The sequence below is a fragment of the Micromonospora sp. RTP1Z1 genome, from assembly GCF_033804685.1.
Lineage (GTDB): Bacteria > Actinomycetota > Actinomycetes > Mycobacteriales > Micromonosporaceae > Micromonospora.
The window spans coordinates 1-88,153 of the sequence record NZ_JAPFQV010000019.1 but is presented as its reverse complement, the minus strand read 5'-3'; the positions used below and the strand labels follow the sequence as shown (position 1 = coordinate 88,153).

Below are 88,153 nucleotides of genomic sequence, written 5' to 3'. Positions count from 1 at the left end.
CAGCAACACCCAGCACGCTCTTACGCAGAATCGAGTTCATCACGAAGCTCCATTCGGGGGTTGGCGTCACCGCCGACGGGGGTCAGCAGGACACAAGCACCGTCAGGCGCCCAAAGTTTCAAGGGGGGAAAGTCTCTGCCCGATGTCAACCGCGGGGCGGGGGCCTCTTCACGGCGCCGGGACCATGTGTAACGACCGCCGGCCCGCCATCATTCCGGGGCCCGTCCACCAGCCCGTCGAGCGGGCCAGGTACTCGGTCGTACGTGATATGTAACGACCCCCGGCCCCCCACCATTCCGCCGCCAGCATGCCACCGGTCACACCCCGAACCCGACATCCGGCACCACACCACCCGACCCCGTCACCCCGAAACCGGACAACCGACACCAGAGACCCGACCCGGCGGCAACCACACCCACCAGACACCCCGGCGGACCCCGCCCACGACCGGGGTGCCGTGACCGGCGCAGGGATCAAGCCTGACCGCCCGGAGCCGGGCACGGCGGGCCACACCCCCACCGCAACCACCCACGAACCGAAAGGCACAGAACGGAACGACCGGCCAGCCCCCAGGTAGGGGGACCGGCCGGTCGAGGAAAGCTCAGCTCACCAGAGCTGCTGCACGATGTCCGCCGCCTGCTCCTCCCACTGCGCGTACGCGTACGGGAAGGCGGACACCTGCACGGTCTGCGCCGCCGCGGTCAGCGGCAGTTGCTGCCACTCTCCGACGTTCTTCAGCGCGCCGAAGAAGGCCTTGGCGGAGTAGTCCGGGTCGGTGACCTGCTCGGGCGTACCCCAACCGGACGAGGGACGCTGCTGGAACAGGCCCTGCGAGTCGTGGTCGTTGTACGCGCCGAGGTGGCCGAGGTTGTACAGCTTCGACTCCTGCAGCGAGGTGGCCACGCCGATGACGGCGCCCCGCTCCCCCACACCGGTGTCCTTGGCGGCCTTGACGATTTCCTTGGCGTTGGCGATCTGCGCGTCGTCGAGCGGGACGCGCGACTGGGCGCCCTCGACGCCGTGCGGGATGAGCTTGTCCCGGCTCGGCTTCTCAGAGGCCGGCTGGTTGACCTTGTCGGCGCCGGTGGTCTGCGCGGGCTCGACGGTTTCGGTCTTCTTGCCGGTGGCCAGGTCGATGGCAGCCACTGCGCCCGCATGGGGTCCGCCGGTCACCGGCGGCGCGGCGATGGCGGTGGGGCCGAACGCCAGGGCGCCGATGGCGGCCACGCCCGCGATGCTCAGCGCGGCCTTGCCCTGCGGGACCTTCCTGATCTTGCTCTGGGTTGTCTCCGCGATGGCGGGGAGCCACCGAGTGAAGTGCTGCTTCGTCTGTGCGATGGCGGGGAGCCATCGAGTGAAGTCCTGCTTCACGGAGGTTGCCCCTTTCGATCGTTACGACGCGCTCCCGGGTGAGCGCCCCTCGGGGGAACTACCGGCCGGTACGGGTTTGTGGTCCGGCGCTACGGGGGACACAACCAGCTACGCGTGTCGGTCATTCCGGAAATAGCGGGGTGCGGGAGAGGCCACGAACCAGGTCACGACGGGTTTCGGACAAGCTGACGGGCATCGGTACCCACGGGCACGAAACACCTGGGCGCACCGCGACGGACAGGCCGGGCACTGCGCCCTGCGGCCGAGCGGGAAAGCCGGATACTCCGGTCCGTCGTGCGACCCGGTCAGCGACTGGCCGGGGTACCGAACCGGACGAGGACGTGCCAGAGCTGCTTGAGGTGCTGGAGCGTGACCTCGGTCGGGCCGCGGTCGGCCCACCGCCCGGGCTCCGCGACGACCGACGCGGCGGCCCGGCCGATCAGGGCGGCGTGCACCGGCTCCGCCGGCCGGGCGAACTCCGCGTGCACGCGGGCGGCCAGCGGTGGGATGGCCGGCCCCCGGAACTCCGGGTCGATCCCGTCCACCGGCAACTCGAAACCGGTGTGCCAGACCAGCGGGAATCCGTGGCGGCGGGCGATACCCGCCAGCGTCCGTCCCGCGTCGGTGTCCCGGAACGACGGGTCAACCACCAGCGCCTCCACGTCCCTCGCGAGGCTCAGCTCGCCGTGGACCTGCGCCTCGACGTAGTCGTCGAGCGCCCGCCCCGGGGCCCCCGGGCGGGCCGACTCCCGCTCCCGGCGCCGCACCAAGGTACGCAGCAGCGTGCCGGTGTCCATGCCCGCCACCCCGAGGCTGACGCCGGTCCCGGCGGTGGTCTCCAGAAGCGCCGCGAGCACCGGCTCGAAGACGTCGACGGTGCCCAGCTCCTTCGGGCCGAGATGGCTGTCCCCGAGGCAGAGGGTGGCCCGGCCGAGGACCTCGGGACGCAACCGCAGGTGGCACGAACCGAACCGGGGGCAGGCGCCGTCCGGGTGGTCCAGCAGGTTGAGGCCGCCGTACCTCGGGCGATCCGCGGGGCGTACGTCGTCGCTCTGGTACGCCCCGCCGAACAGGGTCTCCTCCCAGCGGTCCCGGTCCCCACCGGGAAAGGCGGTCAGGCCACCGTTGGAGATGCCCGTCTCGAACTGGCTGCGGTAGACGCCCTCCTCATCGAGGGCGGTCGCGACCGTACGGCCGTCCCGCAGCAGGCGGTCCGGGTGGAAGTTCAGCGTCAGCCGGCCGTGCGCGGCGACCGCGGCGATCATGTCCTCCGGCCGGTACGCGGCGCCGGAACCGGCCAGGTGCCGGGCGATGACGGCCAGCGCGGGCGGCCGGTCATGCAGGGCGATCTGCCGGACGTGCCGCAGGGCGGCGGCCTGCGCCGGCGTAAGCGGACGTTGATCAGCCTGCGCGGGGACGGACATCGCCCGAGTATCGACAGGGTCCCCGCCGGGCGCACCTCAATTCCGGCCGCTCGGGCGCACCGAACGCGGTCAGGCGTCGCGGTCGGTGCCGAAGCCGTCGAGGTCAGTGCCCCCGGGCCAGCCATTCGCCCAGGTGAGGCGCCTCGGCACCGATCGTGGTGCTGTCGCCGTGACCGGTGTGCACGACGGTCTCCGGTGGCAGGGTGAGCAGCCTGGTCCGGATTGACTCGACGATGGTGCCGAAGTCGCTGTGGGAGCGGCCGGTGGCACCCGGCCCGCCGGCGAAGAGGGTGTCGCCGGTGAACACCACGCCGAGGGCCGGGGCGTGGAAGCTGCACGCGCCGGGGCTGTGACCGGGGGTGTGCAGCACCTGCAGGGCGGTGCCGGCCACCTCCACGGTGTCGCCCTCGACCAGCTCGCCCCCGGGCGGCATGTCGGGGTGCACCATGTCCCAGAGCACCCGGTCGGCCGGGTGCAGCAGCACCGGCGCGCCGGTGGCCCGGGCGAGCTCCGGCGCCACGCGTACGTGGTCGTCGTGGGCGTGGGTGGCCAGGACGGCGACCACCCGGCGGTCGCCGACGACCCGCAGGATGGCCGCCACGTCGTGCGGCGCGTCGACGACGACGCACTCGGCGTCGTCGCCGACCACCCAGACGTTGTTGTCCACGTCGAAGGTCTGCCCGTCGAGGGAGAACGTGCCGGAGGTGACCGTGTGGTCGACCTGGGCGGTCACGGGAAGACCACCACCGAGCGCAGCACGTCGCCGTGGTGCATCCGGGTGAACGCCTCCTCGACCTGGTCCAGGGCGATCTCCTCGGTGACGAAGGCGTCCAGGTCGAGGCGCCCCTGCAGGTAGAGCTCGGTGAGCGCGGGGAAGTCCCGGCTGGGCAGGCAGTCGCCGTACCAACTGGACTTCAGGGCGCCGCCGCGGCCGAAGATGTCCAGCAGCGGCAGCTCGACCTTCATCTCCGGGGTCGGCACGCCGACCAGCACCACCGTCCCGGCCAGGTCGCGGGCGTAGAAGGCCTGCTTCCAGGTCTCCGGGCGACCGACCGCGTCGATCACCACGTCGGCGCCGAACCCGCCGGTGGCCGCGCGGATCGCCTTGACCGGGTCGTCCTCGGAGGCGTTGACGGTGTGCGTGGCGCCGAACTTCCGCGCCCATTCGAGCTTGCGGGAGTCGGTGTCCACCGCGATGATCTTCGTCGCGCCGGCCAGCGCCGCACCGGCGACCGCGGCGTCCCCGACGCCGCCGCAGCCGATCACCGCGACCGAGTCGCCCCGGGTGACGTGGCCGGTGTTCATCGCCGCGCCGAGACCCGCCATCACCCCGCAGCCGAGCAGGCCCACCGCGGCCGGCCGGGCCGCCGGGTCGACCTTGGTGCACTGCCCGGCGTGGACGAGGGTCTTCTCGGCGAAGGCGCCGATGCCCAGCGCGGGCGACAGCTCGGTGCCGTCGGTGAGCGTCATCTTCCGGGCCGCGTTGTGGGTGTTGAAGCAGTACCAGGGGCGGCCGCGGCGGCAGGCCCGGCACACCCCGCAGACCGCGCGCCAGTTGAGCACCACGAAGTCGCCGGGGGCCACCCCGGTGACCCCCTCCCCCACCTGCTCGACGATGCCGGCCGCCTCGTGGCCGAGCAGGAACGGGTACTCGTCGTTGATGCCGCCCTCGCGGTAGTGCAGGTCGGTGTGGCAGACCCCGCAGGACTGGACACGGACGACCGCCTCACCAGGCCCCGGGTCCGGCACCACGATCGTGGTGACCTCCACCGGCGCGCCCTTGCTCCGCGACACGACTCCCCGGACTTCCTGGCTCACGGTCTCCTCCAGCCTGCGCTCGCGATCATGCTTCCCCGCGAACCTACCGCCGCCCACGGCCGCCGGCCCAGCGGAACGCGGCGGGTTATCCGGACCGACGCCGGGTACGCGGGGGCACGGTTCTCCGGCACCGACGGGAGTGATCATGAAGCTGACGCATGCGCCGCTGCGGCTCAGCACGGGGGCGTTCATCCTGAATTCCGGTCTCGGCAAGCGGACGCTGGAGGGCGAGGCCGCCACGGCGGTGCACGGCATGGCCGTCGGCGCGATCCCGCAGCTCAGGCAGCTGCCGGCGGACCGGTTCGCCAAGCTGCTGTCCCGGGGCGAGATCGCCCTGGGCGCCGCCCTGCTCGCCCCGTTCGTGCCCTCGCTGCTGGCCGGGCTGGGGCTGGCCGCGTTCGGCGCCGGGCTGGTCCAGCTCTACCTGAAGACGCCGGGGATGCGGGAGCCGCACAGCCTGAAGCCGACCCAGGCGGGCATCGGCCTGGCCAAGGACGTCTGGCTGGTCGGCGCCGGGCTCACCCTGGTCCTGGACTCACTGACCCACCGGCGTCGCCCCTGACCGGGCGCCGCCCTTGCCGTCCACCGGGCGCTGGCCGGTTGCCTCGCCGGCGGCAGCGGAGGCGGCCGTCGACGCAGCCGGGCGGGACCGGACCGCCCGGCCGGGTACGCCGGTCAGGCGACCACCGGCACCGGCACCGACACCCCGGCCCGTTCGGCGGCGTACCGGCGCCGGGCGGCGTTGCGGTAGCGCAGTACCTGCACCGCGCCGAGGCCCCAGAGCAGGTACTGCACGGCGAACGCCCAGCGGAACGCGTCCAGCGGCGGGGTGGACCGCCCGGCGGGGGTGGCCAGGTCGAGGACCACGCCGACGGCCAGCACCAGGGCGATCGAGGCGACGAAGCCGCCCACGTTGACGATCCCGGTGGCGCTGCCGATGCGGTGCACCGGATTGAACGTGCGCGCGTAGTCGAAGCCGATGACCGAGCCGGGTCCGTTGACCGCGAGGACGACCACCAGGGTGACCAGCAGCAAGTGCGGCGCGCGTCCCGGCCACGCGAGCACCACGGCCCAGACTGCGGCGGTGACCGCGGTGATGGCGAAGACCACGACCGAGCGGCGGAACGGGTGCCGGGCGCACAGGTGCGCGATGACCGGACCGCAGACCAGGGTCGCGACGGTCATCAGGGTGAGCAGGGAGGCGGCGGCGGTGGGTGAGAGGCCCTGACCCTGCACCAGGAACGGGTAGCCCCAGAGCAGCGCGAAGACCGAGCCGGAGAACTGGGTGACGAAGTGGGTCCACAGGCCGAGCCGGGTGCCCGGGTGGGCCCAGGCGGCGGCGAGCTGCCGGCGTACGGTCGCCAGGTCCGGGGCGACGGCGGCGGCGGCGTGCTCGGCGTGCGGGGTGTCCCGTACCGCCACGAGCACCAGCAGCAGCACGGTCGCGCCGAACGCGGCCGCGGTGATGAAGGCGGGGGTCCAGCCGGCGTGGTGCAGCAGCGCCACCAGGGGCACGGCGCCGAGGACCGCCCCGAGCTGCCCGACGGTGCCGGTGAGCTGCACCAGCAGCGGGTTGCGCCGGCCGGGGAACCAGAACGCCACGATCCGCAGCACGCTGATGAAGGTCATCGCGTCGCCGAGGCCGACCAGGACCCGGGCGGCGACGGCGAGCCGGACGTCGGTGGCGACGGCGAAGCAGAGCTGCCCGGCCACCATCAGCGCGCCACCGGCCAGCAGCAGCCGGCGGGAGCCGAACCGGTCGAGCAGCACCCCGACCGGCACCTGCATGGCCGCGTACACGCCGAGCTGGGCGACGGTGAAGGTGGCCAGCGCGGAGGCGTTGATGTGGAAGCGGTCCGCCGCATCCACCCCGGTCACGCCGAGCGAGCTGCGGTGGAACACCGCGGCCACGTACGCGGTGAGCGCGACCGCGTAGACCAGGACGGCGGGGCGGCGCGCGGCGGCGGCTCTCACCGCAGCGTCCGCAGCACGGTCGCGGCGTTGTCGATGTGCGCGCCCACGGCGTCGAGCCAGGCCTTCGGGTCCTCGCCGTCGAGGGCGGCGAGCTGGCCGGCGTGCTCGGCGAGGACCACCTCGGCCCAGCCGGGCGAGAGCCGGAAGCTGGCCTCGCCCATGCGCAGCTGCCGGTCGCGCAGCCGGTGGTACAGCTCGGCGAGGATCTCGTTGCCGGCGGCCTCGACGACGGTGGCGTGGAAGGCCCGGTCGGCGGCCATCAACGCGGTCACGTCGCCGGCCGCGTGCGCCTGACGCATCTCGGTGAGCCAGCGGGACAGGTCGGCCTTCAGCTCGGCGCGGCGCGGCCACACCCGCTCCGCGGCGTGTAGCTCGACCAGCCGGCGGGCCTCGATGACGTCGGCGATCTCGCGGGCGGACACCGGCCGGATCAGCGCGCCGCGCTTGGGGTAGAGGGCGACCAGCCCCTCGGTCTCCAGGCGGAGCAGCGCCTCCCGGACCGGGGTGCGGGAGACCCCGGCGGCCTCGGCGATCTCGCCCTCGCTGATCAGCGATCCACCCGGGTAGACCTGCTCCAGGATGGCGCGCTTCAGGTGCCGATAGGCCCGCTCGGCGGCGGACGGCACGGTCGACGAGGCCGTGGGATGCGTCATGTATCTATGATGCGTCCCAGTCGGGCGTGACCGTGACGCCGGGCGCCCGAAGGTGGCCCACGCCACGCGCCGCCGCGTCAGCCGGGTCGCAGCGTGACGAGGCCGTCGTCGCCGAGGACGAACCGGGTCCGGTACGGCGCGCCCAGCCCGTCCAGCAGCTCGGCCAGCCAGCGGGCCTCCTCCGGCCCCGCCGGCTCCAGTCGCATGCGGCGCATCCGCACCGGGGCGAGCCGCAACCGGCGCAGCTCACCGGTGCCGGCGTCCAGGGTGGCCAGGTGCAGCAGCCGCAACTCCGGCCGGTACGCCTCCTCCCCGCCGATCCCCTCGTAGTCGTCGATCAGGTCGCCGCAGCCGTACAGCACGAGCCGGCCCCGGTACCGCTCGACCGGGCGGGGGTGGTGCGACGAGTGCCCGTGGATCAGGTGCACGCCCGACTCCACGAGCCGGTGCGCGAACTGCACGTGCTCGTCCGGCACCTGGTAGCCCCAGTTCGACCCCCAATGCACGGAGACCACCACCAGGTCCGTCGGCCCCGCCTCCCGGCCGATCCGGTCGGCGAGCGCCCCGGCCGTCGCCTCGGACACCTCGGGCAGGTACGCCACGCCGGGTCGCCCGCCGGTCGCCCCCCACTGCGGCGGGATGCCGCTGGACGGGGCGCCCACCGACCAGACCAGCAGCCGCCGGCCGCCGTCGAGGGGCACCCGCGCGGGCCGCCACGCCTCGTCCTCGTCCCGGCCCGCGCCGGCCGGCGTGATCCCGGCCCGCCGCAGGCCGTCCAGGGTGTCGGTGAGCCCCTCCGCGCCGAAGTCGAGGACGTGGTTGTTGGCCAGCGCGCAGACGTCGAGCCGGGCCGCGGTGAGGCAGGCGAGGTTGTCCGGGTGCATCCGGTAGTGGATGCCCTTGCCCGGGGCGTACTCGCCGCGCCTGGTCACCGCCGTCTCCAGGTTGACGATCCGCACGTCCGGGCACAGCTCGTCGAGGAGGCGCAGCGCCGCGCCCCACGGCCACTCCGGCGGGACCGGCCGCGGGACCGGGCCGGCGACGGACTCGGCCAGCTCGACGTAGCGACGGGCGTCGGTGACCGCCTCCTCCCGCAGCCCGGGCGGGCCCGGCCGGGGCAGGATCTGGTCGACGCCGCGACCGGTCATCACGTCGCCGGCGAGCAGCAGGGTCACCTCGGCCACGGGTTCGTCTTCCCCGCCCGGCCAGGTCCCGCACCTGCTCGGACCCGGGAATTGCGCGAGCCCGGTCGAGTGCCGGTCGGTGCCGGCGGCCGACGTCACCGCGCCAGCCGCCCCGCCGCCCCGCCGCCGGGCTTGCCGGTTCCGCGATCGGGGCCGTCGGCCCGGATATCGTGTGGGCGCACCTGGCGGGCCCGCGGTGAGGAGCACTCTCGTGACCACCAGCACCACACACGTCCGCTCCTGGTACCGGCCGATGCGGGCCCGCCGGCCCGACGAGGAGCACCGGGTCACCACGCCGTTGGAGCTCTTCTTCGACCTCTGCTTCGTGGTGGCGGTGGCCCAGGCGTCCGGCAGCCTGCATCACGACCTGGCGGAGAACCACCTCGGGCACGCGGTCAGCAGCTACCTGATGGTGTTCTTCGCGATCTGGTGGGCCTGGATGAACTTCACCTGGTTGGCCTCCGCCTACGACACCGACGACGACGTCTACCGACTCACCATCCTGGTGCAGATCGCCGGGGCGCTGATCCTCGCCGCCGGCGTGCCACGGGCGTTCACCGACGCGGACTTCACCACCATCACCTACGGCTACGTGGTGATGCGGCTCGCCGCGATCGTCAACTGGCTGCGCGCGGCGGCCGGCAACCCGGAGCGGCGGTCGACCGCAACGACCTACGCGGCGGGTGTCTTCGTCGTGCAGCTGGGCTGGCTGCTGCGGCTCGCCCTGCCCGCCGGGTTGGCCCTGCCGGCCTACTTCGTGCTGGCCCTCGCCGACGTGCTCGTGCCGGTGGTGGCCGAGCGGCTCGGGAAGACCAGCTGGCATCCGCACCACATCGCCGAGCGGTACCAGCTGTTCACCCTGATCGTGCTCGGTGAGGCGATCCTGTCCATCTCGGTGGCGATCCAGAGCGGGGTGGACGCCGGGAACCCGAAGCTGTGGTTGCTCGCCGCGGCCGGAGCGATGATCGTCTTCGCGCTCTGGTGGCTCTACTTCGACCGGCCGGGCCAGCTGCCGCCCGGCTCCCTGCGCGGCGCGTTGTTCTGGGGCTACGGCCACTACCTGATCTTCGCCGCGATCGCCGCGGTGGGCGCCGGCCTCGCCACCGCGGTCGACCACGACCTGCACGTCGCCCACGTCTCCGGCCGGACCGCCGGGTATGCCGTGGCGGTACCCGTCGCGGTGTACCTGCTCGTCCTCTGGACCCTGCACCTGCGCTGGAAGCGGCGTTTCGGTCTGGTGCTGTTCCCGGTCGCGGCCGTGCTGGCCCTGGTCACGCCGTGGCTGCCGGCGCCGGTGCCGGTGCTCGCCGGCCTGCTGTTCGCCCTGGTGGCGGTGACGCTCGTGCTGCGGCACCACGGGGCGGCCGACGGCACCGCCTGACCGAGCGGGCAGACTCGCGCGGCGGTGCCCCGCCCGTGAGCGGGTCAGGGTCGGTCGACGTCCGCCCAGAACTCGCGGAGCAGCGCGTGGAACTCCTCGGCCCGCTCGATCTGCGGCATGTGCCCGGTGTCGGCGAACAGGTGCGTCCGCGCCCGGGGCAGCCGGGACCGGGCGGCGGTCAGGTGGGTGGCGGGGAGGATCAGGTCCCGGTCGCCCCAGACCACCAGCGTGGGGACGTCGAGCGCGGCGACCGCGTCGAGCAGCTCGCCCCGCCACTGTGGACGTACGCCCCGCCAGGTGCCGAGGCTGCTGACCAGTTCCAGCATCACCCGGGCGGCGTGCGGCTGCCGGGCCACCGCGAGCGCGGTCGCGATCCGCTCATCGGTGGCGTACGCCGGGTCGCGGAAGATCGCCAGCTCGGTGCGGCGGGCGATGGCCGGGTGGGGGCGCAGCAGCAGCCGGCCGAGCGGGCGCAGGGCGAGCAGTCGCAGCGCGACGGTCACCTCCTGGCCGAACCCGGCGCTGTTGACCAGCGCCAGGCTGGCCGCCCGGGACGGCTCGTCGGCGGCCAGCCGCATCGCCACCGCCCCGCCGAGGGAGTTGCCGACCAGGTGCGCCGGCCGGTCGACCCCGGCCGCGTCGAGGAAGCCCGCGACGGCCGCGGCGAGCGCCGGCAGGGTGTGCGGGGCGTCCAGCGGCGCGGAGCCGCCGTGGCCGGGCAGGTCGACGCTGACCACCCGGTGGTCGGCGGCCAGCAGCTCATGCTGGGCGGTGAAGTCGTCGAGGGTGCGCCCGATGCCATGCAGCAGCACCACGGCCGGCCCGGCGCCGGAGATCCGGCAGCGCATCCGCCGCCCGGCGACCGTCAGTTCGTCGGCGGGCGGCAGGGAGACGGTCATGCCGGCTGCCCTGGGGTGGCCTCGGGGGTCAGCGGGTCGACCGCCGGCCGGGGCGCGGACGATGGGTCCGCCGCCGGGGCGGGCGCGGGCGCCGGGGCGGGCTCCAGCCGGGACGTCGGCCGGGCCGCGGGGCCGCCCGCGCTCCGGTTGAGGCCGGCGGCCAGGACCCGGTGGTAGGAGGCGGGGGCGAGCCGGGCCAGCAGGTCGGGCAGCTTCGCCGACCAGCCGATCAGTACCCGCCCGCGGCGGCGTTCCACCCCGCGCAGGATCACCTCGGCGGCCTTCGCCGGGTCGATGGAGAGCAGCTTCTCGAACTGTCTGCGGCCGGCCTCGTACTCCTCCCGGGAGACGCCGCTGCCCACCCGGGCGCTCTGCGCGATCCGGGTCCGGATGCCGCCCGGGTGCACCGAGGTGACCCCGACGCCGTCGTCGGCCAGCTCGTGCCGCAGCGCCTCGGTGAAGCCGCGGACGGCGAACTTGCTGGCCGAGTAGGCGGCCTGCCCGGCGGGGGCGATCAGCCCGAAGAGGCTGGAGACGTTGACCAGGTGGGCGCCCGGCTCGGCCTTGAGCGCGGGCAGCAGCGTGTGGGTCAGCCGGACCACGGCCCGGAAGTTGATGTCGACGACCCAGAGGAACTCGTCCAGGGTGACCTGGTCGAACCGGCCGCCCAGCGCGACGCCGGCGTTGTTGACCAGCAGCCGGATCCGCGGGTGCGCCCGGCGGATCTCCGCGGCCGCCCGGTCGGTCGCGTCGGCGTCGGCGAGGTCGACCAGGTGGGTGTCGATCCGCCGGTCGGGGTGGGCGGCGCGGATCGCGGCGACCACCGCGTCGAGCCGTTCGGCGTCCCGGTCGAGCAGGACCAGGTCGGCGCCGCGCCGCGCGAGGGCGTGCGCCAGTGCCTCGCCGATGCCGCTTGCCGCGCCGGTGACGACGGCGGTGCCGCCGGGGAAGACGAAGTCACGCATCCGGTGCTCCTCTCGGTCAGGCGACGGGGGTGTCGGCGGGCATGTCCACGGCAGGGTCGGCGGCCGGCCCGGCCGGGGAGTCCCCCGTCGGCGTGCCGGCGCGGGTGAAGCGGACGCCCTCGTCGGTGAGCCGGCCGTGCCGCATCAGCAGCACGTCGCAGGGGTAGTTCTGGTGCAGCCGCCAGGGCGCCACCGGCCCCTGCTTGGGCAACTGGTCGACGGCGCGCAGCACGTACCCGGACTTCAGGTCGATGATCGGCTCCAGCTCGCCGGAGGCCGGGGCGATCGGGGTGACGATCTGCTGGCCGGTGGCGTCGAGGTGGCGCAGCAGTCGGCAGACGTACGTGGCGACAAGGTCGGCCTTGAGCGTCCAGGAGGCGTTGGTGTAGCCGATCGTCATGGCGAAGTTCGGCACGCCGGAGAGCATCATGCCCTTGTACGCGACGGTCTCCGCGAGGTCGATCTCCTGCCCGTCCACGGCCATGGTCATGCCGCCGAGGGCCAGCAGGTTGAGGCCGGTGGCGGTGACCACGATGTCGGCGGGCAGTTCCTCGCCGGAGGCGAGCCGGATGCCGTGTTCCGTGAAGGTGTCGATGGTGTCGGTCGCCAACGCCGCCCGGCCGGCCTTGACGGAGTCGAACAGGTCGCCGTCCGGGACGACGCAGAGCCGCTGGTCCCAGGGGTTGTACCGGGGTGAGAAGTGCCGATCGATGTCGTAGCCGACCGGCAGGCGGCCCTTGGCGGCGCGGCGCAGGAGCTTCTTGATCAGTCGAGGGGCGCGCCGGCTGAGCTGGAAGTTTGCCACCCCGAGCAGCACGTTCTTCCAGCGCACCACCGGATACGCGGCCTTCGGGGGGAGCCAGCGCCGCAGCGCGTCGGCCAGCACGTCGTGGGAGGGCAGCGAGATGACGTACGTCGGTGAGCGTTGCAGCATGGTGACGTGGGCGGCCCGCTCGGCCATCGCCGGCACCAGGGTGACCGCGGTGGCGCCGCTGCCGATCACCACCACCCGCTTGCCGGTGTAGTCCAGGTCCTCGGGCCAGTGCTGCGGGTGCACGAGCCGGCCGGCGTACCGCTCGACGCCGGGGAAGTCCGGGGTGTAGCCCTCGTCGTAGCGGTAGTAGCCGGAGCAGGTGAAGAGGAAGGCGCAGGTGAGCACGACCTCCTCGCCGGTGTCGTCGCGGCGGGCCTGCACGGTCCAACGGGCGCGGGAGCTGTCCCACTCGGCGTGGACCACCCGGTGGTGGAAGCGGATGTGCTGCTCGACGCCGTACTCGCGGGCGGTGTCCCGGACGTACGCGCGGATCGAGTCGCCGTCGGCGATCGCCTTCGGGTTCGTCCACGGCTTGAAGGAATAGCCGAGGGTGTACATGTCGGAGTCCGAGCGGATGCCCGGGTAGCGGAACAGGTCCCAGGTGCCGCCGATCGCCCCGCGGGCCTCGAGCACGGCGTAGGTCTTCTCCGGATAGTTGCGTCGCAGGTGCACGGCTGCGCCGATGCCGGAGAGCCCGGCACCGACGATGAGAACGTCGACGTGGTCGGAGTGCATGGCATCTCCCGTTCGCGGGGCAGTGGACCGGACACTATCCACCGCCGCCGACGCCAGTCAACACCCTGTCGAGTGGAATCGACAGGGTGTTGAGCGGGTGTAGCATCAACCGTCATGACCACCGCCCGTACGCCCACCGGAGCCGCGCCGACGCGCGGGCGGCGACCGGGCCGCTCGACGGGCGACGACCGGGAGCTGGCCATCCTCGCCACCGCCGAGCGGCTGCTGGCGGAGCGTGCCTTCGGCGACATCTCCATCGACGACCTGGCTCGGGGCGCCGGCATCTCCCGGCCGACGTTCTACTTCTACTTCCGGTCCAAGGACGCGGTGCTGCTCACCCTGCTCGACCGGGTCATCGAGGAGGCGGACGCCGCCGCGGGCGACGTGCTGGACCGCCTCGCCGAGGACCCCCGGGCCCGCTGGCGGGAGCTGATCGGCCGGTTCCACGCCACCTTCGGCGGCCACCGCGCGCTCGTGCTGGCCTGCGCGCAGGTGCGCGGCACCAACGCCGAGGTGCGCCAGCTCTGGGCCGTCGTGCTGGAGCGCTGGGTGCACGCGGTCGAGACCGCCATCGAGGGGGAACGCCGGCGCGGCGCGGCCCCGGACGGACTGCCCGCCCGGGACCTCGCCATCGCGCTGAACTCCATGAACGAACGGGTCTGGTACGCCACCTTCGCGGGCGACGGCCCGGCCGTGGCCGAGCGGGACGTGGTCGACGTCCTGCTCGACGTCTGGCTGACCGCGATCTACCGCACGGTGACCCCGCCGCAGGCCTGAGCGGCCGCGTGCGCCCGGCCCAGCCGGTTCAGCATCAGGTTGAAGTCGGTGGCGGACAGCACCGGCCCGGCCCGCTTCTCCAGGCTGCGCACCGGCGCGTGCAGCCGCACCGGCGTCTCCACGGCTCCGTCACGGGTCAGCACCCAGGCTCCCCGCTGGCGGGTAGGCCCGCCGAACAGCCACGTCGGCCGCACGTCGAAACCCGTCACCTCCGACCACGGCAGGAGCCGGGAGCGGAAGATGTACCGCAGCAGCAGCCCCCGCTCGTCGCGGTAGACGCCGGCCAGATACAGCCGGACCACGAAGGTGAGCCACACCGCCACAAAGGCGACCGGGAGGAGTAGGCCCCCCGCAGTCAACAGATGGCCGTCGCCCAGCTCGCGCAGCAGGGCCACGACCAAGGTCAGTGCCACCACGGCGCCCACGAGCACCATTAGCCCGAGGACCGCCTGCCGCAGCCCCCAAGGATCGACCCGTCTCCATCGCCGCACGGGCGTCACTCTAGACCGTGCGGGCAAAGTCCATGATCCAGTTTGTCTCCCACGTCCGCTCGCCGTCCGTGGAAAACGCCTGTTCCCAACGGCAGGAAGTGGGCGTGATCCGGGACCAGATGAACCGGCAGCGGACCGGCCGCCCCTCGTCGGTATCGTCGGCGAAGAAGGTGCCCACCCCGTCGGCGAACCGGCCGACCACCGGCGGCAGCTCCAGGATCCCCCGCCGGCTGTGCATCCAGTAGATCGACCAGAGCCCGGTCGCCGGGTCGAGGATCCGCACGGTCGAGCCGGAGAAGCCCCGGGTGGGGCAGCGCATCTCGTCGAAGCTGCCTGCGCCGTCGAAGAACCGGTGCGCCACCGAGGTGGCCGGGAATTCGTCCCACTCGTCGCTACCGACGTGCCGCTTCATCAGGCGATGGTTGGTCACGTCCCAGGTCCCGGCCAGGAAGTCGAAGTCGCCCATCAGAATCCCACCGGCCCCGCGGTGCGGGTGTCGCCCAGGTAGCCGGCCAGATCCGGCCGGTCGGGGGCGAGGACGTGGCGGACCCAGGCGGCCCGCTCGTGCTCCAGCACGCCCAACTCCCAGACGCAGCCCACGCCCGGGCGTGGCATCGGCACGAAGTGCGCCGGGTCGTCGTCCGGGCAGTCCAGGGCGGCCTGGCCGGCGACCGCGATCCGGCACTCCACCACGTTGTCCCAGAACCAGCTGTACGCCAGCAGGTACGCGCCGCTGTCCGCACCCCGGTGCAGCACCACCCAGCTCGCCGGTGGCGTGCCGCCGTCGGGCTCGGGCAGCAGCCGGGGCAGGAAGGCGTACGCGGCCTCCACCACCTCCGGTTCGAGGCGGCGGTCGGGCTGGTCGATGTGGTAACGCTTGACGTGCCGGCCGGAGAACTCGGCGGTTCCCGGCACGGTCAACTCCTTGTCGCGAAAAGCCATGCCGGGACGGTAGAACAGTTCCCCTGACAGCTACTGTCAGCAGATGCGCGCCAGTCGGCTGCTCTCCGTCCTGCTGCTGCTCCAGACCCACGGCCGGCTCACCGCCGCCGAGCTGGCGCAGCGGCTGGAGGTGTCCGTCCGGACCATCTACCGGGACGTCGAGTCGCTGCACGCCGCCGGGATCCCGCTGTACGGCGAGGCCGGGCACGCCGGCGGCTACCGGCTGGTCGACGGCTGGCGGACCCGGCTGACCGGGCTCACCGCCGAGGAGGCGGAACGGCTGCTCTTCGCCGGGCTGCCCGGGCCGGCCGCCGAGCTCGGCTACGAGTCGGTCGTCGCCACCCTGCAGCTCAAACTGCGGGCCGCGCTGCCGCCGCCGCTGGCCGACCGGGCCGCCCGGCTCCAGGAGCGCTTCCACCTGGACACCCCCGGCTGGTACTCCGACGGCGACCCCTCGCCCCACCTGGCCCTCACCGCCGACGCGGTCTGGCGGCAGCACCGGATCCGGGTCCGCTACCGGAGCTGGAACGGCGAGGTGACCCGCACCCTGGAGCCGTACGGCCTGGTGCTCAAGGGCGGCCGCTGGTACGTGGTGGCCGCCCGGCCGGAGCGGGCCGACCCGGCCACCTACCGGGTGAACCAGATCCTGGCGCTGACTTCGCTCGACGAACCCTTTGACCGGCCCACCGACTTCGACCTGCCCGGGTGGTGGCGGGCGCATGTGGTCGACTTCCGGGCCCGGCTGCACCGCGACGAGGCGGCCATCCGGCTCTCCCCCCGCGGGCGGGAGCGGCTGCGGGAGATCTGCAGCGACGCGGTGGTCGCCGCAGTCGACGGCAGCGCCGGGCCGCCGGACGACGCTGGCTGGGTGCGGGCGATGGTGCCGATCGAGTCGCTCACCCACGCGCACGGCGACCTTCTCCGGCTCGGCGCCGAGGTGGAGGTGCTCTCCCCCACCGAGCTGCGCGCCCGCCTCGCCGAGACGGCCGCCGCGCTGGCCGCGCTGTACGCTCCGACGCACCCGGTGGCCGGTATGCCGGTCCCCGCCGCGGCCGCTGATCCGCGGGTCGCGCCCCGCGGATCGGTCATGGACTGACCAGCCGGTCAGCGCGGCGCGCGCAGGGCGGCGCCGACGGTGGCCCCCATCGGCACTGACCAGCATCACCGACTTCACCGATCGACCCGGCGGCGAAACCGGGACCGGGCGACCTTCAGCGCCACCGTCCGCAGCCAGGCCTCCGGGTTGTCCACCCGACGCAGCTGACCGGGCCTGGCCAGGGCCCGGACGAACGGCTCCCGCACGACATCCTCCGCATCGGCGTAGTCGCCGTGCACTCGGTACGACCGGCCAGCGGGCCGCGAGGTGACATTCTCATCGGAACACCGATGAGTCCCCGACCGACCCGACGTTGTACGTCATGACAGCTGTCACCGAGGCCAGGGAGGCCGATCATGGACTGGAAGCTCGAACTCGTCGTGGTGCCCGTCTCGGACGTGGACCGGGCCAAGGCGTTCTACCTGGACCAGACCGGGTTCCGGCTGGACGTGGACCAATCCGCCGGCGAGGACTTCCGCGTCGTGCAGCTCACCCCGCCCGGCTCTGCCTGCTCGATCGCGCTGATGCGCAATCCGGGTGCGGCGGGCTCGCTGAGCGGGTTGCACCTGGTCGTCCCGGACATCGACGCGGCGCGGACGGAGCTGGTGGACCGGGGCGCGAAGCCCGGCGAGGTCTTCCACTTCGCGGCCGGCGGCGTGCAGGCCCCCGGGCCGGACCCGGAGCGGCGGGACTACGGCTCCTTCCTGTCGCTGCGCGACCCGGACGGCAACGAGTGGCTGGTCCAGGAGGTCGGCCGGGCCAGGGCGGCAGCAGCGTGACGGCGGATCTGCACACCGCACCGGCCGACCCCGACTTCGCCGCGCTGACCGAACGCCACTGGCGCGAGCTGCACGTGCACTGCTACCGGATGCTCGCCTCCTTCGACGACGCCGAGGACGCCGTCCAGGAGACGTACCTGCGGGCGTGGCGGGGGCGGGACGGCTTCGACGGCGGGCAGGTGCGGGCCTGGCTCTACCGGATCGCCACCAACGTCTGCCTGGATCTGCTGCGCCGCACCGGCCGGCAGCCGCGCGCCGTGCGGTCGTACGCGGAGGTGCCGTGGTTGCAGCCGTACCCGGACCGGTTGCTGGACCGGGTCGCGCCGGGCGACGAGCAGCCGGACGCGGTGGCGGTGACCCGGGAGACCATCGAGCTGGCGTTCCTCGCTGCCATGCAGGTGCTGCCGGCCCGGCAGCGGGCCGCCTTCCTGGTCCGCGACGTGCTCGGCTGGTCGGCGGCGGAGACGGCGAAGCTGCTGGAGACCAGCGTGGCGGCGGCGAACAGCGCCCTGCAGCGGGCCCGGGCCACCCTGCAGGCGCATCTGCCGGCCCGCCGGGCGGACTGGGCGGCCAACCCGGCCGACGAGCGGGAACGGGAGCTGCTGGCCCGGTTCATCGACGCCCACGAACGCTGCGACGCTGCCGCCGCGCTCGCGGTGGCAGCGCCGGACCTGCGGATCACCATGCCACCGGCGCCGATGTGCTTCGACGGGGTCGCGGCCTTCGCGCCACTGCTGGAACGGGCCTTCGGCCCGGAGCGGGACGGCGACTGGCGGCTGCTGCCGACGTCCGCCAACCGGCTGCCGGCCGCCGCGAGCTACCTGCGGCGACCCGGCGACCCGGTGTTCCGGGCGTTCAAGCTGGACGTACTGCGGGTCCGGGATGGGCGGATCGCCGAGATCACCACGTTCGGCCACGCGCTGTTCCCCGCGTTCGGCCTGCCGGCGGAGCTCTGAGGTGGCTTTCTGGTCGCCGGGCGGCGCGTGCCGTCCGGCGACCGGCCGCGGCCGGCCCGGTCAGGGCGGATGATCGGGGGCATGGACCGACGACCGCCGCGGGGGCACCACATGGTGCCGCACACCGCCGACGTCCGGATCGAGGCGTGGGCGCCGGATCGGGAGGGGTGCGTGGCGGAGGCGGTCACCGCGCTGGTGGGCACCTTCGTGGATGCCTCCGGCGCGACCCCCGAGGCCGACGTCGAATTCCACGTGCCGCCCGGTGCGGACGAGGACCTGCTGGTCGGCGTACTCGATGAAGTGATCTTCCGGATGGAGACGGAGGGCGAGTTGCCGCTCGCGACCGAGGTGCGGGCGGCCGACGACGGCGGCCTGACGATGCGTTGGCGCGCCACCGGCACGGACGCGGTGGAGCTGGTCGGCGCGGTGCCCAAGGCGGTCTCCCTGCACGAGCTGCGCTTCGGCCCCGACGGGAACGGCTGGTCCTGCGCGGTGACGCTGGACGTGTGACCGCTCAGCCCTTGACCACGCCGAGCGGGACGAGCCGGGCCACCCGCCGGCACAACCCGGCGCCCTCGGCGGCTGCCACCACGGCGGTGATGTCCTTGTACGCGGCCGGCATTTCCTCGGCCAGTCCCCGCCGGGATGCCCCGCGCACCGCGATGTCCTGCGCCTCCAGCTCGCGCCGCGGGTCGTGCCCGCGTTCCGCCTTGGTGGCCTGCTTGCGGCTCTGCACCCGGCCCGCGCCGTGGCAGGTGGAGGCCCACGCCGGCGCGCCGGGGACGCCGGTGAGCACGTACGAGCCGGTCCCCATCGAGCCGGGGATGAGGACCGGCTGGCCGACCCCGTGCAGGTCGTCCGGCAGGTCGGCGTGGCCGGGCGGCAGCGCCCGGGTGGCGCCCTTGCGGTGCACGCAGAGCCGGCGCGCCGCGCCGTCCACCTGGTGCGTCTCGATCTTGGCGAGGTTGTGCGAGATGTCGTACACCAGGTCCAGGTCGCTGCCGGTGATCCGTTGGAAGACCTGTCGGGCCGCGTGGTGGAGCAGCTGCCGGTTGGCCCGGGCGTAGTTGGCCGCGGCGGCCATCGCGCCGAGGTAGGCCCGCCCCTCGTGGGACGAGACGGGGGCGCAGGCGAGCTGCCGGTCGGGCACGTGGATGCCGTACCCGCGCATCGCCTTCTCCATCTCGTGGACATAGTCGGTGCAGATCTGGTGGCCCAGCCCGCGCGACCCACAGTGGATCATCACGCAGACCTGGCCGGTCCGCAGCCCGAAGGCGCTCGCCACCGCCTCGTCGTACACCTCCTCGACGGCCTGCACCTCCAGGAAGTGGTTGCCGGAGCCGAGGCTGCCGACCTGGTGCGCGCCCCGCTCCACCGCCCGGTCGCTGACCTGGGCCGGGTTCGCGTCGTCGACCGCGCCGTAGTCCTCGCAACGGTCCAGGTCTCGTTGGACGCCGTACCCGCGCTCGACGGCGTACCGGGAGCCGCCGCGCAGCATTCCGTCGAGTTCGGCGCGGTCGGCCAGGTGCCACACCGCGCCCTTGCCCATGCCGCGCGGGGTCGCCGCGCCGAGGCCGTCCATCAACGCGTGCAGCCGGGGCCCCAGGTGGGCCCGGTCCAGGTCGGCGGTGAGCAGCCGCACCCCGCAGGAGATGTCGAAGCCGACCCCGCCGGGCGAGACCACCCCGCCGTCCTCGATGTCGGTGGCCGCGACCCCGCCGATCGGGAAGCCGTAACCCCAGTGCACGTCCGGCATGGCGTAGGAGGCGCCGACGATGCCGGGCAGGGTGGCGACGTTCGCCACCTGATCCAGCGACTTGTCGGCCCCGGCGTCCGGCAGCAGCGACCGGGAGGCGAAGACCACGCCTGGAACCCGCATCGGATCGTGCCGGTCGATCCGGAACCGGTACGGCGACTCCTCGACCAGCTCCATGCCGCCCCGGCTACCCCGGTCCGGGGCGGTTACACCCGACCTGGTTGAGCTCGTCCGGTCCGGGTAGTGCGGCAGCGTGCCCCAGCGATACGAGGACTACTCCCCGGTCGCCGTCGTCACCGGCGCGGACTCGGGCATCGGCAAGGCCAGCGCGGTCGCGCTCGCCGAGGCCGGCTTCGACATCGGCATCACCTGGTACGGCGACCCGGAGGGCGCCGAACGCACCGCCGGGGAGGTACGCGCCACCGGCCGCCGCTGCGAGGTCGCCGTCGGATGCGGGCGGCCGGGGCGGGTGGTCGGATCGTCAACATCACCAGCGTGCACGAGCACGCGCCCCGGGTCGGCTCGTCGGCGTACTGCGCGGCGAAGGGCGGGCTCGGGCTGCTCACCAAGGTGATGGCCCAGGAGCTGGCGGCGGACGGGATCACCGTCAACGCGGTCGCGCCCGGGGAGATCACCACCCCGATGACCGGGCAGGAGGACGTCGACCCGTTCACGCAGGAGCGCCCGGGGGTGCCGGTCGGGCGGCCGGGGGACGTTCGGGAGATCGCCGCGGTGGTGGCGTTCCTCGCCTCGCCCGCGGCCGGGTACGTGACCGGGGCGTCGTGGGTGGTGGACGGGGGGATGTTGCTGATGGGTCCGCAGGCCTCGGCGCTCCCTTCTCACGACTGGCGGTCCGTCTGAGGATTGCGGCGGCGGGGCGGGGCCGGCTCACCCCACCGTTTCCGCAGCGTCTGAGTGGGCGGAGAATGGGTCCGGTCGCGGCCGCCTCGCCGCGGACACCCTCAGCAACTCCGAGCGTCGGGAGGCCGGTTCAGCGTGTCGGACACCACGGAACAGCAGTCGTCGGCGACCGTCGGCGGGCGGGAGCTGCGCGCCGACTGCACGCGCTGCTTCGGGATCTGCTGCGTCGCGCCGGCCTTCGCCGCCTCCGCCGACTTCGCCCTCGACAAGCCCGCCGGGCAGCCCTGCCCGAACCTGCGCCCGGACTCCGGCTGCGGCATCCACCGCGACCTGCGCCAGCGCGGCTTCCCCGGCTGTACGGTGTTCGACTGCTTCGGGGCCGGCCAGCAGGTCGCCCAGGTCACCTTCGGCGGGCGGGACTGGCGGACCGACCCGGCGACTGCGCGCCGGATGTTCGACACCTTCGCCGTGATGCGGCCGCTGCACGAACTGCTCTGGTACCTGACCGAGGCGCTGGCCGTGACCCCGCCCGGTGCGCTGCGCGCCGACCTCGCCCGGGCGCTGGAGGAGACCGGGCGGCTCACCGACGGCACCCCGGAGGAGCTGCTCGCCCTCGACGTCGACGCCCACCGGGCGCGGGTCAACGCGCTGCTCTCCGAGGCCGGCGAGCGGGCCCGAGCCGGCCGTGGGGGCACGGACCGGCGCGGGGCGGTGCTGATCGGGGTGGACCTGCGCCGGGCGGACCTGGCCGGGGCGAACCTGCGCGGCGCGGGCCTGATCGGCGCCGACCTGCGCGGCGTGGACTTCGGCGCGGCCGACCTGACCGGCGCGGACCTGCGCGGGGCAGACCTGCGCGGGGCCGACCTGAGCCGCTGCCTGTTCCTGCACCAGTCGCAGCTCGACGCCGCCCGCGGCGACCACCGCACCGTGCTGCCAGCGGCGCTTCGCCGCCCCGCGCACTGGTCGCTCACCCTTACGCCGACCCGCCCCCGGACCGGAGGCCGGCGGCGGTGACCCGGTACCGCCGCCGCGGGCGGTGACGTTTCGCCGCGGTGCCGTCGGGTAGCCGGGACTGCCGCCACCACTGTGTCGGCGGCCGGCGGCACCAGGGAGGCGACGTGGGATATCGGCAACGGCAGGGCGAGCAACCGGCCGATCCGGCGCACGCGGAGGACGAGGCCGGGCAGGCTCGGTTGGTCCAGGTGGGGGCGGACACCGACGTCCCGGCCCCGGACGACGGCGCACCGAAGCCGGACCTGGTCACCGAGGACGACGGCTCCGGGGTGGCCGGCGGAGCGTCCGGCAGCAGCTCCGGTGGGTCCGGGATGCCGGGGCACCCGGACGCGGCCCGCTGAATCAGGACGGGCCGGCCGCAACGGACCCACGTTTGCCCCCGCCGGACGCGGGCAGGAGTGCGACATGACGAGTGAAGATTCCTTCGGCCGCGCGGCGACCGACGAGCCGGGCGGCGCGACCGCGTACCAGGCGTCGCTGCGACCGCCGGGCGACTCCCTGCGCACCACCGACGACACCGGCGACGACTTCGCCGACCTGCCGGCCGAGGAGGCGCAACCCGCCCGAGAGACCAGCCGGGCCGGCTACGACGTCGATGCCGTCTCGGGCACCGGCGAGCCCCGTCCCGAGGAGTGACCCGACGGCGGCCGTCGCCATCAGTCGAGGCCGCTTCACCGGACGGCGGCCACCTCGGCGCGGGCCTCGGTCATGCCCCGGTTGGCCAGCGCGTCGGCCCGCTCGTTCTCCGGGTGGCCGTTGTGACCCTTCACCCAGAGCCAGGTCACGTCGTGCCGGGCGCAGGCGGCCTCCAGCCGCTGCCACAGGTCGGCGTTCTTCACCGGCTGCTTCGCGGCGGTCAGCCAGCCGTTGCGCTTCCACGAGGCGAGCCAGCTGGTGATGCCGTTGCGCACGTACGTGCTGTCGGTGTGCAGCCGGACGGTGACCGGCCGGGTCAGGCTCTCCAGCGCCCGGATCGCCGCGGTCAGCTCCATCCGGTTGTTGGTGGTCGGGGTGGCCTCGCCGCCACACAGCTCCCTTTCGTGGTCGCCCCAGCGCAGCAGCACCCCCCAGCCCCCGGGGCCGGGATTGCCGCTGCACGCCCCATCGGTCCAGATCTCCACGACCCTGCCGGCCGCCGCCTCCACCATGCCGGCAACCTACCGGGTACGCCGGCCGGCGGGCCCACCCGACTCGCCCGGCACGGCTGGGGCTCGGCCATGATCGGGCACGTGGCCTCGGTCGCCCGGGAAGCCGGTCGGTGACACCCACCGGGGTGCCGGTCGCCGCCTACCGGCCGGCCCGACCCCCCGTCGGTGATCCGGCGGCCGGCACGGGGGCGGGGGCCGGGTCGCGGCGGATCCGGGCGAGGAGCCGGCCGGCGGCGTCGCCGAGGACCGCGCCGGTCATCGGCAGCAGCGGGCTGGACCGCATCACCGCCAGGTCCTCCGCCGGGGAGGTGGTCCCGTCGAGGAAGCGCAGCACCCGCTCGGCGGGATTGCGGTCGAAGAGCCGGTCGAAGAACTCGACCCCGCCGACGTGGCCCCGGTCCAGGGCGCGCAGCGCCACCGCGTCCATCCACAGGTGACGCCGGGGGTACGCGGCCCGCGGCACCGGCGGCCGGCCGGCCGCGAGAGCGGCGGCGACCTGCTCGGCCTGGCGGTGCATGGCGGAGAAGGTGAACCCGGTGGAGGGCCGGGTGGCGCCCCCGGCGGTGCCGAGCCGGACCACCCGGGGCGAGGGGCGGGCGACGAACGGGCCGTCGGTCATCGGGATCACCCCGTTCTCCACCTCCCGGACCCGCAGCGCCGCCGGGTCGAGGCCGAGCAGGTCCAGGTAGTCCCGCAGCGCGGCGTCGTACGCGGCGTCGGTGAGCAGGTCGGGTGAGAACTCGGTGTACTCGACCAGGGCGTACCGGTCGCTGACCGGCAGCACGTAGCCGAACGAGACGCCCCGGGCGGGCTGCCGGGTGCGGAAGTCCATCAGCACCGCCCGGTCCGGGTCGAACGTCGGCGTGTCGGCCGCCAGCCACCAACCCCGGAAGTGCTGCAACCAGCTGGTCCGCCCGGGCCGTCGCGGCGGGCGGGGCCGGGAGTCGAGCACCCAACCGGCGCGCAGCAACGCCCGGCCGTCGGTGTCGCGGACCGTCACCCGGTGCCCGTCGTCGTCGAGGGCGCCGGCCGCCGCGCCGATCCGGATCGCGCCGAGGCGGCGTTCGGCCTCGGCAGCCCGGTCGTAGACCGGGGCCGAGCGGAGCATGGCGTACCGCAGCGGGGCGAGCGACAGGACACGGCGGCCGGCGGGCGTGACCACGTCGACCTGCGACCAGCTGGCGCTGAGCACCGGGTCGAGGTCGTTGCCGGGGGTGTCCCAGAACGCCCAGGTGCGGTCCGGGCCCCGCTTGTGCACCGGATCGACGACGGCGACCTGCAGCCCGGACAGCCCGCGCCGGTCCAGGGCGGCCAGGACCAGGGAGGCGGCGCCGCCGCCGCCCACCAGCGCGAGGTCGACATCGACCGGGGTTGCGTCCACCCCGCCACGCTGCCACATGCCCGGCCGCCACCTGCCTGGGGACCCGCCGCCTGGCGCCCGGAGTGGCGCGTAGATTCGGGGGATCATCGAGGAACGGGGGACGGCATGGCGCAGGCGCCGCTGCGGGTGGGGTTGCTGGGCTACGGGATCGCCGGGCGGGTGTTCCACGCCCCGCTGATCGCCGCGACCCCCGGGCTGCGGCTGGACGCCATCGTCACCACCAACCCGGAGCGCCGGGAGCAGGCCCGCCAGGAGCATCCCGAGGCCCGGCTCATCGACGACGCCGACCAGTTGTGGCACGGCGCGGACTCGCTCGACCTGCTGGTGGTGGCGACGCCGAACCGGCAGCACGCCCCGATGGCCCGCGCGGCGCTGGCGGCCGGGCTGCCGGTCGTGGTGGACAAGCCGCTCGCGCCGAGCGCCGAGGAGAGCAGCGCGCTGGTCGACGAGGCGGCCCGCCGGGGGGTGCCGCTGACCGTGTTCCACAACCGCCGCTGGGACGGGGACTTCCTGACCGTCCGTCGCCTCGTCGAAGCGGGCGAGCTGGGGCGGGTGAGCCGCTTCGAGTCGCGGTTCGAACGCTGGCGGCCGGCGATCAAGCCGGGCTGGCGGGAGAGCGCCGCGCCCGGCGAGGCCGGCGGCGCGCTGTTCGACCTCGGCGCCCACCTGGTCGACCAGGCCGTGCAGCTCTTCGGCCCGGTGGAGCGTGTCTACGCGGAGGTGGACCGGCGGCGGCCCGGCGCCGAGGTCGACGACGACGCGTTCGTGGCGCTGGCCCACACCGGCGGCGTCCGCTCCCACCTGTGGATGAGCGCGGTCACCCCGCAGCTCGGACCGCGGATGCGGGTCCTCGGCGACCGTGCCGGCTACACCACGAACGGGCTGGACGTGCAGGAGGCGGCGCTGCGCGACGGGGCCCGACCGGACGCGCCGGGCTGGGGCGAGGTCCCGCCCGAGCAGTACGGCCTGCTCGGCGTCGACGGCGACCTGCGCCCGGTCCCCACCGAGCCGGGCCGCTACCAGGACTTCTACGCCCAGGTCGCGGCGGCGCTGCGCGACGGCACGCCGATGCCCGTCGACCCGCGCGACGCGGTCGGCACCGTCGCGCTGATCGAGCTGGCGCACCGCTCCGCCGCGGAGGGTCTGGTGCTGCCCGTCCCGCCGCTCGCCTGACCGGGGTCAGTGCGGGAGTCGGTCGGCACCACCCTAGGCGACCGTCGCCGGGCGGTCGTCCGGCGCGGGCGCGGGTTCCGCGTACGCGGCGGCGACCGTCGCCCGGTCGAAGACCCGCCAGGTCACCGCGGTCACCGCGACGGCGACCACGAATCCCACCCAGTACGGTGCGGTCAGCCCGAACCGGGCGGCGACCACCCCGCCGAGCAGCGCGCCCAGACAGTTGCCGCCGGCGGCGATGAAGAGCGTGGTGCTGCCCACCCGGCCCTGCAACGCGGCCGGGGTCAACCGCTGGCGCAGCGAGTTCGACACCATGTTCCACAGCGCGCCGTGCACCCCGAACGCGAACAGCGCGACCGCGATGACCACCGCGCTGCGCGACGCCGCCAGGGCCAGGTGCAGGCCCGCCTCGATCAGCAGGCCGATCCGGATGGTCCAGGTGGCGGTGATCCGGGCGACCAGCCGGTCACCGACCACCGAGCCGAGCAGCCCGCCGACCGCCATGCAGGTGAAGAGGACGCCGTAGCCGACCGAGCCGAGGCCCAGCCGCTGCGTGGCGAGCAGCACCAGCACCGCGATGGCGGCGGTGAGGGTGAGGTTGAGCAGCCCGATCAGGAAGGTCATGGTGCGCAGCAGCCGCTGCGACAGCAGCCAGCGGAAGCCCTCCACCACCTCCGCCCGGACCGAGCGGCGTCCGCCGCCCGTCCCGGGCGCGCCACGGTACGCACCGCCGATCAGGCCGACGAGCACCGCGCTGAGCGCGTACGTGCCGGCGTTGACGCCGAACGGAATGCTTGCCGCCAGCACGAAGAGGAACCCGCCGAGCGGGCCGGCGATCATCCCCTGCGTCAGGGTGGTGCCGCCGCCCAGCCAGCCGTTGGCCCGCTCCAGCCTCGACCGGGGCACCACCGCCGGCAGCATCGCCTGGCCGGCGGCCCGGAACACCACCTCGCCGGCGTTCACCACGAACAGCACCGCGTAGAGCAGGGCCACCCCCGCCCGGCCGATCACGATCGCGGCGGTGAGCACCGCCAGGGCGGCGACGCGTACCCAGTCGATGACGACCATCAGCCGCCGCCGGTCCACCCGGTCGACAAGGACGCCGCCGGGCAGGGCGAAGAGCAGCCACGGCAGCCACGCCACCGCGGAGGCCGCCGACACGGTCAGCGGGTCGTCGGTGCGCGCGGCGACGAACAGCGGCGCCGCCACGGTCGCCATCCCGCTGCCCAGCGCCGACATGGTGCTGGCCGCCCAGAGCCGGGCGAAGCGCCCGTCGAGCCGTTCCCCCGTCGTCCCCGTCACGGCGAGCGAACCTACCAGGCGAATCTCCGTTGAACCGGCCGCCGGGTCCGTGCGAGGGTCCGTCGGTGACCGACTACGTGACGATCAACCGGGCCAACTGGGACGAGCGGGCCGCCGCCCACGCCGCGTCGCCGGACTACGCGGTGGACCGCTTCCTGACCGATCCCGGATACCTCAGCGAGGTGGTCCGCTTCGACCTGGACCGGCTGGGGGACGTGACCGGCCTGGACGTGGCGCACCTGCAGTGCCACATCGGCACCGACACGGTCTCGCTGCACCGGCTCGGCGCCCGGACGACCGGCCTGGACTTCTCCGGCGCCTCCCTGGCCCAGGCCCGCGCCCTGGCCGAGCGGACCGGCGCGGCGGTCGACTTCGTCGAGGCCGACGTCCACGACGCGCCGACGGTGCTGGGCCGCAACCGATTCGACCTGGTCTACACCGGCATCGGCGCGCTGTGCTGGCTGCCGAACGTCCGCCGCTGGGCCGGTGTCGTCGCCGACCTGCTGCGCCCCGGCGGGCGGCTCTTCCTCCGCGAGGGGCACCCGATGCTCTCCACCCTCGACGACCCCCGCCCTGACGGCACGCTCGCCGTCGAGTACCCGTACTTCGAGCGGCCGGAGCCGCTGGTGTGGGACGGTCCCGGCACCTACGTGCAGACGGAGGCGACGTTCCAGCACACCGTCACGCACTCGTGGAACCACGGCCTCGGCGAGGTCGTCACCGCGCTGCTCGACGCGGGGCTGGACCTCACCATGCTGGTCGAGCACGACAGCGCGCCCTGGGATGCGCTGCCCGGCGCCATGGTCCGCGACGCGCACGGCGAGTGGCGGCTGGCGGACCGGCCCTGGCGGCTGGCGCAGACGTACACCCTCCAGGCCCGCCGCCGGGACTGACCCGGACTCATTCCGGCCACTTGAGCACGGCCGGGTCGAGTGGATCGTCCATGTCGAGCACGATGTCCGCCCGCTCCAGCGGTCGCGCCTCGCCCCGGTACAGCTCCTGCCCAGGCAGGTACCGGTGCCGGTACCGCTGCTCCACCGTGGCCGCGGAGCCGAACACCTCGAGGTCACGGGTCAGGGCGCGCCGCACCGTCACCTCGGGCGCGGCGTGCAGGTAGAGCGTCACGTCCCAGTGGTCCCGCAGTTCGGGGCGCAGGAGGAACACCCCGTCGAACAGCACGACGGCGTCGGGCGTGGCCCGCTGGTGCGCCGGCGGCACAGGCTCGTCGAGGCGGTGGTCGTACGCGGCCGGCAGGTACCGTCCGTCGCCGCCGGGCCCGAGCGGGCGCAGCACCTCCGCGAGGACGGCGTCGTGGTCGAACGAGTCCAGGTAGTAGCCCTCGGCCGAGAGGAACCGCGACGGCGACGGACCGCGGACGGTCGGTGGAAGCCGTCCACGCTGATCCGGATCACGTCCCGCTCGGGGCTCAACAGGTTCGCCAGGTCGTCGGCCAGACGGGTCTTCCCGGCCGCGTCGGGACCGTCGACGGCGACCCGCAAGGGGTGCGGCACCGGCCGGTCCCGCAGATGTCCGGCCAGTCGGGCCAGCACCCGCGAACGCCCGACCGGGGTCACGCGCTGCTCGGTCGGGCCGGGTCGAACAGCTCGCTCACCGCCACCCGGTCGAAGGCCCGCAGCAGCGCGTCGGTGCCCTCGGTCAGCTTCAGCCGCACCTCGGCGGGGTGCAGCGGCACCAGGGTGAGCAGGGCGATCTCCTTCCCGCCGCCGGTCGTGACGACCCGCGCGTCCGGCGTGCAGCGGAGCACCGGGGTGACGACGACGCCGACGAACGGGGCGTCCGGCGCGTACGGCTCCGCCGGGTCGCCGTTCGGGACGGAGTGCCACGCGCCGATCCAGGTGTCGTACTCGTGCGGCAACCGGGCGACCGTCTTCAGCAGCCGGACCGGCCAGTACGCGCGCTCGTCCCGAAGGGCCTCGGCGGTCAGCGGCCAGTCGGCCGGCAGGCACAGCATCAGCTCGGCGTACGGACTGACGCCGGCCTCGGGCGGAACGGCCATCGGCCGGTCGCTCATGCCCGAGGTCACCAGCGTGTGGAAGGGGCGGGCCGGGGTCGGCGCGACCACGTGCACGTCGACATGGACGAGGTCGGAGACCATCTCGTGCCAGACGAACGCGATCGGTCCGAAGTGGTGCTCGATGTGCCGCTCGATCGCCTCGGCGGCCTCCGGGTCACCGACGTCGGCCGGTTCCCAGCCTCGCTCGCGCGCGGCGTGCCGCAGCACACCCGACCCCCGCTGTCCTACCGCGTCCGAAGATCCCATGCAGGTCAGCTTAGGACAGCCCGGGGTCACGGCCGGTCGTCGATGATCCAACCCGGGGCGAGCTGGGACGCCAGCCGGTCCCAGGCGGTCCGGCCGCCGGGCAGCAGCCAGGCCCGGGTGGTCCCTTCGCTCCGGGCGATGTGGCCGAGCGAGGCGGCGAACCGCCGGGACAAGGCCGGGACGAAGACGTCGCCCCGGGTGCGGTGCAGGTGCCCCATCCGGTGCGCGTACTCATCGATCTCCCGCCGCCGCTGGGCGTCGGCGAACCGGGGGTCGACGGCCGGCGAGAGCACCAGCACCTCCGGCACGGTCCCCTCGGCCAGGGCCGCGGTGATCCGGTCGTGCCCGTCGAGCACCAGCAGGGTGTTCAGCCCGCTCACCCACCACAGGAGCGCCGGCGGCAGCACCCCGTCGCGGGCCTGCTTGCGGAACGCGCGCACCCGTCCGTCGTCGGCGGGCGACAACGGACGCAGCGGCAGCACGTCCCGCTGGTCCTCGACCGGGTCCCCGTAACCGAACCAGGTGATGTGGCCCCGGTCCGGGTCGACGTCCCGCAGCCGCCACCAGTGGCCGACGACGCCCCAGCTCGGCATGCCGTGGGCGAGGACCCACGACCCACGGTGCAGCGGCCCCTCCCCGGCGCCCTGGAGCCACCCGGTGAACGAGTGGGACCACCGCGCCGCCCAGCCGTCGTCGTCCGCACTAACCTCACGCACCCGGCGGTCGTAGGCGGCGGTGATCGGCGGCAGCGGCGACCGGTACCGGCCGGTGCGGACGTAGTGCACGCCGAAGTGGGAGGCCCGGGGCCGGGCCAGCAGGACAACCCGGTCGCCCTGGCGGATCAGCATCCTCCGCCCACCGGCGACCTCGACGCGCAGCCCGGGGCGCTCCGGCGCCGCGACGTCCAGGGCGAGGCCGTCCCACCGGCCGCCGAGCGCGGACGGCAGCGGCGACCGTGCCGCCTCCCGGCCGCCCGGCACCTTGAGGTCGATGTCCATCCCGCCAGGATTCCCGCCGGCCGCCCCGGCCGCAGCCGATTATCGCCGCCGCGACAACGCCGGATGGAGATGAGAAGATCACCCATGCCCGTCACGAACCCCTGGCTCGCCGGCCCCTCCCCCACCGCCCGCCTCGACCGGGATCGCCTGGAAGGGCGCATACTCAACCTGCTGTCCTCGCAGAACATGTGCGTGCTCGCCACGACCGGCCCGGACGGGCCGCTGGCCACCCCGGTGCGCTACTTCCACCTCGACTTCACGCTGATGTTCACCGCGGTCGCCACGTCGCCGAAGATGCGTAACATCGCCGCCGACCCCCGGGTCTCCATCGGCGTGTTCGCGCCGCTGGTCGGGCAGGCCAGCAGCCGGGGCGCGCAGGTCTTCGACCGGGCCCGGGTGCCCGCCCCCGGCGATCCGGACTTCGACCACCACTGGCCGGCGTACCGGTGGCAGTCCGATCACGTGGAACGGTCCCGGTCACTGGACGAGCCGCCGACCGGCCCGCTGGTCGTGGTCGCCGCGGAGCGGATCGTCTACACCGAACACTGGCTGCGCCGTGACGGGTACGCGCCCCGCCAGTTCTGGCGGGCGTGACTCACTCCTCCATCCAGTCGCCGGGCAGCAGCTCCCGCAGCACCTCCCATGCCTCCGGGGTCCGAGCCCACGCCGACAGCCAGCCGCCGTCGTCGCGCACCAGCAGGTCGTGGCCGTACCACCAGCGACTACCCTGCTCCGGTTCGGTTGGCAGCCACGCCTCCCACCGCTCGGCGGAGGTGTCGGCCAGGTCGAGAGCCAAGACCGTCGGCGGGTCGGCCCAGCCCAGCTCCGCCAGCGGCCCAGAACGCGCACGCCTGGTTCTCCACCCGGAACACCAACGCCTCGCCGTCGACGTACAGCTCGTCGGGTGGCAGCAGGGTGTCCTGGTTGCTGGTCAGGTCAGGGCGGCCACCGAGCAGGCGGATGAACCGCCAGGCGGCGGCACGGTCGGCCGTCGCGGCGGCCAACTCCGGTACGAGATCACAACGGTCGGACACGGCCGTTGACTAGTGCCTCGTCTTTGAACGTTGATCGTTTAATCCATCGGTTTTGAGGACGTGCCCGGCAAGTTGTCTCCCAACCTCCCAACCCCAGGAGGTGGTCCGAATTCAGCCCGGAACCACGTAGTCAGTTTTCAGGCGGAGTTGACATGTTTCTGCCGTCAATCTAGGGGGAAGGCGACCGCCGTGGCGCTGATAGCGAGACTGGGGGCAAGTCCGTGACAGCGGCGGGCCAACCCCCGCGGCTCCCCGATGCGATCCGCATGGAGCTACGCCGGGCGCTCCACAAGCCGTTCGAGGTACCGATCATCGTCGCCACCAACGGCACCACCATGACGCTCGCATGGTTCTTCCTGCCCCCGAGCCTGATCAACTTGCTGTTCACCTTCCATGGACCGCTGGCGTTCCCGATGGTCCTCGCCGGGTGGATGTACTCCGACGTGCCGGCGACCAACCTGCTCGGCTCCGACGCCCGTCGCAGCAGCCGAATGTTGGGAGACCGGACGGCGCTGCGTCATTCGCAGCGGGCCAAGAATCTGGTGCTATGGCTGCTCGTCTCGCCTCTCGCGGCGGTCATCGCGATCGCGGTAGGGATGCACGACAAGCGACCGCTGGTCACGGTCTTCACCGTCTTGTGGATCGCTGTGGTGCCGCTCGGCGCGCTGGGCGTCGCGGCCTGGCTTGGCGTGTTCTTCCCGTACCATGCGGTTCCCCTGAAGCAGCGGTGGACGCACCGCAGGCCGTTCCGCCGCAAGATCGTCCGCTGGCTGATCCTCGCGATGACCCCGTGGATGCTGATACCTGGACTCGTGTTGCTGATCAGCCTGCCCACCGTCGGGCTGTGGGCGGCCACCTACCACAGCTGGCGCGGCCAGCGGATCCCAGAAATCTACTTTGTCACCGGCGTGGCGATGGGCTGCGCCGTGGCAGCACTGTTCTGGATCTTCGGCGCACGGCTGGGCGCCCGGTTCGCGCAGCGGCGTCGGGACAAGCTGGCCAGCTTCCTCGCCGATCCCGATCGGGGTTGACCGGGCCGTGGGAGGGAGCACGGCGCCGCGGGACTCCGCCAGGGGCGTCACTGCACCTGACCGCTACGGCTTGGTCCTCGCGCTGCTAATGATCAGCTTCCTGCTGACCGCGTTCCTGCCCGGCGAGCGCGCACGTCCCTTGCCGCTGCTGCTCTACCTGACCGCGTTGACATTGGCGCTGCGCAGCGCATATCCAGAGCGACCAGGCTCCCCCCGGCTGTTCTGGGTTCTGGCGGCCACGTCGGCGGTCGCCGCCGTCCTCCTCATCGTGGTGCCAACCCGTGTCGTGCATGGGCTGATCTCGCTGTGGATGGCCGCGATCCTGGCACTAGCGATAGTGTCGGTCGTACGGCGGGTGCTGGCCCATCGGGTAGTCACGCTACAGACGATCTTCGGTGCCTTGAGTGCGTATCTTCTGATCGGCTTCTTCTATGCCGCGCTGTTCTCAGCCGTGGCGCAATTTCAGCCGGCCGCCCTGTTCTCCAACGGTCAGCCGGCCAACAACAACACCATTCAGTATTTCAGCTTCATCACCATGACCACGGTCGGGTACGGCGACTTTACGGCCGCCAACGAACCTGGCCGTACCCTGGCCGTGTTTGACGCGCTGACCGGCCAGATCTTCCTGGTTACCCTGGTCGCCCGGCTCGTCTCTACTTTCGGGATCGCGCGTCGCGGACAGTAGCCGGATCACGGCGCCGACCCGGGAGGCGATGGCCACCTTCCACCTCAACGCGGATTTTCGCGAGCTGAGCGGTCAGCATCACGATGCCCGACGCAGCTTCACCCGGGTCCTCCGCCGTCCGGCTGATCCGCCGCAACCGCTGACCCTCGGCCATCGACACCTGCCGGACGAACACCTCCGGGCGTCTGCCCACCGGCCACCACCTCCCACAGCCGGGGTCACCGACACCGTCAGCGCGGGTCGGGACGGCGAAGGCGCCACAGCGTCTGCCGGCGCAGCTGACCCTCCTCCTCCGGGTCGTCGAAATTCTCGCCCGGGTCGGTGGTCATGCCGAGGCGACGCATGACCGCCTGGGAGCGGAGGTTCGTCGGGGTCGTGACCGCCAGAATCTCCGGCAGACCGAGGGCGTCGAAGCCGAACTCCAGGACGGCCTGGGCGGCCTCGGTGGCGTAGCCGTTGCCCCAGGCCGAACGGGCCAGCCGCCACCCGATCTCCACCCCGGTGAACGGCACCCCGTCGTCCACGTCGTCCAGGCCGGTGAAGCCGATGAACTCACCGGTGTCGCGCACCTCGACCGCCCAGAAGCCGTAGCCCTTACGGTCGATGTCCTGCTGGAAGTGGCGCATCGACGCGGTGGACTGCTCGAGGTCGAGCACCGGGCCCAGGTGCTCCCGTACCAACGGGTCCGCGTTCATCGCGGCCCACGGGGCCAGGTCGGACTCCCGCCAGTCCCGCAGGACCAGCCGCTTGCTGTTGATCTCCGTCACCGCGCGAGGATATCCATGCACACCAGCCGCCGTCGCCCCTCAGCAGAGCGTCGCGGCCATCCGGTCGCCGGCGGCTCGGACCACCGACCGGCTCGCCGGGGCGGCGACCTCATCCGACCGCGCTCCGGCCGCCCCGGCGAACCCGCTCTCGCCGCGGGAGACCGACGTGCTGGCCTGCGTGGCGCTGGGCTGCACCAACGCCGACGTCGCCGAGCAGCTCGGACTGCGACCGGAGACGGTGAAGAGCTATCTCCGCTCGGCGATGCGCAAGCTCGGCGCGCACACCCGCCTGGAGGTCGTGGTCGCCGCCCGCCGCGCCGGACTCCTCCCCTAAGCGGCCGTGACGAACTGGTCGCGGCGACGGACTGCCGGCGCGGCCGTCCTGTGCGCGGTCCTGCTGATCGGCGCGGTGCCGGTGGCCCGGAACGAGGGCCCCGGCTGGGCTGGTCCGGCGGGGACGAGGCGGTCGAGTGGCCGATCCGGGTCCGGCTCGACCACCCGCTGGCGGGCCGGCAGGTGATCGACGGCCACACCGACGCGCTCATCCCGGAGCGCTGAGTTTTCCCTTGCCGGCTGTCGACGGCTCCCTGTTCGCCCCGTTGAGCGTCACCATCTCTAAAGCGTCCTAGGAGGCTAGCTCCCGCTTGAGCTGGCCGCCCGCGCGGTCAGCGGCGGCCGACGGCGGTGCGGCGCAGCGCCGGGACGACCAGAGCGGCGGAGAGGTGCATCAACGCCAGGGTCAGCTTCGCCGCCGCACCCACTCCCCCGCTCAGCGGGGCCAGCATCGACACCAGCAGCACCGCGGCGGCCACCCAAGTGAAGATCGACCTGGCCCGCCGCGTGAACCGCTCCAGCAGGGCGAGCAACGCCCAGCCGGCCAGCCCCGCCAACAGCGCGGCGACGGCCACGGCCCCCGGACCGACCGGCTGCTCCGTCCCGCCGTTGTCGACGGCCAGCTCCACCCCGGCGAGCGGGACGGCGACCACCCAGACGGCGAGAGCGGCGGCGGTGGCGACGAGGACGGCAAGGGCACGAGCGCCTCGCCGCGCCGGCCGTACGACGCCGACGGTGTGCGGTTGTCCGGTGGTGACGGTGTTCATGACGTACCTCCACAGTGGGTGCTGGAGCCCGGAACGACTCCTGAGGGCACGGTAGGCGCGGTCGGGCGGCCGGCGGATCGCGCCGCGGACCGGTTCCCGGCTCCTCCCGGCGGACCAGGGCCGGCCCGGATCTCCGTCTCGCGACCGATGAGGCCGGAGCGGGTGACCGCCTAGCATCCGGGGTGTGTGTCGCTGGTCGAAATCCACCATCCTCCTGCTGATCGACGGCGGGATCGCCGCCGTGCTCCTCGCCGCCACGGTCGCGTTCGTGGCCGTCCCGGGCCAGGGCCCGGCAACCCCGGAAGGAACTGCCGTCGCCGTCGGGCTGGCCGCCGTCCAGGCGAGCTGCCTGCTCTGGATCCGGCGGAAACCGGCGTACGCCCTGGCGGTGGCCGCGCTGGCCGGGGTCGGGCTGGAGGCGCTCTGCCCGCAACTGGGTTGGCTCGGGCTGGTCGCGGTCCCGCTGGGCTACGTCGCCCGGCTCCGCCCGCCGCGGGTGTCCCTGGTCGCGCTGGCGCTGCTGCTCGCGCCGACGCCGTGGAAGGTGGTCACCGGCGGCTGGCGGGACCTGCTGCTCGCGGTGATCGGGCCGAGCCTCGGCTGGGCGATCGGCGAGCTGCAACGCGGCCACGCCGAGCGGCGGTACGCCCAGCGGCGGCAGACGATCGCCCGGGAGCGGGAGCGGATCTCCCGCGAGCTGCACGACGTGGTGGCCCATCACGTCGCCGTGATCGCGGTGCAGGCCGCCGCCGCCGAGGACGTCTTCGACCAGCGCCCCGACCAGGCCCGGGCCGCGCTCGGGTCGATCCAGGTCGCGGCCCGGTCGGCGCTGACGGAGCTGCGGGCGATGCTGCACGCCCTAGCCACCGACGCCGGGCCCGATCCGGCCGGACCGCAGCCGGGACTGGCGCAGCTCGACGCCCTCGCCGACGCCGTGCGGGCGGTCGGCCTCCAGGTGACCATGCGCCGGGAGGGCGTCGCAGACCCGCTCCCCGGCGGCGTCGAGCTGTCGGCGTACCGGATCGTCCAGGAGTCGCTGACCAACGCCCTGAAGCACGGCCATGCCACCCGGGCCGAGGTCAGCCTCCGGTACGACGACGGTGTGCTGCGGCTGGAGGTCGTCAACGACGGCGTCCCGCCGGCCCGGCGGCCAGGCGCCGGCGAGGGCCACGGCATCCTCGGCATGCGCGAGCGGGCCCGGCTGCTGGGCGGCACGCTCGACGCCGGCCCGCTGCCCACCGGCGGGTTCCGGGTCCAGGCCCGACTCCCGGTGCAGGTGTCCCGATGACGATCCGGGTGGTGGTCGCGGACGACCAGGACCTGATCCGCGCCGGACTGCGGATGATCATCGACGCCCGGCCGGACCTGACCGTCGTCGGCGAGGCAGCCGACGGGGTGGAGGCGGTCGCGGTGACCAACCGGACCCACCCGGACGTGGTGCTGATGGACGTCCGGATGCCCCGGCAGGACGGGATCGCCGCGACCCGGGAGCTGGTGGCCGCCGGCAGCCCCGCCCGCGTCATCATGCTCACCACCTTCGACCTCGACGAGCTGGTCTACGCCGCGTTGCGCTCCGGGGCCAGCGCCTTCCTGCTCAAGGACACCCGCCCGGGCGACCTCGCGGAGGCGATCCGGGTGGTGGCCCGCGGCGACGCGCTCCTCGCGCCGACCGTGACCCGCCGCCTGCTGGACCGGTTCGCCGACCGGCTCCCCGGCGCGGCGTCCCCGTCACGGGAGCTGTCCGCCCTCACCGCCCGGGAGGTGGAGGTGCTCACGCTGACCGCGCGGGCGCTGTCCAACGCGGAGATCGCGGACCGGCTGTACCTGAGCACCGCCACGGTGAAGACCCACATCTCCGCCATCCTCTCCAAACTCGGGCTGCGCGACCGGGTGCAGGCGGTGGTCTTCGCGTACGAGGTGGGGCTGGTCCGCGCCGAACCTCCGGCCCGGTGACCGCGCCGGCGCCGGACCCCCGGCCACGCCTGACGGCAACGGCTCGACCCGCCGCTGGCCAGGTGGCTCGACGGGCCTCTAGTGAGCGACCCTCGCCAACCACCCGACCAGCTCGTCGTTCCCGCTGCTCCGAGCCGCCTCGACGACGGTCTCGCCGGACCACGGAGCCCGCCACCGCGGCGACGCGCCCCGCCCGACCAGGTATCGCGCGGTCGCCAGCTGACCGCCGCGACACGCGTTCCACAGCGGCGCGTCGAGATCGGTCACCCCGTCAGCGAGCCGTCGCACCTGCGGCAGCAAACCGAGCGCCGCGGCGTGCCACAGCTCGGTGCGGGCGCCCCGCGCCACCAACCGGCGCGCCGCATGCCACTGCCCGTAACCGACGGCGGACGACAGTGGCGGGCCGCCGTCGATCGAGGAGCCGGGGGCTTCGATGTCGGCGCCGGCGTCGAGCAGAGCGTCGACGAGGACGACATCGTCGTTGCTGGCCGCCCAGTGCAGGGGCCGTTCGACGTGCCACATGCCCACCGCCGGCGCCTCCAGCGGCGCGCCCGCGGCGACGAGCAGCCGAACGGTCTCGGCCGCCCGCGGTCGGTGCCCGGGTGAGTCGGCCAGCAGGTGCAACGGTGACCGCGTCCCGCAGTCGCGGTCCTCCACCGGCTCGGTGGCGAGGTGCGGGTGCTCGCGCAGCAGGCGGGTCAGCCGTTCGACCGCACCGGCGACGATCGCGGCGGTCAGCTCGCGGGCGAGCGGATGGTCCTCACGCATGGCTGCCATCCTGCCCTCGGGTGGCGGTCCGGGCTCCGTCGCCGGTGCCCGGACCGCCGCACCGTGCGGTCAGGGCACCATCCAGTCGAGGACCCGCGAGCCCTGCAACGCGACCAGCACGCACATGAACAGCAGCAGGAGCAGGCTCCAGCCGAACACCTTGCGGAAGATCTCCCCCTCCCGGCCGGCCATCCCGACCGCGGCGGCGGCGATCGCCAGGTTCTGCGGGCTGATCATCTTGCCGAGCACGCCGCCGGAGGAGTTGGCCGCCGCCAGGAGCACCGGGTCCAGCCCGGCGCGGGCCGCGGTCTGCACCTGCAACGCGCCGAACAGCGCGTTGGCCGAGGTGTCCGAGCCGGTCACCGCGACCCCGATCCAGCCGAGGATCGCCGAGAGGAAGACGAACGCCCCGCCGGCCGCGGCGAGGAACGCGCCGAGGGTGTTGGTCTGTCCGGACTGGTTCATCACGTACGCCAGGGCGAGCACCGCCATCACGGTGACGATCGCGTACCGCAGCTCGACGTAGGTGCGCCCGTACGCGCGCAGCGCCCGGCCGGCGGAGACCCGCAGCACCAGGGCGGTGAGCAGGCCGGCGAGGATCATCAGCGTGCCGGCGGCGGGCAGCCAGTTGAGGGTGAAGGTGGCCGACGACAGCGGCTTGCCGTTACCGCCCAGGATGTCCAGGCCGGGCCAGCCGAACTTCACCGTCCACGGCTCCTTCGCCAGGGCCGTCTTCACCGGCCCGAGGTTGGCGACGGAGAAGATCGCGATGATGATCAGGTAGGGCGCGTAGGCGCGGGCCACCTCGGCCGGGGTGTCGGCGAGGCGGCGTCCGCCCGCCGTGGCGGCGCGAGCCTGGTCCGCGGGCCGGGGCGCCAGGTCGTCGCCGGTACGGTGCCGGCCGACGGGAGCGGACTCGTCGATGCGGTGGGCACCCGACGGGGTCTCCCCACCCGGTCCGTCCAGGGCGGGCGCGGCGGTGGTCGTACCGGAGCGGCGGCCGGCGGTGGCGCGGAGGGCGCCGGGGCCGGCCAGCTCGGCCTCGGCGGGCCCGCGGGCGGCCGGCACGGCCGCGGTCTCCGGCTCGCGGCCCAGGTCGGCGGGGGTGACCGGGCGCCAGACGCAGACCAGCAACACCACGGCGGCGGCCGAGACCAGCGCGGCGACGATGTCGGTCAGCGGCACGGAGATGTAGTTCGCCGCGACGAACTGCGCCAGCCCGAAGCTCACGCCGGCGACCAGCGCGGCCGGCCAGGTCTGCCGGATGCCGCGCCGCCCGTCGACCAGGGCCACCAGCATCAGCGGTACGACCACCGCGAGGATCGGGGTCTGCCGGCCGACCATCGCCCCGAGGGTGTCCACGGTGAGCCGGGAGTCGTCGTTGGCGCCGCTGGTTACGGTGGCCAGGGTGACGATCGGGGTGGCGAGCGCGCCGAAGGCCACCGGCGCGGTGTTGGCCAGCAGCGCCACCGAGGCCGCGTGGATCGGGCGGAAGCCGAGCGCCATCAGCATCACCACGGTGATGGCGACCGGGGTGCCGAACCCGGCGAGGGCCTCCAGCAGCGCGCCGAAGCAGAACGCGATGATGATCGCCTGGATCCGCATATCGGGGCTGACCCGTTCGAAGGAGCGGCGCAGCACGTCGAAGTGTCCGCTCTCGACGGTGAGGTTGTAGACCCAGATGGCGTTGAGGACGATCCACAGGATCGGGAAGAAGCCGAACGCGGCGCCCTCGGTGGCCGACAGCAGGGCCTGCCCGACCGGCATGGTGTAGACGGCGACCGCCACCACCAGCGCGACCGCGAGGGAGATCAGCCCGGCCAGCCAGGCCTTGACCTTCAGCACGCCGAGCAGGACGAAGAGGGTGAGCAGGGGCAGGACCGCGAAGATGGCCGACAGCGCGACGGAGTCGCTGACCGGGTCGGTGACGACGGGGAACTGGTCGAACATGGGTCACCTCGACGCTTGGGGACGGTGGCGGGTGGGTTCGGCCCTACAGCAGCTCCTCCACCGGACGGGCGCGGAGGGAGGCGTCCAGGACCTGGGCGGTGTGGGCCAGGGCGATGTCGCCGCCGGCGCGGGCCACCGAGGCGGCGACCTGCATGAGGCAGCCGGGATTGGCGGTGACGAGCAACCGCGCCCCGGTGGCCAGTACGGTGCGGGCCTTGCGGTCGCCGAGTTCGGCGGCCGGCCCGGGGTGGAGCAGGTTCCAGATCCCGGCGGAGCCGCAGCAGATCTCCGGGTCGGCGATCTCCCGCAGCTCCAGCCCGGGGATGTCGCGCAGCAGCCGGCGGGGCTGGGCGCGGACGCCCTGGGCGTGGGCGAGGTGGCAGGCGTCGTGGTACGCGACGGTCACCGGCAGCGGGTGTCGGGTGGCGACGGGACCCAGCTCGTCGAGGAGTTCGGACAGGTCGCGGACCCGGCCGGCGAAGTCGGCGGCGAGTGTGGCGTACCGGGGGTCGTCGCGGAGCAGGTGGCCGTACTCCTTGAGGGTGGAGCCGCAGCCGGCCGAGTTGACCACGAAGAAGTCGATGCCGGCGGCGGCGAACGTGTCGAGCATCCGGCGGGCGAAGCGCCGCGCCTCCGCCTCCCGTCCGTTGTGCACGCTCAGCGCGCCGCAGCAGCCCTGCCGGTCGGGCAGGATGACCACGTCGCAGCCCTCGGCGGCGAGGACCCGGACGGTGGCGGCGTTTACCTCGGGGAAGAACGCGCGCTGCACGCAGCCGGTGAGCATCCCGACGACGGCCCGCCGGGGCCCGACCGCCGGCACCCGCTGCGGCGGGCGCGCGGCCCGGCCGAGCCGGGGCGCCCGCGACTCCAGCGCCGCGAGGGTGGGCGCAAGCCGGGGCAGCAGCCCGGTCCGCCGGACCAGGCGACGCAGCCCGCTGGCCTGGTACGCGCGCAGCGGCCCACGCAGCAGCCGCAGCCGCCGCGGGTACGGGAAGAGCGCGAAGATCGCCGCGCGCAGGGCCCGCTCCAGGGGGCTGCGGGTGTGCCGGCGTTCGACCTGCTGGCGGGTGTCCTCGATGAGCCGGTCGTAGCGCACCCCGGAGGGGCAGGCGGTGACGCAGGACATGCAGCCGAGGCAGCGGTCGAAGTGGACGGCCATCGAGTCCGACAGCGGCTCGCCCTCGAGGCCCTCCTTCATCAGGTGGATCCGGCCGCGCGGCGAGTCCATCTCCTCGCCCCACAGCACGTAGGTGGGGCAGGTGGGCAGGCAGAACCCGCAGTGCACGCAGTCCGAGATCAGGTCGGCGGCGGGCGGGTGGTGCGCGTCGAAGGCGCCCTCGCCGGGCGGCCGGGCGGCCAGGCCGAGCACGTCGCGGGGTCCGCTGGCCGGGCGGGTGCCGCCGGGCGAGGTGACCGGGGCCGGGCGGTCACCGGGCTGCTGGGGAATGGGCATCAGATGCCTCCCACGAATCGGCCGGGCGCGAGCCGGGCGTCGGGGTCGAACCGCTGCTTGACCCGGCGCATCAGCGCCAAGCCGTCGACCGGCCCCCACAGGTCGATCCGGTCCCGCACGGCCGGGGGCGCGGTGAGCACCACGGCGTGCCCGGCGACGGCGGCGGTGGCCATCCGCAGCGCGTCGACCAGACCGGCGACCCGCTCCGGGTCGGCCGTGCCGGGCAGTCCGGCGTGGAGCACCCCGACGCCGGCCGAGCCGCGCAGCGCGAGCGGCAGGCCGTGCCGGTCGGCCGCCGCGCGGGCGTCGGCCAGCAGCCGCGGTACGCCGGAGAGCGCGGCGGTCAGCTTCAGCCCGATCTCCCCGTCCCGCCACGGGTGCCGCCCCCAGCCGTCGGGGGGCTCGTCCGCGGCGGTGGCGTCGCCGCCGAGCAGCCGGCGGGTGGCTTCCGCGCGGGCGGCCACCCCGGCCGGGGTGCCCTCCAACAGCACCGACACCGCCGCTCCCCCGCCGGCCGGCGCGTCCACCTCCAGGGCGGCGGGTACCAGCTGCGCGGCGCGTACGGTGGCGGCCAGCCGGCCCGCCTCGGCCGGATCGCCGACCCGGCGGGTGACGTACGCGGCGGCGGCCGGCAGCGGGTGCAGCCGGAACGCGCACTCGGTGACCAGCCCGAGCGTGCCGTACGCGCCGGTGACCAACTTGGCCAGGTCGTAGCCGGCGACGTTCTTGACCACCTTGCCGCCGGCGTGCGCGACCACCCCGTCGGCGCGGACCAGGGTGACCCCGATGAGCAGGTCGCGCACGGTGCCGTAGAGCATCCGGCGGGGTCCGCCGGCATTGGTGGCGACCGCCCCGCCGACGGTGCCGCCGGGCTGCGGCGTGTCGAGGGCGAGCTGCTGGCGGGCGCCGGCCAGGGTGGCGGCCAGTTCGTCGAGGCGGGTGCCGGCCCGGACCACGGTGATCAGGTCACCGGCGGCGTGCTCGACCACCCCGGCCAGCGCGGTGGTCTCGAGGATCAGGTCGAGCCGCCGGGGCGGGCTCCCCCACGACTGTTTCGTGCCGCCGCCGCGGAACGTCACGGCGAGGTCGAGGGCGGCGGCCGCGCGCAGCAGGGCGGCGGCCTCGGCGGTGTCGCGGGGCGCGGCCACGTAGCGGGCCGGCACCCCGGCGATCGCGTCGTGCTCACCGGCGGCCCGGACGGGGTCGGGGTCGTGCGGCCCGCCGCCGCCGGCCGCGGCGGCGCGGAGCTGGTCGAGGACCCCGTCGGCGGGCATCAGAACACCTCCGCCAGGCCGGCCTCCTGCGCGGGGTGGACCCCTTTGCGCCGGCCGGGGACCTCGCCGCAGAGCCGAGGCGTCGGGAAGACCTTGCCGGGGTTGGCCAGCCCGGCCGGGTCGAACGCGCAGCGCAGCAGCTGCATGGTGTCCAGGTCGTCGTCGGTGAACATGCGCGGCATGTACTTCGCCTTGTCCATGCCGACCCCGTGCTCGCCGGTGATCGACCCGCCGTGGCGGACGCAGAGGTCGAGGATCGCGCCGGAGACCTCCTCGGCGCGTTCGGTCTGCCCGTCGACGGACGCGTCGAACAGGACGAGCGGGTGCAGGTTGCCATCGCCGGCGTGGAAGACGTTGGCGACCCGGATGCCGCGTTCGGCGGAGAGCTCACCGATGCGGCGCAGCACCTCGGGCAGGGCGGTACGCGGGATCACCCCGTCCTGGACGAGGTAGTCGGGGCTGATCCGCCCGACGGCGGCGAACGCGGACTTGCGGCCCTTCCAGAACAACGCCCGCTCGGCGTCGTCGGCGGCGATCCGGATCTCGAACGCCCGATTGTCCCGGCAGAGCCGCTCGACCTGGTCGAACTGGGCGGCCACCTCCGGTTCCGGCCCGTCCAGCTCGACGATCAGCACGGCCCCGGCACCGGCCGGGTAGCCACAGTGCACGGCCGCCTCGGCGGCGGAGATGGCGAGCGCGTCCATCATCTCCACCGCCGCCGGCACCACTCCGGCCGCGATGATGGCCGAGGTCGCCGCGCCGGCCTGGTCGGTGGTGTCGAAGGCGGCGAGCAGGGTGCGTACGGACTCGGGCAGCCGGGTCAGCCGCACGGTCACCTCGGTGGCGATGCCGAGGGTGCCCTCCGAGCCGACGAACGCGCCGAGCAGGTCGTAGCCGGGGGCGTCGGGGGCGCGGCCACCGAGGCGTACCCGGTCGCCGTCGGGGGTGACCAGTTCGATGCCGGTGACATGGTGGGTGGTGAAGCCGTACTTGAGGCAGTGCGCGCCGCCGGAGTTCTCCGCCACGTTGCCGCCAATGGAGCAGATCTGCTGGCTGGACGGGTCCGGCGCGTAGTACCAGCCGTGCGGGTTCGCGGCCCGGCTGACCGCCAGGTTGATCACGCCGGGCTGCACCACGGCCCGCTCGTCGGACGGCGCGATCTCCAGGATGTCCCGCATCCGGGAGGTGACGATCAGGACGCCGTCGGCATGCGGCAGCGCCCCGCCGGACAGCCCGGTGCCGGAGCCGCGGGCGACGAACGGCGTGCCGGCGGCGACGCAGGCCCGGACCACGGCGGCGCACTGCCCGGCGTCGGCCGGCAGCACCACGAGCGCCGGCACGACCTTGTACTGGGCCAGCCCGTCGCACTCGTAGGTGCGCAGCTCCTGCCGGTCGCTGATCACCCGGTCGGCGCCGACTGCGGCCCGCAGGGCGGCGGCCAGAGCGTCCAGGTCCGTCGTGGTCGTGCTCATCGCCCACCTCCGCGTCGCGTCGGTCGTCGGTCAGGGCATCCGTTCGCACGCGGGCACGGTGAGGAAGTCGGCGAAGTCGTCGGCGACGGCGACCTCCATGAACAGCGCCCGCGCCTCGGCGTAGTCGCCCGGTTCGCCGGGGAGCTTGCCGATCTCGGCGTCGGCGATCCGCTCGACCAGCTCCTTCGTGACCCGCTCGCCGGTGTCGTCGAGGGTGACGCCGTTGTGCAGCCACTGCCAGACCTGGCTGCGGGAGATCTCCGCGGTGGCGGCGTCCTCCATCAGGTTGAAGATGGCCACCGCGCCGGAGCCGCGCAGCCAGGCGGTCAGGTACTGCACGCCGACGCTGACCGCGTTGCGCAGCCCCGCCTCGGTGTGCTGCCCGGGGGTGGACGCGACGTCGAGCAGCTGGGCCGCGGTGACCCGGACCTCCTCGCGGGTGCGGTCGAGCTGGTTCGGCCGGTCGCCGAGCACCCGGTCGAAGACCTCCCGGCAGATCGGCACCAGGTCGGGGTGGGCGACCCACGAGCCGTCGAAGCCGTCGCCGGCCTCCCGGGTCTTGTCGTCGCGGACCTTGGCCAGGGCGGTCTCGTTGACCTGCGGATCCCGCCGGCTGGGGATGAACGCGGCCATCCCGCCGATGGCGTGCGCGCCGCGTCGGTGGCAGGTCCGCACCAGCAGCTCGGTGTACGCGCGCATGAACGGCACGGTCATCGTCACCGCGTTCCGGTCGGGCAGCAGGAAGTCCGCGCCCCGGGTACGGAACTTCTTGATCACGCTGAACATGTAGTCCCACCGGCCGGCGTTCAGCCCGGCGGAGTGCTCGCGCAGCTCGTAGAGGATCTCGTCCATCTCGAACGCGGCCGGGAAGGTCTCGATCAGCACGGTGGCCCGGATGGTGCCGCGCGGGAGACCGAGCCGGTCCTGGGCGGCCAGGAACACGTCGTTCCACAGTCGCGCCTCGACGTGGCTCTCCATCTTGGGCAGGTAGAAGTAGGGCCCGGCGCCCCGGTTGAGCTGCCGGTGGGCGCAGTGGAAGAGGTAGAGCCCGAAGTCGACCAGGCTGCCGGAGGTGCGCTCGCCGTCGACCAGGAGGTGCTTCTCGGTGAGGTGCCAGCCGCGCGGGCGTACCACGATCGTGGCCAGCTCGCCGTCGTGCAGCGCGTACTGCTTGCCCTCCGGGGAGGTGAAGTCGAGCTTGCGGTCGATGGCGTCGCGCAGGTTGAGCTGACCGGAGACGACGTTCTCCCAGAGCGGGGTGTTGGCGTCCTCGTGGTCGGCCAGCCACACCTTCGCGCCGGAGTTCAGGGCGTTGATGGCCATCTTCGCGTCGGTGGGGCCGGTGATCTCGACGCGGCGGTCGACCAGGCCGGGTGCCGGCTCGGCGACCCGCCAGTCGGCCTCGCGGATTTCCCGGGTCTCGGGCAGGAAGTCAAGCAGCGCGCCGTCGGCCAGCTCGGCCTCGCGTCGCCGCCGGCGGTCGAGCAGGTCCCGGCGGCGCGGGTCGAAGGCGCGGTGCAGATCGGCGAGGAAGGCCAGCGCCTCCGGGGTGAGGATCTCGTCGTACCGGGGGTGCATCGGTCCCGTGACCTCGACGCCGGCGGGGTTGGTCATCGGCTCGCTCCTCACCGTGACATGTGTCGCGATCTATCCGGTGTGCTCCTGCCGACTGTAGTTCTCGCTGGTCGGGGCCGCGACCTGAGCGACGGCACAGCCGCCGGGAGCGGTCGGCCCGGTGCGGCGAACGGTGCCTCCCGGGCGGCGAGCGGCAGGTCCGCCCGGCTGACCATCCATTCTGGAGGCACTACCACCGCCGGCGGTCGCCCCCTTTCGGTCACGCCGACGGGAGCGGGTTCGGGCACCGGCCCGTAGTGCGGCATCGGGGCCGTCGGCCTGCTCCCCGAGGTTTCCGACATGGAGGACAGGAGTGGTCGCACCGGGCGAGCGGGAACGACGGCCCCAGCGGGCGCAAACCGGACGGACGACCCAGCCAGGGCCACGGCTGCCGGGCGCTACGGGCGGTCCTGGGTGGGCATTTCCGCAGCTCCCCGGCGGGAGGGGGAACACGTGACGGCAATGAAGATTTCTCATTTACACCGGACGGGCACCCCAACCCTCCTAGTGTTGGCCACACCGGTGCTAGTCACGGAGTTGGCCACCCGAACGACGTCCCACGCAGACAGCGGACGAAAAGTGAGGGAAGACGCGCATGAAGGCAAAGACAGTTCTCGGAACAGCGGCGGTCGGCGTGGGCCTCGGCACACTCCTGCTCCCGGTCGCCGCACTCGCGGACACCACCGTCTCACCAGCGACCACCCCGGTCGGCGGCACGGTCGTGCTCACCTCGACCTGCAACCCGAAGGCGGGTGACGCGATCTTCCACGTCACCGGGCCCAACCGGGACGAGAACGTCCGCTCGACCACCGCCGCCGCGGGCGGCGGCCTGAGCGCCGAACTCTTCACCGCCGGGTTCACCCTCGGCACGTACACGGTCACGACGACCTGTGGCGACGGCAGCGCCGGCGGCACCGCGCAGTTCACCGTCACGCCGATCGGCGGCGCGCCGGCCGGCGCCGGTGGCAAGGGACCGGACACCGGTGTCCTCGTCGCGGGCGGCACGCTGGCCGCCGGTGCCGTCGCCGGCGGGACGTACGTGCTGCTCCGCCGCCGGCGCCGCGCCTCCGTCGTCGCCTGAGACGTCGCCACACACCATCCCTTGTGCAACGGTGCCCGCGCCGGCGTGATCGGTGCGGGCACCGCGCCCACGTCGGACGGAGGTGGGAACCTGTCGCCGCAGCACAATCCCGAGCGCGGGTCGTCGCGGGCCCGCACCGCCGCGGTGGTCGCGGCCGTCACGCTGACCGGCGCGACCGGGGCCGGGCTGGTCGCCGCCGGCCTGGGCACCACGGCCGTCCGGCCGCCCCAGCCGGGCGCCTCGGCCGCCCCGACGGGCGAACGCTCCGGCTCGCCCGGGCCGGTGCTGCCCCGGTCCGAACCGGTCCGGATCACCATCCCCCGGATCGGCGTCGACGCGGAGATCGTCCCGGTGGACACCGACAGCGACGGCGCCCTGGAGGTACCGCCGTTGGACCGGCCCGAGGTGGCCGGCTGGTACCGCCGCGGCGCCACGCCCGGCGAGGCCGGCAACGCGGTGCTGGTCGGGCACGTCGACTCGCAGACCGGTCCGGCCGTCTTCTTCGACCTCGGCCGGCTCCGGCCCGGCGACACCGTCCAGGTCACCCGCGCCGACGGGCGGGTCGCCACGTTCACCGTGGACGGTGTCGGGGCGTACCCGAAGGAGCGGTTCCCCACCAAGCGGGTGTACGGCGGCGACGCGGTGGCCCGGCTGCGGCTGATCACCTGCGGCGGCCGGTTCAACCCCCGCACCGGCAACTACCCCGACAACATCGTCGTCTTCGCCACGGCCACGCGCTGACCGCCCCGACGGCACGTGCCGTACGGTAGGCCGTCAGTTCCCGGCGGGGCGGAGGTGCGCGGTGGACCGGACGGCGGTACGGACCCGGCGGGGGCCGCGGCTACCCGCCCTGCTCGGCCGGCTGCTCGGCCGCCCGGCCCGCGCGGCGGCCACGCCGACCGCCCGACGGTCCAACCCGGACGCCGTGGTGGACTGCGCCGTCTACGTCAGCGGCCGGCGGGAGCCGGGGCGCCCGCACTACGCCGACGCGTACGCTCGCAGCCGCCGCACCCGGCGCTCCTTCGTCTGGCTGGGCCTGCACGAGCCGGGGGCGGCGGTGATGGCGGCGGTCGGCCGCACCTTCGGGCTGGACGAGCTGAGCGTGGCGCAGGCCCTCGCCGACGGGCACCGTCCCACCGTCCAGCGGCACGGCGACGTCACCGTGCTGGTCCTGCGCACCGCGAGCTACGTCGAACACACCGAGCTGACCGACACCTCAGAGGTGATCGACACGGGGGACGTGATGGTCTTCCTCGGCGACCGCTTCGCGATCACCGTCCGGCACGGCGCGTCCGGCGCCCTCGCCCCGGTCCGGGAGGACATCCAGCGCCGCCCGGGTGTGCTGGCCGAGGGACCGTGGGCGGTGGCGTACGCGGTCAGCGCCCGGATGGTGGAGCTCTACCTGGAGGTCTCCGGGCACCTGGAGCGGGACCTGGAACGCGTCGAGGAGAGCGTCTTCGCCCGCGACCGGGGCGCCGACATCCAGCACATCTACCAGCTCAAGCGCGAGGTGGTGGAGTTCAAGCGGGCGGTGCTGCCGTTGCAGACGCCGCTGCGGACCCTCGTCGAGCAGCGCGACGGCGGGCCGCCGCCGGCGCTGCAGCGCTGGTTCGTCGACGTGGACGGGCGGCTGACCCGGGCGGTGGACCGGATCGGCGGGTACGACGACCTGCTCAACTCGATCCTCCAGTCCCGGCTGGCGCAGCTCGCCGTGGACCAGAACAACGACATGCGCAAGATCGCCGCCTGGGCGGCCATCGCCGCCACCCAGACCGCGGTGGCCGGCGTCTACGGCATGAACTTCGCCCACATGCCGGAGCTGGGCTGGCGCTACGGCTACGGGGCGGCCCTGCTGGTGATGGCCCTGGCCGCGGTCACCCTGTACCGGTTGTTCCGCCGCTCCGGCTGGCTCTGACGCCCGCCCCGGCCGGGCGGGTGCGCTCGTCACGGCTCGTCCAGGTCGGCCAGCTCGTGATCGAGCAGCTCGGCGAGCCGGGCGAACCGTCCCGGGTACGACAAGGCGGTCATGCCGCGGCTGGGCATCTCCACCGACCAGGTCCAGCAGCGGGTCGCCGTGGAGGTGTCGCTCGCCGTCGACCAGGCCGGTGAGCCGAGGCTCACCGTCCGGGCCGGCCACGGCGAGGACGTTGCCGCCCAGCCGTCGAAGTGCAGCGGCGAGGGGCCCCTAAGCTGGCGAGCATGTTGTGGCAGCGGTACGTGGCGATCGGCGACAGCACCACCGAAGGGCTGGACGACCCGGACGGCAACGGCGGCTACCGGGGCTGGGCGGACCGGTTCGCCCTGGCGGTGGCCCGCGCGCAGGGCGGCCTGGAGTACGCCAACCTGGCCATCCGCGGCCGTACCACCGCGCGGATCCGGGCCGAGCAGTTGCCGGCGGCGCTGGAGCTGGCGCCGGACCTGGCTACCGTGGTGGCCGGGATGAACGACGTGCTGCGGCCGTCGTTCGACCCCGACCGGATCGCCGAGGACGTCGGCGCGATGCAGCGGGCGCTGGTCGGCCAGGGTGCCACCGTGCTCACCTTCACCCTGCCCGACCCGGCGCGGGTGATGCCGCTGGCCCGGCCGCTGCGCGGCCGGGTGGCGGCGTTCAACGCGGCGGTCCGGGCGGTCACCGCCGAGACCGGCGCCACCCTGCTCGACCTCGGGGCGCACCCGGTGGCCTCGGACCCGCGCCTGTGGAGCGACGACCGGCTGCACGCCAACAGCGCCGGCCACGAGCGGATCGCCGCCGCGCTCGCGCACACCGCCGGCCTGCCCGGCTACGACGACTCGTGGACACACCCGCTGCCGGTGGCCGCCCGCCGGCCCCGCCACGACGTGGTCCGCGCCGAGCTGGCCTGGACCCGGCGGCACCTGCTGCCCTGGCTGGCCCGGCACCTGCGCGGCCGGTCCTCCGGCGACGACCGGGTGGCCAAGCGCCCGGTGCCGCTGCCGGTCGAGCTGCCGTAACGGCAGCGCCGGTCGTGCGGCGGCGGGCGGGGTCGCATAGGTTGACCGGATGCGCCTGCCCCTGCTCACCGGCGCCCTCGCCGCCTCGCTCCTGGTCACCCTCGGCGGCTGCGCGGGCGACGACGGGTCGTACGCGCCGCTGCGTCACCCGTTCCGCGGCGCGAGACTGCTGGTCGACGCGGACAGCCCGGCCGCGCACTGGCGGCGCGACCACGACGCGCCCTGGCTGGATCCGATCGCCAACACCCCGCAGGCGCGCTGGTTGACCGGCCCGGAGGAAATTCCCGACCTGGCCGGGGTGCTTGCCGCGGCGCGGCGACAGGGCGCCCTGCCGGTGGTGGTGATCTACCACGTGCCGAATCTCGACTGCGCCGGTGGCGGCGCCCGGGACGCGACGGCGTACGCGCGTTTCATCGACCAGGTGGTCGACGCGCTCGGCGACCGTCGGGCGGCGGTGATCCTCGAACCGGACGCGGTCGCCGCCGAATGTTTCGACGACGCCCGGGCGAAGCTGCTGGCCCGCGCGGTCCGGGTGCTCGCCGACGCCGGCCACCACGTCTACCTCGACGCCGGGCACCCGCGCTGGAACGGTCCGCGGGAGACGGCCGAGCGGCTGCGCCGCGCGGGCGTCGTCCGGGCGGAGGGCTTCTCGGTCAACGTGTCCAACCGGCAGCCGACCGCCGACAGCCACCGCTGGGGGTTGGCGGTGTCCGACCTGGTCGGCGGCCGCGAGATGGTCATCGACACCTCCCGCACCGGGCTGCCGGCGCCGCCGGACGACCAGTGGTGCAACGCCACCCCGCAGGCACTGGGAGCACCGCCCACCACCGCTCCCCAGCTGGAGCGGGTGGCCGCGTTGCTGTGGGTGAAGAGCCCGGGCGAGTCGGACGGCCCGTGCGGGCGGGACGAACCGGCTGCCGGTGTCTTCTCCCCCGCGCAGGCCCGCGCGCTGATCGCGGACGCGCCCTGGCTGCCGGCGTCGGCCCGGCAGGCGGCCCGGGCCGCGACGGCGCCGCTCACCTGATCCGCCGTCATCCGGCCGTGGGCTGGGCCGCGACCTCCCCGGTTCGGCGCAGCTTCTGCCACTTCAGCGCGCCCCCGCTCAGCGCCGTGACCACCGAGTGCACGAGGACCAGGTACAGCACCTGGCGGTAGACGAACTGCTGCAACGGCAGCGCCCAGAGCGGGCGCAACGGCTCCTGGTCGAGGCGGAACGCGAGGATCGCGGTGATCACCTGGATGGACAGGAGGGCGAGCCAGGCGATGACCGTCTCGTACCGGTCGAGGAAGAACAGCCCGTACACGGCGAAGATGTCGACCACCGGCGCGAGCAGCGGCAGCAGCACCGAGAACAGGGCGATGAACGGCAGGCCACGCCGGCCGAAGCGACCGGACGGACCACGCTCGATCAGGGCCCGCCGGTGCCGCCAGAGCGCCTGCATGGTGCCGTAGCTCCACCGGTAGCGCTGCCGCCACAGTTCCGGCAGGGTGCTCGGCGCCTCGGTGCGGGCGACCGCCGTCTCCTCGTACACCACCCGCCAGCCGGCCCGGTGGATGCCGATGGTGAGGTCGGTGTCCTCGGCCAGCGTCGCCCGGCTCAGCCCGCCGGCGGCCCGGACGGCCTCCCGGCGGAACGCGCCGAGGGCGCCGGGGATGGTGGGCATGCAGCGCAGCGTGTCGTAGAGCCGCCGGTCGAGGCTGAACCCGATGACGTACTCGATGTGCTGCCAGCGGCCGATCAGCCGGCGGCGGTTGCCGACCTTGACGTTGCCGGCGACGGCGCCGACCCGCGGGTCGGCGAAGGGCTGCACCAGGCGGTGGATGGCGTCCGGTTCCACCACGGTGTCGGCGTCCACCATGACCAGCAGATCGTGCCGGGCCAGCGCGACGCCGGCGTTGAGCGCCCCGGGCTTGCCGCCGCCCGGCACCCGGACCACCCGCACGTTGGGCAGCCCGAGCCGCTCCACCTCCTCCGCCGTGCCGTCGTCGGAGTCGTCGTCGATGACCAGCACCTCAATGTCGGGGTGGGTTCCGGCGGCCAGCGACCGGACCGCCGCCGCGATGGTGGTGTGCTCGTTGTACGCCGGCACGATCACCGTGACCGGCTCGGTGATCCGGTCACCCCACGACCAGGTGGGCGCGCGGCGGCGGCGGGCGTGGGCCACGGCGTAGCCGAAGAGCAGCAGGGTGCGAGCCAGGGTGAGCAGGCCGACGACGATCAGCAGGAGCCAGAGCCCGCGTACGGTGGCGTCGGCGATCCGCACCGCCCAGACGAGCAGTCCGCCCTGGACCTTGTCGGCGGTGCCGGCGGGGGCGGCGGCGGGCCAGCCGACCCCCTGGGAGACGGTGGTGAAGCGGTAGCCCCGGGCCTGCATCTCGGGGATGAAGCGGTCCAGGGCGGCCACGGTCTGGGCGCGGTCGCCGCCGCTGTCGTGCAGCAGGACGATGGCGCCCCGGTCGCCTCGGGGGGTGGAGTTGCGGACGATCGCGGCCGGGCCTGGCCGGGCCCAGTCCTGGCTGTCGGTGTCCTCGAAGACGGAGACGTAGCCCTGCCGTCCGGAGTCCCGCACGACCGGCCAGTCCGAGTCGTCGACCGCGTCGACTCCGCTGGAGTACGGCAGCCGGGCCAGCGGGGTGGTGACCCCGGTGCTGTAGCCGATGACCGCCTCGGTCTGGGAGTACTCCAATCGGCGCCGCCAGGACGGCAGGTTCGTCAACTCCGGGTGCGTGAAGGTGTGGATGCCCAGCTCGTGGCCCTCGCGGACGATCCGCCGGGTGATGTCCGGGTGCCGGCTGACCTGGGAGCCGATGACGAAGAACGTGGCCGGGGCGTGGTGCCGGCTGAGCACGTCCAGCACCTTCGGGGTCCACACCGGATCGGGGCCGTCGTCGAAGGTGAGCGCGATCGTCCGGGCCGGCATCCGCCGCGCGTCGAGCTTCCCGCTGCGCAGGTCGACGACCGTCCCGCCGTCCCGCACCGCCGCCGGCACCGAGGCCGTGCTCTCCGGGCCGGTGCGCTTGTTGTCCGGGATGAAGCGCGAGTTGGCGTACGCGCCGACGGCGAGCACGTTGACCAGAATGAAGGTGGCCACCGCGGCGAACACCCACCGCTGCCGGGCACGCCGTCGTTGCCGGGTGGGCTCCGGTGGCGGGGGCGTGAGGTCGCCGGTGCCGCCGATCCGCTGCCCGCCGCGCCAGAGCGCCATCAGGCGGCCATCCGCGGCCCGAGAACCTCCGCGCCCTGGCTCACCCAGAGCGCCCCGAGCAGGAGCAGGGCCAGCAGCACCACGACGGAGACGACGCGCCGGAGCAGCCGGGCCCGGCGGCCGGAGCGGTCCACGAAGATCGCGGCGGTGACGTCGGACGCCTGGAGCATCTGCGTGGCACCGTCGACGCCGGTCCGCTCCGGCGTCGCGGGCATGGCCACCACCCCCCTCGCGGGGGCGGCCACGCCGGCCGGCGGCACCGGCTGCACGTCGGGGCGCACCGGCATGGTGCCGGGCGGCGCCGTGGCGGGAGGCTGCGGCGGTGCCGCTTCGCCGGGCGGCACCGGGGCGGCGGCGACGGCCGCCACACCGATGTGCGGGGCGGAAGCGACGCCGGGCGCTGTCGCCGTTCCCCGGGCGACGGGTGGCCCGTCAGTCCGTGATGGCCCGCGCCCGGGCTCGCCGGGCACGGACACGCGGGCGACATAACGCTTCTGCATGTTCCCACGCTATGCAGGAATCCGGCACTCCACATGATCAACTGAGCGATGGGTCGGCCCGAGGGAGCACCCCGTCGCACCGACCGGAAAGGATCATCCCGCGACAGCCGTGGCAGGCAAGGCGAAACCGGCTCGCGCCGCCCCTTCGGCCCACGAGGCATGTCGTTGTCGTGTCCTCGGTCACCCGGGTCGTAGCTACAGAGGTCACCCGCCGGCCATCAGGACCGGTCGGGTCGCCGACATGGGCCGCCCCGACCGCCGCGGGGTTGACCGCCAGCAGCGCAGCGGCCAGCCGCAGTGCGGCGCGCCACCCAGAGCGGCAGCACCAGGCCGGCGAGCGCGGCGAGCCGGGCCGCGCGCGGGTCCCCACCCGCGCGCAGCCGGCCCTCCTTCTCGTCGAGCAGGGCGGCGTGGATCCGGGGCGCCTCGGCGAGCTCGGCCCGACGGACCTGGGCGGCCTGAAGCTCGCGGCGCAGCGTCCGCAGCCGGGCCCGGGCGTCCTCCTCGCGGCGGCCGGCGCGGTCGGCCTCGGCACGCTCGCGGGCCAGGTCGTCCTGACGGGTTCCGCGCAGCGACGCCAGCAGCCGGATCGCCGTACGGTGTTCCAGCCGCTCGACGTCGCCGCGCTGACGGACGTGCTCCCGCCCGACCTCGGCGAGCAGCCGCTCGGCGTCGTCGATGCGCCGTCGCAGGTCGTCGGTGCGCCGGCCGACCGCCTCGTACTCGCGGAGCTGGTCCACGGCCTCGGCGAGCCATCGCTCGCTCTCCTCGTTCACGTCGTCATTGCACACGTCCGGCGCAACGCCGACCCGTCCCGCCCCCGGCCTCTTGATCGTCGCCGTCGGCGACGGGTTGACGGGGCGTAGGATGGGACCATCCCGGAACCGGCGACTCCCACTTTCGAGGTGGCCGCCACGCCGGATCCGCCCAGGGGACGCGATCGCGCCCACGCCCGCGCCTGCTCCACGCCGCCCCTGCGGCGCCATGTCTCCCACCCCGATTCCGGGCAGCGCCCGGGATCTTCGCAACAGCCTCATGAGGGAGCAACAAATGAAGATCGCCCGACACCGGATCATCGATGCGCTACGCGCTCGCGACCAGCATGCCCGGGCCGACTGGGTCAGGCGGGAACTGCCCGACGAGATCGACTCCGGCCAGCACTCGGGCCTGCTCGCGACGCTGCACCTCGATCCGGCCGACCTCGTCGAGACGCCGTCGCGGTGAGGGCGACGCTGCCGGGTCCGGCGGCGTAGCGGCGCACCACGCGCGGCACGAACCGGGTGAGCGCGCCGCAGCACGGGAGTTTGGGTGTCCCGGACGGGGGAAGTCACCTCCCCGCCGAGTCGGGGCCGGTCGGCCCGACGCGGCTGGCCAGCGCCCTGCCCCCGTCGGCAGCACCGCCGACCGGGGTCGGGGCAGATCCCCGAGGAGGAGCGACGATGGCGGACGCGGCAAGGGGCACCACCCGGGCGGCCACCAGACCCACCGGCGCCCGGAAGAAGACGGGGGCCCGCAAGGCGCCGATGAACCGGAAAGAGGCGGCGAAGAAGGTCGCGACCGCCACGAAACGGGCCACCGGGGCGAGCGCGGCCAAGACCCCGGGCGGGAAGCCCACCCCGACGACGGCCCGGGTGGCCCGCAAGAAGGCCACCGCCGCGACGGTCGCTCCCGCCCGGAAGCCGACCGCCAAGGCGATCGCCGCCAAGAAGGCGCCGGCCAAGAAAGCCACGGCGAAGAAGGCACCCGCCAAGAAGGCCACGGCGAAGAAGGCACCGGCCACGAAGGCCGCCGCCAAGAAGTCGCCGGCCAAGAAGGCGACGGCGGCAGCCCTGGCCCGAACCACCGCGGCGACGCGGGCGCCGGCGAAGAAGACGACCACCATGGAGTCGTTCGGCAACCGGCGGACGGCTCGGAAGACGGCCGGCTGACCAGGTCCGCGTCGGGCCGGGGCCACCGGTCGAGCAGAATGGGCGGGTGACGAGACGCGGTGCCCGCCGGAACCCGACCGCCGACCCCGGAGCCTGCCCGTGCGGCTCGGGGCTGCCCTACGCCGACTGCTGCGCCCCGGTGCACCGGGGCGAGTCGACCACGGCGACCGCCGAGGCGGTGATGCGCTCCCGGTTCAGCGCCTTCGCCGTCGGCGACGCCGACTACCTGGTACGCAGCTGGCACTCCACCACCCGGCCGGCCCGGCTGCGGCTGGACCCGGGGCAGCGCTGGACCCGGCTGGAGATCCTCGGCACCGACCGGGGCGGCCTCTTCGACTCCGAAGGCACCGTCGAGTTCCGGGCCCACTACCGGGAGGCGGGGCGTCCGGGCACGCTGGACGAGCGCAGCCGCTTCGTCCGGGAGAACGGCCGCTGGGTCTACCTGGACGCGCTGCCCGAGTGAGCGCCAGGCCTGGACACCACGCCCGGGCCCGGTGACCCTACCGGCCGCCGACCGCGGCGGCCCGCAGCCCGAGACGGTCGACCGCCGCGGTGACCAGCTCGTCCGGCGGCAGCGTGATCTCCAGGACGACGCCGGACTCGTCCGGACCCAGGTGCTCCAGGATCGCCCGCTGCGAGTCGAGCAGGCTGGCCGGCATGTAGTGCCCCGGGCGGCGGCTCATCCGGTCCCGGATGAGCTCGGCCGACCCGGCCAGGTGGACGAACTCCACGTCCGGCGGACCCTGCCGCAGCACATCCCGGTAGGACCGCTTCAGCGCCGAGCAGGCCAGCACCGTGGACACCCTCTCGGCGTGCCGGGCGGCCATCCACCCGGCGAGGTCGCGCAGCCACGGCCAACGCGCGGCGTCGTCCAGCGGTACGCCGGACCGCATCCGCGCCACGTTGGCCTCGGAGTGGAACTCGTCCGCCTCGGCGAACCGCAGCCCGGTCAGCTCGCTGATCCCCCGGGCCACCGTCGTCTTGCCCGCGCCCGACACGCCCATCACCACGACGTGCCGGGTGGGCGGTCGGTCACCAGTCATGGACGGTGCCGTCCTGGAGCCGGTTGAACGGCAGGTACGCCGGCACGTACGGGAACCGGGCCGCAGCCTGCTCGTCGAGTTCCACACCGAGGCCCGGCTGCTCCCCCGGGTGCAGGTAGCCGTCGGTGAAGGTGAACGACTGCCGGAACACCTCGTCGGTCAGCGCGCCGTGCTGCATGTACTCCTGGATGCCGAAGTTGTGGATGGCCAGGTCGAGGTGGAGCGCGGCGGCCATGCCGACCGGCGAGATGTCGGTCGGGCCGTGGATGCCGGACTTGATCTGGTACTGGGCGGCGAAGTCGAGCAGCTTACGCATGGCCGTGATGCCCCCGGTATGGGTGACGGCGGACCGGACGTAGTCGATGAGCTGTTCCCGGATCAGCGTCTGGTAGTCCCACACGGTGTTGAAGACCTCGCCGATGGCGAGCGGGGTGGTGGTGTGCTGGCGGACCAGCCGCAGCGCCTCCTGGTTCTCCGCCGGGGTGCAGTCCTCCAGCCAGAACAGGTCGTAGGGCTCCAGGGCCTTGCCGAGCTTGGCGGCCTGGATGGGGGTCATCCGGTGGTGCCCGTCGTGCAGCAGCGGCAGCTCGGGGCCGAACTCGTTGCGGACCGCCTCGAAGACGCCGGGGAGGTGCCGCAGGTACGCGCGGGTGTCCCAGTCCTCCTCGGCGGGCAGCGGGGTGCGCTGCGCGGGCTCGTAGTCGTACCGCTTGCCGTCGGCGCTGGGCTGGGCGGCGACCCCGTAGACGGCGTTGATGCCGGGCACCGAGGTCTGCACCCGGATCGACCGGTAGCCGAGGTCGAGGTGCCGGCGGATCGAGTCGAACAGTTCCGGCAGGTCCCGCCCGGAGGCGTGGCCGTACGCCATGATCCCGGCCCGCGACGCGCCGCCGAGCAGCTGGTAGAGCGGCATCCCGGCGGCCTTGGCCTTGATGTCCCACAGCGCGACGTCGACGGCGGCGATGGCGGCCATGGTGACCGGTCCCCGCCGCCAGTACGCCGACCGGTAGAGGAACTGCCAGGTGTCCTCGATGCGGTGCGGGTCCCGGCCGATCAGCAGGGGTACGACGTGGTCGGCCAGGTAGGAGGCGACGGACAGTTCCCGCCCGTTGAGGGTGCCGTCCCCCAGCCCGGTGAGCCCCTCGTCGGTGGTGATCTTGAGGGTGACGAAGTTGCGGTCGGGGCTGGAGACGACGACGTCCGCTGCGACGATCTTCACGCAGGTGCCTTTCTCAGGGGTGGTGTCAGCGAAGGGTGCTGCCGGGCGGCAGGTCGTCCAGGAGGGACAGCTCGTCGCGGCGCGGCAGGGCCTCCCAGTCGCCGGGTCCGGCGACGGCGAAGGCGCCGAGGGTGACCGCCCGACGCAGTCGCCCGGCCAGGTCGAGTCCGTCCAGGTGGCCCGAGAGGTAGCCGGCGGTGAAGGCGTCGCCCGCGCCCACCGTGTCCACCGCGGTGACCGGCAGCGCCGCCGCGTGCCGGACGCCGTCGCGGGTGTACGCCCGGGCGCCGTCGGCGCCGAGCTTGACCAGCACGGTCGCCACCCCGCGTGCGAGCAGCCCGGCGACGAGGCTGCCCTCGTCCGCGCCCGGCTCGCCGACGAGGTCCAGCTCGTCGGCGGAGGCGACGAGCACCGAGGCGTGGCCGGCGAGGGGGGCGAGCACGGCGCGGGCCTCGTCGCGGCTCCAGAGCTTCGCCCGGTGGTTGACGTCGAGGCAGACCAGCGCCCCGGACCGGGACGCCGTCTCCGCCGCCCACCGGGTGGCCTCGCGGGCGCTGTCGGAGAGCGCCGGGGTGATGCCGGTCAGGTGCAGCACGCGGGCACCAGCGGCCAGGGCCGGGCGCAGATCCTCGACGGAGAGCGCGGACCCGGCCGAGTCGGCCCGGTGGTAGCGCACCCGGGTCAGGTCGGCGGTGCGCCGTTCCAGGAACATCAGCCCGGCCGGCCGGTCCGGGTCGCGGGTGACGTGGTCGACGCCGACGCCCTCGGCCCGCAGCTGCCGCAGCAGGTACCCGCCGAGCTCGTCGTCGCTGACCCGGCCGGCCCAGGCGGCCCGGTGGCCGAGCCGGGCCACCCCGATCGCCACGTTGGACTCGGCCCCCGCCAGGTGCATGGTCAGGTCGCCTCCGGCGGCCAGCGGCCCGGCCGACCGCAGGGACACCAGGGCCTCACCGAAGGTGAGCAGGTCGACGGCGGTCATGACACCACGGCGACGTAGGCCCGGGCCCGCTCCCGCAGCGCGTCGAGGTCGCCGCCGGAGGCGGCGTCGCCGACCAGCGGGCCGCCGACGCCGACGGCGATCGCGCCGGCGGCGAGGTAGCCGGGCAGCTCGGCGAGACCCACCCCGCCGACCGCGACGAACGGGATGTCCGGGAACGGGTCGCGCAGCGCCTTCAGGTAGGCCGGCCCACCCAGCGACGCCGGGACGAGCTTGACGACGGCGGCCCCCGCGCGGACCGCGGCGTACGCCTCGGTCGGGGTGAGCGCCCCGGCGGCCACCGGGAGCCCGCGACGGACCGCCTCGGGGACGGAGTCCACGACGGCCGGGGTGACCACGAACTGCGCCCCGGCGGCGGCCACGTCGGCGACGGCCGCCGAGGTGAGCACCGTGCCGGCGCCGACCAGCGATCCGGCCGGGGCCGCAGCCCGGATCGCCGCGATCGCGTCCAGCGCGCCCGGCGTGGTCAGGGCCACCTCCACCACCCGTACGCCCTCGGCGAGCAGGGCGGTGCCGGTGGCGATGGCGGCGGCGGTGTCGGTGCCGCGGATGACCGCCAGCAGGCGGGTGGCGGCGAGTTCTGCGGTGAGGTCGAGGGGCATGGTCACCATTCCGCGTAGGAGCCGTCGGGGTGCCGGAACATCGGGCTGCGCCAGGCGTGGCCGCGCTTGTCCGCGGCGCGAACCGCCGCCTCGTCGATCTCGATGCCCAGGCCGGGCGCGGTGAGCCGCTCCACGTACCCGTCGACGAAGGTCAGCGGCGTCTTGTCGAGGCAGTAGTCGAGGACCTCGGCGCCGAGGTTGTAGTGGATGCCGATGCTCTGTTCCTGGATCAGGTAGTTGGGCGTGGCGAAGCCGACCTGCAGGCAGGCCGCGAGGGCGATCGGCCCGAGCGGGCAGTGCGGCGCGAGCTGCACGTCGTACACCTCGGCGAGCGCGGCGATCTTGCGTACCTCGGTGATGCCACCGGCATGCGAGAGGTCCGGCTGCGCGACCGCGATCCCGGCCTGGAGCACGGGCAGGAACTCCTGCCTGCTGTAGAGCCGCTCCCCGGTGGACACCGGCGTGGTGGTCGACCGGACGAAGTCGCCGATCAGGTGGGAGTTCTCCGGGACGACCGGCTCCTCCAGGAACAGCGGCCGGTACGGCTCCAGCAGCGGCGCCACCCGGCGGGCGTTGGCCAGGGTGAACCGGCCGTGGAAGTCGACGGCGACGTCGCGGTCGTCGCCGAGCACCTCGCGGGCCGCGGCCACCCGGGCGACCACGCCGTCGAGCTCGGCCACCGAGGCGATCGGGCTCATCCGGCCGGAGGCGTTCATCTTGACCGCGGTCAGGCCCGCCTCGACCTGGGCGGCGATGTGGTCGCGGACCTCGCTCGGCTCGTCGCCGCCCACCCAGCCGTACACCCGGATCCGGTCCCGGACCGGGCCGCCGAGCAACTGGTGCACCGGGGCGCCGAGGTGCTTGCCGGCGATGTCCCACAGCGCCTGGTCGAGGCCGGACACGGCGCTGGCCAGGATCGGGCCGCCCCGGTAGAACGAGCCCTTGGTCATGACCTGCCAGTGGTCCTCGATGCGCAGCGCGTCCCGGCCGATCAGCAGCTCGCCGAGCTGCTCGACGGCGGTCCGGACGGTTTCGGAGCGCCCCTCGCAGGTGGCCTCGCCCCAGCCGACGACCCCGGAGGCGGTCTCCACCCGGACGAAGAGCCACCGGGGTGCGACGAGGAAGGTCTCGATGCGCGCGATTGTCGTCATGACTGCTCAGCCCTTCGTCGCGCCGGCGGTGAGGCCGGAGACCACGTACTTCTGCACGAACAGGGCGATCAGCATGATCGGCAGAGTGACCACGGTCGCGGCGGCCATCAGCCCGCCCCAGTCGATGCTGGCGTAGCCGACGAAGTCGAAGATCGCCACGGGCAGGGTCTTGGTGTCGGCGCCGGAGAGCACCAGGGCGAACATGAAGTTGTTCCAGGAGAAGATGAAGGACAGGATGCCGGCGGTGGCGACGCCCGGCACGGACAGCGGCAGGGTGATCCGGCGGAACGCGCCGATGTGGGTCAGCCCGTCGACCAGCGCCGCCTCCTCCAGCTCCTCCGGCAGGCCGTCGAAGTAGCCCATCATGATGTAGACCACCAGCGGCAGCGACACGAACATGTGGCTGAGGATCAGCACGCCGAAGCCGCCGACCATCTGCAGGTTGGAGAAGACGTAGTACCAGGGCACCAGCAGCGAGACGCCGGGGATGACCCGGGCCATCAGCACCACCAGCGCGGACTTGCGCATGTTGAACCGGCTCATCGAGTACGCGGCCGGCACGCCGAGGATCAGCGACGCCACGGTCGCGGCGAAGGCCACCCACAGGCTGTTGCCGATGAACTGGACGTAGTTGGCCCGCTTGAGCACGGTGGCGTAGTTGTCCATGGTGGGCGAAAAGACCAGCGCCTTGCCGGTGTCGTAGATGTCGACGTTGGTCTTGAGCGACGCGGCGATCATCCAGAGCAGCGGCGCGAGCAGCGACAGCACCACGACGGCGAGCGCCACCACCCGGAACACCCGGTACGCGGGACGGGGCTTCATCGCTGCTTCTCCTTGCGCCGGGCGGTCAGGGCCCACATCGACCCGATGATGATCAGGAAGAAGATGATGAGCACGGCCGAGGAGACGCCGTACTCGTTGTAGTCGAAGCTGAGGCCGTAGGCGTACACGTTGAGGGTCTCCACCTCGTGGAACGAGCCGCCGCCGCGGCCCTTGGTGGCGTAGAGGATGTCGAAGGTCTTCAACGCGTCGATGCCGCGCAGCAGGATCGCCACGATCACCGTGGGCATCAGCAGCGGCAGGGTGACGTGCCGGAACCGCTGCCAGGTGCTGGCGCCGTCGATCCGGGCCGCCTCCTGCGGCTCCTCGGAGAGCGAGGTCAGCCCGGCGAGCAGGATCAGCACCACCATCGGCGTCCACTGCCAGACGTCGATGAAGATGGTGGTGGGCAGCGCCGAGTGCTGGCCGGCGAGCCACGGCTGGGGGCCGATGCCGACCCAGCCGAGCACCTGGTTGGCCAGGCCGATGTTGGGGTCGAAGATGAGCCGCCACATCATGCCGACGGCGACCGGGGTGGCGACCAGCGGCATCAGGATGGCCACCCGGACCCACTTCTGGCCGCGGAACGGTCGCCACAGCAGCAGCGCGACCGCCATCCCGAGGACGACCTCGAAGAGCAGCGCCACGACGGTGAACGTGGCGGTCCGCCCGACGGCCGGCCAGAACCGGTCGGTGTCCGACAGCACGTCGAGGTAGTTCCGGAAGCCGACGAACTCGCTCTCGGCGCGGACGGAACCCTCGGCGTCGGTGAGGCTGAGGTAGCCGGTCCAGGCCAGCGGGAAGACGATCAGCGCGGCGACGAAGACCATCGCCGGGGTGGCGAAGAGCCACTTGCGGTGGTCGTTGGCCCAGCGCGCCCAGCCGGGCGTGTCGGGCATGGCCGAGGCGCCGCCGGGCGCTCGGGCGGGGGTGGTGACTGTTGCCATGGGATCTCCGGGAGTGGGCGGGCCGGGGGGGTACGCGGGTGGTGGGACCGACCGGCCCCACCACCCGCGCGCGGCTTACTTGGCCTCGTCGTCCAGGAACTTCTGGAAGGCGGTGTTCGCCGTGTCGGCCGCGGCTGCGGCGTCCTTGCCGGCGATCGCCTCGACGATCGGCTGGCCGACGAGCTCGCGGGCCTGGGCGACCTTCACGACCAGCGGCCGGTCGTGGCCGACGCCGTCCTTGGTGCTGACGGCAATGGCCTCGACGAGGTCCTTCGGGTAGGTCGCGGTGCCCTCCGGGTTGGCCCAGACGGAGGTACGGGCGCTCGGCACGCCGGACTTCTGCTGGGCGAGCGTCTGCTGCTTGCCGGTGGCCCACTCGACGAACTTCCAGGCGTTGCTCTTGTTCTTCGAGCCGTCGTTGACGCCCAGTGCCCAGGACGGGATGTTGTACGGCTTGGAGCCGGCCGGTCCGGCCGGGAACGGCGCGAAGCCGACGGTGTCGGCCACCTTGGACTTGGCCGGGTCGGTGGCGTTCTTGTAGAGCGAGTCGGCCTCGGTGTAGAAGGCCGCCTTGCCCTGGGTGAAGATGGCCATCGCCTCGGGCCAGCTCATGTCGGTGCTGACGTTGGCCGGGCCGTGGTCCTTGATCAGCCCGCCGTAGTAGGCGTACGCCTGCTTGGCGGCGTCACTGTTGACGGCGGCCTTGCCGCTGCCGTCGACGAAGTCACCGCCGAAGCTGTAGAGGAAGCTGGAGAACTGGGTGACCGCCGGCGACTTGCCGGTCCGGGCGACGAAGCCGGCGACGCCCGGCTGGGCGGCCTGGATCTTGGCAGCGGCGGCCTTGAGCTCGTCGAGGGTCTTCGGCGGGGCGCTCAGGCCGGCCTTGGCGAGCAGGTCCTTGCGGTAGTAGAGGACCTCCTGCTCGGTGATGATCGGGACGCCGACCGGCTTGCCCTGGTACGAGGTGGCCTCGACCGGCCCGGACTGGAAGTCGGCGAAGTCCCAGTCCTTGTTGGACTTCACCTGGTCCGACAGGTCGGCGAGGTACTTGTTCTTTGCGAACAGCTTCCCCTCCTGCAGGGGGCGGTACATCATCACGTCGATGTCGGACGAGCCGGCGTTCAGCTTCACGTTGTACTGGTCGGAGAGCTGGTCCTCGCCGAGCTGGGTGATCTCGACCTTGAGCCCGGTCTGCTTCTCGAACTCGGGCAGGGCCTGCTTGATGTTCTCCGTCCACACGTGGTTCGCCAGGGTCACCCGGACCGTCTTGGACGCGCCGCTGTCGTCGCCACCGCCGCCGCAGGCGGAGAGGCCCATGGCGGCAACCACAGCCAGAGAAGTACCAATTATCGATCGACGCCGCACGTCCATCTCTCCTTCTGTCGTGGCCGCCGCCCAGCGGGAAGAGCGCCACATCGTTATAACGTCCGCTTAACGACGGGATGTTAGGCCGATAAAGCCGACTTATTCAAGGGGTGATCCACAACTGATATGCTCCGAGTCGTGGATCAGTCCTCCTCAGGGGTCGCACCCGCCCAGCACGCCCCTGCCGAGGCCGGGCTGCACGCCCGCGTTCTCGACCACCTCGGCACCGCCATCTGCGGCGGCGAGGTGGCCGCCGGCTCGGTCCTCAACATCGACGACCTGGTCGAGCGGTACGCGGTCTCCCGCTCGGTGATCCGCGAGGTCCTGCGGGTGCTCGCGTCCATGGGATTCGTCGAGACCCGGCGCCGGGTCGGGGTCATGATCCGACCGGCCGAGGCCTGGAACGTCTTCGATCCGCAGGTGATCCGCTGGCGGCTCGCCTCCGCCGGCCGGATGGGGCAGCTCCGCTCGATCACCGAGCTGCGGACCGCGGTCGAGCCGCACGCCGCCTGGCTGGCCGCCGGCCGGGCCGACCACGACGAGGCGAGCGAGCTGGTCGGGCTCGCCGCCAAGATGTGGGCTGCCGGGAAGGCCGGCGACGAGGCGCGCTTCCTCAGCCTGGACATCGAGTTCCACCGGCGGGTGCTGGCCGCCTCCGGCAACGAGATGTTCGCGAAGCTCCAGGAACTCGTCGCCGAGGTGCTCACCGGCCGGCACCACTACCACCTGATGCCGCACTACCCCGATGAGCAGGCCCTGCAGCTGCACGCCGACGTCGCGCAGGCGATCCAGCGGCGGGACGGCGAGCGGGCGCGGGAGGCGATGGTGCGCATCATGGAGCAGGCATTCGACGAGATGAAGTCGATGTGGGGCCAGACCGGCGAACCCGGCCGGTGAGCTGACCTTCCCCACTCCGGGCGGTCGAAGGCGAGGCCGGCACGTCGTCCGGCGGGCGGATCTCGGCGACGCTGCTGCGGGAGCGGACCGGACGCGACTGGGACGAGTGGTTCGCGCTGCTCGACGCCTGGGGCGCGGTCGACCGTACGCACACCGAGACCGCTGCGGGGGCGGACGCTCCTTGCCGGCGCCGCCGACCGCCTCGGCGGGTCAGCGGTCGGGGTCGAAGGCGCCGTCGAACTCGAACACGGGGTTGGGGACGTCCCGGCCGTGCGTGTCGGTGAGCATGGCCTGACCGATGAGTTTCGACGGCCCCCCGGCCACGTAGGTGGCGTCGGCCTTGGCCTGGATTTCGAACTTGCCGTCCTGCGGCTGTCCGTGGTCGTCGGTGAAGTGGATCATGCAGATCCAGTCGGGCCCGGGTCCGACGTCCGGGATCTTCGGGCCGCCCCGATCGCAGTTGGCGGAGGCACCGACGCCGGCGGCGGTGACGCTGGGCTCGCCGAGCAGCGCGGCGCGCTGGACGTACAGGTTCGCGAAGGTCGGGGTGATGGCGCGTTCGAGGCGGGCCTTCGTGACCTCAGGCTGGCCGCACCCGGCCAGCGAGGAGGTGGCGGCGACCGCGAGGCCGGCGGCCAGGACGGTGGTGCGCAGGCGGGTCATGGTCAGCCTCCGGTGATGTCGCGACGACGCAGGTAGACGTGGGCGAAGGTCAGGCAGGCGACCAGCCAGCCGGCGCTGACGAGAGCGCCGGTGACGATCGGTGCGTGGAAGGGGTGCGCGGTGAGCAGCCCGTGCCATGCCTCGAACGGGGTGGTGAGCAGCAACTGGCGGGCCTGGTTCAGGCCGCCGAGGCTGCTGAGCAGTTGCATGAGCATGCCGAGGACGACGGGTGCGGCGACGCCGATGGTGGGGTTGCGGGTGGTGACCGACAGCAGGATCGCCAGGGCGGTGAAGCCGAGCATCGGCGCCACGGCGGTGGCCCAGCTCGCGATGACGATGGGCAGCGCGCTGCCGGCGGGGATGAGTTGGCCGCTGAGCCCGGGCAGGGGTTGGGTGCCGACGACGAGCAGGCTGGTGGTGATGGTGCTGGCGGCGAGCAGAGCCAGCACGAGCAGGTTGAACCCGATCGCGGTGAGCGTCTTGGCCCAGAAGACCTGGGCGCGGCTGACCGAGCGGGTGAGGATCGTCTTCCAGGTGCCGTGCTGGTCCTCGTTGGCGAAGATGTCCCCGGCGACCAGCGCGGCGAGCAGGGGCAGCACCCACTGGTGGGCAAAGGCGAGCACGAACAGTGGGACCGCGTAGCCGCTGGTGTGGATGTGCCGGCCGTAGAGGGTGTCCTTGGGCGGCAGTTGGGTGCTGAAGATCAGCACGATCGCGACCGGGACGACCAGCGCGCCGATGATCAGGGCGCGGCTGCGGGCCTGGGCGGCGAGCTTGGCCACCTCCCCGCGCAGCACGGTGGCGGTGCCGGGGCGGCGGCGGACAGCGGGCGCGTCCGTGGGCACGGTGCTGGTGGCGCTCATCGGGGGGCTCCGGCGGGGGCATCGAGGTTGGCGGAGAGGCTGGCGGGTGCGGACTCGGTGAGCATGAAGAACAGCGCCTCCAGTGGTGTCTCGTCGCGGGTGAGGCCACGCAGGGCGATGCCGGCGTCGACGATGTCGGCGACGAGGGCGTCGACATCCTTCTGCGGCCCGCGGACGGCCAGCCCGCCGTCGACGCCGCTGACTTCCAGCCCCCGAGCACGGGCCAGTTCTTCGGTCCGGGTGTCGTCGGTGGTGGTGAACCGGTGGGCCTGTTCGGGTGCGTGCTCGCGCAGCGCGGCGATCGAGCCGTGGTGCACCACCGACCCGGACCGCATGATCGTCACGTTGTCGCAGATCTGCTCGACCTCGGCCATGTCGTGGCTGCTCAGCAGCACGGTGAGGCCGGTGTCGGCGAGCCGGCGTACCAGCGCGCGCATGTCCCGCATGCCGGCGGGGTCCAGCCCGTTGGCGGGCTCGTCGAGGACCAGCAGCTGCGGGTCGCGTAGCAGGGCGGAGGCGACGCCGAGGCGCTGCCGCATGCCGAAGGAGTAGCCGCGGACCTTGTCGCGCTGCCGGTCGTTCAGCCCGACGACCTCGAGGACCTCGTCGACGCGGTCGGCGGCGACGTCGCCGTCGAGGCCGGCGAGCAGCTGCAGGTTCCGGCGGCCGGTGAGGCCGGGGTAGAACTTCGGACTCTCGATGAACCCGGCCACTCCGGCCAGGGAGTTGACCCCGTGGCGTTGCCAGGAGCGGCCGAACACCTCCAGGGTGCCACTGTCGGGGCGGATCAGCCCGAACAGCATCCGGAGGAAGGTGGTCTTGCCGGCGCCGTTGGGGCCGAGGACGCCGTACACCTCGCCTTGGGCGACCTGAACGGTGATGTCGTCGACGGCGGTCAGCGAGCCGTAGGTCTTGGTGAGGTTGACGGCGTTGACCGCCAGCACATCGCTCATGCCCCAGACGCTAAAGATCAGACATGAAGCCGGGATGAAAGCGCGCGGCTGTCAGCGGGGATCCGCCTGGCGACGGCGGTGGCGGACCACGTGCCACCCGGCGTAGCCGATAACCACGAGGACCGCGGCGGGGATCACGTACCACTGGTAGCGGTGCAGGTCGGCCTCGATCGCCCGGATGTGGTCGCTGGCGAGGTAGCCGGCGGTCGCCCACACGCCCACCCAGGCGGCGGCGCCGAGCGCGTTGTACGTGACGAACCGCGGCCACGGCATGCCGGTGGCGCCCGCGATGACTCCGTTGAACTGCCGCAGGCCTTCGACGAAGCGGGCGATCGCGACGACCTTCGGCCCGTGCCGGCCCATGAACGCCTCGATCCGCGCCAGCCGCCCCGGCGTCAGACGCACGTACCGGCCGTAGCGCAGGATCAACGGACGGCCCCCGGTCCGGCCGATCAGGTAGCCGACGCTGTCGCCGCTGACTGCGGCCAGGAACGCGACTGCGGCGACCCCGGCGATGTTCAGGTCTCCGCGTGCGGCGTAGCCGGACCCCAAAATGATCGCCGTCTCGCCGGGCGCGGGGACACCGAAGCCCTCGACGAAGACCAGGACGAAGATGCCGAGATAGCCCTGGTGCGTGACCAGACCCGTGAGTGAGGCCAGAACACTCATCGGTAGTCGAGCGCCGGAGCGTGTTCGTCGGCGGCGGCGTCTGCGGTCGAGGGGCCCAGCAGGGGCCGGAGCCGGGTGTGTTCCAGCCGGCGCAGGCCGTAAGCCAGGGGGCGGCGGGCGAGGAGGTACCCGAGCAGCGTCACGACGGCGCCGAGGGCGAATCCGGCCAGGACGTCGTAGGGGTAGTGGGCGGCGACGTACACGCGGGCGAAGCCCATCAGCGCGGCGGCGACGACCGCCAGCAGGCCGAGCCGCCAGCTGACCAGCAGCAGTCCGGCGGCGACGGCTCCGGCCATGGTGGCGTGGTCCGAGGGGAACGACGGGTCGGTGCTGTGGTCGACCAGCACCAGGATGCCGGGTAGCGTGGTGTACGGGCGTGGCTCGTGCACGGCGGCAACGAGCGGCTGGTTGACCGCGACGGCGAGCAGCATGCCCACCGGAGCCCACACCGCCGCGGGCATGCCGCTGCCCCGTCGTCGGGCGATCCACCAGCCCGCGAGCAGCATCACGGCGAACAGGACCACGCCGTACGCGGCGTAGCCGGACAGAGCGGTGTGCAGCCACGGCGTCGCCCGGGCGAAGTCGTTGATCTCCATGAAGAGTCGCTCGTTCATCGTGTCCTTCCGCCCAGGGCTAGGTGGCCGACGGTAGGCAGTCGTGCATGAAGGGCAGATGAAGGACACGGGCGGCCGTGCTGCACTGGCAGCCGATGCGAGAGGGGGCAGAGTGCGGGTGCTGGTGGTTGAGGACGAGCGGCGGCTGGCTGACCTGCTCGCCCGCGGTCTGCGTGAGGCCGGTCACAGCGTTGACGTGCGGCACACCGGCTCCGACGGGCTGCTCGCGGCCGCTACCGGTGTCTACGACGGGGTGGTGCTCGACGTGATGCTGCCCGGCCTGGACGGCGTCGCGGTGTGCCGGACGCTGCGGCAGCGGGGCAGCATGGTGCCCGTGCTGATGCTCACCGCCCGCGGTGACGTCCCCGACCGGATCGCTGGTCTGGACGCCGGCGCCGACGACTACCTGGCCAAACCGTTCTCCTTCGACGAGTTGCTCGCCCGGCTTCGGGCCCTGCACCGCCGCGCCGCGGGGCCGCCGTCGGCTGAGGTACGCGCCGGAGACCTGCTCCTCGATCCCGCACGGCGCCGGGTGTTCCGCGGCGAGGTGGAGATCGACTTGTCGGCGCGCGAGTTCGACATCCTCGCCCTCCTGCTGTCCCGGGCCGGGCAGTGCCTGACCCGCTACCAGATCCTCGACGAGGTCTGGGACGGCGAGACCGACATCCGCTCCAACGTCATCGACGTCCACATCGCCACCCTCCGCGGCAAGGTCGACAAGCCGTTCGGGCGCCACACCATCGAAACCCTTCGCGGCGTCGGCTACCGCCTGCGCCCCGACGGAGGCTGACGTGCCACCCCGCCCGGCGTTGCGCCGCCGTTTCCGTGCCCGGTCGTCAGCCCGTGATCCCATTATCGGCCTGTGGGGTCGCCTACCGCTGCGCATCCGGCTGATCGCAGGCTTCGCCGCGGCGATGCTCCTGGTCCTCGCCGCCGCCGGCGCGTTCGTCTATCTACGCGTGCAGTACGCCCTCGACCTACGCCTCGACGAGGACCTGGCCGCGCAGTCAGTGCAGCTGACCGAACTCGTCCGCGCCGGTGGCGTGCCACCGGACAACCCGGGCGTCCCCACCGCGCCAGGCGAGTACCAGATCCTCGACGCCGGCAACCGCGTCCTCGCCGCCAGCCCAGGCCTGCCAGCCGGCTCGCTGCTGACGCCTCACCAGCTCGATGTGGCGTTACGGCAGCCGCTGCGCCGCGACCGCGGCACGCTGATCCCCATCAGCACCCGCCCGTTGCGCCTGTACGCCGTACCCCTGCAACCCGGCGCCACGCCACCGGCCGGGCAACCCGCCGTCACCGTCGCCGCGGTCCGCCGCGATCAACGCGACGAGGCACTGCGGGAACTCATCGGCCAACTCACCCTCGCCAACCTGACCGCCCTGGCCATCGCCTCCGGAGTCGGCTACCGCCTCGCCCGGGCGGCACTGGCCCCGGTCGAGCGCTACCGCAGCGAGGCCGCCCGCATCGCCGCCGGCGCGACCGGGGTACGCCTGGCCGTACCCGACCGGTCCGACGACGAGGTCGCCCGCCTCGGCCGCACCCTCAACGACATGCTCACCGCCCTCGAGACGGCCCTGGACCGGGAGCGGCTGTTCATCAACGACGCCAGCCACGAGCTGCGGACCCCGCTGACCCTGCTTTCCACCGAATTGGAACTGGCGCTGCGCCGGCCGCGCAGCGCCGCCGAACTCGAACAGACCCTGCGCAGCGCCGCCGACGACACCGCCCACCTCATTGCCCTCGCCGACACCCTGCTCAGTCTCGGCGTGCAACCCGCCCACGACGACACCGCCCCCGAGGTAGACCTCAGCGAACTGCTGACCGGCCTCGTCGAGCGCTACCGGACCACCACGGGCGAGGCCCTGCACGGCGAGATCGCGGCCCGCCTGACCGTCCGGGGGAACGCCACCGGCCTCGGGCGGGTCGTCACCAACCTGCTCGACAACGCCGTCCAGTACGGGGCGCCACCCGTCACGGTCGCCGCCGCCCCCGTCGACGGACTGGTCCGGCTCACCGTTCACGACGAGGGACCCGGCATGAGCCCTGAGTTCCTGCCGCATGCCGCCGAACGGTTCAGCCGTGCCGACACCGCCCGCACCTCCCCGGGCACCGGACTCGGCCTGTCCCTCGTCGAGGCCATCGTCGGCGCCCACCACGGTGAACTTCGGATCTGCTCCGCCGGCGCACACCACCGCACCATGACTCGATTCGACGTGCCCTGCGACCATCCGACCCATGGCACGACGATCACCGTCATGATGCCGGCGGCACCGCCGACGACGGACGTCCACCCCAGCACCCCCCCGAGGAGCCAGCGTGGCTGACGCCACCACCGATCTCGCCGACAGCACCACCCCGGCAGCAGCCCGAACTGCGACGCCCGCATGGTCGGCGTGGCGAGTCGTGGTCAGCTTCGGGGCGGTGAGCCTGGCCGCCGACATGGTCTACGAGGGAGCTCGATCCATCACCGGACCGCTCCTGGGAGCGCTCGGTGCTTCTGCGATGGTCGTCGGCCTGGTCGCCGGCGCCGGGGAGGCCATGTCGCTGCTGCTGCGCCTGGCCTTCGGCCCCCTGGCCGACCGCACCGGCCGGTACTGGTCCCTGACGCTGGTCGGCTACACCCTCACCGCGGTCTGCGTTCCCCTGCTTGCCGTGGCCCCCTTCCTCGGCGGCGCCGGGCTGGCGCTGGCGTGCCTCCTGATCCTGACCGAGCGTGCCGGGAAGGCGGTACGCAGCCCGGCCAAATCGGCGCTGCTGGCCCAGGCGGCCGGCGCCGTCGGCCGCGGCCGTGGGTTCGCCGTGCACAAGGCCCTGGACCAGCTCGGTGCGTTCGCCGGTCCGCTGCTGGTCGCGGCGCTCGTCGCGGCCACCGGACTGATCTGGCCGGCGATGGCGGTCCTGGCCGTCCCAGGCGCCCTGGCCGTCGGCCTGCTGCTCTGGACCCGCCTGCGCGTGCCCGACCCCGCCGCGTACGACACCGATCCGCCGGCGCCCACCGCCGCCCCGAGCCGCCCGCCGACCGCCCTGGGCCGCTGGCTCGGCACCGACCTGCCCCGTCGGTTCTTCCTGTTCGCCGCCGCAGCCGGAGCCGCCACCGCCGGCCTCGTGACGTTCGGGATCATCTCGTTCCACGCCAGCCGAACGGGCCTGGTCCCGCTCGCCAGCGTCCCGTTGCTGTACGCCGGCGCAATGGCCACCGCGGCAGTCGCCGCACTGGTCAGCGGCTACCTGTACGACCGGTGGAGCGGGCGGGTGCTGCTCGCCCTGCCCCTGCTGGGAGCCGCCGTGCCCGCCCTGGTCCTGTCGGGAGGCGTCGGCGCGGTAATCACCGGCACGCTCATCTGGGGCGCCGCCGTCGGCGTGCAGGATTCGACGGTCAAGGCCCTGGTCGCCGATCTGGTGCCCGCGGCACGTCGGGCCACCGCCTACGGGGTCTTCGCTGCGGCGCAGGGCTTGGCCGCACTGGTCGGCGGCGGCCTGGTCGGTGCCCTCTACACCCGCTCGCTGCCCACCCTGATCGCCGTCCTCGGCGCCACCCAGTTCATCGCCCTGGCCCTGCTCGCCGTCACCCTCGCCGACCGGAGGTCGACGTCAACGAGCAGCTAGCTGTTCGGCACGCGATCCAAGACGCCGACAAGCGCCGGTCACACGGCGGGTCGTGAACGTTGCCGCCTGCGCTCCGCAAAAGCGGGCCGCGCCGGCCCGGCCCCGGCCTGCTGGCGACCTCCGGCCGGCATCGGCCGGGCCAGCCGGCCACACTGACGGACGCCAAGACCTGAACACCTCGGGGGTCCGCCCCGAACCCGTGTCGGCCCCCCTCAGAGATCCGGCCGCGACGTTAGAACGCGTCCTCCGTCGTGCTGGTTGGAATCAACATGCAACCCCATCCCACCCGTCGGTCAGAAGTCGACCGTCGGACTGAAGCACGCGCCACTCGGCCTCAATATCCTCGGCGTCGCCCCGGGCGAGGAAGGACGCCCACGGTTCGATCCCCTGGCCTCCCAGGCGCCGCACCCGGTCCGCCTCACGGTGCTGCAGCCGTAGCAGGGCAGCAAGGACATCACCCGGACGCGCACCGTAAGCCGCACAGCACCATTCGAGCCGTTTCGCCGCGTGCGCCCATTCGGCAGGTCCGGTCAGGTCGCGCAGCGGCACCGCGTACCAGGCGAGCTGGGCGAGGTCATCAATGGCCTCACCCGGTTCGGCGAAGTCCCAGTCGATGAAGCCGACCAGCTGACCGCCGCTCCAGATCGAGTTCCACGGACCGAGATCACCATGACGGATGATCGAACCGGGCCGCCAACACGCCTCCGGATCAAACCAGACGGCATCGGAGGGCGGGACGAAGTTGGCGACAGCGTCATGGTAGTTGGCCAGCCAGCCGGCCAACTGCTCGATGCCGCGCCGTTCCCTCAGCGACTCAGGCCACGGACGAATCGCCGGCTCGCCGTGTAGCAGCGACAAGACTTCGCGGCCCTCGGAGTCGATACCCAGCACTCTTGGCGCACCGGTGAAGCCCACGTCTGCGAGGTGGTTGAGCAAGGCATGGACGGTCGGTGTCCACCGTCCGCGCGGCCGTCTGATGGTGTCCCCGACCCGCCGTACTGTGGTGACGCTACCGCTCGCCGTATTGCCGTCCTCGATCATCGTCGCAGGCTACAGGCGAGAGACGCACGTAGGCCAAGGCAGCGATAGGCCCTCCACGGGCCAGTAACCACGAAGCCCGGCGGCCCATTTGCGGGCACGAGTGGTAGTCGGGCCAGCAGAGGAGGAAAGGCGTTTCGGGCATCACGACCGGTTGAGCACGCCCTTCCAAACTGGCGGTACCTACACTTCGGGCTGCGAATCAGGGGGAGGTTGTGGTCAGGCTCAGCCCCTTGAAGTCGACGCAGGTGATGGCGGCGTCAACGCAAGTCACGCCAGCCGCTGACCGCATGGTCAGTCGCGCTCGCGGAGTATGGCCACACCCTCGCCCGTGAGGTCATCGAGTGCGGCTTTGCGGCCAGTCATGGCCAGCACAAGCGCGAGGAGCGGCCCGCTGGCCTCGGGGCCGCTGCCGTGTTGCCAGTCGGTGTCGGTGGCTCGCAGGCTTACGCCGCTGATCCGGTTCTTCGCACCGATGAGCAGGTTGCTGTTCTTGTAGAAGTCGGCCACTGCCACCACGTGCTCGACCGGGTGGTGGCGGTACCCGCCGACGGCGCGGAAAATGTCCTCGCCGTGCACGATCGTCTCGCCGAGCCATGACGTGGCCGGGCCCGGCGGCGCCGTGCGCGCATCGACGCGCGAGCGCAGCAGGTCCACCAGCTCGGCGTTGGTTCTGCCCGCAGTGACCTGTGCGATGTCATTGCGGGTCATGTTCCCGAAGTTGAAGCCACTGCGGACCAGCTTGGCGAAGAACTTCGGCGGTGTCATGGTCGCGGTGGCAACGAGATGGCCGACGACCTCCCGCACCGTCCAGTTCACGCACAACGACGGCCTGTCCCAGTCGGCGTCGGAAAGCTCGCCGAGCGCGTCGACCAGCGACGCGCGTTCAACCTTGATCATTTGCCAGGCTTCCATGGTCGTCCGATCCCGTGATCTTCGCCGCTGGTGTAGCAAACCATAGCCCTCGTCGTCCATCCGGCGAAGGATCCGTTGTCCAGAACCGGCGCTACGCTCCAGTCAGGCGCCACGCCGTCAACATCAGACCATCTCAGACACGCTCTCAGCTTGGCGTTTAACCCGTCTGCTCTCGTCGTTCGGTGATGGATAGGGCGCGTTTCACGGTTTTCCCGACGTCGTAGCTGGGCGCGGGTTGTCGGTTCTTCGATCCTCGGGGGCGTCCGGGTCCGGCCTTGCTGGGTTTTGGTGCGGTAGCGGGGTGGGTGGGAGGCTGTCGCACAGCTTTCGATCTTCAGCTGTCAAGAGTTCTTGCTGTCAGTTGCCCACAGTGGATGATCATGTCGTGCCGTGGGATACAACTTCATCTCCTGTAGCCCGGACGACTCGGCGCCGATCAGGCATGACGTGCGTGGGTGGCTGCCGCCGCAGCATCTGTGCTGGCAGGTCCTGAAGGTCGTCGGTGAGCTCGACCTGTCCGGGTTCCTGCGGGGCTATCGTGCTGATGGCCAGGGCGCGGCGGCGTATCCGCCGCAGGTGCTGCTGAGCTTGGTGCTGTACTGCTACTGCAAGGGCGTGCGCTCGACGCGCAAGATCGAGGCCGCTTGCCTCGATGATGTGGGCTGCCGGATCATCACGGGCAACCAGCAGGTTGATCATGCCACCGTCGCGCGGTTCCTGCGTCGTCACCGCGAGGTCCTGAAGGCGCTGTTCGTGCAGGTCCTGGCGCTGTGCGTCCGGCGCGGGCTGGTGGACCTGTCCGCGGTGGCGGTGGACGGCTCACCGATGCACGCGGCCGCCGCACGCTCAGCCAACCGCAGCCTGGACGCCTTGGAGACCGTCATCGCCGACGGCGAGGCGCAACTGGACCAGCTGGCGGAGGACACGGACGAAGCGGCTGCCGACGGGCGCCGTCGGCTCACGGCTGTGGCGGCTGTCGCAGCTCAGCGATCGCGTGACACGGGCCCGGGTGGCCCGGGACAAGCTGTTCGAGCGTGCGCTTCCCTCGGCGGGCGAGATCCGGATCAAGGTGGAGGCCGCGCAGCGGATGGTGGCCAGAGCCGAGGCGCGCCTGGCCGAGGTCACGGCCGGCCAGCAGCAGCGGCTGGCCGACTACGCCTGCCGGACCCTGCAGGATCAGGCCGCGGGACGGCGGCGCGCTGTCGGGCGCCCGCCGGTCAGTATCGAGGCCAAGACCAAGGTCGTTGCTCAGGAGGCCCGCCTCGCCCGGGCGCAGGCCGCGTTGCACCGTGCGCGCTACCCGCGACCGATCCCGTCCGCGGCGGCCAGGGCCTCGCTCACCGATCCGGCGTCGCGGCTCATGCTCGGCAAGCACGGCGGATACGTGCAGGGCTACAACGTGCAGATCGCCTGCGCACGCAACCAGGTGCTTCTCGCGATCGAGCTGCAGGACAACCCTGCCGACACCACCGCACTCGTCCCGGTCATCAGACGTGTTCAACACAACTGCGCAGCCGCTGGGCTGACCGGCGACGTCGCGGCGTGGCTGGCCGACAGCGGCTATGCCAGCACCGCGAACTTCGCAGCCCTGGCCGATCTCCCGCTGCTGGTGTCGATCACCAAGGAGTACGAGCAGACCCGCGCGACGCCACCCGGGCACAACGTCCCCGCCGGCCACCGCGAGATGGCAGCCCGACTGGCATCCGCCGAAGGCAGGCAGCTCTACGCCCGCCGCGGCGCCCTCGTCGAACCAGGCTTCGCCCAGCTGTTCCAGCGGTTCGGACGCCGCGTGCACCAACGCGGCACCGCCGCCGTCGACACCGAGATCAAACTACTCGGCGCGGTGCACAACCTGAACAAGATCTTCCGCCACGATGCCAGGCAGAGGACCTCTTGACAGTCGAAGATCGAAAGCTGTGCGACAGCCTCGTGGTCTTCGGGCGGATGTGGCGAAACCCGCGGCGGACCCGGGCGGGGGTGAGCCGGTCCGGGTCGGTGGGTCGTTCCCAGGGTCGGCGGAGGTCCTCGGCGAGGCCGCGGGCGAGGCGTAGCTGGGTGTGGCAGGCGATGACCAGCCAGGTCCACCGGTCGGCCGCGTCGGGTGTGCGGATTTTGGGCCGGGTCCAGCCCAGCGTCTGTTTGAGTAGCCGGAAGGTGTGTTCCAGGTCGAATCTGCGCAGGTAGGACTGCCAGCTGCGGTCCACGTCCGCGGCGGTGGCCGCGGTGATGGAGGTCCACAGCCAGACCGGTTTGGGGTGGCGGTCGCCGGGCAGGTGGTCGACCTGCAGCCGGATCAGGGTGCCATCGATGATCGGGAGATCACCTTCGTGGTCGAGCCAGCAGGTGCGGCGGGTCAGCCGTGGGTGGACCCGGTCCCAGGCGGTGGCGGTGGCGGTGCCGTATCGGTTGGTCTCGGTGGTGGTGACGGTCTGCGGCGCGGGCCAGGTGTCGGGGTCGGCGAGGGCGAGGTCGGGGCCGTGTTTGGGTGGCCGGCCCGTCGTGCCTGGTAGGCGTGGGGGTGGTGGCAGTGCCATGACCCGGTCCGAGCGCAGCCGTCCGAGCAGGTCCACGGGCAGGTCGGCGAGGAGGAACGCCAGGCGGGGGATGTCGTAGCCGGCGTCGCAGACGATCAGGATCCGCCGATCGTCCGGTGCGTGGTGGCCGGCCGCGATGAGGCGTTGCACGACCTCTCGCAGCTGGTCGGCGGTGACGGCGGCCGCGTCGTCGGCCGGGCCGAGCCGCACGGCGTCGAGGATCGCCGTCCACGAGGTCCGGCCGCTCTCCAGCGCCGCGACGAACGAGTACGGCCAGCCCGGGATCAGCTGCGACTGGCTCCTGGCTCGGCCGTAGACGTGGCAGAACAGCCGGTCCGGGCTGGTCTGGGCGTCGGAGCGCAGCCACGGACTGACGTCGACAGCGAGAACGATCCGCCCGTCGGCGGCCCGCGGCACCGGCAGGCCCGCCATGCTGCGCCGCAGCCGCGCGACATCGACGCGTCCGCAGTTCAACCCGTCGTACATTCCGCCGTGGCCGCGGCGGTGCTCGGGCGCCAGCACCAGATCAACCAGCGACCTGACCGGCCCGTCCGTGCACAGCAGCGCGTCAGTCACCTCGAACAGGGCGTCAGCGCGGGCGGTCAGACAGCGGTAGAACTCGGTCCGGAACGTGGACAGCACCGCTAAAGCCTCGACGCGGGCAGCGTCATCCAGCACACTCATCTTCACGGCCTTGGTGTCGATCATTGATGTCTCAGCAACACCATGATCACGCCAAGGCCGCTCACTGTCCACAGTGCACAGATGGATCCCGGGCCGAATCCGCAGGTAATCGGGCCGGCAGGTTAAACGCCAAGCTCAGGGAACGATTCCAGTAGCAGCGGCCCAACGCCAGACGCAGGCCGCGACAACTGCCGCGACCGCTGTCGCGATCGCGATCACCAAAGATGCCCGGCCACTCCGGATCCAGCGGTAGCACCACGCCGAAGCGGAAGTGAGACCAAACGCAGCCACCATCGCCGGCGGGAGCACGACGGCAACGACCAAGCCCGTCATGTTCTCCGAACCGTCAGCCTGGTGGGCAGCCACCGCCATGGAAACGACAAGACCGACAACCAGCCACGCCAACACTGCCAGGGCCGCGGCGATGACAAACAGGAGGCGCAGGAAGTACTCCAGGGCAGGCCGGGTCTCAGTTGAGCGGGACCAGGCATCGGGGTCGGCCATCGACTGATGGTGGCACATGGGCGGCGAAGCGGACCACCCACAGAGGCGTGCCAGCCACGTGCCAGTAGCCGATGTCCCGAGGGGGCACGAGCGGGCATGAGCTGTGACCCACTTGGCTTCGCATCATCTGGCGATGCTGGCAAGACCACACAGCCTTCCAGCCCGACCTGCACCGCACCCGCCAACGCGGTCAGCCGAAGGCCACCCGCTTGAGCCAGAAGTCCAGCAGCTCGTCGTCACCGAGCACCTCGATGTCGGCCGCGTCCGGGGAGTGCCGCCCGTAGACGAGCAGCAGCAGCGCGGTCAGCGGATCGCGGACCGCCACCGCCGCCTTCTCGTGCGCGCGGCGCCAGGCCAGGGTGTCGCCGGTGAGGTCGACCAGCCACTCCGCCCGCGCCTCCGGCGCGGCGTCGGTGGCGTGCAGGTGCAGGGTGCGCCCCGGGCCGAGCAGTTCCCGCCGGTGCGGATGGACGTCGAACATCTGCGGCAGCGAGCCGAGCTCCATCCACTCGTCGAGCGCGTCGACGGCGACCGCCTGGTCGACGGTGAACGGCACGCCGAGGGCCAGCGCCGCGTCGGCCCGGTGCATCAGGGTCTCGTGGGCGAAGCGGCGGGCCCAGAACGCTGTGGCCGCGGACGCCGGGAGCGGCGTCCACGTCGTCACGTCGGGACCGGCCGCACCCAGCGCGTCGGCCAGTTCGGCTGCTCCTCCGACCAGCCAGGGGCCGGCCACCGCCGGATCCTCGTGAGTGAAGGCGGACAGGTCGCGGAAGTGGGTGTCGGAGGGCGGGCTCGCGGCCCGGGTCCGCACCACCTCCGCCGCCCAGCGCTGGCCGCCGCCGAGGTGCCGCACCAGCTGGCCGACGTTCCAGCCGGGGCCACCCGGTGGGGAGCCGCGCGCGGCCGGGTCAGGGCCCGCGGGGCACGGGCTGGGCCAGGGCCCCGATCTCCGCCGGCAGCTCCGACATCGCGTCCTCGAACTCCCGGTGCCCGACCACCCGGTGCAGGGTCTGCAGGACGGCCCCGGCGCCCCGCTCGGCGACGTCCTCCGCCACCCCCGCACGCACCGCCACCCGCCGCAGGAATTCGTCGTACGCGAACACCTGCGGCTCCTCCGCGCGGGCCCTGGCCACGAACGGGCGTAGCTCGTGCGCCACGTGGTCGGCCAGGTCCGCCGCCTGGCCGCCGCTGATCCGCTCCGCGAGGGTGCGCAGGGTGGCCTCGGTCAGGGATTGCGCCGTCTCCGGCGGGACGCCCGCCCGGGCGGCCACCTTTTCGAAGAACTCCAGCTCAGCCATGCTCCGTCCTTCCCGTCGCGGAGACAGCGTGGCTACCCGCGGCGGCCAGCCGCAAACGAGCGGCAACCCGCGCTCGAGTCGCCCGAGCCCGGGCGGAATGACCGGAAACCGAGGTTTCCGTACGCGGAGTTGGTCATGATCGAGGCGTGGGTGCCAGGATGCCGCGGCTTGTGCCGCCGATGCTCGCCTCCAGCGGCGCGCTGCCCACCGGACCGGGCTGGGGATACGAGTTCAAGTGGGACGGCGTCCGCGCGATCGCCTACGTCGACGGCGGGTTGCGGCTGCTCAGCCGCAACGACCGCGACGTCACCCGGGCGTACCCGGAGCTGGACGAGCTTGCGCGGTTGCTGGCCGGGCGGCGGGCGGTCCTCGACGGAGAGATCGTGGCGCTCGACGCCCGGGGCCGGCCCAGCTTCTCCGCGCTGCAGCACCGGATGCACGTTCGCGCGCCGAGCGCCACGCTGGTCGCCGGCACTCCCGTACGGCTGTACCTGTTCGACCTGCTGCACCTCGATGGGCGGGACATCGCCGCCCTGCCGTACATCGAACGCCGCACCGCCCTGCAGGAGCTGGGGCTCAGCGCGGAGAGCATCGACACCCCGCCGCACTGGGCCGGCGACGCCGGCCGGGACCTGGCCACCGCGGCGGCCGACCTCGGCCTCGAAGGGGTGGTGGCCAAGCAGCTGCGGTCGTCGTACGAGCCCGGCCGCCGCTCCGCGGCGTGGGTCAAGGTGCCACTCAACGACACGGTCGAGGTCATCGTGGGCGGCTACAAGCCCGGCGCCGGCCGGCGGGCCGGCACGATCGGCTCGCTGCTGCTGGGCATGTACGACCCGCACGACAGGTTCACCTACATCGGACACGTCGGCACCGGCTTCACCCAGACCGTGCTGCGTGACCTGCAGCAGCGCCTGAAGCCGCTGGGCCGACCGGACTCGCCGTTCGACTCGCCGGTGCCGCGCGAACACGCGCGCCAGGCCGTCTGGGTCGACCCGGTCCTGGTCGGGGACGTCGCCTTCCGGTCCTGGACCCCCGACCGCCGGCTGCGGCACCCCTCCTGGAAGGGGCTGCGCAGCGACCGCGAACCCGCCGAGGTCCGGCTGCAGGCGTGACCCGGCCGGGCCTACGTGCCGACCCGACGTGGTTCGAGCCGGGTCGCCGCCGGGCCCGTCAGCTGCCAGAACTCCTTCGGCAGCTGGGCGACGGAGTCCTCGTACTCCTTCGCCCTGACCGCCTCCCGCAGCGTGTCCAGCACGGCGCACACCCCGTCGGTCGCCGTCTGGAGATCCACCGCGGCACGTTGCTGCACCCGCTCGAAGAACTCGGCGAGCTCGAACGGTTCGGCATTCTCGTCGGGCTTGCGTAGGTCTCCCCGCAGCTCATGGGGCAGCTGCGCGGCTAGATCACGTGCCTGGCCGCCACTGAGCCGCTCCGCCAACGTCGCGAGCGTGGCACGGGTGATCGGCTCGGCCAGCGTCGGTGACATCTTCGGTCGCGTCGCCACCGACTGGATGAACTCCGCGTACTTCACCTCGGAACCCCCTCCTGCCGCGGATGCTGCGTCTACCCGCGCACCCGGGGGTGAAACGGCAGCCGTCGCTTCAGCGGCTCGGGGGCTCCGAGGCGCGGGCCGCCGCGACGATGGCGCTCACCCCGATCCCGGCCTGGTCCATCAGCTGGGTCGGGGTGCCGGAGGTGGGTAGACCGCGTACCGCCAGATGCTTCACCCGCGCAGGCTCGGCGAGGTCGGCCAGCGACTCGAGGACCGCCGACCCCAGGCCGCCCTCGGGGTAGTGGTCCTCGACCACCAGCAGCCGGCCGCCGGTGGCCCGGACGGCGTCGACCAACCGGTCCCGGTCCAGCGGTTTGATCGAATAGAGGTCGATGACCCGGGCTTTGATCCCCTCGCGCGCCAACTCGTCGGCGGCGGCGAGGCAGTTGTGCACCGTCACCCCGGCACCGATCAGCGCAACGTCGTCGTCGTCGCCGCCGCCCCGGAGCAGCTTGCTGCCGCCGACCGGGAAGGCGTCCTCGTTGTCGTAGAGCACCGGGTACTTGCCTCGGGTGGTGCGCAGGTAGGTGACGCCCTTGCGGTCGACCATCTGCGCGACGAGGGCCGCGCAGGACACGGCGTCGCTGGGATACAGCACCGTCGACCCCTGCACGGCGCGCATGGCCGCCAGGTCCTCCAGCCCCATCTGCGAAGGGCCGTCCGCCCCGATCTCCACCCCCGAGTGCGACCCGGACAGGGCGATGTCCGCCTTGGAGATGCCGGCCATCCGCACGAAGTCGTAGGCGCGGGAGAAGAACGCCGCAAAGGTCGCGGCGAAGGGCCGATAGCCGCGTACCTGCAACCCGACGGCGGCGGCGATCAGTTGCTGTTCGGAGATGAACATCTCGAAGAAGCGGTCGGGGTACGCCTCGCCGAACTTGTCGGCGCGGGTGGAGTCGCTGACCTCGCCGTCCAGGGCGACCACTTCCGGCCGGGCGCCCAGCGCGTGCAGCGCGTCGCCGTACGCGTTGCGGGTGGCCACCTTCGCCCCCTTGTCGTACCGCGGCAGCACGGGCGGCTTGCCGGCGGGGGCGCCGGCGGGCGGGGCGGGCTCGGGCCGCGGCCCGGTGACGCGAATCTGGCGTACCCCGCCGAGAGCCTCAACGGCCCGCTCGGCCATGTCGGGTTTCAGCGGCTTGCCGTGCCATCCCGGCTGGTCCTCGACCTCCGGCACCCCCTTGCCCTTGACCGTGCGGGCGAGCACCACCGTGGGACCGGTCGCCTGCCGGGCCCGGCTCAACGCCTCGTCGATGGCGGCCAGGTCGTGGCCGTCGATGACGAGCGCCTGACAGCCGAACGCCTCGACCCGCCGCCGGTAGGTGTCCAGATCCCATTCCAATTCGGTGGGCCCGCGCTGCCCGAACCGGTTCACGTCGACGATCGCGGTGAGGTTGCGCAGCCCGTAATGGCCGGCCTTGTCCAGCGCCTCCCAGATGGAGCCCTCAGCCATCTCGCTGTCGCCGCACAGCGCCCACACGTGGAACGGCAGGTGATCGAGGTACCGGCCGGCGAGCGCGATCCCGACCCCGACGGGCAGTCCCTGACCGAGCGACCCGGTGGCCACGTCGACCCAGGGCAGGGCCGGCGTGGGGTGTCCCTGCAGGCGCGACCCGAACTGGCGGTAGGTCTCGACCAACTCCTGATCGGTGATCGCACCCACCGCCTTGAAGACCGCGTACAGCAGCGGCGAGGCGTGGCCCTTGGAGAAGATCAGGTGGTCGTTGGTGCGACCGCGCGGGTCCGTCCAGTGGTAACGGAGATGCCGGGAGATCAGCACCGCGAGCAGGTCGGCGGCGGACAGGCTCGAGGTCGGGTGTCCGGACCCGGCCCTGGTGCTGGACCTGATCGCGTCCACCCGTAGCTGGGCGGCGAGCTCACCCAGCCGGGTCAGCTCCTCCGCGTGCAGGGTGCGCTCTGCTTCCATCGTCACCGGCATCGCCTCCGCAAATACCGTAGTCAGGAAAGACAAGCATTACCCGGTAACCGCCGATTTGCCAGGTGCAGGCCGGGCCCGCCACCACCGGGAGCCGACCAGCCAGCCCGCCACCGCCAGGTACGGCAGGGCGGCCAGCGCGAAGGCGACACCGTTGCCGGCCGCGCCCGCCACCACGGCGTACCCGCCGTAGAACGCGACGATGGTCAGGTCCGTCGCCATCCCGGCCACCGAGGTGACCGTCGCCCGGCTCGGGCCGGTGATCCGGGCCTGCAGGCGCACGTCCGCGAGCACCGTGGCGAGCTGGAACGCGGCGAAGGCGACCGAGAGCAGCAGGAAGCCCGCCGGGCGGCCGAGCAGGGCGCCCGCCGCCAATGCCGACGCGGCGAGCACCAGCAGACCGGCGTACCCGCGGGTGGTCAGCCGCTCCCCCGCCGGGGCGAGCAGCCCGCCGCCGGTCATCCCGGCCCAGAGCAGCAGGAGCAGCACCGGCACGGTCGCGTCGGCGACGCCGGTGTCCCGGGCCAGCAACGCGGTGTACTCGTCGAGCCCGCCCCAGATCGCGGTCACCGCCGGGACGAGCAGCAGGGCGCCGCGCACCGTGCGGTCGGCCCGGGCCTCGGTCAGCCCGGCGCGCAGGCTGGCCAGCCACCCCAGCTCGTCGTCCCCGTCCGCCTCGTCCCGATGCTCGACCGCGACCGGCCCAGGGACCGCCGGGGACTCGGCGGGCAGCGCCGGCCGGCGTTCGGGGAACCGGGTCGCGACGGCGGCGGCGAGCAGGCAGGCGAGGACGCTCGCGGCGCCCACCCCCGGGTAGCCGCCGACGGCGAGGACCGGCCCGGCCAGCGCCCCGGAGGCCGCGGCGCCCAGCACCTCGGCGGTGCGCGCCCGGCCCATCAGGCGGGCGTACCGGTCGGTGGCGCCGAGCTGGTCGAGTTCGGTGAAGACCAGCGCCTCCAGCGCACCGGACCGCAGCGCCCCGCCGGCGCCCCAGAGCAGGAAACCCACGGCGAAGGCTGGGTACGACGGGGCGAGCACCCAGCAGGCGAAGCCGGCGGCGGGCAGCAGGGGCGCCAGGACGAGCAGCAGCCGCCGGGACACCGCGTCGGCCCACGCCCCCGGAGGGCACCTCCAGGACGATGCCGGTCGCCGACCAGATCACGAAGAGCGAGGAGATCTGCCCGATCGACAGGCCGGTGTCGCTGAACAGCAGCACGTACACCGGGTAGAGCAGGACGAGGTCGGTGAGGAACGCGTAGCCGTAGAGCGTGGCCGCCAGCCGGCGGGCCGCGGGTACGCGCGCAGGAGAGATGATCATGAGGCCTTCCCACGGGGACGGAACGGACACCGGACGTACGGCGTCCGCGGCGGCCCGCGGCCTCGGCCTTCAGCGTGGGATCAACATCGCCAGGTCATGGGGCCGATGCTATCGCTCACCGGCCCCTGCTGTTGCCCGCGAAACGCACCGGGGTGGGACCCGGCTGGGCCCCACCCCGGTGCGCGTGCGGACGGTCAGCGGCGGAACTTGTCCACGTCCGCCTGCGGGATGACCATCGTGGACTCGTTGTCCATCGCCTGCTCGGCGGTGGGCTGCCGCGGCGTGGTCGGCTCGGTGCGATCCGGGTCGCCGTACGGCGGGACCGGCTGGGTGGGCTCGGCCGCGCCGTACGGGGCGACCGGCTGGGTCAGCTCGGCCTCCGCGTACGGGCTGACCGGCTGGCTCAGCCGGGCCTCGACGTCGCGCCGGCCCGCCTGGTACGCCCGGGCGTGCGTGGCGATGGTCCGCGACTCCTCCTCGGCCCGGGTCAGCCAGTTCTCCCAGCGGCTCTGCATCGGCCGGACCAGACCACCGCCGACGCCCACGACGAGGATGCCGCCGATGGTGGCGAGCACCGCGATCAGCACCGGCGTGGTCACCGCGGTGGCGACGCCGATCTGGTTGAGCGCGGCGATGATGCCCAGGCCGAGGAGGAACACCGAGGCGATGTTCGCGAGGATCCGACCGTAGGACAGGCCACCGAGGGCGCTGGAGATGATGTCCTTGACCGCCTTCGCGATCGCGGCGGCCACCACCACGATGACGATGGCGACGAACGCGCGCGGCAGCCAGGCGATGACGCCGGCGATCAGGTCGGAGATCGGGTTCGGGCCCCAGATGCCGAAGGCCAGTTGCAGGGTGACCAGCAGCACCCCGTAGTAGGCCAGCTTGGCGACGATGTCGCTGGCGTCGTACTTCGATCGGGCGAGGGCGGTCTTGATGCCGCCGCGCTCGACGGCCTTGTCGAAGTGCACCCGCTCCAGGACCTTGTCCACGATCTTCAGTACGGCCTTGGCGATCAGCCAGCCGACCACCAGGATCGCGATGAAGGCGACCGCCTTGGGCAGGAAGAGCATTACCGAACGGAACGCGTCGCCCACCGCGTTCCCGAAGTTGTCTTTCATCGAAGGGCCTCCACAAGCGTTTTCAGGTCGGTCGCCCGGGACCTACCCGAACGGCGGGACCGGGAAACGCGGTCAGGGCGGCGTCAGATCGCTGTCGCCTTGACGACCTTCCATTCCCCGTGGACCGGGACCATGGTGAGCACCACCCGGTTCTGGTCGACCTTCTCCCCCGCCGTGCTCACGTTGCGCCGGTACTGGTTGAGGTAGACGAGCAGTTCGACCCGGTCGGTGTCGGAGGTGACCACCCCGGTGGCGGAGACCTCGGCCAGGACCACCGCCTGCTGTTTCGTGGCGGTCTGCTTGAGCGTCGCGGTGGTCCGGGCGTACTCGTCGGCGAAGGCGCCGGTGGCGAAGGTGCGTCCGTTGGCGACGCTGTCGTCGAAGGTGCGGTAGTCGTACGAGAAGAGGGCCTTGGCGGCGGCGGGCGCGGTGGCCAGGGCCTGGCGTACGGCCTGGTCGCGCTGGCCGGCGCGGTGGTCGCCGTACCACCCGGCGGCGGCGACGGCCGCCGCGACCACGAGCGCGACGGCGAGCGTCGGCAGCAGCGGGAGCCGCTCGGGCCGGCGGCGCAGGACTGTGGGGACACGCATTGGACTCCTCCTCCGGTCAGCCGACGAACTGCAGGCGGGACACCAGCCAGTCGCCGGAGTCCCGGTCGCGGACCAGGTCCACCTGGATGCGGTAGTGCGAGGGGCGGCCGTCGGGCGCCTTGACGTTCCGGACGGTGGCGTCGACGGCCACCAGCACGACGGCGCGGCGCCGGTCCCCGGAGACCAGTCCGGAGCGCAGCACCGACCCCTGCGACTGGACCTTGTTCTCCACCACGGCCGTGCGCACCTGCGCCTGGCCGCGGGTGAACTCGTCCTTGAAGTCGCCGGTGGCCCCGGCGACGATGCGCTGCAGGTCCCGGTCGACGCTGGCGGCGCTGACCGAGACGAAGTTGACGCTGGCCTGCCGGGCGGCGGCGACGGCGTCCCGCCGGGCCTGGTCGGTCGCCCGGTCGACGTACCAGCGGTGCCCGTACACCCCGGCCGCCGCGAGGGCGGCGGCGAGCAGCACCACGAGCAGGCCGGCCAGCGCCCGCCGGCGGGCCGGCGGACCGGCGTCGGTGTGGGCGGCGGCGGTGCGGCCGGCGGCGGTCGTCTTCGTGGTCTGGGCGTCCTTGGTGGCGTCCTCCGTCATGGCGTCGGCCTCGGCGGGATCGTCGTCGGGATCCGGCAGGTCCTCGACCTCCGCCGGGTCGGTGAGGTCCTCGGTGCCGGTCGGATCCTCGACCGGCTCCCGGTCCAGGCGTTCCAGCACCTCCTCGATCGGCTCGGCCGGCGGCGGCACGGCACGGGGGACGAGCCGGCGCTGCCGGGGGCGACCGGGCACCCCTGCCTTCGCGCCATTGATCACTCTGAGAGTGGGATCTCTGCGGCCCTGCACGGGCACCTCCTCCGGTAGGTCGGTCACGGGGTCACCCCGGCGAGCAGCAACTGCTTCCACGACTGGTCACCGGCCGTCTGGTATTGCCCGCCGGTCCCGCCGAACTGCAACGGTCGCCCGTCGGGGCCGAGCACCAGGCCGGTCGCGGGGTCGTACCCGCCCGGTTCACCCTGGTCCGACGGGGCTGGCGCGGGAGCGGGGTCGCGGCCGGACGGTCGCGGCGCGTTCTGCGCCCCGCGCACGGCGGCGCCGGCGGCCCGCTCCTGGCCGCTGCACCGGGTGCCTCCGCCGCGGTAGACGCAGGACGGCGGGTCGTTCGCGTTGACGACGAGGCCGAGGTGGGCGGTGCCGTCGCCCGGGGTGACGGTGAACCCGCCGGACACCGCGACCGGGTAGACCACCAGCAGTTGCTCGATGCCGGGCAGCCGGCGGGCGGCGATCCCGTTGACCGTGATCAGGTTGCCGAGCAGGGTGCCGATGCTGGGTTCGAGCCCGCGCAGCAGGGCCCGCAGTTCGGCGCCGGCCGGCGGACCGTCGGCGAGCAGGCGGCGCAGGTCGGGGTCGGCGGCGCGGACGGTGGCGGCCAGCTCCTTCAGCCCGGCCGACCACCGGCGCAGCGCGGCGGCGGACTCCGCCTGGGTGGTGAGCACGGTCCGCCCGTCGCGGATCAGGGTCAGCGTCTCGGGCAGCCGGGCGTCGGCGTCGGTGAGCAGCGCGTCGCCGGCGTCGAGGATCCGCGCGAGGGCCTGCTCGTTGCCCTCGAACGCGGTGCCCAGCTCGCTGATCAGGACGGTCAGGTCGTTCGGGTCGATCGAGCGGACCAGGGCGTCGAGGTTGGTCAGCAGGGTCTCCGGGGCGAGCGGCACGCCGGTGCGGTCGACCGGGATGACGGCGCCGTCGGCGAGGAAGGGACCGCCGTCGCGCTCGGGCCGCAGGTCGAGGTACTGCTCGCCGACGGCGGAGCGCTGGGTGACCACGGCCCGCAGGGCGTCGGGCACCCGTACGCCCCGGTCGATCCGCAGTTCGGCACGGACGCCGTCGGCGCGCAGTCCGACGGCGGTGACCCGGCCGACGGGGACGCCACGGTAGGTGACCGGGGCGTTGGCGAAGATGCCGCCGGCCCGGGCCAGGTCGACGTGGACGACGTAACCGCCGCCGAACAGTCGGTCGCCGAGGCCGACGTAGCGGAGCCCGACGTAGCCGATGCCCAGCACGCTCACCAGCACGAAGGCCAGCACCTGGAGCTTCACGGTGCGTCCGATCACGGGATCAGCCCTCCTCCCAGGACGTCCGGCAGGCCGCCGACCTGTCCGGTGACCGCCCCGGTCACCGGCAGCACGCACTCGGCGGTCAGCACGGTGCCCGACGGCAGTGCGGTGCCGGCCGGGAAGGCCGTGCCCGGCGGCACGATCCCCTTGGGCAGCAGCAGCCCGCCGAGGGGCACCGCCGAGCCGGGCTTGAGCAGGACGCAGCCCGTCGGCAGCCCGCACTCCTTCGGCGGCGTCCAGCGGGCCGGGAAGTCCTTCGGGTCGGGCAGGCACTTCGTCAGCGGCAGGCCGGGGAGACCGGTGCCGCCGGGCAGGCCGCCGGGCGAGGGCTTCGCGCCGCCTGCGGCGGGCGGCCGGGGCGCGGCGGGGGCGTTCGGCCGGGTTGCCGGCCGGATCGGGGCGGGCGCGGCGGCGACCAGGTTGGCCAGGATGCTGGCGGCGTCGAGGTCGGCGGTGACGGAGAGGTTGACGAAGTCGCCGACGATCGCGCCGGTGACGTTGGGCGGGAACGGGTACGACAGCATGAAGTCCAGCGACTTCGGCAGGTCGTCGCCGGCCCGGGCGAGCTGTTCCAGGATCGGTTGCAGCGCCCGTACGCTGGCCAGGGTGTCGGCGCGGCTGCGGTCGACCACGCGGGTGCCGACCTGGCCGAGTTCGCCGAGGGCGGTCAGCGCCCCGGTGAGCTGGGCCCGCTGCTGGGCCAGCACGGTCAGGCCGGGGGCGAGGGAGTCCAGCGCGTCGCCGACGACCTGCCGCTGCCGGTCGAGGCGACCGGTCAGCCGGTCGAGCGCGTCGATGGCGCGGACGATGTCGGTCTTCTGCCGGTCGAGCCCGCCGATGAAGGTGTCGAGCTGCCGCAGGGTGTCCCGGACGGCGGGTTCGCGCCCGTCGAGGGCCTTGCCGAGTTCCTGGTTGATGGTCCTCAGCTGGGCCAGGCCGCCGCCGTTGAGCAGCAGCCCGAGGGCGGCGAGCACCTCCTCCACCTCGGCGCCCCGGGTGGTGCGGGACAGCGGGATGACGTCGCCGTCGCCGAGGCGCCCGTTGGCCGGTCCGGTGGGCGGCGGCGCCACCGTCACGTACTTCTCCCCGAGCAGGCTGCTCTGGCGGACGGCGGCGGTGGCGTTTGCGGGCAGCCGCACCGCGCGGTCGATGCGCAGCCGGACCCGGGCGTGCCAGCCGGACAGGGA

At 73.3% G+C, this 88,153-nt stretch carries 93 protein-coding genes and 4 pseudogenes; 36 read left to right on the top strand and 61 right to left on the bottom strand.

Features of this window, described 5'->3' with window-relative positions; genetic code table 11:
* Positions 1–606: 606 nt before the first annotated feature.
* The 4 genes from SLP03_RS12630 to SLP03_RS12615 form a co-directional block, all read right to left on the bottom strand.
* A complete protein-coding gene (locus SLP03_RS12630) occupies positions 607–1,371 on the bottom strand; it encodes a hypothetical protein (RefSeq protein ID WP_319460760.1) in 765 nt (254 codons plus the stop codon).
* Positions 1,372–1,676: 305 nt separating this feature from the next.
* Positions 1,677–2,795, bottom strand: coding sequence for a DUF3626 domain-containing protein (locus SLP03_RS12625; protein ID WP_319460759.1), 1,119 nt, complete (start codon positions 2,793–2,795; stop codon positions 1,677–1,679).
* 103 nt (positions 2,796–2,898) lie between these two features.
* Positions 2,899–3,528: an MBL fold metallo-hydrolase gene (locus SLP03_RS12620; protein ID WP_319460758.1), complete on the bottom strand. Its 630-nt coding sequence runs from the start codon at positions 3,526–3,528 to the stop codon at positions 2,899–2,901.
* Positions 3,525–4,613, bottom strand: coding sequence for an S-(hydroxymethyl)mycothiol dehydrogenase (locus SLP03_RS12615; protein WP_319460757.1), 1,089 nt, complete (start codon positions 4,611–4,613; stop codon positions 3,525–3,527). The genes SLP03_RS12620 and SLP03_RS12615 overlap by 4 nt, the downstream gene beginning before the upstream one ends.
* A 145-nt stretch (positions 4,614–4,758) precedes the next feature.
* Here SLP03_RS12615 and SLP03_RS12610 point away from each other — a divergent pair, with 145 nt between their 5' ends.
* The gene (locus SLP03_RS12610; RefSeq protein WP_319460756.1) at positions 4,759–5,175 is read left to right on the top strand and encodes a hypothetical protein; all 417 of its coding nucleotides are present in this window, start codon (positions 4,759–4,761) and stop codon (positions 5,173–5,175) included.
* Positions 5,176–5,288: 113 nt separating this feature from the next.
* Here the strand turns inward: SLP03_RS12610 and SLP03_RS12605 are convergent, their stop codons facing one another.
* From SLP03_RS12605 to SLP03_RS12595, 3 genes are all read right to left on the bottom strand, one after another.
* Positions 5,289–6,587 (bottom strand): MFS transporter, encoded by a 1,299-nt coding sequence (locus SLP03_RS12605; RefSeq protein WP_319460755.1) that lies wholly within the window; start codon positions 6,585–6,587, stop codon positions 5,289–5,291.
* On the bottom strand, positions 6,584–7,240 hold the full coding sequence (locus SLP03_RS12600) for a GntR family transcriptional regulator (protein ID WP_319460754.1): 657 nt from the start codon (positions 7,238–7,240) through the stop codon (positions 6,584–6,586). The genes SLP03_RS12605 and SLP03_RS12600 overlap by 4 nt, the downstream gene beginning before the upstream one ends.
* Positions 7,241–7,317: 77 nt before the next feature.
* Entirely contained in the window at positions 7,318–8,424 is a 1,107-nt protein-coding gene (locus SLP03_RS12595) for a CapA family protein (protein ID WP_319460753.1), read from the bottom strand.
* A 211-nt stretch (positions 8,425–8,635) separates the two neighbouring features.
* Here SLP03_RS12595 and SLP03_RS12590 point away from each other — a divergent pair, with 211 nt between their 5' ends.
* Positions 8,636–9,805 (top strand): low temperature requirement protein A, encoded by a 1,170-nt coding sequence (locus tag SLP03_RS12590; RefSeq protein ID WP_319460752.1) that lies wholly within the window; start codon positions 8,636–8,638, stop codon positions 9,803–9,805.
* A 44-nt stretch (positions 9,806–9,849) separates the two neighbouring features.
* Here SLP03_RS12590 and SLP03_RS12585 read toward each other — a convergent pair whose 3' ends face one another.
* The 3 genes from SLP03_RS12585 to SLP03_RS12575 are packed head-to-tail and all read right to left on the bottom strand — an operon-like array spanning position 9,850 to position 13,218.
* Complete coding sequence (locus tag SLP03_RS12585) at positions 9,850–10,704, bottom strand: alpha/beta fold hydrolase (RefSeq protein ID WP_319460751.1); 855 nt, start codon at positions 10,702–10,704, stop codon at positions 9,850–9,852.
* Positions 10,701–11,669, bottom strand: a complete 969-nt coding sequence (locus tag SLP03_RS12580; protein ID WP_319460750.1) for an SDR family oxidoreductase — start codon at positions 11,667–11,669, stop codon at positions 10,701–10,703. The genes SLP03_RS12585 and SLP03_RS12580 overlap by 4 nt, the downstream gene beginning before the upstream one ends.
* A 16-nt stretch (positions 11,670–11,685) precedes the next feature.
* Positions 11,686–13,218 carry an NAD(P)/FAD-dependent oxidoreductase gene (locus SLP03_RS12575; protein ID WP_319460749.1) on the bottom strand — a complete coding sequence of 511 codons (1,533 nt, stop codon included), beginning with the start codon at positions 13,216–13,218 and terminating at the stop codon, positions 11,686–11,688.
* 114 nt (positions 13,219–13,332) lie between these two features.
* Here SLP03_RS12575 and SLP03_RS12570 point away from each other — a divergent pair, with 114 nt between their 5' ends.
* On the top strand, positions 13,333–13,995 hold the full coding sequence (locus tag SLP03_RS12570) for a TetR/AcrR family transcriptional regulator (RefSeq protein WP_319460748.1): 663 nt from the start codon (positions 13,333–13,335) through the stop codon (positions 13,993–13,995).
* On the opposite strand, the gene SLP03_RS12565 is transcribed toward SLP03_RS12570, so the two are convergent.
* Genes SLP03_RS12565 through SLP03_RS12555 form a run of 3 tightly spaced genes read right to left on the bottom strand, consistent with a single transcriptional unit; the run spans position 13,965 to position 15,428 of the window.
* A complete protein-coding gene (locus SLP03_RS12565) occupies positions 13,965–14,486 on the bottom strand; it encodes a hypothetical protein (protein ID WP_319460747.1) in 522 nt (173 codons plus the stop codon). The genes SLP03_RS12570 and SLP03_RS12565 overlap by 31 nt on opposite strands.
* Positions 14,487–14,496: 10 nt before the next feature.
* Complete coding sequence (locus SLP03_RS12560) at positions 14,497–14,952, bottom strand: hypothetical protein (protein ID WP_319460746.1); 456 nt, start codon at positions 14,950–14,952, stop codon at positions 14,497–14,499.
* Positions 14,952–15,428, bottom strand: coding sequence for a hypothetical protein (locus SLP03_RS12555; protein WP_319460745.1), 477 nt, complete (start codon positions 15,426–15,428; stop codon positions 14,952–14,954). Before SLP03_RS12555 ends, SLP03_RS12560 begins: the two co-directional genes overlap by 1 nt.
* Before the next feature lie 43 nt (positions 15,429–15,471).
* Here SLP03_RS12555 and SLP03_RS12550 point away from each other — a divergent pair, with 43 nt between their 5' ends.
* Entirely contained in the window at positions 15,472–16,524 is a 1,053-nt protein-coding gene (locus tag SLP03_RS12550) for a helix-turn-helix transcriptional regulator (RefSeq protein WP_319460744.1), read from the top strand.
* A 74-nt stretch (positions 16,525–16,598) separates the two neighbouring features.
* On the opposite strand, the gene SLP03_RS12545 is transcribed toward SLP03_RS12550, so the two are convergent.
* On the bottom strand, positions 16,599–16,763 hold the full coding sequence (locus tag SLP03_RS12545) for a sigma factor (protein WP_319460743.1): 165 nt from the start codon (positions 16,761–16,763) through the stop codon (positions 16,599–16,601).
* 117 nt (positions 16,764–16,880) lie between these two features.
* On the opposite strand from SLP03_RS12545, the gene SLP03_RS12540 reads away from it, so the two are divergent.
* The 3 genes from SLP03_RS12540 (at position 16,881) to SLP03_RS12530 (ending at position 18,769) form a co-directional block, all read left to right on the top strand.
* Positions 16,881–17,303, top strand: coding sequence for a VOC family protein (locus tag SLP03_RS12540; protein ID WP_319460742.1), 423 nt, complete (start codon positions 16,881–16,883; stop codon positions 17,301–17,303).
* Positions 17,300–18,259 (top strand): RNA polymerase subunit sigma-70, encoded by a 960-nt coding sequence (locus SLP03_RS12535; RefSeq protein WP_319460741.1) that lies wholly within the window; start codon positions 17,300–17,302, stop codon positions 18,257–18,259. The genes SLP03_RS12540 and SLP03_RS12535 overlap by 4 nt, the downstream gene beginning before the upstream one ends.
* Before the next feature lie 81 nt (positions 18,260–18,340).
* On the top strand, positions 18,341–18,769 hold the full coding sequence (locus tag SLP03_RS12530; protein WP_413644508.1) for an archease: 429 nt from the start codon (positions 18,341–18,343) through the stop codon (positions 18,767–18,769).
* A 4-nt stretch (positions 18,770–18,773) separates the two neighbouring features.
* On the opposite strand, the gene SLP03_RS12525 is transcribed toward SLP03_RS12530, so the two are convergent.
* A complete protein-coding gene (locus tag SLP03_RS12525; RefSeq protein ID WP_319460739.1) occupies positions 18,774–20,192 on the bottom strand; it encodes an RtcB family protein in 1,419 nt (472 codons plus the stop codon).
* A 76-nt stretch (positions 20,193–20,268) separates the two neighbouring features.
* Between SLP03_RS12525 and SLP03_RS31600 the strand changes: the two are divergent.
* The 5 genes and pseudogenes from SLP03_RS31600 to SLP03_RS12505 all read left to right on the top strand — a co-directional run.
* A pseudogene (locus SLP03_RS31600) lies at positions 20,269–20,391 on the top strand (SDR family oxidoreductase); the annotation flags it as partial.
* 74 nt (positions 20,392–20,465) lie between these two features.
* Entirely contained in the window at positions 20,466–20,876 is a 411-nt protein-coding gene (locus SLP03_RS12520; RefSeq protein ID WP_319460738.1) for an SDR family oxidoreductase, read from the top strand.
* A gap of 135 nt (positions 20,877–21,011) precedes the next feature.
* The gene (locus SLP03_RS12515; protein WP_319460737.1) at positions 21,012–21,890 is read left to right on the top strand and encodes a pentapeptide repeat-containing protein; all 879 of its coding nucleotides are present in this window, start codon (positions 21,012–21,014) and stop codon (positions 21,888–21,890) included.
* A 104-nt stretch (positions 21,891–21,994) separates the two neighbouring features.
* A complete protein-coding gene (locus SLP03_RS12510) occupies positions 21,995–22,231 on the top strand; it encodes a preprotein translocase YidC (protein WP_319460736.1) in 237 nt (78 codons plus the stop codon).
* Positions 22,232–22,295: 64 nt separating this feature from the next.
* Positions 22,296–22,526: a hypothetical protein gene (locus SLP03_RS12505; protein ID WP_319460735.1), complete on the top strand. Its 231-nt coding sequence runs from the start codon at positions 22,296–22,298 to the stop codon at positions 22,524–22,526.
* A gap of 35 nt (positions 22,527–22,561) precedes the next feature.
* Here the strand turns inward: SLP03_RS12505 and rnhA are convergent, their stop codons facing one another.
* Both rnhA and SLP03_RS12495 read right to left on the bottom strand, forming a co-directional pair.
* Positions 22,562–23,038 carry a ribonuclease HI gene (gene rnhA, locus SLP03_RS12500; RefSeq protein WP_319460734.1) on the bottom strand — a complete coding sequence of 159 codons (477 nt, stop codon included), beginning with the start codon at positions 23,036–23,038 and terminating at the stop codon, positions 22,562–22,564.
* A gap of 139 nt (positions 23,039–23,177) precedes the next feature.
* Positions 23,178–24,437, bottom strand: coding sequence for a lycopene cyclase family protein (locus SLP03_RS12495; protein ID WP_319460733.1), 1,260 nt, complete (start codon positions 24,435–24,437; stop codon positions 23,178–23,180).
* An 87-nt stretch (positions 24,438–24,524) separates the two neighbouring features.
* Here SLP03_RS12495 and SLP03_RS12490 point away from each other — a divergent pair, with 87 nt between their 5' ends.
* On the top strand, positions 24,525–25,592 hold the full coding sequence (locus SLP03_RS12490; RefSeq protein WP_319460732.1) for a Gfo/Idh/MocA family oxidoreductase: 1,068 nt from the start codon (positions 24,525–24,527) through the stop codon (positions 25,590–25,592).
* 33 nt (positions 25,593–25,625) lie between these two features.
* On the opposite strand, the gene SLP03_RS12485 is transcribed toward SLP03_RS12490, so the two are convergent.
* A complete protein-coding gene (locus SLP03_RS12485; protein ID WP_319460731.1) occupies positions 25,626–26,894 on the bottom strand; it encodes an MFS transporter in 1,269 nt (422 codons plus the stop codon).
* A gap of 65 nt (positions 26,895–26,959) precedes the next feature.
* On the opposite strand from SLP03_RS12485, the gene SLP03_RS12480 reads away from it, so the two are divergent.
* The gene (locus SLP03_RS12480; RefSeq protein ID WP_319460730.1) at positions 26,960–27,787 is read left to right on the top strand and encodes a class I SAM-dependent methyltransferase; all 828 of its coding nucleotides are present in this window, start codon (positions 26,960–26,962) and stop codon (positions 27,785–27,787) included.
* Positions 27,788–27,794: 7 nt separating this feature from the next.
* Here SLP03_RS12480 and SLP03_RS12475 read toward each other — a convergent pair whose 3' ends face one another.
* From SLP03_RS12475 to SLP03_RS12465, 3 genes are all read right to left on the bottom strand, one after another.
* On the bottom strand, positions 27,795–28,187 hold the full coding sequence (locus SLP03_RS12475) for a hypothetical protein (RefSeq protein ID WP_319460729.1): 393 nt from the start codon (positions 28,185–28,187) through the stop codon (positions 27,795–27,797).
* A gap of 277 nt (positions 28,188–28,464) precedes the next feature.
* Positions 28,465–29,175: a suppressor of fused domain protein gene (locus SLP03_RS12470; protein WP_319460728.1), complete on the bottom strand. Its 711-nt coding sequence runs from the start codon at positions 29,173–29,175 to the stop codon at positions 28,465–28,467.
* 26 nt (positions 29,176–29,201) lie between these two features.
* Positions 29,202–30,173 (bottom strand): hypothetical protein, encoded by a 972-nt coding sequence (locus SLP03_RS12465; protein ID WP_319460727.1) that lies wholly within the window; start codon positions 30,171–30,173, stop codon positions 29,202–29,204.
* Between the two features lie 84 nt (positions 30,174–30,257).
* Here SLP03_RS12465 and SLP03_RS12460 point away from each other — a divergent pair, with 84 nt between their 5' ends.
* The gene (locus SLP03_RS12460) at positions 30,258–30,767 is read left to right on the top strand and encodes a pyridoxamine 5'-phosphate oxidase family protein (protein ID WP_319460726.1); all 510 of its coding nucleotides are present in this window, start codon (positions 30,258–30,260) and stop codon (positions 30,765–30,767) included.
* A gap of 1 nt (position 30,768) precedes the next feature.
* Here SLP03_RS12460 and SLP03_RS12455 read toward each other — a convergent pair whose 3' ends face one another.
* Positions 30,769–30,969, bottom strand: coding sequence for a hypothetical protein (locus SLP03_RS12455; protein ID WP_319460725.1), 201 nt, complete (start codon positions 30,967–30,969; stop codon positions 30,769–30,771).
* A gap of 504 nt (positions 30,970–31,473) precedes the next feature.
* Between SLP03_RS12455 and SLP03_RS12450 the strand changes: the two genes are divergently transcribed.
* Together SLP03_RS12450 and SLP03_RS12445 are read left to right on the top strand one after the other, a co-directional pair.
* Positions 31,474–32,238, top strand: coding sequence for a hypothetical protein (locus tag SLP03_RS12450; RefSeq protein ID WP_319460724.1), 765 nt, complete (start codon positions 31,474–31,476; stop codon positions 32,236–32,238).
* 70 nt (positions 32,239–32,308) lie between these two features.
* The gene (locus SLP03_RS12445) at positions 32,309–32,923 is read left to right on the top strand and encodes an ion channel (protein ID WP_319460723.1); all 615 of its coding nucleotides are present in this window, start codon (positions 32,309–32,311) and stop codon (positions 32,921–32,923) included.
* 230 nt (positions 32,924–33,153) lie between these two features.
* Here the strand turns inward: SLP03_RS12445 and SLP03_RS12440 are convergent, their stop codons facing one another.
* Positions 33,154–33,690 carry a GNAT family N-acetyltransferase gene (locus SLP03_RS12440; RefSeq protein ID WP_319460722.1) on the bottom strand — a complete coding sequence of 179 codons (537 nt, stop codon included), beginning with the start codon at positions 33,688–33,690 and terminating at the stop codon, positions 33,154–33,156.
* Here SLP03_RS12440 and SLP03_RS12435 point away from each other — a divergent pair.
* Both SLP03_RS12435 and SLP03_RS12430 read left to right on the top strand, forming a co-directional pair.
* Positions 33,671–34,024: a response regulator transcription factor gene (locus SLP03_RS12435; RefSeq protein ID WP_319460721.1), complete on the top strand. Its 354-nt coding sequence runs from the start codon at positions 33,671–33,673 to the stop codon at positions 34,022–34,024. The genes SLP03_RS12440 and SLP03_RS12435 overlap by 20 nt on opposite strands.
* Positions 34,025–34,074: 50 nt before the next feature.
* Complete coding sequence (locus SLP03_RS12430) at positions 34,075–34,248, top strand: hypothetical protein (protein WP_319460720.1); 174 nt, start codon at positions 34,075–34,077, stop codon at positions 34,246–34,248.
* A gap of 107 nt (positions 34,249–34,355) precedes the next feature.
* On the opposite strand, the gene SLP03_RS12425 is transcribed toward SLP03_RS12430, so the two are convergent.
* Positions 34,356–34,790, bottom strand: a complete 435-nt coding sequence (locus SLP03_RS12425; RefSeq protein WP_319460719.1) for a DUF6069 family protein — start codon at positions 34,788–34,790, stop codon at positions 34,356–34,358.
* A 184-nt stretch (positions 34,791–34,974) separates the two neighbouring features.
* Between SLP03_RS12425 and SLP03_RS12420 the strand changes: the two genes are divergently transcribed.
* Both SLP03_RS12420 and SLP03_RS12415 read left to right on the top strand, forming a co-directional pair.
* Entirely contained in the window at positions 34,975–36,078 is a 1,104-nt protein-coding gene (locus SLP03_RS12420; protein WP_319460718.1) for a sensor histidine kinase, read from the top strand.
* Positions 36,075–36,743 (top strand): response regulator transcription factor, encoded by a 669-nt coding sequence (locus SLP03_RS12415; RefSeq protein WP_319460717.1) that lies wholly within the window; start codon positions 36,075–36,077, stop codon positions 36,741–36,743. The genes SLP03_RS12420 and SLP03_RS12415 overlap by 4 nt, the downstream gene beginning before the upstream one ends.
* Positions 36,744–36,821: 78 nt before the next feature.
* Here the strand turns inward: SLP03_RS12415 and SLP03_RS12410 are convergent, their stop codons facing one another.
* The 6 genes from SLP03_RS12410 to aceB form a co-directional block, all read right to left on the bottom strand.
* Positions 36,822–37,511: an ankyrin repeat domain-containing protein gene (locus SLP03_RS12410; protein ID WP_319460716.1), complete on the bottom strand. Its 690-nt coding sequence runs from the start codon at positions 37,509–37,511 to the stop codon at positions 36,822–36,824.
* 69 nt (positions 37,512–37,580) lie between these two features.
* Entirely contained in the window at positions 37,581–39,461 is a 1,881-nt protein-coding gene (locus SLP03_RS12405) for an L-lactate permease (RefSeq protein ID WP_319460715.1), read from the bottom strand.
* Positions 39,462–39,504: 43 nt separating this feature from the next.
* Positions 39,505–40,914 carry a (Fe-S)-binding protein gene (locus SLP03_RS12400; protein WP_319460714.1) on the bottom strand — a complete coding sequence of 470 codons (1,410 nt, stop codon included), beginning with the start codon at positions 40,912–40,914 and terminating at the stop codon, positions 39,505–39,507.
* Positions 40,914–42,188, bottom strand: coding sequence for an FAD-binding oxidoreductase (locus tag SLP03_RS12395; RefSeq protein WP_319460713.1), 1,275 nt, complete (start codon positions 42,186–42,188; stop codon positions 40,914–40,916). Before SLP03_RS12395 ends, SLP03_RS12400 begins: the two co-directional genes overlap by 1 nt.
* The gene (locus SLP03_RS12390) at positions 42,188–43,660 is read right to left on the bottom strand and encodes an FAD-linked oxidase C-terminal domain-containing protein (protein ID WP_319460712.1); all 1,473 of its coding nucleotides are present in this window, start codon (positions 43,658–43,660) and stop codon (positions 42,188–42,190) included. Before SLP03_RS12390 ends, SLP03_RS12395 begins: the two co-directional genes overlap by 1 nt.
* A gap of 30 nt (positions 43,661–43,690) precedes the next feature.
* The gene (gene aceB, locus SLP03_RS12385) at positions 43,691–45,274 is read right to left on the bottom strand and encodes a malate synthase A (protein WP_319460711.1); all 1,584 of its coding nucleotides are present in this window, start codon (positions 45,272–45,274) and stop codon (positions 43,691–43,693) included.
* Between the two features lie 595 nt (positions 45,275–45,869).
* Here aceB and SLP03_RS12380 point away from each other — a divergent pair.
* The 3 genes from SLP03_RS12380 (at position 45,870) to SLP03_RS12370 (ending at position 48,270) form a co-directional block, all read left to right on the top strand.
* Positions 45,870–46,355, top strand: coding sequence for a hypothetical protein (locus tag SLP03_RS12380; protein WP_319460710.1), 486 nt, complete (start codon positions 45,870–45,872; stop codon positions 46,353–46,355).
* Positions 46,356–46,445: 90 nt separating this feature from the next.
* Positions 46,446–47,096 carry a class F sortase gene (locus SLP03_RS12375; RefSeq protein ID WP_413644510.1) on the top strand — a complete coding sequence of 217 codons (651 nt, stop codon included), beginning with the start codon at positions 46,446–46,448 and terminating at the stop codon, positions 47,094–47,096.
* Positions 47,097–47,157: 61 nt separating this feature from the next.
* Entirely contained in the window at positions 47,158–48,270 is a 1,113-nt protein-coding gene (locus SLP03_RS12370; protein ID WP_319460708.1) for a magnesium and cobalt transport protein CorA, read from the top strand.
* 29 nt (positions 48,271–48,299) lie between these two features.
* On the opposite strand, the gene SLP03_RS12365 is transcribed toward SLP03_RS12370, so the two are convergent.
* Positions 48,300–48,476 (bottom strand): hypothetical protein, encoded by a 177-nt coding sequence (locus SLP03_RS12365; RefSeq protein WP_319460707.1) that lies wholly within the window; start codon positions 48,474–48,476, stop codon positions 48,300–48,302.
* Between the two features lie 78 nt (positions 48,477–48,554).
* Between SLP03_RS12365 and SLP03_RS12360 the strand changes: the two genes are divergently transcribed.
* Positions 48,555–49,325 carry an SGNH/GDSL hydrolase family protein gene (locus SLP03_RS12360; RefSeq protein WP_319460706.1) on the top strand — a complete coding sequence of 257 codons (771 nt, stop codon included), beginning with the start codon at positions 48,555–48,557 and terminating at the stop codon, positions 49,323–49,325.
* A gap of 49 nt (positions 49,326–49,374) precedes the next feature.
* Positions 49,375–50,349 carry a glycoside hydrolase family 6 protein gene (locus SLP03_RS12355; protein ID WP_319460705.1) on the top strand — a complete coding sequence of 325 codons (975 nt, stop codon included), beginning with the start codon at positions 49,375–49,377 and terminating at the stop codon, positions 50,347–50,349.
* A gap of 7 nt (positions 50,350–50,356) precedes the next feature.
* On the opposite strand, the gene SLP03_RS12350 is transcribed toward SLP03_RS12355, so the two are convergent.
* The 3 genes from SLP03_RS12350 to SLP03_RS12340 form a co-directional block, all read right to left on the bottom strand.
* Positions 50,357–52,531, bottom strand: coding sequence for a bifunctional polysaccharide deacetylase/glycosyltransferase family 2 protein (locus SLP03_RS12350; RefSeq protein WP_319460704.1), 2,175 nt, complete (start codon positions 52,529–52,531; stop codon positions 50,357–50,359).
* Entirely contained in the window at positions 52,531–53,031 is a 501-nt protein-coding gene (locus SLP03_RS12345; protein WP_319460703.1) for a hypothetical protein, read from the bottom strand. Before SLP03_RS12345 ends, SLP03_RS12350 begins: the two co-directional genes overlap by 1 nt.
* A gap of 218 nt (positions 53,032–53,249) precedes the next feature.
* Positions 53,250–53,807: a hypothetical protein gene (locus SLP03_RS12340; RefSeq protein ID WP_319460702.1), complete on the bottom strand. Its 558-nt coding sequence runs from the start codon at positions 53,805–53,807 to the stop codon at positions 53,250–53,252.
* A gap of 274 nt (positions 53,808–54,081) precedes the next feature.
* On the opposite strand from SLP03_RS12340, the gene SLP03_RS12335 reads away from it, so the two are divergent.
* From SLP03_RS12335 to SLP03_RS12325, 3 genes are all read left to right on the top strand, one after another.
* Positions 54,082–54,255, top strand: coding sequence for a hypothetical protein (locus SLP03_RS12335; RefSeq protein ID WP_319460701.1), 174 nt, complete (start codon positions 54,082–54,084; stop codon positions 54,253–54,255).
* Between the two features lie 215 nt (positions 54,256–54,470).
* A complete protein-coding gene (locus tag SLP03_RS12330; protein WP_319460700.1) occupies positions 54,471–54,959 on the top strand; it encodes a hypothetical protein in 489 nt (162 codons plus the stop codon).
* 46 nt (positions 54,960–55,005) lie between these two features.
* Entirely contained in the window at positions 55,006–55,422 is a 417-nt protein-coding gene (locus SLP03_RS12325) for a YchJ family protein (RefSeq protein ID WP_319460699.1), read from the top strand.
* Positions 55,423–55,459: 37 nt separating this feature from the next.
* On the opposite strand, the gene SLP03_RS12320 is transcribed toward SLP03_RS12325, so the two are convergent.
* The 8 genes from SLP03_RS12320 to SLP03_RS12285 all read right to left on the bottom strand — a co-directional run bounded on the left by SLP03_RS12320 (position 55,460) and on the right by SLP03_RS12285 (position 63,054).
* Positions 55,460–56,002 carry a gluconokinase gene (locus SLP03_RS12320; RefSeq protein WP_319460698.1) on the bottom strand — a complete coding sequence of 181 codons (543 nt, stop codon included), beginning with the start codon at positions 56,000–56,002 and terminating at the stop codon, positions 55,460–55,462.
* Complete coding sequence (gene manD, locus SLP03_RS12315; protein ID WP_319460697.1) at positions 55,992–57,221, bottom strand: D-mannonate dehydratase ManD; 1,230 nt, start codon at positions 57,219–57,221, stop codon at positions 55,992–55,994. The genes SLP03_RS12320 and manD overlap by 11 nt, the downstream gene beginning before the upstream one ends.
* A 25-nt stretch (positions 57,222–57,246) precedes the next feature.
* A complete protein-coding gene (locus tag SLP03_RS12310; protein WP_319460696.1) occupies positions 57,247–58,200 on the bottom strand; it encodes a sugar kinase in 954 nt (317 codons plus the stop codon).
* Positions 58,197–58,820: a bifunctional 4-hydroxy-2-oxoglutarate aldolase/2-dehydro-3-deoxy-phosphogluconate aldolase gene (locus SLP03_RS12305; RefSeq protein WP_319460695.1), complete on the bottom strand. Its 624-nt coding sequence runs from the start codon at positions 58,818–58,820 to the stop codon at positions 58,197–58,199. Before SLP03_RS12305 ends, SLP03_RS12310 begins: the two co-directional genes overlap by 4 nt.
* 2 nt (positions 58,821–58,822) lie before the next feature.
* Positions 58,823–59,971 carry a galactonate dehydratase gene (gene dgoD, locus SLP03_RS12300; RefSeq protein ID WP_319460694.1) on the bottom strand — a complete coding sequence of 383 codons (1,149 nt, stop codon included), beginning with the start codon at positions 59,969–59,971 and terminating at the stop codon, positions 58,823–58,825.
* Between the two features lie 6 nt (positions 59,972–59,977).
* Positions 59,978–60,793, bottom strand: coding sequence for a carbohydrate ABC transporter permease (locus SLP03_RS12295; protein WP_319460693.1), 816 nt, complete (start codon positions 60,791–60,793; stop codon positions 59,978–59,980).
* Entirely contained in the window at positions 60,790–61,737 is a 948-nt protein-coding gene (locus SLP03_RS12290; RefSeq protein WP_319460692.1) for a sugar ABC transporter permease, read from the bottom strand. Before SLP03_RS12290 ends, SLP03_RS12295 begins: the two co-directional genes overlap by 4 nt.
* Positions 61,738–61,812: 75 nt before the next feature.
* A complete protein-coding gene (locus tag SLP03_RS12285) occupies positions 61,813–63,054 on the bottom strand; it encodes a sugar ABC transporter substrate-binding protein (protein WP_319460691.1) in 1,242 nt (413 codons plus the stop codon).
* A gap of 186 nt (positions 63,055–63,240) precedes the next feature.
* On the opposite strand from SLP03_RS12285, the gene SLP03_RS12280 reads away from it, so the two are divergent.
* Positions 63,241–63,999, top strand: coding sequence for a FadR/GntR family transcriptional regulator (locus SLP03_RS12280; RefSeq protein ID WP_319460690.1), 759 nt, complete (start codon positions 63,241–63,243; stop codon positions 63,997–63,999).
* A 210-nt stretch (positions 64,000–64,209) separates the two neighbouring features.
* Here the strand turns inward: SLP03_RS12280 and SLP03_RS12275 are convergent, their stop codons facing one another.
* From SLP03_RS12275 to SLP03_RS12255, 5 genes are read right to left on the bottom strand one after another with little or no spacing between them, the layout of a single operon-like run.
* Entirely contained in the window at positions 64,210–64,662 is a 453-nt protein-coding gene (locus tag SLP03_RS12275; protein ID WP_319460689.1) for a hypothetical protein, read from the bottom strand.
* 2 nt (positions 64,663–64,664) lie between these two features.
* Positions 64,665–65,525 carry an ABC transporter permease gene (locus SLP03_RS12270; protein WP_319460688.1) on the bottom strand — a complete coding sequence of 287 codons (861 nt, stop codon included), beginning with the start codon at positions 65,523–65,525 and terminating at the stop codon, positions 64,665–64,667.
* Positions 65,522–66,478 carry an ABC transporter ATP-binding protein gene (locus SLP03_RS12265; protein ID WP_319460687.1) on the bottom strand — a complete coding sequence of 319 codons (957 nt, stop codon included), beginning with the start codon at positions 66,476–66,478 and terminating at the stop codon, positions 65,522–65,524. Before SLP03_RS12265 ends, SLP03_RS12270 begins: the two co-directional genes overlap by 4 nt.
* A gap of 51 nt (positions 66,479–66,529) precedes the next feature.
* Positions 66,530–67,147 carry a DedA family protein gene (locus SLP03_RS12260; protein ID WP_319460686.1) on the bottom strand — a complete coding sequence of 206 codons (618 nt, stop codon included), beginning with the start codon at positions 67,145–67,147 and terminating at the stop codon, positions 66,530–66,532.
* Positions 67,144–67,761, bottom strand: coding sequence for a phosphatase PAP2 family protein (locus tag SLP03_RS12255; protein ID WP_319460685.1), 618 nt, complete (start codon positions 67,759–67,761; stop codon positions 67,144–67,146). The genes SLP03_RS12260 and SLP03_RS12255 overlap by 4 nt, the downstream gene beginning before the upstream one ends.
* Before the next feature lie 112 nt (positions 67,762–67,873).
* Here SLP03_RS12255 and SLP03_RS12250 point away from each other — a divergent pair, with 112 nt between their 5' ends.
* The 3 genes from SLP03_RS12250 (at position 67,874) to SLP03_RS12240 (ending at position 71,370) form a co-directional block, all read left to right on the top strand.
* The gene (locus tag SLP03_RS12250) at positions 67,874–68,551 is read left to right on the top strand and encodes a response regulator transcription factor (RefSeq protein ID WP_319460684.1); all 678 of its coding nucleotides are present in this window, start codon (positions 67,874–67,876) and stop codon (positions 68,549–68,551) included.
* Position 68,552: 1 nt separating this feature from the next.
* Positions 68,553–70,088 (top strand): ATP-binding protein, encoded by a 1,536-nt coding sequence (locus tag SLP03_RS12245; RefSeq protein WP_319460683.1) that lies wholly within the window; start codon positions 68,553–68,555, stop codon positions 70,086–70,088.
* A gap of 79 nt (positions 70,089–70,167) precedes the next feature.
* On the top strand, positions 70,168–71,370 hold the full coding sequence (locus SLP03_RS12240; RefSeq protein ID WP_413644509.1) for an MFS transporter: 1,203 nt from the start codon (positions 70,168–70,170) through the stop codon (positions 71,368–71,370).
* A gap of 264 nt (positions 71,371–71,634) precedes the next feature.
* Here the strand turns inward: SLP03_RS12240 and SLP03_RS12235 are convergent, their stop codons facing one another.
* A complete protein-coding gene (locus SLP03_RS12235) occupies positions 71,635–72,411 on the bottom strand; it encodes an aminoglycoside phosphotransferase family protein (RefSeq protein WP_319460681.1) in 777 nt (258 codons plus the stop codon).
* Between the two features lie 291 nt (positions 72,412–72,702).
* Entirely contained in the window at positions 72,703–73,383 is a 681-nt protein-coding gene (locus SLP03_RS12230) for a maleylpyruvate isomerase family mycothiol-dependent enzyme (RefSeq protein ID WP_319460680.1), read from the bottom strand.
* Between the two features lie 330 nt (positions 73,384–73,713).
* Between SLP03_RS12230 and SLP03_RS31595 the strand changes: the two are divergent.
* Together SLP03_RS31595 and SLP03_RS12220 are read left to right on the top strand one after the other, a co-directional pair.
* A pseudogene (locus SLP03_RS31595) lies at positions 73,714–74,025 on the top strand (transposase); the annotation flags it as partial.
* Positions 74,026–74,332: 307 nt separating this feature from the next.
* The gene (locus SLP03_RS12220) at positions 74,333–75,220 is read left to right on the top strand and encodes a transposase (protein ID WP_319460678.1); all 888 of its coding nucleotides are present in this window, start codon (positions 74,333–74,335) and stop codon (positions 75,218–75,220) included.
* On the opposite strand, the gene SLP03_RS12215 is transcribed toward SLP03_RS12220, so the two are convergent.
* The 4 genes and pseudogenes from SLP03_RS12215 to SLP03_RS12200 all read right to left on the bottom strand — a co-directional run bounded on the left by SLP03_RS12215 (position 75,150) and on the right by SLP03_RS12200 (position 78,343).
* A complete protein-coding gene (locus SLP03_RS12215; protein WP_319460677.1) occupies positions 75,150–76,541 on the bottom strand; it encodes an NF041680 family putative transposase in 1,392 nt (463 codons plus the stop codon). The genes SLP03_RS12220 and SLP03_RS12215 overlap by 71 nt on opposite strands.
* Before the next feature lie 135 nt (positions 76,542–76,676).
* Positions 76,677–77,045, bottom strand: a complete 369-nt coding sequence (locus tag SLP03_RS12210; RefSeq protein ID WP_319460676.1) for a hypothetical protein — start codon at positions 77,043–77,045, stop codon at positions 76,677–76,679.
* A gap of 190 nt (positions 77,046–77,235) precedes the next feature.
* Positions 77,236–77,943, bottom strand: a pseudogene (locus SLP03_RS12205) (maleylpyruvate isomerase family mycothiol-dependent enzyme); the annotation flags it as partial.
* A 10-nt stretch (positions 77,944–77,953) separates the two neighbouring features.
* Positions 77,954–78,343: a DUF2267 domain-containing protein gene (locus SLP03_RS12200; RefSeq protein ID WP_319460675.1), complete on the bottom strand. Its 390-nt coding sequence runs from the start codon at positions 78,341–78,343 to the stop codon at positions 77,954–77,956.
* Between the two features lie 158 nt (positions 78,344–78,501).
* On the opposite strand from SLP03_RS12200, the gene ligD reads away from it, so the two are divergent.
* On the top strand, positions 78,502–79,455 hold the full coding sequence (gene ligD, locus SLP03_RS12195; RefSeq protein ID WP_319460674.1) for a non-homologous end-joining DNA ligase: 954 nt from the start codon (positions 78,502–78,504) through the stop codon (positions 79,453–79,455).
* Between the two features lie 11 nt (positions 79,456–79,466).
* On the opposite strand, the gene SLP03_RS12190 is transcribed toward ligD, so the two are convergent.
* The 8 genes and pseudogenes from SLP03_RS12190 to SLP03_RS12155 all read right to left on the bottom strand — a co-directional run.
* Positions 79,467–79,874, bottom strand: coding sequence for a DUF2267 domain-containing protein (locus SLP03_RS12190; protein WP_319460673.1), 408 nt, complete (start codon positions 79,872–79,874; stop codon positions 79,467–79,469).
* A gap of 70 nt (positions 79,875–79,944) precedes the next feature.
* On the bottom strand, positions 79,945–81,819 hold the full coding sequence (locus SLP03_RS12185) for a transketolase (protein WP_319460761.1): 1,875 nt from the start codon (positions 81,817–81,819) through the stop codon (positions 79,945–79,947).
* Positions 81,820–81,867: 48 nt separating this feature from the next.
* Positions 81,868–83,146, bottom strand: a pseudogene (locus tag SLP03_RS12180) (MFS transporter).
* A gap of 194 nt (positions 83,147–83,340) precedes the next feature.
* Positions 83,341–84,270: a mechanosensitive ion channel family protein gene (locus SLP03_RS12175; RefSeq protein ID WP_319460672.1), complete on the bottom strand. Its 930-nt coding sequence runs from the start codon at positions 84,268–84,270 to the stop codon at positions 83,341–83,343.
* Positions 84,271–84,353: 83 nt separating this feature from the next.
* The gene (locus tag SLP03_RS12170; RefSeq protein ID WP_319460671.1) at positions 84,354–84,860 is read right to left on the bottom strand and encodes a hypothetical protein; all 507 of its coding nucleotides are present in this window, start codon (positions 84,858–84,860) and stop codon (positions 84,354–84,356) included.
* 16 nt (positions 84,861–84,876) lie between these two features.
* A complete protein-coding gene (locus tag SLP03_RS12165) occupies positions 84,877–85,725 on the bottom strand; it encodes a hypothetical protein (protein WP_319460670.1) in 849 nt (282 codons plus the stop codon).
* The gene (locus SLP03_RS12160) at positions 85,722–86,963 is read right to left on the bottom strand and encodes an MCE family protein (RefSeq protein ID WP_319460669.1); all 1,242 of its coding nucleotides are present in this window, start codon (positions 86,961–86,963) and stop codon (positions 85,722–85,724) included. The genes SLP03_RS12165 and SLP03_RS12160 overlap by 4 nt, the downstream gene beginning before the upstream one ends.
* The coding region (locus tag SLP03_RS12155) for an MCE family protein (protein ID WP_319460668.1) at positions 86,960–88,153 on the bottom strand (1,194 nt) is incomplete at its 5' end. The genes SLP03_RS12155 and SLP03_RS12160, both read right to left, overlap by 4 nt.

Excerpts from the sequence above, each read along its gene's own strand:
- SLP03_RS12625 (WP_319460759.1), bottom strand. The coding sequence starts at position 2,795 with ATGTCCGTCCCCGCGCAGGCTGATCAACGTCCGCTTACGCCGGCGCAG.
- SLP03_RS12610 (WP_319460756.1), top strand. The coding sequence starts at position 4,759 with ATGAAGCTGACGCATGCGCCGCTGCGGCTCAGCACGGGGGCGTTCATC.
- SLP03_RS12600 (WP_319460754.1), bottom strand. The coding sequence starts at position 7,240 with ATGACGCATCCCACGGCCTCGTCGACCGTGCCGTCCGCCGCCGAGCGG.
- SLP03_RS12585 (WP_319460751.1), bottom strand. The coding sequence starts at position 10,704 with ATGACCGTCTCCCTGCCGCCCGCCGACGAACTGACGGTCGCCGGGCGG.
- SLP03_RS12580 (WP_319460750.1), bottom strand. The coding sequence starts at position 11,669 with ATGCGTGACTTCGTCTTCCCCGGCGGCACCGCCGTCGTCACCGGCGCG.
- SLP03_RS12575 (WP_319460749.1), bottom strand. The coding sequence starts at position 13,218 with ATGCACTCCGACCACGTCGACGTTCTCATCGTCGGTGCCGGGCTCTCC.
- SLP03_RS12570 (WP_319460748.1), top strand. The coding sequence starts at position 13,333 with ATGACCACCGCCCGTACGCCCACCGGAGCCGCGCCGACGCGCGGGCGG.
- SLP03_RS12560 (WP_319460746.1), bottom strand. The coding sequence starts at position 14,952 with ATGGGCGACTTCGACTTCCTGGCCGGGACCTGGGACGTGACCAACCAT.
- SLP03_RS12555 (WP_319460745.1), bottom strand. The coding sequence starts at position 15,428 with ATGGCTTTTCGCGACAAGGAGTTGACCGTGCCGGGAACCGCCGAGTTC.
- SLP03_RS12550 (WP_319460744.1), top strand. The coding sequence starts at position 15,472 with ATGCGCGCCAGTCGGCTGCTCTCCGTCCTGCTGCTGCTCCAGACCCAC.
- SLP03_RS12540 (WP_319460742.1), top strand. The coding sequence starts at position 16,881 with ATGGACTGGAAGCTCGAACTCGTCGTGGTGCCCGTCTCGGACGTGGAC.
- SLP03_RS12530 (WP_413644508.1), top strand. The coding sequence starts at position 18,341 with ATGGACCGACGACCGCCGCGGGGGCACCACATGGTGCCGCACACCGCC.
- SLP03_RS12525 (WP_319460739.1), bottom strand. The coding sequence starts at position 20,192 with ATGGAGCTGGTCGAGGAGTCGCCGTACCGGTTCCGGATCGACCGGCAC.
- SLP03_RS12520 (WP_319460738.1), top strand. The coding sequence starts at position 20,466 with ATGCGGGCGGCCGGGGCGGGTGGTCGGATCGTCAACATCACCAGCGTG.
- SLP03_RS12505 (WP_319460735.1), top strand. The coding sequence starts at position 22,296 with ATGACGAGTGAAGATTCCTTCGGCCGCGCGGCGACCGACGAGCCGGGC.
- rnhA (WP_319460734.1), bottom strand. The coding sequence starts at position 23,038 with ATGGTGGAGGCGGCGGCCGGCAGGGTCGTGGAGATCTGGACCGATGGG.
- SLP03_RS12495 (WP_319460733.1), bottom strand. The coding sequence starts at position 24,437 with ATGTGGCAGCGTGGCGGGGTGGACGCAACCCCGGTCGATGTCGACCTC.
- SLP03_RS12490 (WP_319460732.1), top strand. The coding sequence starts at position 24,525 with ATGGCGCAGGCGCCGCTGCGGGTGGGGTTGCTGGGCTACGGGATCGCC.
- SLP03_RS12470 (WP_319460728.1), bottom strand. The coding sequence starts at position 29,175 with ATGGGATCTTCGGACGCGGTAGGACAGCGGGGGTCGGGTGTGCTGCGG.
- SLP03_RS12465 (WP_319460727.1), bottom strand. The coding sequence starts at position 30,173 with ATGGACATCGACCTCAAGGTGCCGGGCGGCCGGGAGGCGGCACGGTCG.
- SLP03_RS12460 (WP_319460726.1), top strand. The coding sequence starts at position 30,258 with ATGCCCGTCACGAACCCCTGGCTCGCCGGCCCCTCCCCCACCGCCCGC.
- SLP03_RS12450 (WP_319460724.1), top strand. The coding sequence starts at position 31,474 with ATGGAGCTACGCCGGGCGCTCCACAAGCCGTTCGAGGTACCGATCATC.
- SLP03_RS12425 (WP_319460719.1), bottom strand. The coding sequence starts at position 34,790 with ATGAACACCGTCACCACCGGACAACCGCACACCGTCGGCGTCGTACGG.
- SLP03_RS12415 (WP_319460717.1), top strand. The coding sequence starts at position 36,075 with ATGACGATCCGGGTGGTGGTCGCGGACGACCAGGACCTGATCCGCGCC.
- SLP03_RS12410 (WP_319460716.1), bottom strand. The coding sequence starts at position 37,511 with ATGCGTGAGGACCATCCGCTCGCCCGCGAGCTGACCGCCGCGATCGTC.
- SLP03_RS12405 (WP_319460715.1), bottom strand. The coding sequence starts at position 39,461 with ATGTTCGACCAGTTCCCCGTCGTCACCGACCCGGTCAGCGACTCCGTC.
- SLP03_RS12400 (WP_319460714.1), bottom strand. The coding sequence starts at position 40,914 with ATGCCCATTCCCCAGCAGCCCGGTGACCGCCCGGCCCCGGTCACCTCG.
- SLP03_RS12395 (WP_319460713.1), bottom strand. The coding sequence starts at position 42,188 with ATGCCCGCCGACGGGGTCCTCGACCAGCTCCGCGCCGCCGCGGCCGGC.
- SLP03_RS12390 (WP_319460712.1), bottom strand. The coding sequence starts at position 43,660 with ATGAGCACGACCACGACGGACCTGGACGCTCTGGCCGCCGCCCTGCGG.
- aceB (WP_319460711.1), bottom strand. The coding sequence starts at position 45,274 with ATGACCAACCCCGCCGGCGTCGAGGTCACGGGACCGATGCACCCCCGG.
- SLP03_RS12380 (WP_319460710.1), top strand. The coding sequence starts at position 45,870 with ATGAAGGCAAAGACAGTTCTCGGAACAGCGGCGGTCGGCGTGGGCCTC.
- SLP03_RS12360 (WP_319460706.1), top strand. The coding sequence starts at position 48,555 with ATGTTGTGGCAGCGGTACGTGGCGATCGGCGACAGCACCACCGAAGGG.
- SLP03_RS12355 (WP_319460705.1), top strand. The coding sequence starts at position 49,375 with ATGCGCCTGCCCCTGCTCACCGGCGCCCTCGCCGCCTCGCTCCTGGTC.
- SLP03_RS12350 (WP_319460704.1), bottom strand. The coding sequence starts at position 52,531 with ATGGCGCTCTGGCGCGGCGGGCAGCGGATCGGCGGCACCGGCGACCTC.
- SLP03_RS12345 (WP_319460703.1), bottom strand. The coding sequence starts at position 53,031 with ATGCAGAAGCGTTATGTCGCCCGCGTGTCCGTGCCCGGCGAGCCCGGG.
- SLP03_RS12335 (WP_319460701.1), top strand. The coding sequence starts at position 54,082 with ATGAAGATCGCCCGACACCGGATCATCGATGCGCTACGCGCTCGCGAC.
- SLP03_RS12330 (WP_319460700.1), top strand. The coding sequence starts at position 54,471 with ATGGCGGACGCGGCAAGGGGCACCACCCGGGCGGCCACCAGACCCACC.
- SLP03_RS12320 (WP_319460698.1), bottom strand. The coding sequence starts at position 56,002 with ATGACTGGTGACCGACCGCCCACCCGGCACGTCGTGGTGATGGGCGTG.
- SLP03_RS12310 (WP_319460696.1), bottom strand. The coding sequence starts at position 58,200 with ATGACCGCCGTCGACCTGCTCACCTTCGGTGAGGCCCTGGTGTCCCTG.
- SLP03_RS12305 (WP_319460695.1), bottom strand. The coding sequence starts at position 58,820 with ATGCCCCTCGACCTCACCGCAGAACTCGCCGCCACCCGCCTGCTGGCG.
- dgoD (WP_319460694.1), bottom strand. The coding sequence starts at position 59,971 with ATGACGACAATCGCGCGCATCGAGACCTTCCTCGTCGCACCCCGGTGG.
- SLP03_RS12295 (WP_319460693.1), bottom strand. The coding sequence starts at position 60,793 with ATGAAGCCCCGTCCCGCGTACCGGGTGTTCCGGGTGGTGGCGCTCGCC.
- SLP03_RS12290 (WP_319460692.1), bottom strand. The coding sequence starts at position 61,737 with ATGGCAACAGTCACCACCCCCGCCCGAGCGCCCGGCGGCGCCTCGGCC.
- SLP03_RS12285 (WP_319460691.1), bottom strand. The coding sequence starts at position 63,054 with ATGGGCCTCTCCGCCTGCGGCGGCGGTGGCGACGACAGCGGCGCGTCC.
- SLP03_RS12275 (WP_319460689.1), bottom strand. The coding sequence starts at position 64,662 with ATGACCCGCCTGCGCACCACCGTCCTGGCCGCCGGCCTCGCGGTCGCC.
- SLP03_RS12270 (WP_319460688.1), bottom strand. The coding sequence starts at position 65,525 with ATGAGCGCCACCAGCACCGTGCCCACGGACGCGCCCGCTGTCCGCCGC.
- SLP03_RS12265 (WP_319460687.1), bottom strand. The coding sequence starts at position 66,478 with ATGAGCGATGTGCTGGCGGTCAACGCCGTCAACCTCACCAAGACCTAC.
- SLP03_RS12260 (WP_319460686.1), bottom strand. The coding sequence starts at position 67,147 with ATGAGTGTTCTGGCCTCACTCACGGGTCTGGTCACGCACCAGGGCTAT.
- SLP03_RS12255 (WP_319460685.1), bottom strand. The coding sequence starts at position 67,761 with ATGAACGAGCGACTCTTCATGGAGATCAACGACTTCGCCCGGGCGACG.
- SLP03_RS12235 (WP_319460681.1), bottom strand. The coding sequence starts at position 72,411 with ATGATCGAGGACGGCAATACGGCGAGCGGTAGCGTCACCACAGTACGG.
- SLP03_RS12230 (WP_319460680.1), bottom strand. The coding sequence starts at position 73,383 with ATGGACGACGAGGGCTATGGTTTGCTACACCAGCGGCGAAGATCACGG.
- SLP03_RS12215 (WP_319460677.1), bottom strand. The coding sequence starts at position 76,541 with ATGAGTGTGCTGGATGACGCTGCCCGCGTCGAGGCTTTAGCGGTGCTG.
- SLP03_RS12210 (WP_319460676.1), bottom strand. The coding sequence starts at position 77,045 with ATGGCCGACCCCGATGCCTGGTCCCGCTCAACTGAGACCCGGCCTGCC.
- SLP03_RS12200 (WP_319460675.1), bottom strand. The coding sequence starts at position 78,343 with ATGGCTGAGCTGGAGTTCTTCGAAAAGGTGGCCGCCCGGGCGGGCGTC.
- ligD (WP_319460674.1), top strand. The coding sequence starts at position 78,502 with ATGCCGCGGCTTGTGCCGCCGATGCTCGCCTCCAGCGGCGCGCTGCCC.
- SLP03_RS12185 (WP_319460761.1), bottom strand. The coding sequence starts at position 81,819 with ATGGAAGCAGAGCGCACCCTGCACGCGGAGGAGCTGACCCGGCTGGGT.
- SLP03_RS12175 (WP_319460672.1), bottom strand. The coding sequence starts at position 84,270 with ATGAAAGACAACTTCGGGAACGCGGTGGGCGACGCGTTCCGTTCGGTA.
- SLP03_RS12170 (WP_319460671.1), bottom strand. The coding sequence starts at position 84,860 with ATGCGTGTCCCCACAGTCCTGCGCCGCCGGCCCGAGCGGCTCCCGCTG.